The following is a 113,522-nucleotide window of genomic DNA, read 5'->3' as shown; positions in this document are numbered from 1 at the left end:
CGATGCCGCTCGGCACCGCCCAGTCGGTGTCGCGCAGCGCCGCCAGGTCGGCGGCGGCCCGGGCCGCGATGTCGGGAACCCCCGCGTCTACCGCCTTGGCCAGCACCGTCCACCCGGCCTCCCAGCGCCGCCGGGTCAGGTCGGTCTGGACGGCCGAGACCACGGCGGTCAGGAACGCGAGCTGCCGGTCGCCGCGCGCCGGCAGGGCGAAGGCGTCCGGATCGGCGAGGACGCGGTTCGGGTCGGGCAGGTCGAGCTGTTCGAGGTAGGTCAGCAACTCCATCCCGGCGCCGTCGCCGCCGGCGCCGATCAGCGCGGCCGCGACCGCCTTGTCGTCCGCGCCGGTGGCGTACCCGACCGCGAGCAGCCGCAGCGCCATCTCCCAGGTACGCGGCGACGGCCACGCGCCGCCGCGGCTCTCCGCGTCACCGGGCAGGCTGTGGGTCAGGCCGGGCCGCGCCGTGAGGAACCCGGCGATCACCCCGCGGGCGCGCGCGACCGCGCTCGGCACGCGGGACGGGTCGACGCGCGGCAGGGACACGGCCGGCCAGGTCCCCGCCATGCCGCGCGCTACCGTCCGGGGGTCGTGGGTCCAGCGCAGGTGGACGAACCGGTTGGCCAGCGGCGGGCTGAGGTGCCAGCCGTCCGCGGCGCTCGACGGCGGGTTCGCGGCGGCGACCACGCGGACCGGTTCGGGGAGCGTCAGGCTGCCGACGCGGCGTTCGAGGACGACGCGCAGCAGCGCGGCCTGCACGGCCGGGGGAGCGGAGGACAGCTCGTCGAAGAACACGAGGCCGCGCCCTGCCGTGGTCAGGCGGACCGCCCAGTCCGGCGGGGCCATCGGCACGCCCGTGGTCGCGGGGTCGTCGCCGACGATGGGCAGGCCGGCGAAGTCGGACGGCTCGTGCACGCTGGCGATGACCGTCTCCAGCGGGACGCCGAGCGAGTCGGCCAGCTGCCGCAGGCCGGCGGACTTGCCGATGCCGGGCTCGCCCCACAGCAGCACGGGCAGGTTCGCCGAGACCGCGAGGGCCAGCGCCTCCAGCTGCGGGTCGGCCGCCTGCTCCGTCCGCGGCGCTTGGAGGCGGCGGACCAGCTCGTCCGCGGCGGCCAGCGGGTCCTTGCCGGGGATGTCGTCGGCGTTCACGGTTCCTCGTCTTCGAAAGGCCACGGCCACCGGCCGTCGCCGACGCCGGGGTGGTCGCGGTCCAGCTCCTTCTTGAGGAAGGTCAGGTCGCGTCGCTTGGACAGATGGATGTAGTCGCGCACCGACGCGCCCCAGCGGTCGGTGACGTCCAGTCGCGCCCCACCGGCCAGCAGCTCCCGGACCACCGTGACCGGAGCCGAGCCGCTCACGGCAACGAGCAGCGGCGTGCTCTTGTCCTGGGTCACGGCCTCGAGCCGCGCCCCGGCGGCCAGCAGCGCCCGTACGAGGCCGGCCGATCCGCCGCCGACCGCCACGTGCAGCGGGGTGTACTCGCGGTCGTCCCGGGCCTCGATGTCGAGACCCGCAGCCAGGAGCCTCGGCAGCAGCGCCTCATGGTCGAGGAGGGGCAGCAGGTGCAGGAGCGTGCGTCGCCCGCCGTCGCGGATGTGGGGATCCATCCCGGCGTCCAGGAGTCGCAACACTCCCGGCGTGTCCCCATGCTCGGCGCGGGCGAACAGTTCACGCCGCTGCTCGCGCAGCACCTTCGGCAGCCGGCCCCTGCCGGACCGCACCAGCGGCACCACGGAGAAGCAGCCGGTGACGGTGCCGCCGAGCGCCTCCATGGCGCGTTCCCGCCGCTGCTCGTCCTCTCCGTGCGGCACCCGCAGGACGCCGTCGCGGAACGCGACGACGTGCCAGTCCCTGCGGCACCGGACCCGTGTGGGGGCCGGGATCTCGGGATCCGGGGGCCCGATCGGGCCGCCCGGGTCCGCCCGGCGGGGGAACAGCGCGGCGCGGACCAGCGGGTGCAGGTGTTCCGGGTCGGTGTCGCCGTGCCGTAGCGCGTCGAGGTCCGGCAGCCGCCGCCAGCAGGCCTCGGGGAGCACGGGGACGCCGACGGCCTCCTCCTGGTCGGCGAGGCGGGCGCGCAGGCCGCCGCCGTCGAGCATCTCCAGGAGGAGGGCGCCGCTCCAGGAGTGCAGGGTCAAGATCTGGTAGTGGCTCCCGTCGCCCCGGTCCGCCAGCCGCCGGATCTCCGGCTCGAGGCGGGACAGGGCCACGGGCAGCCTCTCCAGGACGGCCGGGGGTTCCACCCGGTAGGACCGGCGGGTGGTGTACGGGGTGGCGTCCAGGTCGATCCCGGCGGCGACGCACGCCGCCGCGATCTCGCCACGGTCGTGCAGAGCGGTGACCCATTCGGTGTGCGCCGCTGGATCGCCGGGGCCGGGCACGGCCGCTGGGAGCGCCGTGCGCGGGCCGCCGTCGGCCTCGAAGAACGGCGCGCGGTCCCCACCGCCGGAGCGTTCGCGAAGCTCATCGGTGCGCCGGGCGTCCCACAGGTGCCGTGCGTCGGTCCAGTCGTGCACACGCCACGCGGCCCACGGCCCGTCCCGCTCGTCGACCCGGCCGAAGCGCAGGACGAGGCGCTGTGGCGCGACGGGCGACCCGGGCGTCGCCACGTGGAGGTACGGAGCGGTCGTGGACCGGTCCCCGTGGCCGCTCAGCACCACCTGGTGGTCGGCGCGGATCGTCGTCCGCTCGCCCATCACGTCCCGGGGCACGTGCCACCGCAGCAGGTCGGGTGCGAAGTGGTTCAGGTCGTCCTCGAGCGCGGCGGCGATCGCGTCGCCGTGCTCGTCGGCGACGCCGGCGAGGTCGAAGGCGACGTCGACGCCGGCGGCCGCGCAGGCGCCGCGCCAGTCTCCGGCGAGCCGGCGTTCGGTGGCCTGCTCGATCATCCAGCGGGGCACGGCGTATCGCCGGATCCGCCGGAGCCGACCCGCAGCCTCCGGGCCGTAGGACTTCGGCCGCGTCCGGCGGCGCGTGGTGTGGGCAGTGCCGATGACGTTCAATATTCCTCGGTTAGCTCCGGGTACTCGCGTTCGATCCGCTCGGTGATGAAATCGAGGTCGGTACGCCCCTGCCACTCGATGAGCCGGTAGAGCGACAACTCCTCGCCGTGGAACTCACCGGTCACGTCGATCCGGGCCCCGGCGGCCAGCAGGGCCCGGACGAGCGCCACCGAGCCGTCGCCGCAGATCACCGTGAACAGCGGCGTGCGCTGCTGGTCCATTTCTCTGGCCTCGATGTCGACGCCTGCGGCGAGGAGCCGGGCGAGCAACCCGTCATGGTCGAGGAGGCCGAGGGTGTGGAGGACCTCTCGCCGGCGGGGACCGTGGACGCGGGGATCGACGCCTGTCTCCATCAGGTGCATCAGGTGGAGCACCGTACGCCCTCGGACGTCGCGCACCCGGGGATCGACGCCGGCGTCCAGCAGCGCGAGCACTCCCGGGACGTCGCCGTGCCGGACCCGCGCGAACAGCTCGTCCCGCTGGGCGCGCAGTCCCTTCGGCAGCCGTCCGGTCCCCGACGTCCACGCCTCCCGTGCGGCGAAGCAGCCCGAGATCGCGCCGCCGAACGCGCGGAGTGCGCTCTCTCGCCGCTGCTCCTCCTCGTCGTGCGGGATGTGGAGGACACCGTCGCGGGACGACACCTCGTGCCACACGCCCTTGCATCGGACGCGGACCGGGACGGGGGGCTCGGGGTCGGGCGGTCCGATCGGGCCGTCGGCGACCGCCCGGGCGGGGAACAGGGCCTCCCGTACGAGCGGGTGCAGCTGCTCCGGGGGCGTGCGCCCGTCCCGGAGCAGGTCCAGGTCGGGAAGGCGGCGCCAACACGCCTCCGGCAGCACCTCGGCGTCCTCCATGCCCTCAGCGATGTCGAACGGGGTCACGCGCGCGCATACGCCCGGCCCGGCGTCGTCCAGCTCGAACACGACGGCGGTGTACTGCCAGTGCGGGATCCAGAACCGGTTTCGCCCCGACCGGGCCGCGAGCCGCCGGAGCTCCGGTTCCAGCCGGGTCAGGGCCAGGGGCATCCGCTCGAAGACGTCGAGCGCCTCCACCTCCGACACGCTGAAGTAGGACTCGAGCTCCACAGGAGTGGTGTCCAGGTCGATCCCGGCGGCGGCGAACGCCGCCTCGACCTCGCCCTTCTCGTGCAGCAGGGTGACCCATTCGGTGTGCGCCGCCAGGTCGGCGGGACCGGGTGGGGAGCCGGGGAGATTCGTGCGCGGGGTGCCGTCGCCCTCGAAGAAGGGCGTCCGGGTCTCATCGCCGCCGCAGCGTTCCCGCAGCTCGCCGGTGCGCCGGACGTCCCACAGGTGCCGCGCGCTGCTCCAGTCCTCGACGACGTTGCGCCAGAACGCGGCGTACGGCAGGTCGGTCTCCAGGTACATCTGCCCGGTGGGCACGTCCCCGAAGCAGAGTGTCAGCCGCTGCGGCCCGTGGGTCATCCACCGGGGCGTCCTGACGTACAGGGCGGCTGAGCCCGCAGGGAGGCTCAGGACCACCGTCCGGTCCGGGACGAGCGTCGTGTGGCCCCGATCGAGGCGGGGCAGGTGCCAGCGCACCAGGTCGGGCGCCAGGTGGAGCAGTTCGTCCTCGAGCGTGGCCGCGACCGTGTCGCCGTGCTCTCGCGTGACGTCGGCGAGGTCGAACGCGACGTCGACGTTGGCCGCAGCGCAGGCGCCGCGCCAGTCTCCGGCGAGCCGGCGTTCGGTGGCCTGCTCGATCATCCAGCGGGGCACGGCGTACCGCCGGACCCGCCGCAGCCGCGACGCCTCGTGCGGCGGATGCGACCGGGACGGCGGCCGGGGCGGGACCGCGACCGGCGGGGCGGGAACGCGGCTCACCGGTAGAGGCTTCCGATGGCGTGCACGTCCGGGTGCGGTCCGGCGGCGGGCCGCAGGCGGGGTGCGAGGGCCCGCTTCACCCGGCGGGGCACGCCCGGCCCGAACCCGACGTACTCCAGGCGCGTGTCGTCGGGCACGGCGGCCAGCACGGCCTTCGCGCCGCGGCCGGTGATCCCCGTATGGCGCAGCTCCAGCCGCCGCAGCGGGCTGCCGGGCAGCGCGGCGGCCAGCGTCGCCGCCCCGGCGTCGCCGGTGGCGTTGGCGGGGGCACCGAGGCTGCGCTCGGACGGCGGGCGCCCCAGGTCGAGGGACTCGATGCCGTGGAGCGCGCCGGCCAGCGCCCGCGCGCCGTCCGGGCCGATGCCGTTGCCGCCGAGACCGAGGCGCACCGGCCGGGCCGGATCGGCGGCCGCCGCGAGCGTCGCGGCCCCGGCGTCGCCGAGGTGGTTGGCGGCGAGGTACAGCTCGCGGACGCCCGCGTCGCGGACCAGCGCCGCCAGGGTCGCGGCCGACTCGGGACCGAGCCCGTTGCCGCCGAGGAACAACCGCTCGACGGGCACCGGCCGCTCGGCGAGCGCGGCCAGCAGCGCCCGCAGCCCCTCCACGGTCAGCCCGGTGTTGACCAGGTCGAGCGTGCGGAGCGTGGTGTTCCGGCGCAGCATCGCGGCGAGTGCCCGCACCCCGTCGTCCCGTACCGGGTTGCGCTTCAGCCACAGGGCGCGAACGGTGGTGTCGTCCGCCAGCCGGTCGGCGAGCGCCTCCGCACCGGCCGCGTCGATGCGGTTGCAGCCGAGGTACACCGTCTCCACACCGTGCCCGGGGACCAGCGCGTCCGCGACCGTCCGGGCTCCGTCGTCCCCGATCGCGTTCGTGCCGAGCAGCAGGTGGGCGGCGTGCGGCGAGGCGGTGGCGACGGGGAGCAGCAGGGCCGCGCCCGCCGGGCCCAGGCCCTGCTTGCACAGGTCCACCCGGCCGTCCGGGCGCACGGCACCGAGCGGGAACGTCTCGTCCGCCGTCACCGGGGCCGGGTCGGCGAGGCGGGCGAGCAGCGGCGCGAGGTCCGCCGGGTCGGCGGGCGGCACGTCGGGATGCTCGATCGCGGGGCAGCGTACGGGCGTCGGCTCCATCATCACCAATCCACCGGTCGGTAGTCCTTCAGGAACAGGCCGGACAGGCGCTCCCCGCCCACCCCGCGCACGATCGGGTCGTAGACCCGCGCGGCGCCGTCGATGACGTCCAGCGGCGGGCGGAACCCCGCCTCCCGCTGCGCGGTCTTGCCCGGATGGGCGCGTTCGTCGGTCACCCAGCCGGTGTCCACGCTGTTCATGGAGATGCCCGAGGCGGCGTAGTCGGCCGCCGAGGTGCGGGTCAGCATGTTCAGCGCGGCCTTGGCCATGTTCGTGTGCGGATGACGCACGGTCTTGTGGTCCCGGGAGAAGCTGCCCTCCATCGCCGACACCTGCACGACGTACCGGTCCGGCCACGGCGACGCCTCCAGCAGGCCGCGCAGCCGCGACGTCAGCAGGAACGGCGCGAAGGAGTTGATCAGCTGAACCTCCAGCCACTCGGCCGGGTCCACCTCGTGCAGCCGGAGGCTCCAGCTGTTGGTGCCGCGCAGGTCGAGCGGCTGCCCTGTCTCGTCCGTACGCCCGGCGGGGAACAGCGCCTCGAGCGTGTCGTCCCATGTCGCGACGACCGGCGTGCCGTCGTCCGCTCCGATGCCGTCGGGGGAGCGGGCCGAGAGCCCGGGCGCGGGCTCGCCGGTCACGGCCGCCGGATCGGAGAGCGAGGACGCGCCGGGCGCGGTCGGCGGATGGGGCCGTGGGAGTGCACCGGGCGTCGCCGACGGATGGGAGATCGGTGGCGTGCCGGGCGTGGCGCCCGGATGGGGCGGCGAGGGCGCGCCGGGCGTGGTCGCCGGTCCGAGGAGCATGGAGGCGCCGGTGGCGGGCGCCGATCCGAAGGGTGCCGAAGCGTCGCCGACGGCCGCTGTATCGCTCACGTCGATCCGGGCGGCGAGGCCGGTGAGGGGTTCGCTCTCGGCGGCGCGCACCTCACGGTGGTACGCGGCCGGGCGGCGGATCGTCTGGGCCGCGTTGTTGACGAGGATGTCCAGGGACGGGAACTCCCGGTGCACGGCCTCCAGCAGGCCTGCCACGGCGGCCAGGTCGAGCAGGTCGACCCCGTGCACGCGGAGCCGGTCCAGCCAGTCGGGAGCGTCGGGGACGGCCGCGAACCGGCGCGCGGCGTCACGCGGGAAGCGCGTGGTCACCAGCACCTCCGCGCCGTCGCGCAACAGCTTCAGCGCGAGCTGGAAACCGATCTTCACCCGCCCACCCGTCACGATCGCACGGCGGCCGCGCAGATCGCAGCGAGCGTGCCGGCGGGCCAGGTTCTCCTCGGCACACGGCGGGCAGAGGAGGTGGTACTCCGAGTGAACGAGCCGGTAGTGCGTCTTGCAGACGTAGCAGCGCCGCGCCTTGACCAGCGGCCGCCCGGCCCCCGCGGGCGGGTTGCCCGGAGCCCCGGGCTGTGGTTCGGCGCCGCCGCTCGGCGAGACGGATGTTCTCCCACCGGAGAGCGCTCGGACGGCCGTCACGCTCCGGTCCGGTCGCGCCGAGGGCGCGGGCCGGTCGTGCGGCGGGCCGGGCTCGGGCGTGGGATCCTGCTCCCGGTAACGGGTCGCGGTGGCGGTCGCCTCGTGGTCGTACCGCCTGCGGTCGGCGTGCCGGGACGCCTTCCGCGCCTTCTTGCCCGCGCGATACAGCTGCGCGGCGGCCTCGTGCACGGCTGCCCAGCCGGGGTCGTCCGGATGGACCGCACGGGCCCTGGCCAGCACTCGCAGGCACGCGTCGATCTCGGCCTGATCCGGGGCGGTGCCGGATCCGTCCGGTGGGGTCCCGGGTCGCTCGGGATCGACGACCACTGACACCCCCCCGATCGGACCACGAAAAAGGGCAAGGCCGGCCGGATTCGAACCGGCGTCCTCCAACCCGCTGTAAGGCGCGACGACCTCTGCGCTACGGCCCTGCCGCGAGAGAGCGTAGCGAACAACCCGGACACTTCGGGATCGAACAGGAGGAACGCGCTGCTCGGCGCGTCGACCGGCCCCGTCGGCGGCCGGTGTCGACCGCCGGGATCGGCCGGTGTGAGTGACAGAACCGACCGGATTCGAACCGGCGTCCTCCTGATTGCAGATCAGGCGCGACGACCTCTGCGCTACGGCCCTGCCGGGGGTGAGCGTAACGAATGTGGGGGCGAAGACCGGCCGGATTCGAACCGGCGTCCTCCTGATCTGGAGTCAGGCGCGACGACCTCTGCGCTACGGCCTCGCCGCCAGAGAGCGTAGCGAGACGCGGCGATGCCGCGCCGACGAGCCTCGCGGCCGATAGTGGACCGCCCTATTGCCCCGATCGGAAGAGCGTTTTACGTTCCGTCCGGAAAACGCTTTCCGATCAAGGCAGGTGGTTCGATGCTGCGCGTACCGGCGAGTGGAACGAGGTGGGGGCGTCTCCGGGGGCGTGTCCTCGCGGCGGCGGTGCTCCTGGCATGCGGGATGGCGGCCACACCCACGGCCGAGGCGGCGCCGCATCCGGCGAGCCCGCACGGCACGCATCCGGGGCGCGGCTGGGTGGGTTCCTGGGAGGCGTCCCCGGCCCAGGGCGTGACCGCTCCGGCCGGCACGCTGTCGGGCTCCTCGCTCCGGAACATCGTGCACCTCAGCGCGGGCGGCGCGGCCGTACGGATCCGGCTGTCGAACAGGTTCGGCACCGAGGCGCTGCCCCTCGGGCACGTCACCGTCGCCGTCCGGGCGGGCGAGGACGGCGCGGCGGCCGTCCCCGGCACCGTACGCGAGGTGACCGTCCACGGGGCGCGATCCGCCTCCGTGCCGGCCGGAGCGGACCTGGTCACCGACCCGACCCCGCTGGCCGTACGGCCCGGAACGGACCTGCTCGTCACCGTCTACCTGCCCGCCGTCGCGGGCCCGGTGACCACACACTCGCTCGCCGAGCAGGTCTCGTACTACGCCCCCGGCGGCGACCACGCGCGGGACGTGTCCGGTGACGCCTACACCGGCACGGTCGGGCAGCGGTACTACCTCACCGGCGTCGACGTCCTGAACCCGCCCGCGCGCGGCAGCCTCGCCGTCCTCGGCGACTCGATCACCGACGGCTACGCATCGACCGTCGGGGCGAACCACCGCTGGCCGGACTACCTCGCCGACCGCATCCGCGCCCTACCGCCGGTGCGGCGCCTGGGCGTGCTCAACGCCGGCATCAGCGGCAATCGGCTCCTGCTCGACGGCGGATCCTTCGGCGTCAACGCGCTCGCCCGGTTCGACGAGGACGTCCTGTCGCGGACGAACGTCCGTACCCTCATCGTCCTCGAAGGGATCAACGACATCCAGCAGAGCCCGCACCAGACCGACCCGGCGAAGCTCGAGGCGGCGTACGAGACCATCGCGGCCCGCGCCCACGCGCGGGGCATCAAGGTGATCGGCGCGACGATCCTGCCGTTCAAGGGCTGGCAGGTGTACGACGACACGCTCGAGGCCACACGCGAGGCGGTCAACGCCTACATCCGCACCAGCCGCACGTTCGACGGCGTCGTCGACTTCGACGCGGTCATCCGCGATCCGGCCGCCCCGCTCGCGATGCTTCCCGCGTACGACTCCGGCGACCACCTGCACCCGAACGACGCGGGCTACCGAGCCATGGCGGAAGCGGTGGACCTGACCAGTCTGTGAGGCCCGGCGGCCGCCGGGCCTCACCGGGACCGGCGGCCCGCCCGATGGGTCCTTCAGAGGCGACAGCCTCGAGAACGCTGTGACCATCAGTGATCACGATGGCCGTGCGCGGCGACGCGCGGGTTGCGGCGGCGGGTCGTTCAGGAGCGGACGGCCGTCAGCTTGTCGGGGTTCCGGATGACGTCGAGGGCTGCGATCCGGCCGCCGTCGACGGTGAACGCGACGACGTTCAGCACGCCGTCGGGGTCCCGCATGACGAGCCCGGGCGCACCGTTGATCTCCGCGATCCGCACGTCGTCGATCGGGCGGCGGGTGAACGCCAGCAGCTTCCGTGCGACGTTCTCCGCGCCCCGCTCGACACGGTGCAGCGCCGAGACCTTGCCGCCGCCGTCGCTCCGCCACGTGACCTCGGGATCGAGCACCGCGACGAGTCCCTCCAGGTCACCGTCCTGGCACGCCGCAGCGAACGCGGCGACCACGTTCCGCTGCTCGGCGTACGTGGGTGGGAAACGCGGCAGCCCCTGCTCGACGTGTTGCCGCGCGCGTGAGGCCAGCTGGCGCACCGCTCCCGGCTTCCGGCCCACGACCTCGGCGACGTCGCCGAAGGACAGCCCGAACACGTCGTGGAGCAGGAACGCCGTCCGTTCTGCCGGTGACAGCCGTTCGAGGACGACGAGCAGCGCCATGCTGACCGACTCGTCGAGCGTGACCCGGTCCGCTGGATCGTCCGTGCCGACGTCCTTGACGAGCGGCTCGGGCAGCCACGGGCCGACGTACCGCTCGCGCCGCGCCCGCGCGCTGCCCAGCGCGTCGAGCGCCAGCCGGCCGACGGTCGTCGTCAACCAGGCGCGCAGATCGCGGACCTGGCCGGGGTCGTCGAGCCGGCGAAGGCGCAGCCACGCCTCCTGCACGCAGTCCTCCGCCTCGGCCAGGGACCCGGTCGTCGCGTACGCCACGTTGAGCAGCCGCGGCCGCTCCGCTTCGAACGCCCGCGCGAGCTCGTCCTGATCGGCTCTCCCGTCACGGTTCGACCGCGCCGCCGTCATCGCCTCTCCGCCTCCAGCCACGACGCGAACCGCGTCGTTCCGCGAACGTCGGGCCGATCGCTGGTGAGCGCACCGGCGCGCAGCGCCCGCCCGATCCCGCCGGGCAACGGCAGCGGCAGCGGCAGAACACGGCGGCCCGTCACCGACCGCCAGGTCCGGGCGAGATCCCGGATGCCGGCGACCTCCGGACCGGCCACGTCGACGCGCCGCCGGTACGGAGCCCCCTCCGCGACATCGGCGACCGCCCGCGCCACCTCGGCGACCGCGACGGACTGCAGACGGCCTCGCGGCACCGGCAGCACCCGCCACCGCGCGGCCGACGCGAACGTGGCGTCGACCAGCTCGTGAAACTGCGTCGCGCGCACGATCGTCCAGGGCACGCGGCCCTCTTCGACCACCCGCTCCTGCTCGGCCTTCACCTGGAAGTAGGCCATCGGAACCCGGTCGCAGCCGACGATCGACACGCAGACATGGTGCCCTATGCCCGCCTTCTCCTCCGCGGCCAGCAGCCGCCGTGACCCCTCGACGAGCGTGTCCGCCGCCCGCTTCGACGCGTTGGCCGCGTCGACCACGACCTCGCATCCCGCCAGGGCCTCGTCGAGCCCTTCTCCGGTCCTCAGGTCCACCCGGTACTTCTCCGCGCTCCGGCTCAGCACCCGTACGTCATGTCCGCGCGAACGCAGCTCCTCGACCAGGTGCCGGCCGAGCGTCCCCGTTCCTCCAGCGACAGCGATTCTCATGCCCTTGAGACGACACGGCCCGCAAGAGTGTTACATCGGCCGTCACGACGGCCGCGCGCGGCGACGCTCGGGTCGTGGCGGCGGGCCGTTCAGCCGGAGGAGCGCCTCCCGTACGGCGACGCGTCCGGCCATCCGGAAGGATTCGTCCCGAGAGTCCGTCTCGTGGACGCGGATGCCCCGCAGGACGACCGCGAGCGCCAGCGGCACGTCGGTCACCTTCTCCGCCAGCTCCTCCCGGATGCCTTCGACCAGCGCGGCGTGGAATCCAGGCAGCTGATGGCGGAAATGATCCTCGACCGTGACGCTGTCGGCGACCTCGAACGTGAAGCCCTCCTCCCACGGTTCGAAGTCCACGACGACGATTGCGACGTCACTGAGACAGCTCGTCTGGCGCACATAGCGCGCCTGAACTCCACGGATCGGACACGGCGGAAACGCCCCGACCTCACCCTCCATGCGCCCGAATGTAGCCTCCAGCGTCGTCGAGACGTCAGGCGACCGTCCAGGACGTCACCTCGACGCAGTCGCTTTCATTTGAGCCGCTGAAGGTGCTCTTCCGCCAGGCAGCAGGGGCCTGCTCCGGCGAACTCACTTCGTTCTCTCCACGTGGACAGCCACCTCGACGCAACTGCCTTCGTTGGATCCGCTACGGACGCTCTTGCGCCAGGTCTCTCTAGCTGAATCAGGGCTGGTCATGTGTTGGAAACCACGGCGATCTCGACGCAGTTACCCTCGTCGGATCCGCTATGAACGCTCTTGTGCCAGACCGCATCGGCCAGATCGAAGCTGCTCATGTTGCCGACAGTATCTGTTCGATGAGTCGAAGCGAACACCTTTCGTCCAGGGAGGCGTCCTTGAAGTAGCTGAAGATCCTCTCAAAGATGGCGACCTCCCTGTCGTCCTCGACAAAGTTGCTCTGCGTGAAGTCTTCCACCAGGCTTACCGTCAGCTCGCCTGGTGGCCGGAGTGTCAGGAGATCGAACGACCCGGCGATGCCGAGATGGGCATCAGCGGAAAATGGAAGCACGTAGATCGCGATTCGGCTTGACCCAAGCTTCTCGATGAGGTGGCGGAGTTGTTTGCGCATGACAGATGTACCGCCGACCTGCTGTCTTAAAGCGGCCTCGCCGATGACTGCCTCGAAGCGAGGCGGGTCCGTTCGGGTGAGGATTCGTTGACGGTCCATCCGGAACCTCACTAGTTCGGAGTTGTTTCTCGCTGGGCTGCGTAGACCCGCCTTCATCAAGGCCCACGCGTACTCCTCTGTCTGAAGCAGGCCGGGAATGACGCTCGGTTCGAAGTTGCGGATCAAGGCAGAGTCTTCCTCGAGGCTTGCGAGGTCCAGTGCGGCCGCAGAGATCCGTCCTTCTCTCGCTCGCTGCCAGTTCTTGCCGGGGTCGTGCCTGGCGAGGTGGATGAGGGACTCGCGGAGGGGGCCGTCGGGGACGCCGTAGAAGTCGAGCAGGTCGGCGAGCTCCTGTGGGTCGACGGCGTGCAGGCCGTTCTCGAGCGTGCTGAGCCAGCCCGTGGAACGGCCGTAGCGGCGGCTGGCCGTGTCCACGGTCATCCCGTTCTCTTCATGGGCCTTGCGCAGCGCCGACCCGATCCGGCGCAGGCGTACGGAGGGCACTTTCGCGAAGGGCATCTGCCCAGCATGTCACCGTCCGCGCCGGATCGAATACAGAAAGTCGCGCAGGGTGAACGTTCACGCGGTGGAGCGTTTCACCGGGAAGCCGTGGGTGCGGGCTGCGGCGACGACCAACAGGACCGGAGCGAGGAGCGCCAGGAGGCTCCACGGGAAGGATGCCGGGCCGAAGCGGTCCAGGAGGATGCCGCCGATGATTCCGCCGCCGGCCATGGCGACGTTCCACAGGGTGACGAGCATGGCCTGGGCGGCGTCGGCCTGGTCGCCGCCCGCGTCACCCGCGGCGGTCTGCAGCAGCGTGGGCACGCCTCCCCAGCCGAGCCCCCACAGCGCTGCGGCGCCGTACACGAGGGCGGGACTGCCGGCGAACCCGGCCAGGACGGCGGCGGCCGCGGCGACCAAGAGGGTGGCGGCGATGGTGAGGGTTCGCAGCCGGCGGTGGATGTGGGCGCCGACGACCCAGATGCTCACCATGGAGGCGATGCCGAACACCAGTAGCACCAGGTCGGTGGAGCTGCCCATGCCGTGCCGGTCGAGGAAGGTCGCGATGTACGCGTAGAGGATCGTGTGGGCGAGCACGAACACCAGCGTGACGAACAGGACCGGGGTCACGCCGGGGACGCGCAGCGCGGCCAGGATGGGGGTCCGGTCGTGTCGGCCCTGGCCCGGATGGTCGGGGACGGCCGCGACGATCCAGGCGATGAGGACGACGGTGAGCGCGGTCATACTCAGGAACGCCGTCTGCCAGTTCAGCGCCTTGCCGAGGAAGGTCCCGGCGGGCACGCCCAGCGACAGCGCGATCGGGATGCCGGCCATGGCGATGGCCATCGCCCGGCCCTGGAGGTGGGCCGGGGCCAGGCGGCGGGCGTATCCGGCCAGCAGCGCCCAGGCCAGGCCCGCCGCCACTCCGGCGACGAACCGGGCCGCCATTGTCACTGGGTAGTTCGCCGAGACCGCCGTGACCGTGTTGGCGGCGGCGAAGCCCGCCATCGCGGTCAGCAGCAGGCGCTTGCGTCGCCATCCCGCCGTGGCGGCGGTCAGGGGGATCGCGGTCAGCGCCGTCGCGATCGCATAGATGGTCACCAGCTGCCCGGTCGCGGACTCGCTGACATGGAGGTCCCCGCTCATCGCGGGGAGGAGGCCCGCGGGCAGCGTCTCGGTCAGGCTCGTGATGAAGACGGCGGTCGCCAGCGCCAGCAGCGCGGACAGGGGGAGCGGGCCGTTGTCGGTAGGTGAATGGACAGGTCGCTCTGTGTTGCGGAGGGACATGCCCGTATGCTCAAACCCTCACATACATGTGAAGGTCAAGTCGCGACCACGCAAGGTGGGTTCACATGCGCATCGGCGAGCTGTCAGAGCGCACCGGGACGTCCCGGCGGCTGCTGCGCTACTACGAAGAGCAGGGTCTGATCGTCTCCGAGCGCTGCGCGAACGGCTACCGCGATTATGACCCGCGCTTCGTCGACCGGGTCATGCAGATCAGGGGACTGCTCGACGCCGGGCTGCCGACGCGGATCATCAAGCAGATCCTGCCGTGCCTCGACAAGCCCCGGTCCATTCATTTCCCGGACGCCACCCCGGAGATGATCGCGACGCTGGAGCGCGAACGCGACCGCATGACCGAGCGCGTCGAGTGCCTGACCCGCAACCGGGATGCCATCGCCGAGTACCTCGAGGAGGTACGCGGCGGCGTCCCTCCGGTCGTCGCCGCCGAACCGTCCGCGACCGCCGGCCCACGGTCGGCCGACTGAGGGCGGCCGGATCCGGTCGCACACAAACCGGTGCCGTGATCTCCGCTCACCTGCGGGAACACCCGCTGGAAGCTGTGTTTGTGTGCGTACGGGTTCGGCGGTGATCGGATGCGCCACCTGCATGGGCCCTGCGGGTTCCCCTCAGCCGCCGGCGTACGCCCTGCGGCTTCCCGTCCGCGGCCGGGGGCTCGCCGGCGGTGAAGGGGTGGTACCTCGTGGAACGCGCTTCCGGCACCGCGTCGTCGACGCGGCCAGCCGGACCGCTGCGCGGTCAGCCGGCCAGCCGGACCGCTGCGCGGTCAGCCGGCCAGCCGGACCGCTGCGCGGGCGGCCGTGCGGTCGGCCAGCCGGTCGGCGGGTCAGCCGGCCAGGGCGGCGAGTTCGCGCCATTCGGGGAGTGGCAGGGCGGCCGGGTCGGCGGTGAGGACCTGCAGGCAGACGTGGTCGGCGCCCGCGTCGAGGTGCTGCCGTACGCGTTCGTGGACCGCCTTGACGTCGCCGTACGCGACGATCGCGTCCACCAGGCGGTCGCTCGGACCGCCGGCGATGTCCTTGTCGCCGAAGCCGAGCCGCCGGACGTTCGCCTCCTGGTGGGCGGCCGCCGTGACGTAGCCGCCGACGTGGGCCCTGGCCAGGTCGCGGGCCCGGCCGAGGTCGGTGTCCAGCACCACCGCCTGCTCGACCCCGAGGAAGGCGTCCGGGCCCATGATCTGCCGGGCCCGTACGGTGTGCTCGACCGGTACGAAGTACGGGTGGGCGCCCCAGGTGCGCTCGCCGGCCAGTGCCAGCATCTTCGGGCCGAGCGCCGCGAGCACCCGGCGCGGCGCCGGGTCGGGGACCGGGCCGTGGTGCGGGACCGCGTCCATGGAGTCGAGGTACGCGCGCATGGTCGCCGCCGCCCGGCCGCGCGCCGGCATGGGATAGCCGTCGAGTTCGTGGATCGTGTCGTCGACCCGGTGGCCGCCGAGACCGAGCAGGTAGCGGCCGGGGAAGGCGTCGCCGAGCGTGCGCTCCGCGGTCGCCATGGCGATCGGGTCGCGGAACGCGATGTTGGCGATGCCCGACGCGACGGCGATCCGCCGCGTCGAGGACAGCAGCAACCACGCCTGGCCCACGGTGTCGCGGCCGAACGCCTCGCCGTACCAGATGGCGCCGTAGCCGAGCTCCTCGATCTCGGCGGCGGCGTCCCGCACCCGCCCGGCGGGCTGCCCGTCGAAGGCGAAGGTCCACACCCCGACCCGGCCGAGCCCGTGGCGCGCGTCGTCCGTCATCTGTAGCTCCTCACACAATTACCGGAGAACCTCTCCGGTTCGTCGCCGTTAGAATACGGAGAACCTCTCCACTTGGCTACCGGAAAAGGGATCGGACATGGCGACGGGGAACGGCCGGGCGGTCACGGAACGCCCGCTGCGGGCGGACGCGCGCCGCAATCACGAGCGGCTCGTCGCGGCGGCCCGGGAGGCGTTCGCCGAGGCGGGACCGGAGGCGTCCCTCAACGAGATCGCCCGGCGGGCCGGCGTCGGACCCGGCACGCTCTACCGGCACTTCCCCACACGTCAGGCGTTGCTGTCGGCGGTCCTCCAGGACCGGATCCGGACCCTGTGCGGGCACGCCGAGCGCCTCATGGCCGCCGACGCTCCGTACGAGGCCCTCACCGAATGGCTGGGCGCGTTCCTGGTGCACGCACGCGTCAACCAGGGGCTCGGCAGCGCTCTGATGATCGAGGAACTGGACGGTATGGGCGCCGACTGCCACCGGCGGATCCGGGACGCGGCCGCGGGGCTGCTCGGGCGGGCCCAGGAGTCGGGAGCGGCCCGGCCCGACCTGTCATCGGAGGACCTGCTCCAGCTCGTCGTCGGAATCGCCCTGGCCACCGCCCGGAACGACGACGACCCCGAGCAGCCGGACCGGCTGCTCGGGGTCGTGCTCGACGCGGTGCGCGGATGACGGGGAAGGATCAGACCTCGATCAGGCAGCCGTGGTCGTCGGTGCGGTCGGCGGTGTCGTCGTCGAACCACACGCCGCCCGTGGCCAGATAACGGAACCGGTGGACGCCGGGGGAGAACGTCACCGAGACGCTGCGCGTGCCGTTGCGCCGCCTGACGAGCTCATGCCGGCCGGGCTCCCAGCCGTTGAAGTCGCCGACCACGCTGACGACACCATCGGGCAGGTCGAGGGGAAGGCTGAACGTGACGCGGGTCTTGCGTCCGAAAAGCCGTGAGCGCCTGAGCATCGGGGCTCCTCGTGAAGGGGGTACCGTGAGATCGTTCCAAGCTTGGCGCGCCCGGAGCCGGGCAGACCGGACGACACGGTATGTAACCCAGAATTCACGCAGGTCGCGCCGGGTCGGTCAGAAGCGGTACCGCAGAAGCCGTCCCATGTTCCGCATGGCCGGGATGCGGTTCATCGTGCGGCAGGCCAGCCGGACCGGCCACCCGTACCGGCCGAGCTCCGGGATGTCGAAGAACGTCTGCTCGGCGACGAACGTCAGGCCGGGCGCGAGGAGTTCCACGTCGTGGGGGTGGTCGATGCCCCACCCGCCCAGTTTCGCCCCGGATGCCTTGATGACCCCCTGGCGGGCGCCGGCCCGCATGCCGAGTGAGTTCCACGCGTCGAACATGAGCACGCCGCCGGGCAGGTGGTACGTCAGGCGCTCGAAGAGGTCCCCGGTCTCCTCCCGGGTGAGGTACATCGTCAGACCTTCGGCGATGACCACTCCGAACCGGTCGTCGGGCACCTCCGCCAGCCAGCCCGGATCGGTCACCGAGGACGCGATCAGGTGGTACCCGGGCCGCTCCGGGTACAGGCGGCGCCGCAGCGCGACCACATCGGGGTAGTCGACGTCGTACCAGCGGACCGTCGGCGGCGGATCCAGCCGGTACACCCGGGAGTCCAGGCCGCAGCCGAGGTGCAGCACGGTCGCATCGGGAAGCTCCGCCAGGGCGCTGCGCGCCCAGTCGTCGAGATACCGCGAGCGGACGGCGGCGGAGACGGCGGTGTTACGGGTCACCTTCAGGCGGGAGAAGTCGTACTCGATCCGGTCGACCGCCTGCTCGGCCTGCTCGTCGACGAGGACCGGATCGGCGGACCGGCTCTCCATCGCCTTGCCGTACAGGGTCGCCAGCATCGTCTCCTGAACGCCGGACAGGGCGATCTTCTCGGTCGTCACGGCAGGTCCTGTCCCTTCGCCAACGGCAACAGCGGTTCAGAACTTACATCCAATTCACAGATTAGTGAAACTTTGGAATATAGGAAACCGTCTGCGCCGGTAGGGCGGCCCTGCCGGATCGGACGTCAGAAGGCGCGGACGATACCGGCCGCGGTCATCCCGCCATCGGTGCGGCGCGTGTCAGCGCATGCCCAAGGGGCGGGCGTGCGCCGCGAACGCGTCGGCCGCGGCGAGGTCGAACTCGCCGTGGTCGCTGCCGAGCCCCTGGGCCACCAGCGCCGCCGCCGCGCAGCCGAGGACGGCGGCCTCCCGCAGCGGGCGGCCGAGGCCGACGCCGCGGAGGAACCCGGCCGAGAACGCGTCGCCGCAGCCGGTGGTGTCGACGACCTCGACGGCGAACGCCGGTACTTCGAGCGTCTCGTCGGCGGTCATCACCAGTGCGCCGCGGGCGCCCCGGGTGACCGCGACACAGCCGACGCCCCGGTCCAGCAGCGCGCGGGCGCCGTCCTCGAGGGTGGCGGCACCGGTGAGGCCGAGGACCTGTTCGTCGTTGGGCAGCAGGTGGTCCAGGTACGGCAGCGCGGGCGCGATCGAGTCGAGGATGCCGGGATCGCCGGGCGCGAGCAGGTCGGCGGAGGTGACCACGCCGGCCGACCGCGCGGCGGCGAGGATCTTCGCCGCGCTCTCGCCGCCCATGAGTTCGGGCCCGCCCAGGTGGAGGTGGGTGGCGGCGGCGATGTCGGCGTACGGGGCGTCGTCGCCGCCGTAGGCGATGTTCGCGCCCAGGACGTGGAAGGCGGGCCTGCTGCCGTCCGGTCGGATCGGCAGCACCGACGCCGAGGTCTGCACGGTGTCGCGGCGCACCACCAGCGAGGTGTCGATCCCGTGCCGGGCGAGCATGGTCAGCAGCAGGTCGCCGATCGGGTCGGCGCCGACCGCCCCGGCGGTGCGGACCGTCGCACCGAGCTTGGCCAGGGTGACCGCGGTTCCCGCGGCCGTTCCCGCCGGGCCGAAGCGGATCTGATCGACGAGCGCCGCGCCCTGCCCCTCCGGGATGACCTCGACCGGGCGGACCTGCACGTCGAACACGTGCGCGCCGAGGGTGATGATCGTCTGCGTCATCGGGCGTTCTCCTTGTCGATCCGCCGGGTCCGGCCGTAGCCGCGGCTCAGCGCCGCCGTGATGACGGCGGCCTGCTCGTCGGTGCTCAGCGCCCGGGGCGTGCCGATCGTGGCGGCGCGCAGGTAGACGCCGCACGCCCACTCGAGCAACAGCGCGTTCTCCACCGCCTTGTCCAGCGTCGGGCCGTGCGCGATCGCCCCGTGGTTGGCCAGGAGAGCCGCCGACCTGCCCTCCAGTGCCGTCAGCACGAGCTCCGCGAGTTCCGGGGTGCCGAAGACGGCGAACGGCGCGACCCGTACGGATCCGCCGATCTGGAGCTGCTGGTAGTGCACGCACGGGAGCTCGTCCAGCACCAGGGACAGCGCGGTGGCCTGCGGCGAGTGCGTGTGCACCACCGCGCCCGCGCCGTACCGCTCGTAGACGCCCAGGTGCAGCTCGAGCTCGGAGCTCGGCTCCAGATCTCCGGCGACCACGCCGCCGTCCGGATCCACCACGGTCATCTCGTCCAGGGTGGCGTGCCCGAGGACGACGCCGGTCGCGGAGATGGCGATGCGATCGCCCGAGCGCGCGCTCACGTTGCCCGCCGTGCCGATCAGCAGCCCTTCACGGGCGAGGCCGTGGCATGCCGCGGCCACCGAGCGACGCAGCCGTTCCAGGTCCGCATCCGCCATGAGACCGAAGGCTAACGGTGAACATGAATCAAAGTCACGTTCAGGTCAGAAGGCGCAGGGCAGCCGGCTGATCCCGTTCACGAAGCTCGTGCGCTGCCGTACGGGCGCGGCGGTGGCGTGGATCCCGGGAAGCCGGGTGAACAGTTCCCGCAGCAGGACCGTGATCTCACGCCGGGCCAGGTGCGCGCCGAGGCAGAAGTGGGGGCCCGGCCCGCCGAACCCGACGTGCGGATTGGGCGTACGGGTGATGTCGAAGACGTCGGGGCGGTCGAAGACGGCCTCGTCCCGGTTGGCCGAGTTGTAGTAGAGGACGACGCGGTCCCCGGCCCGGTAGGTGTGCCCGAGGAGCTCGACGTCACCGGTGACGGTGCGCCGCATCCAGGTGACCGGCGTGGCGTACCGGACGACCTCCTCGACGGCCGTGGGCAGGCGGGTCTCCAGGTCGTCCAGGAGCAGCGTCCGCTGGTCGGGGTGGTCGGTGAACAGCGCGAGCGCGTGGGACAGCGCGGTGCGGGTCGTCTCGTTGCCGGCGACCACGAGGAGCCCGAAGAACTTCCCCAGCTCGCGCTCGGTCAGCGACTCTCCCTCGACGTCGGCGTGGACGAGGGCGGTGACCAGGTCGTCGGACGGGTGCGCGCGCCGGGCCTGGGCGAGCTCGCCCATCAGGGCGTGCAGGAAGGAGAACTTCTCGATGAGGACCGAGGCGCGGTCCTGCCCGTCGGGCCCCACGTAGTCGGGGTCGCCCATCGCGATGATGACGTTGGTCGCCTCGATGACGTCGCCGTACGCCGACTCCGGGATCCCCATCATCGCGCAGATGATCGTGAGCGGCAGCGGCATCGCCACCTCGGTGACGAAGTCGCAGGGGCCGCGTTCGGCCAGGCGGTCGACGATCTGGGCGGCGATCAGGGAGACGTCGTCCTCGAACTTTTTGATCATCCTGGGCGTGAAGGCGCGCGAGACGATGCGGCGCAGCCGCGCGTGCCGCGGATCGTCCAGGCTGATCATGGAACCGACGTAGTCGCGCAGCACGGACGGCGGGTCGTCGAGGCTCGTCGAGGTCGGCTCGGAGCTGAAGACCTGCGGGTTCCGGCTGACCTCGAGGATCTCCGCGTGGCGGGTGAGGGCGTAGAAGCCGTCCACCGGCTGTCCGGGGCGGGGATACTCGACGAACACCGGCTCGTCGGCGGCCCGCAGCTTCGCGAACACCTGATGACGGTCGTCCGGAGGACGCGCCCAGAAGTCGAGCCGCGCGAGGTCCGCACCGTACGCCATGGCCACCGCCCCCAGGATCGACGCTCAGCGGAGCTACTGACGCCCACGGTAAGACACGGTCGGTGCCCGTGTCACCGGAGCCGGTAGGTCGCATTTCGCCGGGTTTTTCGGTGTGTATACAAAAAGGCGCTTCCGGTTACTCCGACGTCACAGCGGCGATCACGCGACGCAACGCGGGCTTCGCAGAGTGGTCGGCATGGGACTGAAGCTCAGGAAAGGCCGCTCGATCGACCGCGTCGGCGTGCCCCACGGCCACGGCAGGCGAGCCTGGCGGCGCGAGGCCGTCGAGTTCGCGGCGCTGTTCGTGGCCGCGGGAATCGCCCACCTGTTCTCCACGGCGCTGGGCCACCGCGAGTCCGGCGCGCTGATGCTGATCGCGCTCGGTGGCGTCCTGTGCGCGATCGTGTCGGCGCACATCTGGCTCACCCACCGGCACGACCACCACCGGCCTCACTCGTCCGAACCCCGGCCCGCGCCGGAGACCGTGGTCCCGGCCGCCCGCCTGTGGCGCGTACGGGCGCGGGTGCGGGAGACCCCGGGACAGCTGGCGGCGCTGGCCGCCGCGACCGCCGCGATCGGCGGCAACATCATGTCGCTCAGCACCCAATCCGACACCGACGGCACCGTCGACGAACTCCACGTGCAGGTTCCGGAGCCCGTACGGGCCGAGACACTGGTCGACGCGCTGACCGCGGCGGGCGGCCGGTCGGTACGGGCCCGCCCGGCCACCATGCGCGAACTGGTCGACCCGGTCACCCGCGCCCTCCTGCTGGCATCCTGGGCCGGCGAGGATCCGGACCGGCTGCCGGTCGCCCTCGCGGCACTGCTGGACGCCCGCCTCGCCCCCGACACCGGTGCCCACGACGGCCGCGAGACCCTCTCCCTGACCGCCCCGTCGGGGGACCGGATCCGGCTGCACCGGCCAGGACTGCCCTTCACCGCCACCGAGACGGCCCGCGCGCTCGCGCTGCTCGGCCAGGCCACCCGGACCGCCGAACCCCGGACGGCGTGAGCCACCGCACCTTGACCGGCGAGCCGCGGCACCTGGGGGCGCGCCGCCGACTGCGGCGTCCGGCTGCGACGCGGTGTCGCGCGGCGACGGCTGTCGGTGGTGCGGACAGCAAGCCCGCGCCGTCGGCTGTTCGGCGTCGAACCCCGGCCGACGCCGACCACACACCGGTGCCGGGACCGCGCGGCCGCCCCGGCCGACGAGCCGCGACACCCTGGCCGGTCGGAGGGGCGAATCACGGACGGTGTGAGGCACGGCACCCTGGCCTGCGTGGTCGGCAGCACCCTGGCCCGGCGTGGCGCGGCACCCGGCCCGTGCGAGCGCGCTCACCCGGTGAGCCGAGAGCCGGACGGTGAGCGGTAACCACGCAGTGGGCTGGGACCGGGCGGTCGACGGGAACCGACCCGGTGAGCCGTGGACTCCGGGCGGCGTACGCGCAGGCCGCATCAGGGCCGTCCGGCGGCGGTCAGCCGGGCGATCTCCTTGAGGCAGTCGGCCGCTGACGTGGAACCGCCCTCGTCGTACGCGGCGGCGAACGCCGCCTCCGGCAGCGCGGCGTGGATCCGGGCCGTGGCGCGGTCGATGTCGTCGCGCTCGACGGGGCCGGCGGCCAGGCCGGACGACCGGCGCAGCGCGGCCGCCGTGCCCAGGAGGCGGGCGGCCGGGGTGGGATGACCGGCGAGGCCGAGTGCGCCGGCGACGCCTTCCAGGGCGCCGGCCGTGTCGCGGGGGGCCTCCATCCGGAGCGCGGCGGCAAGGGCGTCCCGGTGGAACGCCAGCGCCGTGGTGGCGTCCCCGCGACGCTCGGCCACGTGACCGAGGCCCACCTGCAGGAGCGGCAGGTGCAGCGGCGGCATGGCCTCTGTGTCCCGGGGCACCGCCCGCAGTAGCGTCTCCAGGTGCTCCTCGGCGACGTCCAGATCGCCCTCGCGCAGCGCGGTGAGACCCACGGTGATCCGGGCGAACACGACGGCCGGCTGGTGACCCTGTTCCACGGCGAGCCGCAGCGCCCGCTCGCCGTACTCCCGTGCCGACGGGTACGCGCGGCGCATCATCGCGCTCCAGCCGAGCCAGGCCAGCCGCATGGCGACGTCGGGCCAGAGCCGGAGCTCCTCGGCCGCGGCCAGCCCCCGGCGCTGGAGGCGGTCGGCGCGTTCGTGGTCGCCGGTCAGCTCCGCCAGGGCGCCGAGCCACTCGGTGGCCTGCAACTGTCCCCAGCGGTCACCGACCTCGGCGAACAGGCGCGCCGCCCGCTCGCCCTCGCTCTCCAGCAGGGCGGGTTCCCCATGGGCATGCGCGTACTTGGCCCGGAGGATGAGGACGGCGGCGCGGCCCCACCGGTCGCCGACCGCGTCGAATCCCTTGAGAGCCTGGTCGAGCAGTTCCGCGCCGGCGGCCGGGTCCTCGACCTCGCCTGCGGTGAAGGCCAGGAACCACTGGGCGCGTGCCAGCGCGGCCGGCGCCTCGGCGTCCTCGAACAGCCGCAACGCCGCCTGCCGGCGGGCGGCCCAGTCGGTGTGGTCACCCTGCAGGAGGGCCATGCCGGCGCGCCAGGCCAGGGCCGCAGCACGGCGCCGGGCCCGCTCGGGGGTGTACGCCGGGCCATCGTCCGGTGCGAGGGCCGTGGCAGGATGCCGGGCCTGCTCTGGGGCGCGTGCCGGATCACCGTCGTGCCCGAGAGCCTGCTCGGGGGTGTGCGTTGGGGCATCGCCGGGTGCGGGGACCGTCGCACGGTGCCGGGCCCGTTCTCGGTCGGACGTCGGATCACCGTCGTGCCCGAGGGTGTGCTCGGGAGGGTGCCCTGGGCCACGGTCGTGCCCGAGGGTGTGCTCGGGGGCGTGTCCTGGGCCACCGCCGCGTCCGAGAGTCTGCTCGTGGGTGTGCGCCGGGCCGGCGCCGAGCGCGAGGGCCGCCTCGAGGGATCGCCGTGCCTCGGCCAGGCGGCCGCGCAGGAACCAGGACCAGGCCTGGGCGTTCACCAGCCGCAGCGCCGACTCGGCGTCGCCGTCGGCCACCGCGCCGTCGAGCGCCGTCCGCAGGTTGGCCGCCTCGGTGTCCAGGACGCTCAGCCACCGGGCCTGGTCGTGCCCGTACAGGTGCGGCTCTGCGCGCTCGGCCAGCTCCGTGTAGTACCGGCGGTGCCGGCGGCGTACCGGCTCGTACTCGCCCGCCTCCTCCAGCCGGTCCGCGCAGTAGGCGGCCACCGACTCCAGCAACCGGTAGCGAGGCCCGTCGTCGCCGTGCTCCGTCATCGCCACAAGAGAGCGATCGACCAGGCGGACCAGCAGGTCGAGCACCTCCTCCGCCGGCAGGCCGGCTCCGGAGCAGACGGCCTCGGCGGCCTCCAGCGCGCACCCGTCCGCCTGGACGGCGAGCCGGCGCAGGACCGTGCGCTCGGGTTCGGACAGCAGCTCCCAGCTCCAGTCGATCATCGCCATCAGCGTCCGCTGCCGCTGCGGAGCGCCCCGGTGGCCGGTGGCCAGCAGCCGGAACCGGTCGTCCAGCCGGGCCACCAGGCCGTGTACGCCGAGGGCCCGCATCCGCGTCGCGGCCAGTTCGAGGGCGAGCGGGATGCCGTCCAGCCGCCGGCAGAGCACCGCGACGGCCGGAGCCGTCTCCGCGTCGAGCCGGAACCCGCGCGCGGCGGCCGTCGCCCGGTCCACGAAGAGGCGGACGGCGCTCGACCGCGCCAGCGCCGCCGGGTCCGACTCGTCGGCGCGGGCGGGGATCTCCAGCGGCGGGACACTCCACACCACCTCGCCGGTCAGCCCGAGCGGCTCCCGGCTCGTGGCGAGTACGCGCAGCCCCGGCACCGCTCGCAGCAGCCGATCCGTCAGCTCGGCCACCGGCTCGATCAGGTGCTCGCAGTTGTCCAGCACCAGCAGCAGCCGCTGCGCCGACAGCGCGTCGGCGAGGCGGTCGACCGGCGCGACGAGCGCGCCCTCGCCCGCGGCGTCGCGGATGTCGAGGACGCGCATCACCGCGTCCACCGGGGCGGCCGCCGACGCCGAAGACCCGGAGAGGCCCGCCAGTTCGACGAGCCAGGCGCCGTCGGGGAAGCCGTCCACCAGCCGGGCGGCGGCCTCGACCGCCAGCCGCGTCTTCCCGACCCCGCCCGGACCGGTGAGCGTCACCAGCCGGTCGGTCGCCAGCCGGTCACCGACCGCGACGAGGGCGTCGTCGCGGCCGATCAGATCGGTCGCCGGCGCGTGCAGGTTCGTCCGCGGCCGGGCGGGAACGCCGGCGGCCGGCGCCTCCAGCACGGGGTCGTGCTCGAGGATCGCCTGGTGCAGGGCGACCAGCTCCGGACTCGGATCCAGCCCGAGCTCGTCGGCGAGCTCGGTGCGCAGCCGGTCGTAGCTGTCGAGGGCCTCGCTCTGCCGCCCGCTGCGGTACAGGGCGCGCATGTGCGCGGCCCGCAGCCGCTCCCGAAGCGGATGCGCGGTCAGCAGGTCGCCGAGCTCGCCGACCAGCGCGCCGTGCTCGCCGAGGGTGAGGCGGACCTCGGCGTGGTCCTCCAGCGCGGTGAGCCACTGCTCCATCAGCCGGGCGACGGTCGCCTGCGCGAACGGCTCGTCGGCGAAGTCGGCGAGCGCCGGGCCCCGCCACAGGGCCAGGGCGTCCGCCAGGGCCGCCGCCGTCGCGGCCGGCTCGTCGGCCTCGCGGGCCCGGCGGGTGAGCGACCGGAACCGGTGCGCGTCCAGCCGGTCGTCGTCGGCCTGGAGGAGATATCCGGCCGGCCGGGACACCACGAGCGTCCGCGCGCCCGGCTCGGCGTCCTCCAGGACGCGCCGCAGCTGGGAGACCTTGGCCGAGAGCGCGCCGGCGGGATTCCCGGGCAGCCGGTCGCCCCAGAGGTCGTCGATCAACCGGTCGGCGGGGACCGGACGCCCCGCGTGCACCAGCAGGTCGGCCAGCAGCGCCCGTACCTTCAACCCGGGCACCGGAACGGGGCGGCCGTCGTCGGTCCACACGGCGAGGGGACCTAGCATCCCAAAGCGCATGAGCTGCACGATAACCCCCGACAGCCTCGCCCCGACCCTCCGCTCGGAAGGTCAGAGGAGGTGGGCGATCTCGGTGGCGGCGGCGCGGACGCGTGGGGCGATGGCGGACTCCTGCTGCGCGCCGATGGTCACGACGCCGACGCTGGCCTCGGCGGGCCGCCCCGTCGGCATGATCGGTGCGGCGAGGCCCCACGCGCCGGGCTGCAGCTGGCCGGCGGTGACCGAGTAGCCGGCGCGGCGGGCGTCCTCCACCACCGGTGGCTCGTCCGGGCGGGGCGGGCGGCCCGCGAGGATGGCGATGCCGGGCGCGCCGCGGTCGATGGCGTGCCGGTTGCCCGGACGGTAGGCGATGTGGATGTCGGAACCCCGGGGCTCGGCCACGGCGAGCGCGACCACCTCCTCCTCGGTGTCGCGTACGGCGATGAAGGCCGTGGCATGGCAGTCGTTGGCCAGGGACTGGAGCGCGCCGGCGGCGGCAGCGGTGCGAAGCGGCTGCTGCACCGCGGCGGCGAGTTCGACGATGCCCAGTCCCAGCGTGAAGAGGTTGCCGGCCCGGGTGACGAGGCGGTGGTTGCGCAGCGCGGTCAGGTGCCGGGCCACGGCGTTGCGGTGGACGTCGGCGGCGCGGGCGAGCTCGGTGATGGTCAGCCCCTCGGGATGCTCCCGGAGGATCTCGAGAAGCCGGAGGCCGGTGTCGATCGTCTTCGACCCGGCGGCCGGCCCCGGCGGCGCGGATGCGCCGGCGCGCGGGCGGCCAGGTGGTCCTGAGCGGTGGTGCTGTCGGTCGGTCATCGAGCGTCACTCCGGCGAACGGGCGTGAAGCGGACGGGCAGGTGCTTGATACCGGCGATGAAGTTGGACACCAGACGGCCGGGCGGCCCGGCGGCCTCCAGGTCCGGCAGCCGCCAGAGGAACTCCCGGTAGAAGATCCGCAGCTGCAGGCGGGCGAAGTGCGCGCCGAGGCACACGTGCGGGCCGTCGCCGAACGCCACGTGGTCGTTCGGGCGCCGCGCGATGTCGAACCGCGCCGGCTCGGCGAAGCTCCGCTCGTCGCGGTTGGCGGAGGCGTGGAACACCACCACCTTGTCGCCGGCGGCGATCGGGCGTCCGGCGAGCACGGTGTCCCGTACGGCGGTGCGCCGGAAGCTGAGCACGGGCGGATGCCAGCGCAGCATCTCCTCGATCGCGGAGTCGAGCAGCTCGGGGTGGCCGAGGAGGCGCCGGTGCTCGTCCGGGTGGTCCAGCAGCGCCATGACGCCGCCGGGCAGGGCGGAGCGCACGGTGTCGTTGCCGGCGATCACCAGGAGGAAGAAGAACATCGACAGCTCGGGGTCGGTCAGGCCCCGGCCGTCCACCTCGGCCGTGGCGAGGGCCGTCATCAGGTCGTCCGCCGGATTCCGCCGCTTCACCGCGGCGAGCGCGTGGGCGTACTCGAACATGTCGCGCAGCGCCGCCGGGGACCGTGGGTTGACGGGCGCGCCGTCCGTACCGCGGGCGGCGCCGCCGTGCTCGGGGTCCTGGTAGCCGATGACGCGGTTCGTCCACTCCAGGATCCAGCCGCGGTCCGCCTCCGGAACGCCGAGCAGGTCCGCGAGATTCCGGATCGGATAGTCGTCGGTGACATCGACCGGCAGGTCGCACTCGCCGCGTTCGGCGATGCCGTCGATGAGGAGGCGGGCACGCCGCTCGACGTCGGCCGCGAACCGCTCGACCCGGCGGGGCGTGAACACCTTGGCGGCGATGCGCCGCAGCCGGCCGTGCTCCGGCGGATCGAGGTTCAGCATCATCTGCCGGATGAACGGCAGGTCGGCGGGGTCCGGGTCGCGGATCTGCGTCGCCCCGATCCAGGAGCTGTACTCGGCGGGGGTGCGCAGCACGTGGACGACGTCCGCGTGCCGGGTCACGGCCCAGAACCCGGGCCCGGCCGGCCAGCCGCCGACCTCGTGCTCCTCCTGCCAGCGCACCGGGTCCTCGTCGCGCAGGCGACGGTACGCCTCGTGCGGGACGCCCCGCGCGTAGCCACGCGGGTCGAACACGTCGAGGTCCGCGGGCGCCCCGGCCTCTCGTCCCGGCGTCATGCGGCCAGGAAGCGCTCGACCGCGGAGACGAGCGCGAGCGGCGTCTCGTCCATGGCGTAGTGGCCGGCGTCGTCGAAGACGGTCAGCTCGGCGTTCGGATACCACTCCAGCCAGGTCGCCCGCATGACGTCCGCGGACAGCGCGGGGTCGTGCCCGCCGGAGATGACCAGGACGGGCGTGGCATTGCCGACGACCTCCACGTGGAAGTCCGTACGCGCCCAGGCGTCGAGGTAGGCGCGGAAGGCCGGGACCGTGGAGTTCTTCAGGGAGCAGGCCACCATCTCCTCCAGCCAGAGAGCCGGAAGGCGCGACCCGGTGGTGAGGTCGATGATCGCCCGCCGGTTGCCGGGCTCGTCGGCGGCTCCGGAGAACAGCGCCCAGCCCTGCTCGTCGAACGGCACGCCGGACGCGGGGACGGGGGAGACGCCGGCCAGCCTGCGGACCCGGCCGGGCGCGTCCAGCATCACCCGCTGCATCACCGCCCCGCCCATCGAGTGCCCGAGCAGGGAGAACTCCTCCCAGCCGAGCCGGTCGGCCAGCGCGATGACGTCCGCGGCGACCTCGGCGAGGGTGTACTCGCCGGTGAGGCCGCGCGCCTCGCCGTACCCGCGGTAGTCCGGGAAGGCGTACGTGAACGCCTGTCCGTTCAGGTACGGCCGGATCTTGTGGAAGGCGCCGCGGTCACCGAACCAGCCGTGGAGGGCGATCACGCGGTGCGGCCCGGAGCCGCACAGGTCATGGGGCAGGGCGACGGACACGGTTCTGACCTCCACTCTCGTGCCCGAATAGTGGGCACGGCGCTCGAGGAACGGGCGTTCGTGAGGCGAGCATCGGATCTGGCTCCGCCCCCTGTCAACGCCCACGCCCTTCCCCGGCGGAAGCCGGCGCCCGCGAGCCACCGACCGGCGGGTTGCGGCGAGAGGGCCTTCCCGCTGCCTTCCCGCTGTCTTCCCGATGCCTTCGCGACCTGCGCGGACGCACCGGCTCGCGCGATGGACATCGCCCGCTCGTACGCCCGGCTCCGATCGGATTTTCGATTTATGCCGGTCCGCTCAGTGGACCGGGATCTTCTCATTCTCCCGATCGTGTGGCGGAATTCAGTCGTCGACGGATTTACCCGAAAGGAGGTGTTGAGAATGCAGGAGATCGCGAAGCTGGTTCTGGCCGGAACGGCCGACGGTGGCGCTCTCGGTGAGTACGCGCGGGAATACGCGAGCGTCTCGCCGAACCACGACAAGAAGGACAACTGACCGTCCTGAAGGTCGGGCGCGACGGTGGGGACGTGAATCACCTCACGGCCCCGCCGTCGCTCCGGCCGAGAATACCTGATTGAGAGAATCACGGATGGGCGTTGAAACCGCGCTTCCCCTCCTGATGCGCATGAATTCCTATTCATGTGCGCTGTCGAATCGGACGATGGATTTTCAGCAGCGCATGTTCGACTTCGGCGTGCACCGGGCGGACCCGGACGCGCCGGCGGTCCCGTGCGTCCTGGTGCTGACCCGCGCCGCCGACCGCGAGATGGACGCCCTCTCCCTCGAGCTCGCGGCCAAGGGCGTACGGCTGGCGCGGATCGACGGCGACCGCTGCGTCGACGTCCCCGTGTCGGTGGTGGACGACGGCCGGATCACGGTGGCGGGCGAGCCGTTCGCCCCGCGGCTGATGTGGCTGCGGCACTTCGACCTGACCGCGATTCCGGCGCCGGCCGGGCACGGCGAGTACGTCGCCGGTCAGTGGGACGCGTTCCTCGCCTGGGCCGTGGCCAACCCCGGCTGGCGGCTGGTGAACCGCCCGGCGCGGGAGCTGGACCGGTTGACGCAGCTCGACGGCGCCCGCCGGGCCGGGCTGACGGTGCCGCGCACGGTGCTGACCACGGAGCCGCGGCGGAGCCTGTCGGCGCTGGGCGACCCGTCCGGCGGCTACGTGCTGAAGCCGCTGGGGAGCCACTGGCTCGAGCCCGAGCCGGGGTCGCTGCGCAGCCTGTTCCCCCGGCGCGTCTCACGGGCCGATCTGCTGGCGGGCGGGCCGGAGGCCGGTCCAGCGCTCGTCCAGGAGTTCGTCGAGTCCGACCACGAGTTGCGGATCTTCATCGTCGGCGACGAGGTCGTCTCCTTCCGCGTCGACAAGCGGTCCGCCGAGGACCTGTGGACCGATCCGGAGAGCGTGCGGGTCACCCCGGTCGAGGCTCCGGGCCGGCTCGTGGCCGCGCTGCGCGGCCTCTGCGCGTCCTGGGGGCTGGGCGTCGCCGCCTTCGACCTGCTCGTGACCGAGGACGACTACGTCTTCCTCGAGGTGAACGTGACCGGCGACTGGCTGTGGTTCGAGCACCGCGCCGGTTCGGCCTCCGTTTCCGAGGCCGTTCTGCGGTACGTCACCGGTGCGTTCTCCGCGGCCGACCCGGCGTTTTCCGAAGGAACGGGATGAGACTCAAGGTTTCCGAGAACGCCGCCATGTTCTGGGACGGCGGACGGCTGGTTTGGGACGACTATGTGCGGCACCGCCAGTACGAACTGACCGAACACGCGGAATGGCTCTGCCGATGGTTCCGTGAATGGCGGGACGTCGAAAGCGTGACGCGGCTGTGCGCCGATTCCGCCGACGCCGAGCGGATGCGGTCCTCGGTCGCCGAGTTGCTGCGCGCGGGCGTTCTCATCGCCGAGGACTCGCCGGAGAGTAAGACCGAGCGAGCCCGGCTCCACGCCTGGGATGGGTGGGGGACCGCCGCCCGCTATTACCATTTCGCGACGCGAATGCATCACGGCACCGTTTTCGCCGACGGCGACGACGACGCCCGCCGGCTCCGCGAGAAGGCGCAGGCCTCGCCACCGCCCGGTCCGTACCGCGACTTCACCGACCGCCCGTTCGTGCCGGCGCCCGCACGGCCGGCGGCCGGGACGTTCACCGGCGGATCGCTCGGCGAGGTCCTCATCGCCCGGCGGACCACCCGCCGCTTCAGCGCCGAGCCGATCGACCTGGCCGACCTGAGCACGCTCGTCGGGACCGCGATCGGGCCGTCGCCGACGCGGCCGCGATCGGCCGACGACGAACTGTTCGGGAATGTGTTCAAGGCCAGCCCGTCGGGAGGCGCCCGGCACCCCATCGAGGTGTACGTGCACGCCCTGAACGTCACCGGGCTCGAGCCGGGCTTCTACCACTTCGATCCTGTTCGCGGCGGTTTCTCGGACCTCGGCGTCGCGTGGTCGCGCGACCAGGTCGTCCACTCGGTGGCCGACCAGGCGTGGATCGGCGGAGCCGCCGCGGTCCTTTACTACACGGCGGTCCTCGCCCGCAGCCGCTGGAAGTACGGCGTGGGGCGGACGTACCGGATCGTCCTGATGGACCTCGGCCACCTCAGCCAGACCGTCTACCTGCTGGCCACCGCCCTCGGCCTCGGCGTCGGCTTCTCCGCCGCGATCCGCGACGAGGCGATCGAAGAGGCCCTCGGCTGCGACCCCGACCAGGAGATCGCGCTGGGAGTGACGGCGCTCGGCCGGCCGACCGGACTCGACCAGGTCTCCGCGGCGCTCTCGCGCCCCCACACGTGACCCCATTGGAGCCTTCTGTGATCGATCACGAGACATCGATGCTGGCCACCCTCGTGGACGACGTCGAACCGTTCCGTACGGCACTCCCGACGGAACCGATCCTGTCGAAACGACCGCCCGAGCGGCTTCAGTCCCTGATCGACTTCGGTGCCGTGGACCGGCTGCTGAGCGACCACGCGCTGCGGTACCCGTTCATCGAGATGATCAAGGACGGTGCGCGGCTTCCGCGCGAGCGGTTCCTGACCGGGCCGGTCGGGCAGCCGAACGGCATCAGCGAGCTGGCGAACCTCACCCTCGTCGCCGGGGAGCTCGAGGGCGGCGCGACCCTCGTGCTCAACGACCTGCACTTCACCTGGCGGCCCATCGCGGACACCTGCCGCCGGCTCGCCTACGAGATCGGCATGCCGGTCCACGCGAACGCCTACCTGACGCCCCGGCGCTCCCAGGGCTTCGACCACCACCACGACACGCACTCGGTCTTCATCGTCCAGACCGAGGGCCGCAAGACGTGGCAGCTCTATCGGCCGTTCCTGCCCTTCCCGCTGGAACGGCACGCGTGGCCCCGTCAGGTGCTGCCCCCGGAGGAGTGGCACCGGCTGCGGGAGACGCCCCCGGACCACGAGTTCGTCCTCGAGCCGGGCAACGTGCTGTGGATCCCGCGTGGTTGGATCCACAACGTCTTCTCCGGCGACGAGCCGTCGCTGCACCTGACGGTGGGCATCGCGGAGACCAGCCGGTACTCCATCGTTCCGACGCTGATCGACGCGCTCACCGACGAGGAGCGGTTCCGGCACGACCTGCCGCCGCGGTTCGCCCGGAGCCGGGGCTCCGTCGAGGACGCCGTGCGCTCGGTGCTCCGAGACCTCGCCGAGTGGGCCGGGCGGGCCGACGTGAGCGAGCTGGCCACGCGGGTGCTGGGCGCGCAGCGGGCCAGATTCCTCCCCGCGCCGAGCCGCCCGATATCGGCCGTGCTCCCCGGCGACCGGGACCTTCCCGGCGCCGTCGCGGTCCGCCCCGAGGTGATCGCCGGAGTGGACCGGACCGATGAGGGGACCACGCTGCACCTCGGCGACCGGGTCCTGCGGTTCACCGGCACGGCCGCGGCCGTGCTCGAACGGCTGCTGGGCGCGTCGGGGAAGCGAGTAACGCTCGGGGCGCTCACCGCCGCGGAGCCGGCCGCCGCGGTCGAGGCGGCCGTACGGACACTCCTCGCCGAGGGCGTCCTCGTCCCGGACGACGACGCCTTCGCCGAAGTGAGCACCTCGTCCGAGGTGCGTGCCCGCGCCGAGGCGAGCACCCCAGCTGAGGGGAGTGCTCGCGCCGAGCGGAGCGTCCGTGCCGAGGAGAGCACCTCACCCGAGGGGAGTGCCCGTGCCGAGCGGGGTGCTCGCGCCGAGCGGAGTGGCGTCGCCGCAGGGAACGCCCCCGCCGACGGGAAGGCTCTGCTTGAAGGTGCTCCCCTCCTCGGAGGGGCCTCCGTCCCCGACGGGGGCGCCTGCACCGGAGAGGCCCGGGAGCGAGCGGCGCGGTGAGCGGCTCCGCGACGCGGAGGCGGGCGGCGAGCGCCCGCCCCGCCCGCCCGGAATGGCCGGGGCGCGGCGACTTCGTCCGGCTCTGGGTCGGGCAGGCGCTGTCCGACCTCGGCAGCCGCGCGTCGGGCACCGCGTTCACCCTTCTCGTGCTCGCCGAGACTCACTCCCCAGTTAAGGCGGGCGTCGCCGGCGCGTTCTCGATGGCGGGCTTCCTCGTCGCGCACCTGTTCGGCGGCCTCGTCGCCGATCGGCACCCGCGGCGCACCGTCATGATCGCCTGCGACGCCGTCTCCCTGGCCGCGCTGCTCGTCTTCACGGCGACCCTGCTCACCGGCCGGTTCTCCTTCCTCGTCGCGGTCGGGATGTGCCTCGTGAGCGGCCTCGCGTACGGCGTCTTCAGCGTGGCCGAGACGGCGGCGGTGTCGTACGTCGCCGACGGCGACCGGCTCCCGCGCGCGCTCGTCCTGAACCAGGCGCGCTCGTACGGCGCCGGTCTCTCCGGCCCTCCGCTCGGCGGTCTGCTGCTCGGCCTCGGGCGCGCGGTCCCGTTCGCGGCCGACGCCGTCTCCCACGTGGTGTCCCTCGTGCTGCTGCGGCGGATGCGCTCGCCGCTCGGCCGGCCCGACCCCGGCTCCGGCCGGGCGCTCGACCGGGGCTCGTTGACCCAGGGCTGGCGCAACGTGCTGAACACGCCGTTCATCCGGTTGACGGGCGCCTTCGTGGCGGTGACCGACTTCCTCATCAACGCCCTTCGCCTCGTCATCGTCGTCCTGGCGCAGCGCGGTGGCGGCTCGTCGGTCCACGTGGGGCTGATCCTCGCCTGCGGCAGCGCCGGCGGGCTGCTCGGCGCGCTCGTCGGATCGCGCACGCGCACCCGGCCGTCGCTGCTCCGGGTGTTCGTCATCGCCGTGCCGCTGGGCACCGCCGGACTCTTCGCGCTGCTGTCGGTGAGCCAGGGGTTCGCGATCGGCGCGGTCTACGCCCTGGTGTTCGCGGCCTGGCCGTTGTGGCAGGGCCTGGTGACGGCCCGCTGGATGACGCTCGTCCCGGATCACGAGCGCGCTCAGACGTTCGCGGCCGTGCGCCTGATGACCGCGACGCCGTCGCTGTTCGCCGGGCTCGCCGGCGGATGGCTCATCGTCCAGGTCGGCTCGCAGCACTCGTGCCTCGTCCTCGCGGCCGTGATGGCGGCGGTCGGGCTGGCCGCGGCGCTGCCCTCCTCCCGCCGCGCGTTGTCCGTACGCGCCGAGGACTGACGGTCCGGCCGGTCACCGGCCTCCTTTCCGCGCGGCGCGTACGCCACCGGGCCCGGGCCGGGCCTCTCACCGACCGCCCAGCCCGGCACCGACGAACCGGCCGACCTGACGCGTCAGGTCGGCCAGCCGGGAGAGCGAACCGGACCGGGTCACCACCACGCACAGCGCGGCGATCGTGTCGCCGGAACGATCGCGGAGCGGCACGGCCACACAGCTGATGCCGGGGATCACCTCCTCGTGGTCGAACGCGATGTCGTCCTCCCGGATCTGCGCGCTGACCCGCTGCCAGGAGGCGGGAAGCGGACCCAGGGGCACGTCAGGACCGACGTTGGCCATGAGGACCTTGCCCGCAGCGGTCGACCAGGGATACGTGCTGCCCGGTCGCATCGAGACAAGGGGCTCCGCCTCACCGCCCACTCCGCTGACCACGATCGTGAGGTGGTCGCGCAGGACACAGACGCCCACCGACGCGCCGGTGGCGGCGGCGAGCTCGCGGATCGGTCCCTGCGCGGCGGCTCGCAGCCGGGGATGCGGTTGCCATCCGTGCCCGAGGCGGAACATCCGCGGGCCGATCCGGTAGCGGCCGCGGTGCCGCTCGACCGCTCCGAGGCTCACGAGCTGTTCCAAGAGCCGGTGTGTGGTCGCCTTCGGCAGGCCGGTCTCCGCGGCCAGCGCGGTGAGACCGGCCTCTTGGGCCTCCCGCACCGCTTCCAACAGTCCGAACGCGCCCTCCAGCACCCCCCGCCCGGTGACGGATCCCACCGTTCTCCTTGCCGGTGGGAGCTCGCCGGATGGAGTGCCCTGAGCAGACGGCTCAGCTGTCACGTTTCCCTCCTATCGGTTACGTCTGGAAGGCGATCGGCACGACGGAAATCCGCGTGCGCATCCAGCCTTTCCAGCGTCGACCGTCCTTTTCGGCCACCCCCGAATTGCCGACAAGTTAATCGTGCTAATAGTTAGACAACGAGTCAGTGAACGTGCGATCGTTTCTCGTGATGGCTTTCCGGCCCCGAACCGACGTCGGTGATCGGGTGCACGAGTCGTGACGCCGCATGGCGGCCACCGGCCGCGCGACCACCTTCGTCGCACGTCCCCCCGGTCGATCCCATGGCCCTGGCGTGCGCCGTCGCGTCCTTCGTCGGGCTCCAGCAGGGCCGATGGACTGCTAGCCCGGGGGAGGCAACAGGAACTCCGGCATCGCCGATCTCCATGGTGAAAGAACCGATGATTTAGGTCGATGTGATCGTCGACCGAAATGCCGCTCCGGCTGGATTTTCGTCCTCTGGCGCGGATCGAGTTCGTGGAATGCCCGGGATGGGCTCGTGATCAGCAACCCGCAACGGCTCCTAGATCGTTTGCCTGTATTGCCCGTTATATTCCAGTGCGGAAGGGTCATTGACAATAGAGCGACGGGGTACGGCCGAGTCCGGCCAGACGGCCGGATCTCGCGCCGGGTCGACGGCCGATCCGGCCCCGACCGCACGGCGTTTTCCGGCACGGATTGCGATGCCCTCGCCCCGGATCCGCGCACTCACCCGCCGCCAGGAGGCGGGGACGGGACCGGGCGGCACGTCCGGGCCGGCGTTCGCCACGAGGACCTTGCCCATGGCGGTCCACCAGGGGGTACGTGCCGCCCGGTCGCATGGAGACGAGCGATTCCGCCTCGCCGCCCACGTCGGCGCATAATTCGAGATCGCCAATTGGGGGAAGCGGTTATACGTTTCTTATTTCTGGCGGGGGTGCCGCTGATTTCGGTGCGCGAATTCGCCGACCGAAATGACCGATCCGATTACAGGAGGGCGGCCTCGGCGAGGTACTTGCCGACCACGGCGATCTCCTCGTCGCCCAGGGGGATCTGCGGGAGCGCGGTGGTCGGATGGTCGATGACGCCCCGCAGGTGCAGCGCCGCCTTGAACGCCCCCAGCGCCGAGGACCCGCGGCCCATGTGCGGACCGCCCGCGTTCACCAGCCCGAACAGGCGGAACAGCCGCTCCTGCTCGGTACGGGCCGCCGCCCAGTCGCCCGCCGACGCCGCGCGGAACAGCCGTACGTACCCGTGCGGGTCGACGTTGCCCAGGCCGGGGACGACGCCGTCCGCGCCCATCGCCAGCGCCGAGTCGACCGTCAGCTCCGAGCCGGTCAGGACCGAGAACGACGGCACGGCGCGGTCCCGGCGGCCGAGGATCACCTCGCGCAGCCCGGCGTCGTTGCCGCTGGAGTCCTTGAGCCCGGCGAGCACCCCTTCGGCGGCCAGCTCCAGCACCAGGTCGGAGCCGAGCTTGCTGTGCACGGCCACCGGCAGGTCGTAGGCGTACAGCGGGAGACCCGCCTCGGCGATCTTGCGGAAGTGCAGCGCGATCTCGGCGGGATGGGTGCGGGTGTAGAAGGGCGCGGTGGCGACGAGGCCGTCGGCGCCCGCCTCGGCCGCGACCCGCACGTGGTCGAGCACGCGCGGTGTGGTCATGTCGATGACGCCGGCCAGCACGGGGACCCGCCCGGCGACGTGGCCCAGCACGGTGTCCAGCACGACCTTCCGGTGCCCGTCGGGCAGGAACGCCACCTCCGACGACGATCCCAGGACGAACAGGCCGTCGACCCCGCCGTCCAGCAGGTGATCCACCAGCCGCGTCAACGAAGCGGTGTCGACCTCGTACTCGGGGGTCAGCGGGGTGCACACCGGGGGGATGACGCCGGACAGCTTGGTGGCGGTGGTCATCGATTTCCCTTCAGTCACTGAGCGAGAGCGTTGCGAGAGGTTGGAACGGTCTAACGAGGGCGGGGGCATCAGTCACGCTCCCCGGCCTGGCCGATCAGTTCACGGTCGGTCGCTCCGGCCGGAACCGGGTGGTGGCAGCGGAACAGGTGCTCCCCGCCGTCGATCTCCGCGGCCGGCATCTCGGCGGCGCAGACGTCGTCGGCCCGCCAGCAGCGCGTACGGAACGGGCAGCCGCTCGGCGGCCGGGTCGCCGACGGCACCGGCCCGATCAGGGGGATCGGGTCGATCGGCGAGAGCAGGCCGGGCGTCGCGGAGAACAGCGCGCGCGTGTACGGGTGCCGGGCCCGCGCCGGAACCGCCTCGGCCGGGGTCTGCTCGACGATCCGGCCGAGGTACATCGTCACGACCCGGTCGCTCATCCGCCGTACCGTCTGGATGTCGTGCGAGACGAAGAGCATGGCGAGGTCGAACCGCTGCTTCAGGTCGAGCAGCAGGTTGAGGATCTGCGCCCGTACGGAGACGTCCAGGGCGCTGGTGGGCTCGTCGGCGATCAGCAGCTTCGGCCGCAGCGCCAGGGCCCGGGCGATGGCGACCCGCTGCCGCTGCCCGCCGGAGATCTGGCCGGGCAGCAGGTCGGCCACGCTCCCCGGAAGGCCCACGAGGTCGATCAGCTCACGGACGCGGTCCTCGCGTTCGCGGGCGGTGCCCACGCGGTGCACGTCGAGCGGGTCGCGCAGGATCCGCCGGACCGGCAGCCGGCGGTTCAGCGCGGTCGACGGGTCCTGGAAGACCATGCCGGTCGTCGACCCGATCGCCGTGCGGCGCTCGGACGCGGACATCGACCAGATGTCCTTGCCGCCGAAGGCGACCGCGCCGGACGTGGGCCGCTGCAGGCCGACGAGGACCTTGGCGAGGGTGGACTTGCCGCAACCGGACTCGCCCACGACGCCCACCGTCTCGCCGGGGCGGACGGTCAGGTCCGCCCCGGTCAGCGCGTAGACGCGGTCGCGGGTGAACAGGCCGCCGGAGCGCGCCTTGAACACCACGTGGACGTCGGAGAGTTCGGCGAGGGTCTCGTCGGCGGTCAACGTGCCTCCTCGGGGCCGGCGGGCGGGGTGCCCGTGCCGGCGGCGGACATGGAGCCGGCGAGATCGATCGCCGGGTGGTGGCAGGCGGCCGAGTGACGGAGTCCCTGGCCGTCGAGGCGGGGTGTCTCCGTGCGGCAGACCTCGGTCGCCATCGGGCACCGGTCGGAGAACCGGCAGCCGGCCGGGAAGTCGGCGGGGGAGGGCACCACGCCGCGGATCTGGGTGAGGCGCTCGGCCCCGGACTCCAGGGACAGCACCGACCCGAGCAGGCCCCGGGTGTAGTGGTGCGCGGGCGCGCCGACCAGGGCGGAGGTCACGCCGGTCTCGACGATCTGCCCGCCGTACATCACGACGACCCGGTCGGTGATGTCGGCGACCAGGGCCAGGTCGTGCGAGACGAGAATGAGGGCGAAGCCCAGCTCCTCGCGCAGCCGCAGCAGCAGCTGGATGACCTGCGCCTGCACGGTGACGTCCAGGGCCGTCGTCGGCTCGTCCGCGATGATCAGTTTCGGGTCGCGGGACAGGGCCATCGCGATGAGCACCCGCTGCCGCTGCCCGCCGGACAGCTCGTGCGGGTACGACCGGAGCGTGCGCGCCGGGTCCAGGCCCACCAGCTCCAGCAGCTCCGCCGGGCTGCGCCGGCCGCCGCGCCGGACGACCTGCTTGAGCTGCGCCTTGATGGTCATGGACGGGTTCAGTGACGACAGCGCGTCCTGGTAGATCATCGCCATGTCGTGGCCGAGGAGCCGCCGCCGGGCCGACCGGCCGAGGGCGAGGAGGTCCTTGTGGTCGAACCGGACCTGCCCGCGCACCCGCGCGCCGCGCGGCTGCAGGCCCATGACGGTCAGCGCGGTCAGCGACTTGCCGCTGCCGGACTCGCCGACGAGGCCGAGCACCTCCCCGGGCCGTACCTCGAAGGAGATCCCGTCGACGATGTCCACTCCGTCGTGCTGGTCGTCGAAGCCGATGGCGAGGTTCTCCACCGCCAGGACCGGCTCGCCCTCGGGCAGGGGCCGGGCCCGCTCGGCCAGGCGCGCGGCCGCCTCGGCGAGGCCGGGCAGCGGGGTGACCTCCCCGGACCCCGGCGTGGCCTGCTCGAGCGCGTCGACGTCGTCCTTCTTTCCGGAGGCCCCGTCGCGGCCCGGGGGCGGTGGGGCGAAGCCATGGGGGTGGCGAACACGTGCGGACGGCGTGGCCCAGGCGTCGGAGATGCCCTCGGCGAGGATGTTCAGCGCGAGCACGGTGCCGAGGATGACCAGGCCGGGGAAGACGGTGGCCCACCAGCCGCCCAGCAGCACCATGTTCTTGCCGTCGGCGATGACGCTGCCCCACGACGGGTCCGGCGGCCGTACGCCCGCGCCGATGAACGACAGCGACGCCTCGAAGACGATGACGTCGGCGATCATCACGGTGCAGAAGACCAGGATCGGCGCGGCGCAGTTGATGGCGACGTGCCGGAGCAGGATGTGCGGGGTGCGGGCGCCGATGACCCGCTCGGCCGCGACGTAGTCCTCGCCGTACTGCGCCAGGACGTTGCCGCGGACGACCCGCGCCACCGGCGGTGTGTAGAGGAAGGCCAGGGCCAGCACCAGCACCGGGATGCTGCCGCCGAACACCGCGACCAGCACGGCGGCGAGCGCGATGCCCGGGAACGCCATGACCACGTCGAGGACGCGCATGATCGTCTCGTCGATCGCCCGGCGCGAGGTCGCCGCGACGGAGCCGAGCAGCGCGCCGGCGACGAGGGCGATCGCGGTGGCGCCCAGGCCGATGACGAGGGACCACCGCGCGCCGTACAGCAGCCGGGCGAAGATGTCGCGGTTGGAACTGTCCAGGCCCATCCAGTGCGACCCGCTGGGGCCGCCGCCCGCCGCCTCCTGGACGTACGGGGAGTGGGGTGCCAGCACCGGGGCGAAGACGGCGGCGAGGGCGATCACCAGGACCACGCCCAGGGCGATCCACGAGGGCACGCCCAGCCGCCGGAAGCCGACGCCTCCCTGGGACAGTCGTTTCGCCAGGCCGTTGCGCATCAGGCGGCGCTCCTGAGTCGGGGGTTGACGAGCAGGTAGAGGACGTCGACGACGAGGTTCACCACCACGAACCCGGTCGCGATCGTGAGGACGACGCCCTGGACCACGGCCGGGTCACCGTTGCGCACCGCGGTGATCATGAGCTGGCCCATGCCGGGCAGCGAGTAGATGGTCTCGATGACCACCGCGCCGCCGAGCAGGTAGCCGACCCGCAGGCCCAGGACGGTCAGCGGGTTGACCAGCGCGTTGCGCAGGACGTTGCGGCCGACGACGACGATCGGCGGCAGGCCGCTGCCGATGGCGGTCCGCACGTAGTCCTTGTCGAGCTCCTCGACCATCGACGTGCGGATGATCCTCGTCAGGTAGGCGGCCTGCGGCAGCGACAGGGACAGCGCGGGCAGCGTCAGCGACTTCAGCCAGCCGGTGAAGGAGTCGGCGGGGTTGACGTAGCCGCTGGTCGGGAACCACCCGCGCTCGACCGCCAGGTACTGGATCAGCAGCAGCGCGATCCAGAACGCCGGGGCCGCGACGCCGACCAGCGACACGATCCGGACGAGCTGGTCGGGCCAGCGGTCCCGGAAGATGGCCCCGGTGATCCCGAAGATCAGCGACAGCACGACGGCGATCAGTATGCCGAGCACGGTGAGCTGCACCGTCAGCGGCAGGGCGGTCGCCACCGAGTCGCGCACGGGCGCCTTCGTCAGCACGCTCGTGCCCATGTCGCCCCGCACCAGCTGGCCGACGAACCGCACGTACCGGACGGGCAGCGGATCCAGCAGGCCGTTCTCCACCTTGAACTGGTGGACCTGCGCGGGCGTCGGGTTCGAGCCCTCGAAGTAGGCGTACTCCGGCTTGTTGTCGGAGAACCGCATGATGAGGAAGACGAACAGGACGACGCCCAGCAACAGCGGGATCAGGAGCAGGACGCGGCGCACCAGCATTCTGGCGATCACTGCCACCGGGTGCCTCCTGGGAAGAGTCGGGTCGAAGGGGCGGAGCGGAAACGGCGGCGGGGACCGGGGGCATGCCCCGCCGCCGTCTCAGCGGTCAGACGCGCTTGGCCTGCAGCAGGTTGATGCCGGGGTAGGCCTGCGGCCGCACGCCGGTGAGCTTCTTGGTGTTCCAGGCGGTCATCAGCTCGGTGTGCACGACCGGGTAGAGCACGGCCTGCTCGGCGATGATGTCGATGTAGTCGTGGGTGAGCTGGAGCTTCTTCTGCTGGTCCGGCTCGGCGGTGGCCTCGTCCATCTTCGCGAACACCTTCTTCGCGTCCGCGCTGCTGTCCCACTTGGTGTACTTCATCCAGTTGCCGCCGGGCGTGAAGTTGTAGCGGAGGATGAGGTCGGCGTCGAGACCGAACTGGTTCGGGTTCGAGGCCGCCGCGACCACCTGGTAGTCCTGCGACTGGTCCATCTTGGTGAACAGCGCGCTGGTGTCCTGCGGCGCGAGCGTCGTCTTGATGCCGATGGCGTTCCAGGAGTTGGCGATCGTCGGCAGGCAGTCGGCGATCCAGCTGACGTTGACCGCCATCAGGTTGATCGTGAGGTTCGTGACGCCGGCCGCCTTGAGCAGCGACTTGGCCTTCTCCGGGTCGTAGGAGTAGACGGTCTTGGCGCGGGCGTACGAGGGGTTCTGCTCGTTGAGGAAGCTCGTGGCCGGGGTGCCGTGCCCCTTCAGCGCCACCTCGATCATCTTCTGGGTGTCGATCGCGTAGAACAGCGCCTGCCGGACTCGGATGTCGTCGAACGGCTTCTTGGCGGTGTTGAACATCAAGAACATGTGGTTCATGCCCTTGCCGCCCTCGACGGTCAGCCCGCTCTTGCGCAGCTGGTCGATGTTGGCGTACGGCACGTTGTCGGAGATCTGCGCCTCGGCCGAACCGCCGGAGATCTTGGCGACGCGGGCGGCGGCGTCGACGATGGACAGCCAGTTCATCTTCTTGATCGCGGCCTTGCGCTGGCCGTTGTAATCCGCGAACGCCTCGAACATCGTGTTCGACTTCGGGTTGTGCTGGACCATCTTGTACGGGCCCGAGCCGACCGCCTTGCCGTTCTTGGCCGCGTCCCAGCCGCCCGGCTGGCCGAAGACGTGCTTCGGCATGATCTTCGCGATCGTGAGGCGGGGGAGCGCGTCCGGGAAGGGGAACTTGAAGACCAGCTCGACGCTGGTGTCGTCGACCTTCCGCACCTCCTTCAGCCAGGCCGCGAAGAAGTTGTAGGTGAGCGTCTGGGCCTTCGTGTCCAGGATGCGGTCGAAGGTGAACAGCACGTCGTCGACGGTGACCGGCTGCCCGTCGTGCCACTTGGCGCCCTGGCGCAGCGTGAACTTCCACGTGGTCGCGGACTTGTCGGCGGGCAGCGCGGTGGCCAGCGCGGGGTACGGCTCGCGCGTGATCGGGTCGGTGTCGACCAGGCCCTCGTAGATGTGGTTGTTGCCGGCCATCGCGAACGCCGACGCGGTCATGGTCGGGTCCCAGGTCTGGTCGTTGCCGTAGCCGATGACGGCGGTGACGAGGTCCTTGGACCCGCTCGACCCGGTCGAGCTCGTCGATGCGGGCCCGCTGCAGGCCGACAGGGCGGCGGAGACGGCCGCTGCGGCGCTCACCGTCCCGCTGTAGCGCAGAAAGTCACGGCGGCTGAAGGGAACCGGGGCGCTCACGGTGCCTCCTACATTTCGTATCGGGGGTAACGCTCGTCTCCGTCACGGGCAGATTGGACGTCCTACATCCCACGTCCAGTAGGGTGGAGGCTAGGGTCCAGCCCGCGCCCGGTCAAGCCCGAATGACCAGGAGATGTCCTTGATGTTTCGCGATGATCCGCAGACCGCCGGGAACCCCCCGGCCCGGCGCCGCGGCCGGATTCCCGGCCCGCGCGGTGGTCGGCCGACGCGGGCGGTGGAAGTGCAGGAGGCGGTCAAGGACATCATCGTGCGCCGGGGCCTCATGCCGGGAGATCCGCTGCCGACCGAGTCGGAGCTGATCGAGGAGCTGGGCATCAGCCGCAACTCGGTCCGCGAGGCGCTCAAGGCCCTCCAGGCCGTCGGCATCGTCGACATCCGGCACGGCTTCGGGATGTTCGTGGGACGGCTGTCGCTCGGCGGCCTGGTCGACGAGCTCACCTTCCACACCCGCATCGGGCCGCGCGACGCCCTGCGCAACCTGATCGAGATCCGCGAGGTGCTGGAGAACGGCCTGGCGCAGCGGCTGATCGACGAGCGCGACGGCACGGATCCGGCCGAGCTCCTCGCGCCCGTCCGTGACGTCATCGAGCGGATGGAGGCCGAGGCGCAGGTGGGGGCCGTCTCACCGGAGACCGACCGGCTCTTCCACGACCTGCTCTACCAGCCCCTCGGCAACCCGCTCGTCGGCCGGCTCCTCGGCGCGTTCTGGGAGGTCTACCACCAGATCCGCGACGACCTGGGCGCGCCGGACGAGACCCCGGCCGACGTCGCCCGCATCCATCGCGACATCTATACAGCGGTCATCGACGGCGATCGCGCCGCCGTCGAGGCGGCGATGCGCGCGCACTTCGCCGAAGTGCGCGCGCGGCTCGCCCGGCTGGATCACGACTGAGCACTAGGGCCTGTCTCGAAGTCCCGCTGTCCTACTGCGCGGCGTCCAGGCGGCGCCTCGCCGCGTTGTCGCCCCCACCCCACGGAAACGCGCAGAGACGGCTTCGCCGACCTCCGCGTTTCCGCGGGGACCCCGGGAGGAGTCGCCAGCCAACACCGGGCTGACTCCCTCCTCCGCCTTGCGAGGCACCACCTGGACGCCGCTCGCTACGGACGGGGACTTCGAGACAGGCCCTGGGGACCGGTCTCAGGAGCCCGCCGTCCGGCCGGCTCAGGACTGATGCCCCAGGTCGCGCAGTGACACGCGGCGGAAGGTGATGTTCTCGTACGGTCCGGCGTTGCCCGTCTCGTACAGCACGCCGACGGTGCGGGCGTCGACCTGGACCAGGTCGGAGTACCCGGCGGGCAGCGTCGAGAGCGTCAGCGCCGGCTTCCAGGTCGCGCCCGCGTCCCGGCTGACGCGCAACGTCATGATCGCCCGGCTGGTCGGGCTGGCCGGGCCGGAGTAGAGCAGTGGCGCCTTACGGCCGCGCGGCTGAAGGACGCTGCCCTCGACGACCGGGCCGGTCAGGGAGTCCTGCGGGCGGAACGGCTCCGTGAGGGTACGGCCCCCGTCCCGGCTGTAGGCGTCCGCGCGGACCGCGGGGCTCGTGCCGTTCTGGTCGCGGGCGTTGACGTAGACGCGGCCGTCGGGCAGTTGGGCGGCCGTCGACTCGTTCACGTTGACGTATCCGTCGGGATTGTCGTCGACGTAGCCGATGTGCCAGGTCCGGCCGCCGTCGTCGCTGTAGAGATCATGCCCGCCGTAGTACTTGGCCTCGGAGCCCAGGTCGGACGAGCCCGCCGGCGGGGCGATGGAGTGGTTCGCCGGCACCACCAGCCGTCCGGCGTGTCGGCCGCGGGTCAGCCGGATCGCGTGGCCGGGACCCGTGGCGTACCAGCGCCAGTTCGCGAGCTTGGCGTCGGCGGTGATCTCGCGCGGCGCCGACCACGTGGTCCCGTCGTCGTCGCTGTACTGCACGAACACGCGCCGGCTCTGCTCGGGCGTCACCTGGCCGCGCAGGATCGCCGTCTCGGTCGCCGTCCCGGCGTTGTACGTCGTCAGCAGCACGATGCGGCCCCGCGCCGTCACGACGGGCGCGGGATTGCCGGAGGTGTTCGGGCCGCTGTCCAGCACCACGCGCAGCGGACCCCAGGTGCAGCCGCCGTCGGTGGACCGCTTGACGACGGTGTCGATGTTCCCGGCGTCGCCGAGCCCGGAGAACCGGCCCTCGGCGAAGGCCAGCAGGTCGCCGGACCGGGTCTTGATCACCGCGGGGATGCGGAACGCGCTGTAGCCCTCGGTGCCCGCCGTGTACGGCACGGACGTCTCGCACCCGGTGGCCGCCCGGGACGGGCTCGTCACGGCGGCGAGGCCGGCCACGAGAACGGTGGCGACGCACGCGGCGCGGAGGGGCCCGCGATCGACTGCTCGCATCGGCTCAGTCCTTCCCTGGACGTGGGATGTCCTATGTCCGGGGGACGCTAACGGCCTGCTCGGAAGGCGTCAATAGCAGGTCTGGTGGAGATAGAACGTAGGACATAGGATGTCCGCCGCCTCCGTCTCTCTCATGGAAAGGCACACCATGAGGTACGTCTCCAAGAAACCGCCCGGTCGCCGACCGGCCGCGTGGCGACGCGTCGCCCTGATCGCGGCCGGGCTCCTCCTGGGGTCACCCGCCACCCTGGCCGCCCACCCCGCCGGCGCGGCCGCACCGGCGTCCCCGGCCCCGTCCGCGAAGCCGACGTCGCCGGCGCCGTTCGACGAAGAACAGGTCCTCTTCCAGCAGAAGCAGTTCGGCTACTTCTGTTTCCGGATCCCGGCGGTCGTCCGCGCGGCCAACGGCATGGTGCTGGCCTTCGCCGAGGGCCGCGTCAAGGACTGCGGCGACGACGAGAACATCGACATCGTCCTACGGCGCTCCGCCGACGGCGGCCGCACGTGGGGCCCGTTGCAGGTCGTCTCGAAGGGCAACGGCTCGACGCACGGCAACCCGGTGCCGATCGTCGACCAGCGCACCGGCCGGGTCGTCCTGGTCAGCACCCACAACGGCCCGGACCCCTGCCCCAACGGGTGCGACCGCGACCCGTACGTGCAGTGGAGCGACGACAACGGCGCCACCTGGACCGCGCCCCGGGAGATGACCGAGGGCAAGCGCCCGGAGTGGAACTTCTGGTACGCGACCGGGCCGATGCACGGCATCCAGCTCACCCGCGGCCGCCACGCGGGCCGTCTCGTTCTCGGCGCGAACTATGAGACCTGGGACCGCGGGACGGACCCGCACGTCTACGGCACGCACCTGCTCTACAGCGACGACAGCGGCGTGACCTGGCACATCGGGGCGACGAGCGCGTTCGACGACGGCACGATGATCGCCCAGGAGGTGACCGTCGTCGAGCTCACCGACGGGCGGATCTACGCGCTGGCCCGCGAGCGGGGCACCGACCCGGGCCACCGGGCGTACGCCATCAGCAAGGACGGCGGGGAGACCTTCGAGCGGCCGTTCCGCATCGTGAAGAACCTCGCGCTGCCGGACGTGCAGGCCTCGACGCTGCGCATGCACGCCCGCGACCAGGGCGACCGGACCAACCGCATCCTGCTGTCCTCGCCGGCACATCCCGTGGCCCGCGAGGCGATGTCGGTGCGCTCGTCCTACGACGAGGGCCGCACCTGGCAGCGCTGGCAGCAGGGCAAGGTCTTCTGGTGGGGCCCGTCCGGGTACTCGGACATGGTGAAGCTCGGCGACGACGAGGCCGGCCTGATGTACGAGGCGGGCACCGCCACCCCGTACGACACGATCCGCTGGGCGCGGTTCAACGAGGCGTTCCTCGCCACGCCCAACGGCACGCCGCCCGGCATCCCCGGGCCGCCCGCGCCGGGGCCGAAGACCCCCGACGCCTCGCACCGGGGCAACGACGCCTACGTGCGCGGCGGCGCGCAGACCGCGCCCGGACGGTTCGGCAACGGCCTCGACCTGGACGGGGTCGACGACCGCGTCGAGGTGCCGTTCAGCAAGGCGATCGACGTCGGCGGCGGCGACTTCACGATGGCCACCTCGTTCCGCTACTCCGACACCGCCGGGACGCACGCGCTGCTGTGGGCGTACCGGTGGGGGAGCGGGACGACGCCGCAGCTGTGGCTGCGGGCCGAGCCGGCGTCCAAGCGCATCATCGCGATGATCGTGGTCGACCGGTTCACCATCTCCGTCCAGTCGGCGAGCGCCTACAACGACGGGCAGTGGCACCACGTGGCGCTGCAGCGCGCCGACGGGCGGTTCTCGCTGTGGATCGATGGAACGCAGGTCGCCTCCACCACGGTGCCGCCCGGCTCGGTCACCGAGGGCAAGGAGTTCGGCGTGGACGGCATCCACGTCGGAGAGCGCCTGGACGGTGCCAACCGGTTCCACGGCTCGCTCGACGACGTGCGCGTGTACAAGCGGGCCCTGTCTCCCACGGAGATCCAGACGCTCGCGATCTCCGATCAGCGGATCGGCGGCCGGCTCGCGCTGTGGCTGCCCTTCGAGACGGTCTCCTGATCGCCTGATGGAACGGGGTGCCCGCCGCGACGGCGGGCACCCCACCGGCGTTTCAGCCCGGGATCGCCTCCGCGAGCGCGGTACGGCGTCGCTCGTACGCCTCGGCGAAGAGGAGGTAGGCGCTCGCCGTCCAGGTGTAGGCGCGGTCGCGCAGGCCCGCCCCGGTCAGGGCGTCGAAGTTCTCCGCGAAGCCGGACTTCTCGCACAGGGCGCGGAACCGGTCGCTGACCTCGTCGGCGAGCTCGTCGAACCCGCCACGGCGAAGGCCGTCCTCGATGAGTACCGTCGAGGGCGCCCAGACGGGACCGCGCCAGTAGCCGTCGGCCTGGTAGTGCTCGGAGGTGACGAGCTCGGTGGCCGGCCCGTACGGCGTGAGGTGCGCCCGGATCCGGTCGGCCAGGGTCTCGCGCACCTCGGGCGGCAGGATGTCGCCCAGCACGATCGGCATGAGGTCGAGCAGGCCGGCGCTCGTCCAGGTGCGTCCCGACTCGACCGCGCGCGCGACGAACTCCTCTCCCGTCCACAGCTCCTCGAGCAGGGCGGCGCACACCTCGTCGGCGGCCTTCGACCAGCCGGCGGCCTCGTCCTCGAGACGGAGTTCGCGGGCGAGGCCGGCGAGCTCCCGCAGCTGGAGGACGAGGAATCCGGCGAGGTCGGCCGTCTCGATGACGTGGTCGGGGTCGAAGGTCGTGGCGTTGTCCCAGCCGCTGTCGTTGCCGTGCTGGTAGTGCGGCAGCGGGTGACCGGGCGCGCGCCGGGCGGTCAGCCAGAATTCCGTCCACCGCGCGAGCCGCCGGTACACATCGGGCAGCTCGTCCGGGGCGACGCCGTCCGGCAGGCGTTCCCGCAGGCGCCGTAGCGCCCAGCCGTGGATCGGGGGCTTGACGAAGTTGTAGAGGATCTCCGAGTGCGTCACGGAGTCGGGCAGGCAGCCGGACTCCGCCTGGTGGTCGAACGGCACCTGGAACTGGTCCCACGCCAGCTCCGGCAGGCCGCCGGCCAGCGCGAGCGCGTTGAAGCAGTGGTCCCAGCTCCAGACCTTGTCCATCCAGTGCTTGGACATCAGCACGGCGGGCCGCGCCAGGAACCCGTTCGGCGCCACCGTGGCGGACCAGAGCACATAGGCGGCGAGCTCGGCGGCGGGGGTCTCCGGCGTACGCCACGGCGCCACGGCGTCGGCGAAGGCCGCGAAGCGGGCCTGCGCGGCGTCGGCGATCTCCTCGAACGTCCCCGATGACGCGTACGGCGGCCGGGCGCTGTCGAACTCCTCGATGGCGATCTCCCACGGCGCGTCGTCCGGCAGGAGCATGCCGCGCTCGGCGGACCCCAGCGCCTGCACGCCCACCGTCTCCGCCCGGCCGGCGAGCACGGTCAGCCGGTAGCGCCGCCCGGTCTCGTACAGGGTGAAGACGTGGGCGCCGTCGGCGGGATCGCGGTAGAAGTACGGGCCGCTGAACGGGGTCAGGAGCGGGTTGGCCGCGATGACGCGCAGGCCGAGCCCGCGTCCCCGGACACGGACCGTGTCGGCCCGATCGTAGGCGAGCTCGACGCGGCCGGCGTCGTGCGTCCAGGTGAGCAGGCCCGGTGTCGCGGCGACCACCGTGTCGGCGCGCTCACCGGCGCTGGTCGGGGTGAAGCGGAGCACCGGGTACATGCCCGTCTGGTGGGAGACGAGATGGAGGTCCTCCGCGAAGGTCTTCTCCGCGATGACGGGGGAGATGCCGAACCACGATCCGTGGTGGCTGAAGGGGATCTCCTGCACGGAGAACGCCGGCCGGGCGACGGTCATTGACTCTCTTTTCACTGTCAGTCCTTCACCGCTCCGGCCGTGACGCCGGCGGCGACGTAGCGCTGAGCGATGATCAGCAGCACGGTGGCGGGAACGGAGGCGACGACGGCGGTCGCCATGATGGCGTTCCACTGCTGGTTGTTGTTGCCGATGTAGTGGTAGATGCCGAGGGTGATCGGCTGCCGGTTGCTCCCGCCGTCCAGGGTGCTGGCGAACACGAAGTCGGACCACGCCCACAGGAACGCGAACAGGGACACGGTGACGACCGCGTTGCGGCTGACCGGGAGGACGATCGACCAGAACGTCCGGAACCTCCCGGCGCCGTCGATCTTCGCCGCCTGGATCAGCTCGTCCGGGATCCCGGACATGAACGCCGTGAAGATCAGCACCGCGAAGGGGACGGCGATCGTCGAGTCGGCGACGACGAGCCCGACGGGGGAGTTGAGCACGCCGAGGCTGAGGTAGATCGCGTAGAACCCCATCGCCATGATGATCCCGGGGATCATCTGGGCGATCAGGAGCACGAAGCTCAGCACGCCGCCGCCCCTGGGGCGCAGCTTGGCCAGCGAGTACCCGGCGGGCGCCGCGAGCACGACCGTGAGCGCGACGGTGCCGAGCCCGATGAGCAGGCTGGTGCCGAGGTAGGGCAGCTGCTGGTCGATGACGGCGCGGTAGCCCTCCAGCGTGCCGTGGAACGGCACGAGGTTCGGCGGGCTCTTGCGCATGTCCTGGTCCCTGGTCAGGGACACGTTGATCATCCAGTAGACGGGGAAGAGCATGAGCGCGGTGAGGACCACGCCGAGCCCCGTCTTCCACCAGGTCGTCTTGGCGTTCATGCCGTCTGCTGCCTTCGCTGGACGCGGATGTAGAGCAGGCCGAAGACGAGGGCCATCACGATCAGCAGGTTGCCGACGGCCGAGCCGGGGCCGAACGAGGGCAGGAGGTTGCCGAAGCCGAGCCGGTACGACCAGGTGGCGAACGTCGTCGAGGAGTCGGCCGGCCCGCCCTTGGTCATGATCCAGATGATGTCCAGCACCTTCAGCGTGTAGATCAGGCCGAGGAGCAGCGTGATCGCCGATACCGGCCGCAGCAGTGGGAAGGTGACCTTCCAGAACCGCTGCCAGCCGTTCGCCCCGTCGAGCGCCGCCGCCTCGTAGATCGAGGCGGGGATCGCCTGCAGCCCGCTGTAGAGCACGACCAGGTTGAACGGGATGCCGATCCAGACGTTCGCGATGATCACCGAGACGAGCGACCACTGCGGCGAGGTGAGCCAGTTGACCGGCGCGATCCCGGCGTAGTGCAGGACGGAGTTCACGACGCCCGAGTCGCTGTTGAGCATCCAGGACCAGGTGGACGCCGAGACGATCAGCGGGAGCAGCCACGGCACGAGGAACAGCGCCCGCAGCGTGGCGGACAGCCGGAAGTGCTGCGTGAAGAACACGGCCAGGGCCATCCCGATCGTGAACTGGAACGCCAGCGACACCACGGTGAACACCACGGTGTGGAGCAGGGCCGGTCCGAACGTCGGGTCGTGCAGGACGGTGCCGTAGTTCTTCAGTCCGGTGAACGGGGCGCCGCCCTGGACGAAGGAGCGGACCGTGTAGTTCCGCAGGCTCAGGTCGAGGTTGCGGTACAGCGGATAGGCGTAGAACAGCACCAGGTACGCGGTCACCGGGGCGAGGAACGCCCAGGCCGCCCACTGGCCCGAGCGGGGGCGTCGCGCGGAGGCCCGGGCGCGGGGTGCGGCGGCGACGACCGCCGCACCGTCGCGTCCACGCACGGCACGCCGCTCCGGTGCCTGTGTCGTGTCGTTCATCCGGCTCACTTGGTCGCGGCCGCCGCCGTCGACTGGGCCGCGGTGAGCGCCGCCTGCGGCGACTTCGATCCGCTCAGCGCCGCCTGCATCGCCGTCCACATCGGCTGGGAGATCTTGGGGTACTTGGTGCCGAGGTTGTCACTCGTACGCCCCTTGGCCGCGTGGACGGCATCCACCCAGACCTTCAGGTCCGGCGTCGCGGCGACCTGCTTGGCCTGAACGGCGTCGGTGGGCGCGACGTAGGACAGCGTCGTGTCCGTCGTGTACGAGTTGTCCGCGCTGGTCAGGCAGGTGACGAGCTTCTCGGAGGTGGCGTAGCGATCGGTCTGCTTCTGCACCGGCACGGTGACGAACTCACCGCCCGTCGGCGCGGGAGCGGTGCCGCCGTTCATCGCCGGAATCGGGATGATGCCGTACTCGAAGCCGGCCTTCTTGGCGTTCGCCACCTGCCAGGTGCCGTTCTCGGCGAAGGCGAACTTACCGGTCGCGAACTCCTGCCAGCTGGTGGTCTGGGTGTTGTTGATGACCGAGTTCGGGGCGTACCCCTTCTTCACCCAGTCGGTCCACAGCGACAGTGCCGACATGGCGGCGGGGGAGTCGAGCTTGGTCAGCTGCGCGCCCGAGCCCCAGAACCACGGCAGGAACTGGAAGCTGCCCTCCTCCGTGCCGATGCCCGAGAAGGTGATGCCCTTCTTCCCGGCCTCGTTGACCTTGGCCAGGGCGGCGGTCAGCGAGTTCCAGTCCTTCACGGACGCGATGTCGACGTTGGCGGCCTTGAGGACCGCCTTGTTGTAGTAGAGGGCGAGCGTGTTGGCGCCGATCGGGATGCCGTACGTCTTGCCGCCGCTCTGGCCGGCCGCGAGGAGGTTCGGTTCGATCGACGACGTGTCGATCTTGGTGTCGGCGGTGGTGGTGAGCACGCCGCCCTCCGCCAGCGTCGACACGACCGGGTTGTCGACGATCAGCACGTCGGGGGCGTTGCCCTGCTGCGAGGCGAGCAGGGCCTTGTTCGTCAGGTCGCTGGTGTCGTAGCCGGTCCGCTTGACCGTCACGCCGGCGCTGGTGCCGCACTTGTTCAGCAACTGCACCCAGGCCGAGGAGTTGTCGAACTGCGGGTACGGGTCCCAGATCGTGTAGGTGCCCTTGGCCGCGCCGCCACCGGTGCCGCCCTGAGAGGACGCGCATCCGGCCAGGCCGGCGGACAGGGCGACGGCGACCAGGCCCGCGCCGATGGCACGGCGCCGGAACGGAAGTGCTCTCACCTTGACTCCCTCTGCTCAGTTCGTTCGTTGATCGCCGGTCGGCGAGAACGGACCGGGTGAGGTCCGTTCCGCGGATCCGGGCATGTCGTCCCCCGAGGGCTCGACCGGCCCGACCAGGTGATGGGAGATGTTTCCATCGTGTGTCGAATCGGTTTCGCGGAACCGGTTCGACAGAACATAAGCCCGGCGTGCGCGGAGGTCAATGGGCCTGATGCCGGTTTTCGTCGTCGTATGTCTGTTGTGAGCCGCCGTATCGGCGGCGGTGGCGTGCCTGCCCGCAGGTTGGAGACATCTTCGTCGAACCGATTCGATGACTGATCGGCGACGTTCGACCCAGGCGGACGTGGAGTGGCCGGGTTCCCGGAGTCCGGTGGCGCCCGGGGCCGGTCGTACCGTCCGTGGGATCGGCGCAGGTGGCGTGTGCGTCACCGTCTGCTTGACACTGTCCCGGGGCGCGCCTACGTTCTGACGAACCGGTTCGATGCTCGGTCATGGCGGGCTGAGAGATCGCTACACTTGCGACGCCGTAGGGGAGGACGAGTGCCGAGTCGATCCGATAGAGCAGAGTCGGTGAACATCGGGGAGATCGCCCGGCGCGCCAAGGTCTCCCGCAGCACCGTCTCCTACGCGCTGAGCGGCAAGCGGCCGGTGTCGGAGGCGACCCGGCTTCGCATCCAGCAGGTGATCGACGAGATCGGGTACCAGCCGAACGCCAGCGCCCGTGCCCTGGCCCGCGGCGAGACCCGTGCCCTGGGCCTGGTCTTCCCGCCTGCCAGCACGCACTACACCGAGATGCAGCTGGAGTTCCTCGGCGGCGTCGTCGAGGCGGCGGCGGTTCGCGACTACGACATCCTGATGTCACGGACGGGGGCCGGGGAGGACCGCTCGTTCCAGCGGCTGGTGGGCGAGCGGAGGGTCGACGGCGTGATCCTCATGGAGATCCGCCTGCAGGACCCCCGGGTCGAACGCATGCGAGAGACCGCATTCCCGTTCGTGACGATCGGCCGTGTCGCCGACCCGGAGGGCACCGCCTGGGTGGATCTCGATCACCAGGGATTGATCCGGCACTGCGTCCAGCACCTGGCGGAGCTCGGGCACGAGCGCATCGTGTTCGTGAACCGGTCGGAGGGGCTGATCCGGCTGGGCTACGAGTCCGCGCGGCGCGGCCAGGACGGATTCGACCTGGCGGTGGAGGAGTTCGGGCTGACGGGGACGTCCTACTCCTGCGGGGACGACGCCGCCTCCGGAGAGGCGTGCGTGCAGCGGATCCTGTCGGACGATCCCGGGACGACCGGCATCGTCACGATGAACGAGGCGGCACTGGGCGGGATCTACCGCGGCCTGGCCCACGCCGGACGCAAGGTTCCCCACGACATGTCGATCAGTGGGATCGCGGGCAGCCGATGGGCGGAGGCCGTGACCCCGGCCTTGACCGCGGCCGACGTGCCGGCGCATGAGATGGGACGGATCGCGATCGATCTGCTGCTCGAACGCATCTCCGACCCCTCCGCGGCGCCCCGCCACCAGCTCCTGACACCACCGATCTCGCTGCGGGCGAGCACCGCCCCGGCCGCGCGCCGTACCGTCTGACCTAGCCCGCATCTATAGGGTCGTGTTCGCACCGAGCGTCCCGATGACGGGGAGGAACGCGTGGTCCCGCCGAACACCCCCGAACCCTCCACCCGGCCGTCCGCAGGCCTCGACCTGTCCGGCCGCCGGGCCCTGGTGACCGGCGCGGCCGGCGGGATCGGGCTGGCCTGTGCCCGCAGGCTCGCGGCCGCCGGCGCCGAGGTCGTCATCGTCGACCTGCGTGAAGAGGAGGCGCGGGCCGCCGCCGGGGAGATCGGAGGCCGGGCGGTCACCGCCGACCTGTCCGACGCCGCGGCGGTCGAGGCTGTCGACTGCGACGTGGACATCCTGGTCAACAACGCCGGGCTGCAGCACGTCGCGCCGGTCACCGAGTTCCCCCCGGACGTCTTCGCGCGGATGCAGCGCGTCATGGTCGAGGCGCCGTTCCGGCTGGCCCGGCGGGCGCTCCCCGGAATGTACGACCGAGGATGGGGCCGGATCATCGGCATCTCCTCGGTCCACGGCCGGGTGGCCTCGCCGTACAAGGTTGCCTACGTCACCGCCAAGCACGCCCTGGAGGGGATGACCAAGGTCATCGCGCTGGAGGCGGCACAGCACGGGGTCACCGCCAACTGCGTCAGCCCGGCGTACGTCCGCACCCCGCTGGTCGAGCACCAGATCGCCGACCAGGCGGCCGTGCACGAGATGGAGCCCGATCGGGTCATCGACGAGATCATGCTCGCCAGGGCCGCGATCCGGCGGCTCATCGAGCCGGAGGAGGTGGCCGAGATGGTCGCCTATCTCTGTTCGCCGCAGGCCTCGATGATCACTGGGGCGTCGCTCGCCATGGACGGCGGCTGGACCGCGCACTGACGCCCGGCGGTCTCCGCTCCGCGACCGTACGAGGATCCTCAGGAGAACATGATCTTACGTAAATGATCATGGACTGTTAGGGTCCCACGACGAGGAAGCGCCGACGGGGCGCGTACCTCGAAGGGAGCGGACGTCTCATGAAGAAGATCCTGGTCACATCCGCTGCGTTGACCCTGCTGGCCGTGGCTGGGCTGGTGTCGCCCGGTCCCGCCTCCGCCGCGCAGGCCGGTTCGGCGGCGTCCTGCGAGTTGCTGCGGGCGAAGGAGAACCTCAAGATTCGCAAATCGCCGACGGACGGCACGGCTCTCGGCCTGATGCTCCAGGGTGCCACGGCCTGCAGCCAGGATTTCAAGGCCGGCACCACGTACACGGCCTGCGGCGCGACCGACAACCATTACACCAAGCTCACCTCCAGGGGCATCACCGGCTGGGTCGTCGACACCTGCCTGGTGATCGCGTAAGCATGGCGAGCCCGGCTCGCCGCGCCGCCGGGTCGGCTCGTCCCGGCGGCGCGGCGGGGCTCACATGGGCGGGGCCGGGCCCGCGATGGGTGAGCCGAGGAACGCCGGGTAGCGCTCGCCCGGCGTCAGCTTGCCCCCGTAGAGCTCGGAGATCGTGACGAAGGCGTAGCCCTGCTTGGTGAGGGTCGTCAGGATGTCGGGGACGGCGTTCACGCTGGTCGGCCGGATGTCATGCATGATCACGATGTGGCCCGGCTTCGTGCCGGCCAGGACGCGTTTCGTGACGAGCGCGGTGTTGCGGTCCTTCCAGTCCACGGTGTCGACGGTCCACAGGATCTGCGCGAGGCCCATCTCCTTGGTGATCCCGTTCAGCTGCTTGTCGGTGGACCCGTACGTCGGGCGGAACACCGTCGGCGTCGTGCCCGTCGCCTGGAGGATGGCCTCCTGAGTGCGGATCAGCTCGTCCTCGACCATCGCTCGGGGCATCCCCACGAGTTTCTTGTGGTCGAACGTGTGGTTGCCCACCTGGTGGCCCTCGGTGACCTCCCGTTTCAGCACCGCCTCGTTGCCCGCCACCTGCATGCCGAGCACGAAGAACGTCGCGTGCGCTCCGTGGGCCTTCAGAGTGTCGAGGAGCTTGGGGGTGGTTTCAGCGAGCGGTCCGTCGTCGAAGGTCAGCGCGATGCACTTGTGCACATGACAGTCGACCTTGGGCTGGACCGGCTGCCGGGGCTGCGCCGCTCGGCGCTGGACGGCCGAGCGGTGTTCGGCCGGGTGTGAGCCGGTGAGCCGGAGGACTCCGGCGCCGACCGCGCCGCCCACCACGACGGCCAATCCGAGGGCGGCCGGTAGGAACCACCGCCGATGACGAATGCCCGCCCGGCCATTTTCCTGGTCATTGCTATTTTTGTCATTTTCGTCGCTCGTCACCTTTTTGCCCCCGTTTTAGCATCCCTAGGAACGGCCCGGACAGCGAAGCCGAACAGCGGGGACCGTCGGCGGCCGCCCCCGTCGTGGTGCTTATACCGCGAAGCCGGGCCGCCCGAACTCCCGATTGACGAGCGCTGTCAGGAAGTCGTGATGAGGGCGTGCCGGAGGACTCGGCCGGGCGGAAAATTCGCTTTCCGGGCCCCGGGCTCGCTGTCATACTGCGTCGTGGAGGTAAGTGATCATCATGACTGTGGAGCCTTACCGGCGGGTGCTGTCCATCCCCGGCGTCCGGACACTGCTGCTCGTCGGGTTGGTGGCCCGGGTCCCCGTGGTCGCCTCCGGGCTGACGCTGACCCTGTACGTGGTCGGCGGGCTGCGGCTCGGCTTCCTGGAGGCGGGCCTGGTCGGCGCGGCCGCGACCGCCGGAGTGGCCGTCGGCTCTCCCATTGCCGGGCGCTTCGTCGACCGGCGCGGCCTCCGGCCGGTCCTGGTGGTCACCACCGTCGCTCAGCTGGTGTTCTGGATCTCCGCGTCCTTCCTGCCGTACTGGCCGCTGGTCGCGGGCGCGTTCGCCGACGGCGTGCTGGCGCTGCCGGTGTTCAGCGTCGTCCGGCAGTGCCTCGCGGCCACCGTCCCGGCCGAGCAGCGCCGCAGCGCCTACGCGCTCGACTCGATGCTGGTCGAGGTCTGCTACATGACCGGCCCGGCACTCGCCGTCGCCGTGACCACCGCGCTCGGCAGCGCCTGGACCATGACGTTCCTCGGGCTGGGGCTGGTGGGGTCCGGCGTCGCGCTGCTGATACTCGACCCGCCCGTTCGCGTCGAGGGGGAGCCGGAGGCGGGCGGCGCCGTGGTGCGCCGCCGGCAGTGGCTGACCCCCGGACTGCTGGCGCTCCTCGGCGTGACGTGTGCGCTGACGTTCGTGCTGGCCGCCACCGAGCTCGGCCTGGTCGCCGTGCTGAAGGCCGACGCCGCCACCCGGTGGACCGGCCTGGTCCTCGCCGTGTGGGGCGTCGCCTCGCTGGTCGGCGGGTTCGTGTACGGCGCGCTGCCGCGCGGTTTCTCACCCCTGGCGATCGTCGGGACCATGGCCGCCCTCACCGTGCCGATCGGCCTGATCGGCGACTGGCGGGTGGTGTGCCTCGCGTTGCTCCCGGCCGGGATGCTGTGCGCTCCCGGCATCTCCACCACGATCGACACGCTCAGCCGGTGGGTACCCGCCGAGGCCCGTGGTGAGGCGACGGGCCTGCACGGCACCGCGATGACGCTGGGCCTGGCCGTCGCCGGTCCGGTCACCGGCACCATCATCGACGACTGGGGCACCCGGTGGGCGTTCATCCTCCCCGGCGCCGGTGGACTCCTCGTGGTCCTGCTCGCCGCCCCGATCTGGCGGCGTGGCGGGCGGCCCGCGGTCCCGGCGGCCGACCACGCGCCCATGACCGGAGGCAAGCCCGTCCCCGACGCGGCATAGCCCCCGCCCCGCCCTGCCCGCCTGCCCCGTCGCTTTGGGCCGCCGCGTCGCCGTGGCCGCGGGTCGGCGCTGCCCGCCCGCCGCGCCGCCCTGCGCCGCCGCGCCGCCCTGCGCCGCCGCGCCGCTTTGGGCGTGCCGCGCCGTGGCGGCGCGGGCCGATTCGGTATCCGGGTGACGTGTCGGGACGGCACGGTGAGGCGACAATTGGCGGTGTGGAGACAGTGCGCCGGCTTCAGATCGCGGTCGCGTGCCTGGCGCTGGTCATCGTCGGCGGGTCCATCGGCTACATGCTGCTGGGATTCACCCCGCTGGACGCGGTGTACCAGACGGTCACCACCGTCTCGACCGTCGGATTCCGCGAGGTCCGGCACCTGACGACCGCCGGGGAGATCTTCACGATCTTCGTGATCCTGGTCGGCGTCGGCACGGCGCTGTACACCTTCGGTACGGTGCTGGAGGCGCTCCTCGAAGGACACGTACGGGCTCACGTGGAAAGGCGTCGTATGGACCGCGCGATCGGCCGCATGTCCGGCCACGTCATCATCTGCGGCTGGGGACGCGTCGGCCAGGCCAGTGGGCAGTACCTCGCCTCGATGGGACACCGGATCGTCGTCATCGACCGGAACTCCTCCCGGCTCACGGGCATCGAGCACGCGCACGTCGTCGGCGACGTCACCGAGGACCAGGTGCTCCACGAGGCGGGCATCACCCGTGCGGCCTCGCTCATCGCCGCCCTGGAGACGGACGCCGACAACGTCTACGTCACCCTGTCCAGCCGGGCGCTGCGGCCCGACCTGGTCATCATCGCCCGCGCCCGCAACGAGTCGTCCAAGTCCAAGCTCCTGCGCGCCGGGGCGGACCGGGCGGTCAACCCGCAGCTGATCGGAGGACGCCGGATGGCGGCCTTCGCGCTCCATCCGGAGGTCACGGAGTTCCTCGACGTCGTCATGCACGACGAGACGCTGGAGTTCCAGATCGAGCAGGTCGAGATCCGCCCGGAGTCGCCGCTGGCCGGCCGCACCGTACGGGAGGCGGCGCTGCGCGAGAGCACCGGCGTGCTGCTGCTGGCGATCCGCACCGACGCGGGCCGCTTCCTCGCCGATCCGCCCCCGGAGACCCCGCTCGAACCGCCCGCCACCCTCATCGCGTTCGGCGCGCCGGCCCAGCTCGACGCGCTGCGGAACAAGGCCGAGGGCACCTCCTGAGACCGGCCTCCGGAACCACGGTTCCGCCCCCGTCACGAACCGCGTCGGGAGCCGGTCCCGTACGGCCGGGTCCCGGCGCACCGCCTCGCCCGTGTCGGGGGCGGGGCAGGCCAGGAATGCGCTCGCCCTCGACCTCGGCGAGGACCCGGCGGGCCCGGTCCAGCTTCCCGTCCTCCACGAGATGGCGCGGCGATTCAAGAACGACACCGGAGGCGGATCGGCCGGCAGCTCGCCGTCGCCGCCGTCTCGCTCCCGCAGCGGTGCGGCCGGCCTCGGTCCGCGTTCGGCCACCACCCGATCGCGATCGGGATTTCACGGGCAACGGCGTTCGTGTATTGCTGGTTCATGCGGAGAACGAACGACCGGATGGTCCTCCACGGCCGGCGGGTGCTGATCACCGGGGCGGCGCGGGGGATCGGGGCGGCGCTGGCCCGCCGCCTGCACGCCCGCGGCGCCCGCGTGGCCCTCGCGGGGCTGGAGCCGGACGGGCTCGCGACCGTCGCCGGCGCGTGCGGGGACGCGCCGTGGCGTCTCTGCGACGTGACCGACCGGGACGGCGTCGAGCGGGCCGTGGGAGAGCTGGCCGGGGAGCTCGGCGGCCTGGACGTGGTGGTGGCCAACGCCGGCGTCGCCTGCCAGTGGCCGATCCTCGACGGCGACCCCGGCATCCTGGAGACGACGATGCGGGTCAACGTCTTCGGCACCTATCACACGCTGCGCGCGGCAGGCCCGTACATCTCCCATCCGAACGGCTACGCCCTGGTAGTCGCCTCGCTGGCGGCCGCCGTCCGCGCCCCGCTGCTCGGTGCCTACAGCGCGTCGAAGGCGGCGGTGGAGGCCCTCGGCGACACCCTGCGCATCGAGCTGCGGCACACCGGCGCACGGGTCGGCGTCGCGTACTTCGCCGAACTGGACACCGACATGACGCGTCGCGGGTTCGGCACGCGCGCCACCACCGCGCTGCAGGGCCGCCGGGGGGCGTTCACCGGGGTGACCCCGCTCAGCGCCGGGATCGACGCGTTGGAGCACGGCATCGCCACGCGCGCCCGCCGCGTCCACGCCCCGCGCTGGGTCGGACCGGTCCTGCACGGGCGCATGGCGGCTCAGCGGGTGTTCGACGTCGCCGTACGGTCGCGGGTGGAGCGGGCGCTGCGGATCGCCGGCGAGGAGGACGCGACGTTCACGACGCCGCAGCCGGCGGACCGGCAGGGCTGATCGGGGGGTCGGGTTCGCCGCCGCGTGTCGGGTGGCGAGGGCTCATGCGCCGCAGCCGGCGGACCGGCCGGGCTGATCGGGAGCTCGGCTTCGCCGCCGCCTGTCGGGTGAGGAGGGCCCATGCACCGTAGCCACAGACCGGCCGAGCTGATCGCGTCCGTCGCCGGGTGAGGTTTACCGTCACCCGCCGTGTGGGGAAGGTCCAGGTCAGCGGCCCGTAGCCGAGGGTGCCCCGACCCCGCCGGAAGGGCCGGCCTGAGGAGCGCGCCGGGCCGATGGCCGCCGGACGCGCCGCGATCGGTTCGAGGCGGGACGATGGACACGACCACGCAGGCTGTGCGCGAACTGCTGCACGAGGCCGGGGAGGTCCACCACAGTGTCTTCCGGATCGTGGACGGCGTGGACGACGACTGGGCGTCCTGGTACGCCGACTGGCTGGTCCGGCTCTCGGAGCTGCCGGAGCTCCTGGCGACCGAGCCGGTCCGCAGCGAGCTGGTCTACGTGCTGGTGAGTCTGGACAAGCGGTACACCGCCGATGCCCCGGACGAGGACTGGGAGCCCTACTACGCGCGGGGGATCGTCGACCACTTCGGCCCGGCGGCGGATTGATCAGGACGTCCGGCCGGGACCTTCCCCAGGCACATGCGCTCGTGTATTGCTGAACCCATGCGACGACCGAATCGGGAGGCAAGGACGGAAGGGATCGCCGAGGACGGCTCGGGCGGTGCGGCTCCGGCGCCTGGCGCGGCTGCCCCGCGCATCGCGCCCGGCTCGCGCCGCGACCTCGGCACGCCGGCCTGGATCTTCACCTGGCTGGCGGGGTGGCGCGTCGGCACGGAGCCGCCCGTCCTGTTCCGGGTCCTCGGGCGGCACCGCCGCCTGTTCCGCGGCTGGCTGCGCTTCGCCGGTCGGCTGATGCCGGGCGGCGTGCTGCCCCGCCGGGAGACCGAGCTGGTCATTCTCCGGGTGGCGCACTTGCGCGGCTGCCGCTATGAGTTCGACCATCACATACGGCTCGGTGCCCGGGCCGGGGTCACCCGCGGCGACCTGGCCCGGCTCACCGAGGAGGGGGCCGAGGCCGGCGGCTGGTCGCCCCGGGAGGGCGCCATCCTGACCGCGGTGGACGCCCTGCAGGCGGAGGGCGACCTCGGCGACGCGGCATGGGCCGGACTGCGTGAGCACCTCGACGAGCGGGAGAGCATCGAGCTGATCATGCTCGCCGCCCACTACGACATGCTGGCGACGGTCATCGCGGCCCTGCGCATCCCGCCCGATCCGCGCCGCCGCCGCTGAGACGCGTGTGTCTCCCGGGGCCGAAAATGATCAGTGGGACAGGTGTTGATCTTTGACCCTCGTTAGATGATCATGAGCTGTGCCCGGGCGTCGCCTACCGGCGATTGCGGCCGCAATCCGCATTTTCCGGAGAATGCGGGCTGCCACGAAAGGTCGTGAAGCATACCTGTGTGGAACGCGCGCTCCACACCAGGGTGCGATCGACGTTTGTCCCCGTATTTCGACCATCGCGTCCCAAGGGAGAACCCCATGATGCGTCTCATCGACCGGATCATCGAGAAGGCCGCGCCGAAGGCGACCGCCTCCGCGTGCAGCGGCGCTTACTTCTGCAACGCCCAGGGTCACCCCGGCTACTGGTACCGCTTCTGCTGCCCGCAGACCGGCTGCGAGTGGAGCAAGGTCCGCAGCAGCTGCTGACGACCCGTTCCGATCACGCGGGCGGCGGTGCCATGCCGCCGCCCGCGCGGTCCGCGAGAAGAGACGTGGGCTCATGGAATATGTGCGGGCGGGCTGCGTCAGCCTGATCGCCCTGGTGTTCGTGGCCTCGGCAGTGTCCAAGCTGCGGGACCTCGGTGGGTTCGAACGATCGCTTCCCGCCCTGGCTCCGGTCCCGTCCCGGCTGGTCCGGCCGCTCGCCCGGGCCGTCGTCGCCGCCGAGGCGGTGATCCCGGTCCTCCTGCTGGTCCCGCCGGCCACTGCGTACGGCTTCGGACTCGCGGGCGTCCTCCTCATCGCGTTCACCGTTGCGATCGCCGTCGCCCTGCGGCGCGGGCGCCGGGCCCCATGCCGGTGCTTCGGCGCATCCAGCACGCCGATCGCCCCTCGCCACCTCGTCCGTAACGCCACGCTCTTGGTCGCCGCCGCGCTCGGCGGAATGGCGCCCGGCGGTCTCCCCGTGACGGCCGGCCTCGCGATCGCCGTCGCGGGCGGTCTCGTCGGGGCGATCCTGATCGTCGCGTTGGACGACATCGTCGACCTGTTCGCCAGGAGTTCCTGATGGCCTATCTCGCCGCCGCCGTCGTGCTGCTCGGCATCCTCTGCCTGCTCAACCTGCTGCTCACGATCGGGATCCTGCGCCGGCTGAGAGCCGACGCCGCCGGTACGGGTCACCACCCGGGACCGCTGTTCGAGCTCGGACCCGGGTCCGCGCCCGGGGAGTTCGACGCGGTGACGACCGCCGGTGAGCCGGTGTCCCACGACACCCTCACGGGAGTGGTCGGCTTCTTCTCCGCAGGCTGCGAAGCCTGCCACACGCTGTTGCCGCGCTTCGTCGAGCAGGCGCGTGAGCTCGGCCGGGACAACGTCCTCGCGGTCGTGGGCGGCGACGATCAGGAGACGGTCGACGCGCTCACCCCGGTGGCCAGGGTCGTCACCGCGGAGCTGGACGGCGGGCCGGTCGCGCGGGCGTTCCAGAACACCTGGACCCCCGCGCTGTACCTCATCGGCGACGACCACCGGGTCGTGGCCGCCGGCTCGCGGATGGAGGAGCTCCCCGTCCGGCACGTCGCGGGCAGGGCCTGAGCGGTGACCGACGCCCCTGAGGGGGACCACCGTATCGGCATGCGGGAGTTGCGCGCCTCGGCCGCCGAGGCGGTCACGCTCCTGTGGAGTGCGGCCACCGGAGAACTGGCGGGGTTCCTGATCCTGACCGTCGCGTCGGCCGCGGCGCCGATCGCGACCGCCTGGCTGACGAAACTGGTGATTGACCGGTTGACGACCCCGCACGGCGGGGTCGCGGGGCCGGCACTCGGGATGATCGTCACCGGATTGGTCGCCGCGGCGCTGCCGGTGGCGGTCCAGTACCTGAGGGCGCGGATCGGCCGGTCCGCCGGCCGGACCGCGACCGGGCGGCTGTTCGCGGCGGCCGAGAGACAGGTGGGCCTGCGCAACTTCGAGGATCCGGCCTTCCTCGACCGGCTCCGGCTGGCCCAGGAAGGGACCGGCCGCGTCGCGGAGCTCGTCGACGGCCTCGGCGGCATTCTGGGAGGCGGGCTGTCCCTCGTCGGCTTCATCGGATCCCTGCTCGTCCTCAGCCCGGCCATGACCGTCCTGGTGCTCCTCGCCGCCGTTCCCGCGCTCGTCGCCGAGCTGGTCCTGTCGCGGCGCCGGTCGGCGATGGAGTGGGCCGTCGAGCAGTACTACCGTCGCGAGTACTTCTACAGCCAGCTGCTCACCGGAGTGGCTGCGGCGACAGAGATCCGGCTGTTCGGCATCGGCAGGTTCCTGCGCGGCCGGATGATCGACGAGCGGCGCAGCGCCGACGCGGCGCACGATCGGATGGACCGCCGGGAGCTGCGCGTCCAGGGAGGGCTGACCGCGCTGAGCGCGGCCGTGGCCGGAGCGGGCCTGTGGTGGGCGATCATGGCGGCACGCCGAGGTCAGCTCAGCATCGGAGACGTCTCAATGTTCCTCGCGGCCGTCATCGGCGTTCAAGCCGCGCTGGCGTCACTGACCGCCGCGATCGCGAACGGCCAGGCGCGGCTCCTGGCCTTCACCCACTACGTCGCCGTCGTCCGGGCCGAGCCTGATCTGCCGCGCGCGGAGCAGGGGAGCGCACCCCGGCTGCGGCAGGGCATCGAACTGCGGGACGTGTGGTTCCGGTACAGCGATGACCATCCTTGGGTGCTGCGCGGCCTCGACCTGACCATCCCGTACGGGCACGCCGTCGCCCTCGTCGGCCTGAACGGAGCGGGGAAGAGCACCCTGGTCAAGCTGCTGTGCCGGATGTACGACCCGACGAAGGGGCAGATCCTCTGGGACGGAGTGGATCTACGGGCCATCCCACCGGAGTTGCTGCGCGAGCGCATCAGTGCCGTCTTCCAGGACCACATGAAGTACGACATGACGGCCGGTGACAACATCGGCCTGGGCGACCTGACCGCCCTGGACGACGCGGGGCGGCTGGAGGACGCGGCCAAGCGCGCGGGGATCCATGACCGGCTCGCCGAGCTGCCCCGGGGGTACGACACGCCGCTCACCCGCATGTTCATGATCGGGGCTGACAAGGACGACCCGGTGACCGGCGTCGTCCTGTCCGGGGGCCAGTGGCAGCGACTCGCGCTCGCCCGCGCGTTCCTGCGCGACGACCGGGACCTGATGATCCTCGACGAGCCCAGCTCGGGCCTGGACCCGGAGGCGGAACACGAGGTCCACACCCGGATGCGCGAGTACCGCGCGGGCCGGACCAGCCTGCTGATCTCCCATCGGCTGAGCGCGGTCCGCGACGCCGACCGCATCGTGGTCCTCGCGGACGGGCGGATCGTCGAACAGGGGACGCACGAAGCGCTCCTCGCCGCGGGAGGCGACTACGCCCGGCTGTTCCAGTTGCAGGCCGCCGGATACCAGGAGGCCGAGTGACCGTCGCGCTCGTGATCGTCGTGGTGCTCCTGGCCGGAGGGGCGGCGGTCCTGGCGGTGCGCTACGGCCTCCTGGTCACGACCGTGGACGGTGACAGCATGGAGCCGGAGCTCCGGTCGGGCGAGCGAGTGCTGGTCCGGAGGACGAAACGGGTGCGGGCCGGCCGCCTGGCCGTCTTCGCGTATCCCGACCTGCCGAGCGGGCGGACGGTCCCGGATGATGGGGATCGGCAGTACCTCATCAAGCGGGCCGTGGCCGTGCCGGGCGATCGGGTGCCCTCCGACTGGGAGGAGATCGACATCCAGTCGATTGCGGGCACGGTCGTGCCGCCGGGCCACCTGGTGGTCCTGGGCGACAACCGCGCGACCAGCTGGGACTCCCGGCACTACGGCTTCCTCCGCCGCGACCTGCTCGTCGGCGTCGTGATCCGGCATCTGTCCGGAGCGCGGACCGATGACTCGGGGCACCGCACGAGCCCCTCGACGACGGCGTCTTCGTAAGCCGCGCATCGCCGTTCCGCGTCAGGTCCGCGTGGACTCGCCGCGGGCATGGGCGGCGAAGAGCCGTCCCGCCTCGTCCGGGTCGCCGTGGGAGAGCGCGGCCACCAGGGTCGCGTGGTGGTCGGCCATGGCCGCCCAGTCGCCGGAGTAACGGGGGTCCCCGAGCACGTGCAGGCCCCACAGGCTCGGCTCGATCATGCGCCAGACCCGCAGCAGGAATCCGTTGCCGCAGGCGGCGCACACGTGGCGGTGGAAGGCCATGTCGGCGTCGCGGAAGCCGCCGATGTCACCGCGCCCGGCGGCCCGCCGCATCGCCTCGACGTCCTCGCCGAGGTGGTCGAGCATGGGCGGCTGAATCCGCACGGCCGCGCCGCGGGCGGCGTACTCCTCGAGGAGGACGCGGACGTCGCGGACCTCGCGGGCCTGTTCTTCGGAGATCTCGGCGACGTAGCTGCCGCGGTGCGGCAGGTAACGGACCAGGCCCTCGTGGACCAGCCGTTTGATCGCCTCCCGGGCCGGCGCCTGGCTGGTGCCCAGCCGCCGGGCGATCTCCGACTCGATGAGGCGCTCGCCCGCCGTCAGCTCCCCGTCGACGATCGAGCGGCGGAGCCGTTCGTAGACCCGGTCGGACAGCAGCTCCCGCGGCAGCAGGTCGTCGTCCGTGACGAGCGGGACCTCCGCGGGAGGAGCCGGGGAGGCCGATGGGGCGTCCTGTAGTTCCCGCCAGATCCGGGACACCGTCGACTGCGAGAGGCCGAGGCTGCGGGCCAGGGAGTGCGTGGAGGGCACCGCGCCGCCGCGTTCGGCCGTGCCGAGCGCGGCGGCGATGAGGCGTTCGGCCTCCTGCCGGTCGACGCTGCGGGGACGGCCGGGGCGGGGCGCGTCGGCCAGCCCGTCGAGGCCGCGCGCGACGAACCGGTCCCGCCACTTGCCGACGGTCGCCGGGCTGACGCCGAGCCGCGCGGCGACGTCCTTGTTGGACAGGCCCTCGGCGCAGGCGAGCACGATCCGGCTGCGCTGGGCGAGGGCGCCGTCGGACTGGGATCCCCACGCCAGGAGGGTCGAGCGGTCGCTGTCGCTCAGCGCCAGGGAGGTCTTGGGGCGGGTCGTCATCGATTCAGAATATCGCTCTTCGTCACGGACTTACGACTCGACGTCTTGACGGTAACACGTGCTTCCACGCCCTGTCATGTGGGCGTAACTCTTGACACCTCTGCGGACGGCGATCTATTAACGAATCGTTACTCGATGAGTGACCCGTTAAAACGTTTAATTCCGGGGGCCTCAACGGAGGAGACGTGATGCGTCCACGACACCTGAGCCGGGCGGCCGTCGGAGCCCTGCTGTCCCTCGCCCTGGCGGCCTGCGGCGGAGGCGGCGGGTTCTCGGGCGGGAACACCTCTGGCGGCGGGGACAAGGGCACCGTCCGCATGCTCGTCAACATCACCCCGAACCTCACCCAGAGCTACTGGACAGAGCTCGTCAAACCCTTCGAACGGGCGCATCCCGGGGTGCACGTCAAGATCGAGGCGCCCACCGGCAAGTCGGTCGCGGACACGCTGCCGCAGCAGCTCGCGGCCGGCAACGCCCCCGACGTCGTCGAGCAGCTGACGGCGGACCGGACCCGCGCCTCGCAGATGCTCGACCTCACCGACCAGCCCTGGGTCAAGGGGACCCCGCTCGCCCAGCAGGCCGCGGTCGGCGGCCGGATCTACACGGTCGGCGTGGGCGAGCAGGCGCAGTCGCTGATCTTCTACAACAAGGCCGCCTTCGCCAAGGCCGGCATCCAGCAGCCGCCCAAGACCCTCGACGAGCTCACCCAGGACATGGGGAGACTGAAGGCCGCCGGCTACCTTCCGCTGCAGACCGCGGGCGACTTCGTCACCGGCCTGCAGCTGCTGCAGCTCGCCGACCCCTCGCTCGCCCAGAGCCACCCGCAGTGGTACCAGGACGTCAAGGCCGGACGCCTCAAGGTCGGCGAGTCGCTGCTGCCGCACCTCCGGCTCTACAAGAGCTGGATCGCGCAGGGCTACGTCGACAAGAACGCGATGGGGCTGAAGTACCCGGACTCCCAGACCAGGTTCTTCGCCGGCAAGGCGGCCATGTACATCATGGGCAGCTGGTTCACCGCCGCCGAGGCGACGGCCAAGAAGGACTTCGAGGTCGGCGTGTTCCCCGCGCCGGTGCAGACCGGGCAGCGGAGCCCGGGGCCGCAGGGCGCCACGATGGCCGCGCCGTACATGATCCTCAAGTCGGCCGAGCACCGCGCCCTGGCGCTGAAGCTGGTCCAGTGGCTGGTGACCGACAAGAGCGCGGTGACCAGCCAGCTCCAGCAGGACGGGAACTTCCGCCCCGGGTTCGACCGGAGATTCACCCCGCTGGAACGCCAGGTGCAGCAGATCCTCGACGCAGCGCCCGCCACCGTGCCCCAGGGCGAGGGGTACGGCGACGACACACTGCCGAACGGTTTCAACGACGCCTGGAACACCCAGGTCCAGGGACTGTACGTCGGACGCTCGCCGGAGAAGGTGGCCGCCGCCGTCGACCAGTGGGTCGCGTCCCGCTCATGACCCACGCGACGCACACGAAACCGAGCCGCAGGGGAGAGGGCTTCGCGACCCTGCTCATGGTCGCGCCGGCCACCGCCCTGTTCGCGGTCATGCTGGTCGTCCCGGTCGGGCTGGCGGTGTACCTCAGCCTGACCGACTGGGACGGCTACAGCGCCCGGCCGCACGTCGTCGGGATGGCCAACTACGCGCACCTGTTCGGCGACCCCGTGATGCGGCACGCGGCCACCGTCACCCTGCTCGCCGCGATCGTCGGCACGGCCGGGATGAACCTGCTCGGACTCGGCTTCGCGGTCCTGGTGAACGGCTCCTCCCGGGCGAACCGGTTCCTGCGGGTCGTGCTCTTCTACCCCCACGTGCTCAGCGCGCTCGTCGTCGGCTTCCTCTGGAGCGCCATCCTCGGCACCACCGGCGCGGTGAACAGCCTGGTCACCGCGCACGGGGGAAGCGTGCTGCCGTTCCTCTCCGACCCCACGTGGGCGGTGGTCACCATGATCGCCGTCCTGGTCTGGGCGGGCTTCGGGGTGAACGTCGTCCTCTACCTCGCCGGGCTGCAGGCCGTCCCCGCGTCACTCGTGGAGGCGGCCCGGATCGACGGCGCCTCGCGATGGCAGGTGTTCCGGCACGTGACGCTGCCGGCGCTCGGGCCCGTCGTGACCGTCAACGTCGTCCTGTCCCTGGTGACGCTGCTCAAGACGTACGACCTGGTGGTGTCGCTCACCGCGGGCGGGCCGGCGGGCCAGACCCAGACCCTCGCCTACCTCATCCTCTGGAACTCCTTCCATGACAACCGGCTCGGGTTCGGCTCGGCGCAGTCCGTGGTCCTCATGGTCGTCACCGCCGCGCTCGCCCTGATCGTCACCCGTCTCCGGCGGCGAGGAGAGATGGCGGTGTACTCATGAGCGAGGGCCTGACCACCATCGACGCCCGGGCGGATACCGCGACCGCTCCGCCGGAGCCGCCCGGCACCGTACGGCCGCGCGCCCGTCGTCCGCGCCGCGTGTGGCGGCCGCTGTTCCTCGGCGTCGTCGCGATCTTCATGCTCACTCCGCTGTACGTGCTGGTCGTCAACGCGTTCAAGCCGCAGCAGCAGATCCTCGAGCACCCGTTCGGCCTCCCGCTGGGCGCGCTGACCACCCGCTACCTCGGGCACGCGCTGCACAACCCGGAGTTCGACATCGCGCGCGGGTACGCCGTGACGATCCTGTTCGTGGTCGCGGTCAACGTGCTGTCGGTGGTCCTGGCCGGGCCGGTGTCGTACGTCATCGCCCGCAGCCCGCGCCGCCGCTACCGCGCGCTGCTGCTGGTGTTCCTGGCCGGCACCTTCATCCCGAGTCAGGTGCTGGTCATCCCGGTGGTGTACGTCCTGAAGACGCTCGGGCTGATGGGCACGATCCGCGGGTTCGTCCTGTTCGAGACGTCCCTCACGCTGCCGTTCTCGATCTTCCTGTACGCCGGGTACATCGGCACCATCCCGGTCACGCTCGACCAGGCCGCCGCCGTGGACGGCGCCGGGCGGCTCCGCGTCTTCTGGAAGATCATCTTTCCGCTGATGCGGCCCGTGGTCGCCACGATGGTCATCCTCAACACCTTCTCGGTGTGGAACGACTTCGTGAACCCGCAGATCATCCTCGGCCCGGGCAGCGGCCTGTACACGGTCACGACCGGCGTCTACGCCGCCGTCAGCCAGTACTCCACCGACTACACCGTCGTCTTCCCGACGCTGCTGCTCGCGATCGCGCCGCTCCTCGTCTTCTTCGTGATCATGCAACGGCACATCATCAGCGGCCTGACGGCCGGTGCGACGAAGGGCTGACCATGACCGAACGGATTCCCCGCGTCGTCGCGAGCGTGCCGGTCGGCGCGCCCCCGGCCTGGGCGATCCTGGAACGCCGGCTCTTCGACGCGCTCGACGAGGCGTGGCGCGCGTTCGCCGGACGCTACTGCGAGGGCGACGGCCGGCTGCGCTACACCGGCGCATTGGCGAGCCGCGACGGCGCCGACGACTTCTACGAGGCGTTCTTCAACTGGCCGACCCTGTACCGGCTGGGCGGCGCCGACGACCTCCTCAACGCCTGCAAGCACCACTGGGAGGGGGTGACCGCCCAGCTCACCGAGTTCGGCTACCTCGTCGACGAGTTCGAGCGCGGCTACGACTGGTTCCACCAGGGCGAGTCCCTGCTGCTGTTCTACGGCATCTGCGCCGCCGACCCGCGCGACGAGCGGTTCGCCGAACGCGCGCGCCGGTTCGCCGAGTTGTACCTCCCCGGCTCTCCGGCCGGCAACTACGACGCCGGCACCGACACCATCCGGGCACCGCACAACGGCGCGGGCGGCCCGCGCTACGGCGTCAACGAGGAGTGGACGTCGTACGACCAGGCGTCCATGCGTCCCTTCGGGCTGCCGTTGCGGGACCTGCCTGGCATCTCCTCCTGGGACGACCTGGCCGACCCCGCGAACGCCGAGCGGATGGGCGCCGCGATGAACGAGCGGATCGGCCGCGGCGACGTCGCCGTCAACCTTGCCGCCACCGGCCTGGCGACCAACGCCTGGCTGTACGGGCACGAGGACCGGTTCCGCGACTGGGCGCTGCGCTACGTCGGGGCATGGGAGCGCCGCGCCGCCGCACTCGGCGGGATCCTGCCGGACAACGTCGGCCCGTCGGGCCGGGTGGGGGAGTTGCACGGCGACCGCTGGTACGGCGGCAACTACGGCTGGCAGTGGCCGCACGGTGTCTACAGCGTCGGGGCGGCCGCCTTGGTCGCCGCCGTCAACACGGTCCTGCTCACCGGCGGCACCGACCACCTCGACCTCGGCCGGGGCCCGCTGGACCTGGTGCTGCGCCACGGGATACGCGGAACGGTCACAGATTTTTCCCGACCAACCCACCCCGACCGACCTCCCGGGCGGACGTCGATGAGCATCAGCGACCGGTGGTTCGCCGAACTCGGCGAGGACGCCGACCGGCCCACCCTGCTGGTGCCGAACCGGCACGACGACGGCGGCTGGTTCGACTTCCAGCCGCCGCAGCTCGGCCTGCCGGTGTGGCTGTGGCACGCGGGCATGGCGGAGGAGGACCGGGACCGCCTCGACCGGCTGTGGAAGGCGTCCGGCTACGACTGGCGCGTCGTCCGGGGCTTCCGGAACAAGGAGGAGGCCGGTCACGAGGCGCCGTGGCTGGCGTACCTGCGGGGGGACAACCCCGGGTTCCCGGAGGCGATGCTCACCGCCGCGCTCGGCCAGGTGGAGCGCCGGATGGCGCTCATCGACGCGGACCGGGCCGCCCCGGACGAGTTCCACATCCACCACTGGCAACGGCTCAACCCGGTGCTGACCGAGGCGCTGCTCCAGCTCACGACGGGCACGCCGCAGGTGCTGTACAACGGCGGCCTGCTGCCCACGCGCCTCGCCTACTTCGACGCCGACCGCCGCCGGCCCGGCCTGCCGCCCGACGTCGCGGCCCTCGTCGACGACGTCGGGCCCGACCGTACCGGCGTGGAACTCGTGCACACGGGCCTGACGGGAACCCGGCGGGTGGTCGTGCAGGCCGGAGCGTTCGGCGAGCACCGGATCACCCGGGCCGTCGTCACCGCCGCCGACACCGGCTACCCCGGCGACCTGACGTCGTACGTCGCGCCGGACACGACCGTGGTCACCCGTGAGCTCGAGGTCGGCGGGCCGCGCCTGGAAGTCGTGCTGCCGCCGGGACGCCGCATCCGGATCGATCTGCATCTGACCCTGCGGGCCGCCCGGCCCGCGCACCAGCACGCCGGGACCATCCCGGCGTGACGGCGACCGTGAGGAGCCCATCAGTGGAAGACAGCGTCCGGACAACCGACGAGGACCCGGTGTGGGACCTGCCCGTACGCGGTGAGGCGCCGGAACCACCCGACCCCGACCTCGTCCGGCGGCTCTCCGCCGTCAGCGCGGCCACCGCCTGCGCCAAGCTCCACGGGCAGGGGATACGGCGCACCTTCGTCTCCGGGCCGCGGCCGCTGTCCCCCGGGCAGAAGGTCGCGGGGCGGGCACTGACGCTGCAGTTCATGCCCCAGCGCGAGGACATCGCATCCGGCCTCGGCCAGGAGTACATCGAGCGGCACACCGCGCTGTGGGCCGTGCTGGAGACCGTACGGCCCGGGGACGTCCTGGTCGTGCAGGCCTACGGCAGCGCCTACACCGGCTGCTTCGGGGACATGCTGGTCCGCTACTTCAAGCAGAAGGGCGGCGCCGGCATCGTCGTCGACGGCTGCATCCGCGACGCGCCCCGCGTCCGGCGGCTCGGCGTCCCCATCTGGTCGACCGGCGTCACCCCGCACTACGCCTCCCAGTCCGAGCTCTTCCCCTGGGCCTACGACGTGCCGGTCGCCTGCGGCGGCGTGCTCGTCCTCCCCGGCGACCTGGTGGTGGCCGACGACGACGGCGCCGTGGTCGTGCCGCGCCGGAAGGCCCGCGACCTCATCGACTCGGCCGCCGACCACGAGGAGTGGGAGCGGTTCAGCCGGTCGCGCATCGAGGAGGGCGGCGCGCTGTCCGACTACTACCCGCTCACGCCCGAGACCCGCGCCGAGTACGAGCGCTGGCGCGCCGACGGGCGGGGAGCCTGAGGGCAGCCGCCGCAGAGAGTCACATCCATCGGGGTTCCCGCCAGTACGACCCGAGGAGGGTTCATGTTCCGTAGATCCCGCCAGCGACTCCTGCGCGCCGCCGTCGGCGCGGCCACGGCACTCGCGTGCCTGACCGTGCCCGCGGCCGCCGCCGACGCCCGCGACCGGGCGTGCACGCCGAAACAGCTGTTCGTCTCCCCGCAGGGCGACGACCGGGCGAACGGCACCATCGGTCGGCCCTGGAAGACGATCGAGCACGCCCGGGACGTCATCCGGCAACGGCACCTGAACCGGGACATGCGCTGCGACCTCGTCGTCCAGGTACGGGCGGGCGACTACACGGTCGACAGCACCATCCGGTTCACCGAGGCCGACTCGGGAAGCAACGGGCACTCGGTCGTCTACCGCAGCTACGACGGTCCCGGGAAGGCCCGCTTCCTCGGGGCGAGGCAGATCACCGGCTGGCAGCACTACAAGGGCGACATCTACCGGGTGCAGACCGACAAGAACCACCCCTTCTACACCCTGTACGACAACGGGCAGCGGGCGACGACGGCCCGGACCCCGAACCGCACCTCCACCGAGACGCTCGGCCCGTACCTGCAGTCCTTGGAGAGCTCCGACGACGCCCTGACCAACTCCCAGCAGTGGATGGCCTACAAGGACGGTGACTGGGACCAGAACTGGGACCTGCACGACGCCCAGGTCGTCGTCTGGTCCGGCGGCCACTGGAGCTGGTTCACCGACACCGACCCGATCCTCAACGTCAACTGGAAGAAGAAGTTCGTCAGCCTCCGCTACCCGACGAGGTTCTCGCTGTACTCCCAGGTCGGATCCCGCTACTTCATCCAGAACTCCCTCGACTTCCTGGACCAGCCGGGTGAGTACTACCTCGACCACAGCGACGGGATGCTCTACTACCGGCCCCGTAACGGCTCGATCGAGAACAGCACGGTCATGGCGCCGACGGTGCAGACGGTCTTCTCGATCGCGGGCAGCTCGCCGTCCGCGCGGGTGCACGACCTGTCACTCGACGGGTTCACCGTCCAGTACACCGACTTCACCGACTGGTACCGCTACGGCTGGAACGGCGTCGGTGACTCCGGCTACGTGCATAAGTACCCGGACTACGACCGGCAGATCGAGATGCCGCGCAACCGGTACGGCGCCGTCACGCTGACGAACACGATACGCGTCGGCCTGCGCCGCCTGCACATCGCCGACACCGGCTGGACCGGCGTGTTCCTGCTGTTCGCCAACGACCACGACACCGTCTCCGACAGCCTCTTCGAGAACCTCGGCGGCGACGGCGTCAAGATCGAGGGGCCCTACCCCGGGGAGGGCGACGTCGCGAACCACAACGTCCTGACGAACAACTACATCACCTGGATCGGCGAGCTCGTTTCCGGTGACGCCTCCGGCTACGAGATCCTCGACAGCGGGCACAACGAGCTGAGCCACAGCGTCATCCAGCACAGCGCGCGCTACGCCGTCAGCGTCAAGGCGATCACCACCGTCGCCAACGCGGACAACTACGCGGGCGGCAACGCGCTGAGCTACCTGCGGATCGCGCACGCCGGCCAGGACAGCGGCGACATGGGCGCGATCGACTCGTACGGCGTGCAGAACTTCGAGCCGCACACCATCGAGGCGTCGATGTCGCAGATCCTCATCGACGACGTCAACGCCGACCCGTCGATGCCGGACGTCGTGCCGAGCGGCGTGCACATGGACGCCGGCGGCTGCGGCTACAAATTCTCCGACATCCAGGCCACGAACATCCAGTACCGGCAGCCGTTCCACGGCAACACGAACTGCAACGCCTTCGAGAACAACAGCTGGGACGCGAACTTCGACTCCTCGAAGATGGAGTACGACAAGATCGGCGTGACCGCCGGCTTCCCCTACCCGATCCCCGCCGCCGCCCAGGGCCACTGACCCATGGACGCGCGGAACAGGAGACGCTGGGCGCGGCGGGCGCTCGCGGGCGCGCTTCTCGTCGTGCCCCTGATCGGCGCCACACCGGCGTACGCCGGCCGCGGATCCGCCCACGAGGCGTCGACGTGGGCGGCCGCCGACGACACCACCGGCGGAACCCTCACCGAGATGACCGTACGGAACATCGTGCACATCAGCGTCGGCGGTACCGGCCTGCGGATCCGGCTGTCCAACGCCCTCGGCGACCGGCCGGTGACGTTCGGCGCCGCATACGTCGGCGTCCAGCGGTCCGGAGCGGACCTGGTGCCCGGTTCCAACCGGCGGCTGAGGTTCGGCGGCAGCGCCTCGGTGACGGTGCCGCCCGGCGGCGTGGTGCTCAGCGACCCGCTGCCCGGGCGCGTGCCGGCCCGGCGGAACCTCGCGGTGAGCCTCTACCTGCGCGGCGCGAGCGGCAAACTCACCGCCCACAACCGCACGATGCAGTTCACCTACAAGTCGACGTCGGGCGACCACGCGGCCGAGGAGGCGGGGACGGCGTTCCCGACCCAGTCGGCCGTCTGGTTCTGGCTGGACGCCGTGGTCGTGACCGCGCCGAGGACCGTCTCCACGGTCGCCGCCCTCGGCGACTCGATCACCTCCGGCGTCGGCTCGACCGCGAACGCGAACCACCGGTGGCCCGACTACCTCGCCGACCGGCTGCGGGCCCTGCCGCCCGCGTGGCGGCTCGGCGTGACCGACGAGGGGATCTCGGCCAACCGGGTCCTGAAGGACGGCGTTGGGCGCAGCGCCCGGACACGGCTGGTGAGCGACGTCCTGACCAAGCCCGGCGTCCGGACGGTGATCCTGCTCGAAGGGGTGAACGACATCGGCGCGGGCGGCGCCACCGCGGCGCAGCTCACCGCGGCGTACCAGGAGATGGTCGCGGCGGCGCACGCCGCGGGCCGCTGTCTCATCGGCGGGACGCTGACCCCGTTCGGCGGCTCGGTCTACCAGAGCACGGCGAACGAGGCCGTCCGGCAGGAGGTCAACGCCTTCATCCGGACGAGCGGCGTCTTCGACGGCGTCGTCGACTTCGACCGCGCCACCCGTGACCCGGCCGACCCGACGCGGTTGTCGCCCGCCTACGACTCCGGCGACCACCTCCACCTGAGCGACGCCGGTTACCAGGCCATGGCCGACACGATCGACCTGGCGCTGCTGCACTGCCGGAGATAGGCGCGCGCGTGCCCGGGAGCGACCCTCCCGGGCACGCCGCTTCGGACGAAGCGGAGGAGAACGGTGACGCGGAACCACCGGGATCTGGGGCCGTTCAGCGACCTGGCGGACTTCGCCGCGGGCCTTGGCCCGGCCGGGGCGGGCCGGATCGACGCGGCCACGGCCCGCCGGATCGTCGGCTTCGACCGCGACGGGACGCCGGCCGAGCCGCGCGTGGAGCGGCGCTGGTCCAGGGACGGCCTCGACGGCGAGGAGGTCTCCTGGTCGGTCGGCTACGGGCCGCGGACGCGCGCCTGGCTGCTCCGCCCGGCCGGAGCACGCGGCCCGCTGCCCGGCGTCCTCGCGCTGCACGGCCACGACGCCTTCAAGTACCACGGCAAGGAGAAGATCGCCGACGGCCCCGACGGCGTCCCGCCCGGCGTCGGTGAGCTGCGGCGGGCGTTCTACGGCGGCCGTCCCTTCGCCGACGCGATCGCGCGGGACGGCTTCACGGTGCTGGTCCCGGACATGTTCCTGTGGGGAAGCCGCCGCTTCCCTACGGCGACCATGTCGGGATCCGCCGGGCCGTCGCCGGAGGACCGGTGGGTCGCCCTGGAGCACGACGGCGGCGACCCCGCCGAGCACGCACCGCGCGCTCCTCGACCGGCACGTCGCCGGGCACACCTGGATGTTCTTCCCGCCGGACCTGCCGCGGGCCGGCGACTGGCCCGACCTGGCCGCCGCCCGTGCCCCCTCACCCCTCGTGGTCCAGTACCTGCGCGACGACGCGCTGTTTCCTCTCGACGGCATGCGGGCCGCCCACGAGAGGCTCGCCGAGCACTACCGCCGGTCCGGCGCACCGGACGGGTACGCCGGCGAATTCCACCCGGGTCCGCACCGCTTCGACCGTGACCTCCAGGACTCCGCCCTCGACCACCTGAAGCGCTTGCTGACCTGAGGAAGTACATGAACCAGACCACCGACGTCCGGTGCGAGGTCGACGGCCCCGTCGCCGTCATCACGCTGAACCGGCCGGCCAAGCTCAACGCCGTCACACCCGAGATGGCCGCCGCCCTGCGCGGTCACGCCGCCCGGCTGAACGACGACCCGGAGATCCGCGCCGTCGTGCTGACCGGCGCCGGTGACCGGGCCTTCTGCGTGGGCAGCGACATCCGCGAGCTCGACGCGTACGCGACGCCCTGGGACTTCCGCAACCGCGGCGACTACGGCGACGCGCTGCGGGAGCTGCGCAAGCCCCTCATCGCGGCGGTCAACGGGTACGCCTACGGCGGCGGCCTCGAACTCGCGCTGGCCTGCGACATCCGGCTGGCCGCGCGCACCGCGACGTTCGCCGCACCGGAGATCAAGCTCGGCTGGATCGGCGGCACCGGCCAGTCCGCGCTGCTCGCGCACAGCGTCGGGCCGGGCAACGCGGCGCTGATGCTGCTCACCGGCGACCCGATCGACGCGGAGCAGGCGCTCGCCTGGGGCCTGGTCAGCACGGTCGTGGAGCCCGGGGACCTGCAGGCCTCTGCCCGCGAACTCGCCGGGCGCATCGCGGCCCGCGCGCCCATCGCCGCGCAGACCGCCAAGGCCAACCTGCGCGCGGCGTACACGATGCCGCTCGACCAGGCGATCCGCTACGAGCGGGACCTGCAGACCGTCTGCTTCGCCACCGAGGACGCGGCCGAGGGACGGGCCGCGTTCGCCGAGCGCCGCGACCCGCGGTTCCGGGGGCGCTGACATGGGGATCCTCGACGGTTACCGGGTGATCGACCTGTCGATCGCGATGGCCGGCCCGCTGGCGGCGATGCGGCTCGGCGACCTCGGCGCGGACGTCGTCAAGGTCGAGCCGATCAGCGGCGAGTGGCAGCGGAGCGCCCCCGCCGGCGGCGCCACCGGGACGGTGCTGAACGCGTCGTTCCTGTCCCTGAACCGCAACAAGCGCAGTCTCGCGGTCGAGCTGAAGACCCCCGAGGGCCGCGCCGCCGTCCACGCCCTGGCGCGCCGGTCGGAGGTGTTCCTGCAGAACTACCGGCCCGGCGTCGCCGAACGCCTCGGCATGGACTACGAGACCATCCGCGCGCTCAACCCGGGGATCGTGTACGTCTCGATCTCCGGGTACGGCGAGTCCGGCCCCTACGCCGCGCGGCCCGGGCAGGACCTGCTGCTCCAGGCGATGAGCGGGGCGATGTTCAGCGTCGGCCGGGACGGCGACCCGCCCGCGCCCGCCGGCACGTACGCCATCGACGCGATCACCGCGTACAGCGCGTTCGAGGGGGCGCTCGCCGCCCTGCTCCACCGGGAGCGCACCGGCGAGGGCCAGCTCGTGACCGTGAACATGCTCGACGCGGCCATCGCCGTGCAGATGCAGGAGCTGTCGGTGTACACCGTCGGGGGAGTGCCGCAACGCCGCGGCGCCGAACCGCACGGACACACCTACATCCGCGCGCCCTACGGGGTGTTCGCCACCCGCGACGGGTATCTGGCGCTGGCCATGCCGCCCCTGGACACGCTCGGCACGGCGCTCGACCTGCCCGCGCTGGCGGAGATGGACACCGACGTGGACGGGCACCGCCGCCGGGACGAGATCACCGCGCTCGTCCGGGAACGGCTGGCCGGCCGCACCACGGGCGAATGGCTCGACCTGCTCGGCCGGCACGGCATCTGGGCGGGCCCGGTCCACTCCTACGCCGACGTCCTGGCCGATCCGCAGGTACGGCACAACGGGTCGTTCGTCACCTACGAGCACCCGACCGAGGGCACCGTGACGACCCCCGGGTTCCCATATCGGTTCAGCGCGACCCCGCCCCGGGTGCGCCGCGGCGCACCGGTCGTCGGCGAGCACACCCGCGAGGTGCTCACCGAGGCCGGCTACACCGGCGAGCAGGTCGCGCGGCTCCTCGGGGAGCACATCGTGACGACTCCAGGCGCAGCCACCCATGAGGACGTCGCTCCGGGCGGGGCCGTCCGTGAGGGCCGGGCGTCGTGATGCGGGAGCTGCGTGGGCTCACCTGGGACCATCCGCGCGGGTACGCGCCGCTGGACGTCCTGGCCCGGCTCGATGACGCCGGGCCGCACCGGTATGGGCGCGTACGGGCCCCGCTGCGCTGGGACCGCCAGCCCCTCGAAGGCTTCGAGTCGCGGCCCCTCGTGACTCTCACCGGCGACTACGACATCCTGGTCGTCGACCACCCCGGGCTCGGGACGGCCGTGGCCGACGGCTGCCTGCTGCCGATGGACGACCTGTTCGACGCGGCGACGCTCGCCGCGTGGCGGGAGGAGGCCGTCGGTCCCTCCTTCGACAGCTACGTCCTCGACGGCCGGCCGTGGGCCCTGTCGGTCGACGCCGCGGGCCAGGTGTCCGCGTTCCGCCGTGGCCTGACCGGCTCACCGCCGGCGACCTGGGACGAGGTACGCGAGCTGGCCCGGTCGGCGCCCGTGACGCTGTGCCTCGGCGGACCGCACGCCTTCCTCACCTTCTGCGCCCTGTGCGTCGCGTACGGCGCCGAACCCTGCCGGTCCGGCGACGAGCTGGTGCCGCGCGAGGCGGGGGAGGCCGCGCTCGACGTGATGGCCGGGCTGCTGGCCCGGAGCGTCGCGGAGGTCTGGCGGCTCAACCCGATCGGCGTGCTGGAGGCGATCGCCGCGGACGGCGGCCCGGCGTACTGCCCGCTCGTGTACGGATACGTCACCTACGCCGGGGCCCGCGGCGTGCGCTTCGCCGACGCTCCGGCATGGACCCCGGGCGGCCGGCCCGGGAGCGTGCTCGGCGGCACCGGGCTCGCGGTGTCCCGGTCCCGCGCCGATGACCCGGAGGTGCGCGCTGCCATCCGCGACCACGTGCGCCGGCTGCTGTCCCCGGCGGTACAGCGCAACCTGTACCCCGCCACCGGAGGGCAGCCCGTGGCGCGCTCCGCCTGGACGGATCCGGAGATCGCCGCGCCGAGCGGCGGCTTCTACCGGGCGACCCGCGCCACGCTCGAAGCCGCGTGGGTGCGCCCGCGGTCCGCCGGCTACCTCACGTTCCAGGACACCGCCTCCCGGCTGATCCGCGACGGGCTGGACGCCCGGATACCGCACGGTGAACTGCTCCGCGACCTCGACAAGCACTACGAAGGCTGGATGTGCGTATGACCACTGCTCTTGTCACCGGGGCCGGCGGAGCGCTCGGCCGTGCCACGGCCCGCCGCCTCGCCCTCGACGGCGCCCCGGTCGCGGCCCTCGATGTCGACGAGGCCACGCTCGCCGAGACCACAGGCCTCATCGAGCGGGTGGGCGGAACGGTCCTGCCAATCGTCGCCGACCTGCGCGACGCCGCGGCGATCGAGGCGGCCGTGGCGACGGCCGCCGAGCGGCTCGGCCCGGTACGGGTCCTCGTCAACAACGCGGCCGTCTACCCGAGCCGGCCGTTCCTCGAGGTGCCGCTCGCCGAGTACGACGACGTCCAGGCGGTCAACCAGCGGGCGTACTGGGTCGCCGCCCAGGCGGCGGCCCGGCGCATGGCCGAGCACGGCGGCGGTGCGATCATCAACGTCGCGTCCATCACCATGCACGGCGGGTGGTCCGACCTGGCCGCGTACGTCACGACGAAGGGCGCGGTGACCGCGCTGACGAGGGCGCTGGCACGGGAACTCGGGCCGCGTGAGATCCGGGTCAACTGCGTGTCCCCGGGCGCGTTCCCCACCGCCGCGGAGACGATCCACCCGGACCCGGAGGGCTACACGCGTTTCGTCCTCGAGCGGCAGGCGCTCAAACGGCGCGGCACCGCGGAGGAACTCGCCTCGGTCGTCGCGTTCCTGGCCGGGCCCGACGCGTCCTTCGTGACGGGGCAGACGATCGAGGTCAACGGCGGTTGGGTCATGACCTGACATCACGGCGGTGGCCCGGGAGCACCGGCGCGGGCCGCTGTGCCCATGGGGTGGCCCGGGGCCGCCGACACGGACCGCCTCCGATCCTCCGGACGCCGACCCGGCCCCCGGATCTCCGGACGCCGACGCGGGCGACGACGGAAAACCTTTGCCGAACGAATCTGGACAGGTGAGCGATGAGAGTGCGCGGGCAGGAACTGGGACGACGTGACCTCGCGGCGCGGATGGGCGATCCGGCGGCGGCCGGAGGCGTACGGCTCGTCACCCTCGGCGACGGCGTCGAGCGCGGGATCCGGGCACTGGAGTTCCGGACCGGGAGCGGGCTGGCCTTCGACGTCCTCGTGGACCGCTGCATGGACATCGGCGCGGCCGAGCACGGCGGCCGGGCGTTCGGGTGGCGGTCGCGGACCGGGTTCCGCAACCCCGGGCTGCACGAGCACGCGGACGAGGACGGCCTGTCGTGGCTGCGCTCGTTCTCCGGGCTGACCGTGACAGCAGGGCTCGACCACACCCTCTTCGGCGGAGAGGTGGACGCCGAGTCGTACCGGTACCCGCCACGCCCTGCGGTGCGGCACGGGCTGCACGGCCGGGTGGCCAACATCCCGGCGCGGCTGACCGGGTACGGCGAGCGGTGGGACGGCGACGACTGCGTGCTGTGGGCCGAAGGGGAGGTGCGGCAGGCGGCGGTGTTCGCCGAGAACCTGCGGCTGACCCGCCGGATCGAGGCGGACCTGGGCGGCGACGAGATCCGGCTCACCGACACGGTGCACAACCCCGGATTCGACACGGTCCCGCACATGTTCCTCTACCACGTCAACCTCGGCTGGCCCCTGCTCGACGAGGGCAGCCGCTTCCTCGCGCCCGTGCGCGCGACGGTGTGGCGGACCGACAGCGTCGCCGAGCAGGGCGTGGACGCGTGGACGCTCCCGGCGCCGCTGCCGGGATTCGTGGAGCAGGTGTACGAGCACGAGCTGGCCGCCGACGCCGACGGGCTGACCGGGGCCGCGCTGGTCAACGACCGGCTCGGGCTGGCGGTGAGCGTCGAGTGGCGGGCCGCCGAGTTCCCGTGCTTCTTCCAGTGGCTCAACCTGCGCGCCGGTGACTACGCGGTGGGCCTCGAACCGTCGACGCACCACGTGGCGGGCGACGCCGCCGCCCGTGACGACGGAAGCATGATCTGGCTCGGGCCGGGCGAGTCCCGGACCTACCACACCGTCTTCCGGGTCCATCAGGGCGCCGACGCCATCGCCGGCCTCGAGACCCGCCTCACCTGAGGCACCGCGGCGCCGGCATCCGCCGCCCGCGCCGCCGCGAACCATCGGGGGCTCCGCCAGTAGCAGGGACCGAATGAAAGGCCACGACATGTCCGAGATCTCCCGACGTAATGTCCTGAAGGCCGCCGGAGTCGGCGCGGCGGTCGCGTCGACGACCGTCGTCACCGGGACCGCCGCCTACGCCGGCACCGGCGACCAGGAGGCCAACCCGCTCCGGCTCTGGTACCGCGGGCCCGCGCAGGAGTGGCTGCAGGCTCTCCCGATCGGCAACGGCCGCGTCGGCGCGATGGTGTTCGGCGGGGTCGACTCCGAACGGCTCCAGCTGAACGAGGACAGCATCTGGGCCGGGAGCCCGCACGACTACGACAGCCCCGACGCGCTGGCGAACCTGCCCGAGATCCGCCGTCTGGTGCTCGCGGGTAAGTGGAACCAGGCTCAGCGGCTCGTGGACAAGACCTTCCTCGGCCGGCCGTCCGAGCAGGCCGCGTACCAGCCGGTCGGGAACCTCACCCTCACCTTCCCCCAGGGCGGCGACCCCACCGAGTACCGCCGCGAGCTGGACCTCGAGACCGCGATCACGAGCGTGACCTACGTCAGGGACGGTGTGCGGTACTCCCGTGAGGTCTTCGCCAGCACTCCCGGTCAGGTCATCGTGATGCGGCTGACCGCGGACCGGGCCGGCTCGATCTCCTTCCAGGCCGCGTTCGACAGCCCGCAGCAGGCGACGACGACCGGGACCGACGACCGGACGATCGCCCTCGACGGCGTGAGCGGCGAGTGGCAGGGCCGGGCCGGAGCGGTCCGGTTCCAGGCGCTGGCGCGGGCCGTCGCGCACGGCGGCCGGGTCCGTACCGACCAGGGCAGGCTGATCGTCGAGGAGGCGGACGCCGTCACCCTGCTCATCTCGATCGGCAGCAGCTACCGGAACTACCAGGACGTGAGCGCGGACCCCGCGGCCCGGGCGCGGCGGCCGCTCCGGCCGGCGGCGGCGCAACCGTACGAGCTGCTCCGCCGCGTCCACGTCCACGACTACCGCCGGCTGTTCGGGCGCGTCGAGATCGACCTGGGCACCTCGGACAAGGTGGCGCTGCCGACCGACGAACGCATCCCGCTGTTCCAGACCGGCGCCGACCCGCAGCTCGCGGCCCTGTACTTCCAGTACGGGCGCTACCTGCTGATCTCCTGCTCGCGTTCGCCGGGGCAGCCGGCGAACCTGCAGGGGCTGTGGAACGACAGCATGACCCCGGCGTGGGAGTCCAAGTACACCGTCAACATCAACTTCGAGATGAACTACTGGCCCGCCGGGCCCACCAACCTGGCGGACTGCTGGGAGCCGGCGGCCGCCATGGTCCACGAGCTGGCGGAGTCGGGGCGGCGCACCGCCAAGACGCAGTACGGCGCGGACGGCTGGGTGCTGCACCACAACACCGACGGCTGGCGCGGCACCGCGCCGGTGGACTACGCGCAGTACGGCATGTGGCCGAGCGGCGGCGCCTGGCTGTCCGTCGTCCTGTGGGACCGGTACCGGTTCACCGGTGACAAGCGCCTGCTCCGCCGCGACTACCCCGTGATCAAGGGCGCCGCCCAGTTCTTCCTCGACACGCTCGTCGAGGACCCGGAGCACGGCTGGCTGATCACCAACCCGTCACAGTCGCCCGAGGTGACCCATCACCAGGACGAAGGGGAGAGCGTCAGCATCTGCGCCGGGCCGACGATGGACATGCAGATCCTGCGCGACCTGTTCGACGCCTGCGCCGAGGCGTCGGAGATCCTCGGGCAGGACCGGGACTTCCGCGCGAAGGTGAAGGCGGCCCGCGCCCGGCTCGCGCCCATGCAGATCGGCTACCTCGGTCAGCTCCAGGAGTGGCTGGAGGACTGGCGGGAGGCGGCGCTGGTCGTGAGCCGGCACGTCTCCCACCTGTACGGGGTGTTCCCCAGCGCGCAGATCGTGCCGCGGCAGACCCCGGACCTGGTCAACGCGGCCAAGCGGAGCCTGGAGCTCCGCGGGAACGCCGGTCAGGGCTGGTCGCTCGCCTGGAAGATCAACATTTGGGCCCGGCTGGAGGACGCCGCAAAGGCCTACCAGCATCTGTCCAGTCTGCTCACGCCCGCGCGGACGGCGCCCAACATGTTCGACCTGCATCCGCCGTTCCAGATCGACGGCAACTTCGGCGGCGTCTCCGGGATCACCGAGATGCTGCTGCACAGCCACGCCGGGGAGGTCCATCTCCTGCCCACCCTGCCGGACGCCTGGCCGGCCGGTCACGTACGGGGCCTGCGCGCGCGGGGCGGATTCGAGGTCGACATCGAGTGGCAGGGAGGAGCCCTGTCCGAGGCGGAGATCCGCTCCGACCTCGGCGAGGAGATCCGGATCCGGACCCAGGCACCGGTGTCCGTGACGGGCGCGCGGGTCAGCCGTCCCGAGCCGAACGTCGTGGTCTTCGACACCCGGCCCGGCGGGACGTACCGCATCCGCCCGTCCTGACCGCGGCCGCGCGATCGGCGTCACCGTGGAATCAGACGGAGACGCCGATCGCGAAGCCGGCCGTGGCCGCCAGCAGCCCGAGTCCGACGCCGGCCAGGACGTTGAGGCCGGCCTCGCGGTACGACCCGTCCTCCAGGAGACGGGCGGTCTCGAAGCCGAACGTGCTGAACGTCGTCAGGGCGCCGCAGAACCCGGTGCCGGCCAGGGTGACGATCGGCTTCGCCAGGTCGTGGGCGGCGCCGGCGAGCAGCCCGAGGATGAGACAGCCGATGAGGTTGACGGTGAGGGTGCCCCAGGGGAAGACGCTCTGGCGGCGCCGCTGGACATAACGGTCGATCAGGTAGCGGCTGGGTGCTCCGACGGCGCCGCCGAGCAGGACGAGGAGGACGGTCACGGCTCCTCCCGGTCGGTGCCGCGGCCGACGTACCGGTAGACCTCGACCTCGTCGAGGATCACGAGACCCTCGTCGATGAGGTCGTCGAGTTCGAGCAGGAAGTCGACGATCTTCTCTTCGGCATCGACGATCACGATGGCCAGCGGAAGGTCTTCGCTGAGGGAAAGGATCCGGCTGGTGTGGATGTGCGAGGAGGCGCCGTAGCCCTCGATGCCGCGGAACACGCTGGCTCCGGCCAGCCCGCGGGCGTGGGCGCGATGGACGATCTCGCTGTAGAGCGGCTTGTGGTGGTACTGGTCGGTCTCACCGATGTAGATCGTGACGCGGCAGGCCCTGCCGTGCAGTCTCATGCTCGCCCCCCTTCCAGGTTCCGGCGTACGGGCAGGCCGCCGACGAGACGGGCGACGATCATCCCGCACCAGACAGCGGCCAGGCCACCGACCAGGCTGGCCAGCACGTACCCGCCGGCGAGGAGCCACGCGCCGTGCCCGGCGAGGTTCCTGGTCTCGACGGCGAAAGTGGAGAACGTGGTGTAACCGCCGAGGAATCCGACGCCGAAGAAGGGACGGACGTACCGGTTCGGAGGCCATACGTCCAGGACGAACACCATCAGCAGGCCGAGCGCCCAGCACCCGGACACGTTGATCAGGAAGGTGGCCCAGGGGAAGCGACCGGGCGCGACGGGGACGGCCACGGAGATCAGGTAACGCGCGAGGCTGCCGAGCGAGCCGCCGAGGGAGATCGTCGCCAGGACGCTCCACTCGCGCCGGCGGCGGGGTGACGTCCTGAGCGCGAAGACGTCGTCCTGGGCGTCGGTGTCCTCGTCACCGAGGTCGGCATCGGGATCGATCGGCAGATCGGCGCGGCCGCCGACCGAGCCATCGGGGAATCGTGAGGTCACGGCCATCCTTCCGGGGTGGGTGCTCAACAGCGCGCCGGATACGGGAGGCGCCCACTCGGGGCGGGCGGCCGCCGGACCGGCGGACCGTGGACGTCACGACGACGACCCTTCGCGGCACGGCACCTCCCTGACATCGCGTCAGGGACCGTCAGCGGCGGCGCCGCGGTTGTGGGTGAGCCCCATCACCTCAATGCCCCCATTGTGCCTCATCGGCGCGCCCGCACGGAGACGACCCCGGCCCGTCACGGCCCGAGCACATTGATCGGACGTATTCCGGCATCGCCGTGCTCGACGCTGGCGACCTTCGGTGGTCGCTAGCTGGTATTTCTCATAATGGAACGATCTATAAATAACCAGATGGGTCGTACATATTGACCTGAGCGGTGGATAGTGGTCCCATGAATCGACTGTAAAGAACCTTTATCAAAGAGGGATGTGAGGAACTCATGCGATCTCCCACCCGGACGCGGCTCGCGGCAGGGGCGCTCGCCGCAGCCCCGGTGCTCGGCGTTCTCGCCATCCCCGGCACCGCCGCGGCGGACCCCGTCGAATCCGGTCCCTGGACGTCGTACTCGCCCGGCTACAAGGTCCAGGAGAAGGGCTGCGGTCAGGTCGACGGCCTGACGTTCACCCTGAGCTGCTCCAACTCCAGCGGCGAGCAGCGGGCCGAGCGCCGGTACGACACCTACTCCAGCGGCACCCGGCAGTTCGAGGGCTACTTCCGCATCGTCAGCATGGGCGGCAGCCGGGTCAGCCTGAAGCAGACGTTCAAGACGACCGGGCCGTTCTTCCTGCTCGCCGTCGAGAACGGAGGCCGGCTCTACTCCGTGCACGGCGGCGACACCATCGCGACCGGGGCGACGGTCGGCACGCGCGTACGGGTCAACACCGTCCACGTCGTCGGTAGCAAGCTGCGGGTCTACATCAACGGGTCGCTGAAATACACGACGTCGAGTGAGAGCGGGAGCTTCTACGACAAGTTCGGCGCCTATCGCACCGCCAGCGGCAAGGGGCCGATCAAGGTCGAGTGGAGCGACGTCCAGTTCTGGCACAAATAGGCCGGTCGATGAGGGTCTCCATCCTGGCGCTCCTCCTCGCGCTCGGCCTGGCGGGCTGCGGGACCCGGCCGGCGGCACGGCCTCCCGGTGCGGATCCGCCCATCCGGCTCACCGCGACCCTGGTCAAGCCGACGGAGGTCACGCTGACCTGGCGGGACACCCAGCGAGGCGTCGCCGGTCACGTCGTGGAGTTCGCGACGAACCCCCGTGGCCCGTACACGGTCCTGCGGTTCGCCCCGCCGGGCGAGACGACGTTCACGCATCCGGACCTCATGCCGGAGACGTCGTTCTACTACCGGGTCCGCGCCTATTACGGGCCGACCTCGCGCTCGATCGACGTCACCGTGCCGGGAGGGCGGCGGGCGGGCAAGGACGCGACGCGCGATGACGACTGGGCGACGCCCCGGCACATCGGCGGCCCGGCCGACCGGCACACCGTACGGGACGGGAGCGCCGCCGCGACCCCCACGGACCTGCGCGGCACCGTCATGGCGCCGAACGGCATCAGGTTCACGTGGACCGATCACGCCGGTGACGAGGACGGATACCTGCTCGAGTCCCGGCCGAGGGGACGCCCCGACTTCCAGGTGGTCGCGGTCATCGACCCGGACATCGACTCGTTCGGCCTGATCACCCTGCCGGAGGAGCGGGTCGCGTCGTACCGGGTCCGGGCGTTCGCCTACGGGCGTTCGTCCGACCTCGCCGTCCGGAAGACGGGCGCGGATCCCGCGGATCGGTGAGGCACCGCCGGGCCGTGTCCGCCGACACGGTCCGGCAACGCGGTCCGCCAACGCAGCCCGGCTTTTCCGGACTAGCGGTTGATGACGGGTGAGCTCGCGTAACCGATGAGCGCGTATTCGTCCGTGCAGGGGATGGACGGTCACCGTGTGTGGTTGCGGGGATGTAGCGGGTCCGGGTCTCGCCGGCCTCGGTGGTGATGAGTGATGGTCTGGTGGTGGAGGCCGAAGGACTGGGCACAGGGTTGTCAGAGACGCGGAGTACGGTCCCGCCATGGCAGCGACAATCGATCTGACGTTCGACGCTACGAACGCGCGGCTCCTCGGCGAGTTCTGGAAAAGGGCGCTGGGATATGTCGACGAGCCCCCGCCTGCTCCCTTCAAGACCCGTGCGGAATGGCTCGCGCAGTTCGACCTGCCGGAGGACGAGTCCGATGAGGACGGGGCGTGGCTCTGCGATCCGGACGGCGTCGGCCCCAGGCTCTCCATTCTCGCGGTCCCCGAACCCAAGACCGCCAAGAACCGGCTCCATATCGACATCCGGGTGCTCGGCCATGGCACCCCCAGCGAACGGTGGGAGCGGATCAGGGCGGAGGCCGCGCGGTTGGTGCGGGCGGGCGGGAGCGTCCTGGAGGAGTTCGAAGGGCACCACATCGTCATGGCCGATCCGGAGGGCAACGAGTTCTGCGTCGCCGCGACGTGAGTCTCTCAATGGGGTTCTTCTGATCATCGACGGGCCGGGGCGTCGGTGAAGGTGGGCATGCCGAGGGCGACCGACTGGGGGCGGCCGTCGGCGGAGGCGCGGTTGAGGTTGGCGAGTTTGGACTGGGCGGCGTTCAGGACGGCTGTTTTCTGATCTGGCGGTGGCAGGCCGGATGCGGTCACGAACTCCTGGAAATGGGAAGGGTGGCGGTGCGGTCGGCGATCTCGCGGAAGGTGGGATGCCGAGGTTGACGGTGGCGGTCTTGCGGGCGCGTTCTTCGAGTTGGGCGAGTTTGTGCTAGGCAGCCGCGCAGCTGGCGTTCAGGCCTTCGATCTCGCCTAGCCAGCCGTGCTGTTCGGCTTCGGCGATCCGGTCGCCCAGGTTGGCGTGGATCTCCAGCAGCCGCGGCTTCTCGGTCGGGTCGACTCGCAGGAGGGGGCATCTGATGCAGGATTCTCTAAACTTTGGGGCCGTTCCGTCCCAAAGCCTCTGATCTGCAGCTCTCTGAAACCGAATTGATGACGCCAGAGGAATCACAGCGAGACGTTCCGGAGGGCGAGAGCCGCTCCGCCTGCCGCCTCAGTACTGTGACTTCGCATGACCGACGCCGAGATCGAGATCACCGCAGACTTGGTCCGTGACCTGCTGCAGGAGCAACATCCAGACCTTGCAGGGCGGGCCCTCCGCGAGGTGGCGGGCGGCTGGGGCAACCAAATGTGGCGCCTCGGGGACGAGTTGGCCGTGCGCATGCAGCGCATGGATCCCACCCCGGAGCTCCAGCTCAAGGAGCGGCGGTGGCTACCCGTGCTGGCCCCGCGCCTGCCGCTCCCGGTGCCGACCCCGGTGCGGTTCGGCGAACCGTCTGAGCGCTTCCCCAAGCACTGGACCGTGATGACGTGGGTTCCCGGCGAGCCGCTGGACCACGGCTCGATCAGCCGCGGCGCCCACGCGGCCGACACGCTGGCGGGCTTCCTCCGGGCACTCCATGTGGAGGCGCCCGCCGAGGCGCCGATCGCTACGGACCGCGGTGCCCATCCCAGGAACTGCACGGACGGCTTCGAGAACTTCTTCCAGGCCGTTGCCCCCAACGACATCGCAGCCGACGTCCGGGCCGTCTGGGACGACGCCGTTGCGGCCCACGCGTGGGAGGGCCCGCCGGTGTGGGTGCACGGCGACCTCCATCCCGCGAACGTCGTCGTCTCGGACGGAACGCTCTCGGGCATCGTCGACTTCGGTGGCATGTTCGCCGGCGATCCGGCGTGGGACCTCGCCGCCGCATGGGTGCTGCTACCCGCGGGCACGGCCTCACGGTTCTTCGACATGTATGCGCACGCAGACGAGGCGACGATCCGGCGCGCCCGCGGGCTGGCCGCTATGAAGAGCCTCTTCCTGATGCTCATGGGGCAGAACGGAGATCGGGGCCTTCCCGGCGGCAAGCCGAACTGGGGACCTGCAGGCCGGGCGGCACTTGATCGTGTTCTGAGGGGCGTTTGATGCACGCTTCTTTGAACTTGTTCTCGATCTTGGTTGAGGGCCATGCGGCAGCCCACCTTCGTGGGTTCATCGATCACCACGAGTGGTGGGGATACCGAGGTCCACGGCCGTATGCTGCCCGTGGCCCCGATCGAGCTGGCGGAGCTTCTCCTCGGCGCCAGCCAGGCTGATCTGGAGACATTCGACCTCGCCGAGCCAGCCTTCCGCCTCGGCTTCGGCGATTCGGGCGATCAAGTTGTCGCGGATCTCGGCAAGCCGTGCCCGCTGGGCCGGGTCAGGTCGGAGGAGCGAGCATCTGACGCAAGCTTCTCTGAACTAGCGCGTTCTCAGCGTTTGACCTGGTTGCGGATGGCGAGGAGGGAGAGGCCGAGGAGGAGGGGGCCGAGGATGCGGGCGGTGATGTCGAGGTAGCGGCCGGCGCGGTCCGCCAACGCGGTGTGGCGGCGCGGTCCGGCGGTGCATCACACCGGCTTGATCGATCGCGACTGCGGTGCCGGGTCGTCGAGGTACGCGGCGGCCTGGAGGCGGAAGAACTCGGCGTACGTCCCGTCGGCGGCCATCAGCTCGTCGTGGGTGCCGACCTCCACGACCTTTCCCCGGCGCAGCACGTGGATCCGGTCGGCCGTACGGACGCTCGAGAACCGATGGGAGATCAGCAGGACGGCACGGTCGGCGAACAGCTCCCTCATGCGGGCGAACAGGTCCGCCTCCGCGTGTGCGTCCATCGCCGCCGTCGGCTCGTCCAGCACGACGAGCGGTGCCTGCCGGAAGAAGGCCCGGGCCAGCGCGACGCGCTGCCACTGCCCGAGGGACAGGTCCGTGCCGCCGGTGAACTCCGATCCCAGGAGGGCGTCGTACCGGCCGGGCAGGTTCGCGACGATCGGGGCGACGCCGGCGCGCCGTGCCGCGTCGAGGATCCTGCCGCGGTCCCCGAGGAACGCCGGGTCGCCGAGGGCGATGTTCTCCGCGACGGACAGCTTGTAGCGCAGGTAGTCCTGGAACAGCACCGTGGACAGCGCCCGTAGCCCGGCGGCCGAGACGGGTCCTCCGTCGACCAGCAGTTCCCCGGAGGCCGGGGCGTACAGTCCGGTCAGCAGCTTGGTCAGCGTCGTCTTGCCCGAGCCGTTCTCCCCGACGAGGGCGACGACCTCGCCGGGGCGCAGGTCGATCGACACGCCGTCCACCGCAGGACGGTCGGCGCCGGGGTAGGTGAAGGAGAGCCGCCGGGCCCGCAGGGAGTCGAACGACCGGCGGGTGACCGACGGCGGCGGGGGAGGGCCGCCCACGCCGGCGGTGAACGCCCGCAGCGCGTCGAGGTGGCGCAGGGAGTCGCCGGACGCACGCAGGACGGACGTGAGCGTGATGCCCTGCGGGACGCCGATCAGCAGGCCGCCGAGCGCCGTCAACGCGGCCGCCGTGCCGATGACCCCGGAGGCCGTCGCGATGATCAGGCCGCCGACCGCGGCGGCCGCCATGGCGTGCCCGGCCAGTCGCGCCCGGATCTCCTTCCACAGGAATCGGCGCCGGAACGCGATCTCCGCGTTCAGCGTGCGGTCATAACAGGCCGTCAACCGGTCGAAGAACGTACGGCCCAGGCCGAACGCGCGAAGCTCTTTGGCCTCTTCTCTTCCCGTGAGCAACTGGGTGAGGTATCCGGCGGTGCGCTGGTTCTCGGTGAGACTCCGCTGCAGGTCGAAATGGGCCCGCTGCTGGAGCAGTGCGACGCGTATCGACGGGATCGCCGCGACGAGGAGAAGCGGAAGCAGCCACCAGGCCATGGCGATGAGCGCGATCACCACCGTCACCAGCGTCAACGCGGTCCGCGTCGCCGTCATGACGGTGAAGGGCAGATTGGGCGCGTGAATCTGGGCCGCCGTCAGCGCGATCCGGACCGTGTCGTGAAATCCGGGCCGTTCGAATTCCAGCAGATCCGCGCGGGCCGTGGCCGCGGTGACCCTCTCGACCGCGTCGCGTTCGATGGCGGCGCGAAGGACGCATTGATGAATGAAGCCGATGAGATTCAAGGCGCTGTTGACGAATACGAGGGTCATGACGACGAGAGCCGATATTCCGGCCCGCGGGATATCGGCATGTCCGTGTGCGGAGCCGAGCAGCCCGTCGGCCACGCCGTGCCCGCCGACGATCATGCCGCCCAGCCCGATCGACTGCAGGATCTGCAGGAACAGGACGCTCGCCACCCGCCGGCGGTCGGCCCGCCATCCCAGGATCACCCCGAAAGTCAGCAATCGCCGCATCTCGGTAAAACGCCGCCACCGACCCTTGATCGTCACGGTGCCGCCTTTCCTCGCGCCATGCCATCGCGTGACCGCCCGGTAGTCTGCCACGCCCCGGGAGGAAATGACGAGTGCCCGCGAATGCCTACATCACCGGACAATTAACTCGGCATCTCGGCAATGTCATCTGGTCTTGGTAAGGTCGGCGTCATGTGCCCCCTAAGTATGAGATCTCCTTCCGGGGAGATCGATTCTCTGGATGGCGCTGAATGGGAAATTCGACGGGATATCCGGATCTGGTTCTTCGGGGTGATCGGTGGGAAAACGCAACAGCTTGCCGGATTCGACCCTCCGGACTGACACGCTGACCGATGTCCCGTCCGGAGCGCGGGCCGCCGGCTGCGCATCGGGCGGCGCGCCCGTCGGCTTCACCGGCACGGCCACGGCCGGCCGGATGGTCGTCGAGACGGTCTGCTCCTGCGGGAGCCGCCATTCGCCGACTGCGGACTCCGGGACGGAAGCGAGGAACGGCGTGGCTGCGGCCCCGGACACGGAGGCCCCAGGTGGAGTGGCGGACTCCGGGACCGGAGCGAGGAACGCCGTGGCTGCTACCTCTGATGCGGCGACGGTTCCCGGTACGGCGGCGGACTACGGCGTGGCGGGGGATCGCGGCAGGTCGGCCGGTCCCGTGGTGGTCGGACCGTTCGCCTCCGTGGGTCGTCTCGCCCAGACCTGGGCCGACCCGGCCACCGGCACCCTCGGCAGGGGCCCGCTGTCGCAGACACGGCTCTTCTACGCCGTCGCCGACGGCCCGGACGGCCGCGTGGTGCGGTTCTCCACCGACCTGGCCGACGTGGCCGGCACCGGATCGGTCCCCTGGGCAGCCGCCGTCGCGGCGGCGCTGGCCGGACAGCCGGTGCCGATGCCCCTCACGCCGTACGAAGGGATCTTCCAGCTGGCGTGCGGCACGACCCTGAGCACGCCCGGCGGCCGGGAGCGTCTCACCCTGGACGAGTTCGACCTCGCCGACCTGGCCGACCAGGCCCGACGGATCCTCGGTCGTCCCACCGACCCGCGCGAGTTGGTCCGCCGGGCCCTCCAGCACGCCGTCGACGAGGCCCTGGCCGCCGCCGGGGGCTGCGGAGTCCTCGGAGACGGCGGCGGGCTCGGCGCGGCGGCCCTGGCCGCGGTCGACCCGGCGCGGCTCCGGCGCCTCCACGTCCACCTGGACGTCCCGGTGCTCGACCGCCGGCGCGGACGACTCCCCGCCGGCGCCGAGGTCGTCGACGGCACGGAGCACTGGCGACGGGCCTGCGACGACTACGTGGTCGACGCCGCCGACGCGGGCGACCCCTGGCCGCCGGCCCCCGAGCTCCTCCGGAGCGCCGGGGATGAGGCCGTCCCGCTCCTCAGCGGGGCGGGGCTCGTCCGGCTGCTGACCGGGGTCGCCGACACGCCCGGCCGGCTCTGCACCGGATGGCGGCAGCTCACTATGGCCGCGCCGTTCCCGACCCTGTTCGGCCGCCCCTGGTGGCGGGCCTGGAGCCCGCCGCGCGGCGACGCGCCCGCATCACCGTACGACCACGCGCACCCGCCGGACGATGCCGAAGCCCTCCTCCCGGGCGGCTGGATCTCTCCGGTCGTCGCCGAGGCCGGCGGCGCCGTGACCTCGGCCCAGACCGCCAGCCACCTGCTTCCCCTCGTCGACGACACGACGGGCGCGGTCCCCGGTGCCGAGGCCCTGCACGCCGTTCTCGACATTCTCGAGCGCCCGCCACCGGCACCCGGCAACCGCAGGATCGACCCCGTGCTGGTCTGCGCCCATCCGGTGGTGCTCGGCGCGGCGGTGCTCCTGGCCCGCCACGGTCGCCTGCAGGTGCGCCGGCGCGATGGTCACTTCCAGGCCGCCCCGCTGCTGCACGACCTGGTCCCGCCCGGCCGGCGGCCCGGCGACGTGACGCCGGACGAGCGCGACGGCCTGCTGGCCGCCGCCTTCGTCACTCGCCGCCTGGTCACGCCGGCGCAGCGCGCGGCACTGCTCGCCCAGGCGGACGGCAGCCCCTGGATCGTCCATGACCGCCTGCACGCTGCCCTCACCGACCCCATGCGAATGCTGGCCGACGCGCGGGCGCTGCGTCGGCTCTGCGTCGCCGCCGCGTGCCACCCCGACCTGCTCGCCACGGGAGGGCGGTCATGAGCTGGACGCTTCGCGATGGCATCAGCCTGCATCCCATGCCGTTCGGGGGAGCCTTCGTGCTGGACGGCGCCCGGCCGGCCGCCCGGCAGATCGGTTCCGAGTTGGCCGCGCTGCTCGCCGGCACCGACCCGGCGCCGGCCGACCCGCCACCGCCCGACCTGGTGTCGGCTGACCTGGTGTCGGTCGACCCGGTGCTGGTCGGCCCGCCACCGCCTGCCCTCGCCGCTGAGATCCGCGCCGGCGTCGAGGAAGGGTGGTTGATCGAGGAGAAGACCGCATGAGAGAGCTCGCCGGCCTGTGCGCCGCCGCCGTCCTCGTCGGCGGCGTCGCCGCCCTCGCCCTCAGTCTCGCCGCCAAACTCACCGACTGGGAGACCACACGCGTCATCTGGCCCATGACGGGCCGCTCGCGCAGGCTCGCAGGGCCGGCCCAGGTGACGGTGGCCGAGGGCCTCGTGGTCGTGGCGGCGCTCGTCCCGTCGCCCGTCCCAGCGCGCCTGGGGCTGCTCGGCACCGTCTTCACCGCGTACACGATCGCCGCGCTCCAGATGAGGGGGCGCCGGTGCGCGTGCTTCGGCAGCTGGATCCCCACACGGTTCACGACGGGGCACGCCGTGGGGTGCGCCATCGTCGCGGTGGCGGCCTTCGCCGGGGTCCTCGGCCCATCGGGGGTCTGGCCCGCCTGCGGGGAGGCCGCCGTCGGCGTCGGCCTCGCCGGAGCCGCCGTCGCCTGGCCCTGGCGCCGTTCCGGCACTGGTGACCTCCTGGCACCGGCCGACGTCGACCACATCGTCATCTTCACGGCCGAGTCCTGCCGCTACTGCGCGGCTCTCGAGGCTCAGCGCGACCGCTACGAGGCCATGGCCGACTGCCCGGTGCGATTCCGGCGTGCCGACACCGAAGAGGATGCGACGGCCGCGGGTGGAGCGTTCCCGGCCGCCGTCGCGTACGACGCGAACGGCACCGCGATCTCCGAGGCCGCCCATGGACTCGCCGCGATCCGTGATCTGCTGCGCCGCGCGACGCCCCACTCCCGCCGACCGGGCTCACAGGTGACCACATGACGACGACGATCAGCGCGATGTGGGCGGCACTGCGGCTGCGCCGCCAGGACCTGCCCGACCTCATCGCCGGAATGGACCGGCCACCCCGGCGGCGCCGCGCCGTCCGTCCGGCCGTTACCCCGATCGTCCTGACGCTGCGGCTCTTCGCCGGCTTCTGTGCTCCGATGCGGGAGAACGCCCTCGTCGTGGCGGCCCTGCACCGTTGCGGCGTCCCCGCCCAACTCGTCGTGGGCGCCGACCCGCTGCCCGAGTCCCACGGGGGATATCGCGTCTATACCTGGATCGAGATCGAGGGCGTTCCGCTGGACATAGACACACCGCCCAGTAATTATCTGGTCGAATTGATCAGATATCCGAAAACGGACTGATCGCCCTGATGGGGTGTTAAATTCGATCACAATAGGATCAAGAATTACTCATTGACATCTGATTGGTGACAAGTCATTCTGTAAGTGCCGGGGTAACCGGTAATCGCAGAAAGAAAGGATCTGCCACGCATGCACGGTCTTCAGGAAATGGCCGCGACACGCACCACGTTCACCGTCACCCCCTACCGCAACGAGCGCGAGGCCGAGACCTGCTACTGGGACGGGACGGCGCCGTTCTGCGCCGGTTCCTGCCCGGCCGGATACACCGAGCGGGACCGTAACAACTGCGGCAACGGCGCCTGCTGCGTGACCGGATACAAGGTCTACTGCTGCAAGTGAAAAAGATTCACCCAGGGCTTGAAGTCGCCGGTCTTCGCGGCGGGTGACATGATCGACGAGAGACTCCGGAAACAGGTCTGCGACATGCTTGACGCGTGCGCTCAGACCGCGACGGAATCTCACAGTGGCGGATATGGCAGCTCGCTCATCCGGATGCCATATCCGCCCACCGTTCGTTCCGGTCGAATTCCCGCGCGCCTTCCGTCCGGGTGGTTGTCCTTTCATCTTCCGGACGGCGTGCGGTGGGCTCCGGAGCGGCTGCGAGAAGTGCTCGGAAGACCGGTCCAGCACCCCACGGAACATCGCCTGTTCGCGGGCGTCGCGCTCGATCCCGGCGGCCCGCGGTGCTGGATCGCCGATGCCGTGGCACGCTCGGTCACGTTCCTGGCCCCGGTGCCGGCCTTACTCCCGGGCGACGAGCTCCCCGTGGCGTGGGCGGGCCCCGCGCTCGTGGTGCCGGTGGACCTGTCGCCCGGCCGGCACGACGCCCCGGCCCCGGTCCACCACGCGATGCCCCAAGTCTTCGAGGCCGCACCGGGCCAACGGGTCCGGGTCCTTGCCGAGGCTCACGACACGGAAGACCGGCCATCCCGCTTCGTCACGCTGGACCCCGCGGGCGGAGCGGCCGAGCGGATCCCCCTTGACGCCCGGCCGTACCAACGGGTGCGGGGGGCACCGGCCGGGCACGTCGCCGCCTGCGCTCCGGCGGTGACCGGCGGCGCGGTCGTGGCGGTCGGCGTTCCCGGATCGGCGGATGAACATCTGATCCAGCTCGACGAGGGCCCACCGCTCGAGTTCTGCTGGGTCCGAGCCGTCCGCCACGCGCTACCTGACGCGCCCCGTCGTACCGGTGGGCGCACGACGACGGCAACGATAACGACGGCAACGACGACGACTACGGGGACGGCGCACCTGGTCGTGGTGACGGGGCACCCCGACGGTTTCGCGATCACCTCGTACGCGATGACGGACGGGCCGATCGAGCCCGCACGCGCGCTGCACCGGCACCGAGGGCGCTACCTCCACGCGCACAGCCAGGACGGCCTCTTCCTCCTCGCCCTGGACGCCGACGGTTCCTACACCGTCCTCGTCGTCGATCCCGGTTCTCCCCGGCCCGTCCGGTGCCTGACCCTCGGTCTCCGGCCACCCACGCTGATCCGGATCGCCGCGGTCGCGCCACGCCCGACGGCGGGTGGCCGGCGGTTCGCCACCGTCGACGCCGCCAACCGTCTGGTCGTCTGGGGCGTGCCGGAGGTGGGCACGGCCGCGAGTCGGCTCTTCGAGCTCACGGTGCCGGAGGACGAGGAGCTCATCACCCTCGCGGGCTGGGAACCCGGGGACGTCCGGCCCGTCTGCGACAGGAGGCGGCCACGGTCCCCGCTGCCGGCCCATCCGGGAGGGGTGCCGCCGCGGCACGGTCGGATCCGCGAGGCGGGGGCCGAGTTCTCGCTCCACTTGCCCACGCGACGAGATCCGGCTGCCGTCCTGGTCTGGCTGTCGCAGGCCGGCGAGACGATCCCCGCCGGGGCCGCCGGACCCACCGCGCTCGATCCGCACTGGCTGACCCTCGCCGGATTCGGCGTCCTCGACCTGAGGATCGTCTGCGGCTGGTCGCCGGACGTTCCCGACGAGGAGATCCGGCCACGTCTCGTCCGGCAGATCCGCGACGCGGTCCTCGGCAGCGGAGTCGCCGACCGCACCCACCCGTCCCGTCTCGCCGTCGGCGGCGCCAGTTTCGGCGCGACTCTCGCGTTGCTGGCGATCGCCGACTGTGATCTGTTCGCCACGGCGATCGTTCAGAGCGGTGCCTACTCCCGGCAGTTGACGCTCTTGGGCTTCCAGGACGAGACCCGCACTCTCTGGGAGGCCCCGCGCGTCTATGAGGACTTCGACGCGATCGTCAACGCGCCGCGCATCCGGAGGCCCGTCCTGATCATCCATGGCGAGGCCGACCCGAATCCCGCGACCCCCGTGATCCAGGCGACGCTTCTGTTCCAGGCGCTCATCGCCAACGGGACCCGAGCACGGCTCGTCCTGCTTCCAGGGGAAGGCCACTCGCTCCGGAGCCGGGATGGCATCGCGGCGGCCCTGGCAGAGAAGGCCACCTGGCTGGCCACGATGGGTGCGTCACCGGTCTGACAGAGTGGCTTGGCGGCGAGGGGGGCGCCTGGCCGGTCGCGATGGATGTGCCGTCCGTGTGAAGGGCGCCTCTGGCCGAGAATCACACCGCCGACCGGGACGTGATACGCCGTCGGCGCGACGCGGCTACAGGGCCGCCGTCAGATCCGCGTCACCACCGGTCGGCGCGGCGCCGGGCAGCCGGTCGAGGCTGGAGAGGAACCTGTCGAGCCCCGTGATCCGGAGCATCCGCTGGACGTGCCCGGCGGGGCGGAGGAGGAGCAGGTCGCCGCCGGCCTTACGGGCGCGCTTCCAAGCACCGACGAAACAGCCGAGCCCCACAGAGTCGCAGAAGTCCAGGGCGGACAGGTCCAGTGCGATCCGGGACTGTCCCGCCGAGAGCATGGTGTCCAGTCGTTCGCGGAGTTCTCCGACGGTCGTGTAGTCGAGCTCACCGGTCACGTGGACCAGCGTCCACTCGCCCCGCGATTCGACCGCCACATCCAGCGTCGCTTCCTCCGGTCGATCCGCCGCCATGTCGTCTCCACCTCCACGCCGAATGATGGTGGTCTTCACCTTAGAGCCGCCATTCATCCTTGGCCGATCGTACGGTAAGCGCGCTTACGCTCTTTTCCTTCCGACGCCCAGTACCAGTGGGCGGCACGACGGTCGGTGGACCGGCGACGCGCTCGCGGCCGCCGGTGCCCTTCGGGCGACCCATCCGGTCCACTGACGGGGACTACCCCTATCCCGTCGGCTCATCCCGATCGACGGGGTCGCGTGACCGGGTTCATTGTTGATATTTCCTGTTGACAAAGTAGGAATTACTCTCCAGTCTGGAATCGTGAGTCGCAACGTTCCCCTGACGGTGCGCCGGCACGTCGATCTGTGCCGGCAGGCCAGCGCCCTGTGTGCGTCCCCCACGCCCTGCCCCTGAAGATCCGTACCCCATGGGAATGAAGGAAGTCAGTCGATGTCACGACTTCAGGTTGCGAAGCTCGCCCCCGGCCTCGAGGAGGACGATCCGCGCGGGCTCGGCGACATACTCCCGGCGATCGGCGGCGACGTGCCGCCGGGCGGCCTGCTCGAGGTGATCCCGATCCCCGAGACGGGCCAGGTGATGGTGATCACCGCGTATCTCCTGCCGGCGGCGGACGCCGGGACGCCGATGGCGGCCCTCAGTACGCCCGGGCATCCGGCGGTGAGCCGGCACCGTCTCGAAGAGGAGCCCGACGACCTGGTGGTCGAGCGCGACGCCAGACGCGTCTGGGTGGACGGGACGGAGGTGTCACTGACGTTCCAGGAGTTCGAGCTGCTGGACTACCTGACGGCGCGACCGGGAAAGGTGTTCACCCGGATCCACCTGATGAACACCGTCTGGGAAGGCGCGGGCGTGGTCGTCCCGAGAACGGTCGACGTCCACGTCCATCGGCTGCGCCGCAAGCTCGGGCGGCACGGCAGGCGTCTGGTGACCGTGCGGCGGGTCGGTTACTGCTACCGGCCGCCCGAGGAGCGTCGGTCCGCCGGCGGCTCGTCGCCGCGCTGAACCACCGCCGAACCACAGCTGCGCCGCTCGCGTCCGGAGCGCCGTGGGCCGCGGCGTCCCACCGGGGCCAGCGGACGGGAGTCCGGCCCGGGCCATCGGCCGGGGCCGGAGCCGCCGTGGCGTCGCGCCAGGGGTCCTCGAACGGGAGTGCCCGGCTGGGCCGCCGCTGGTCGGGCCCGGACCCGGAGATCATCGAACAGGAGGGTCCGGCTCGGGTCGCCGCCCGCCGGGGCCGGACCCGGGGTCTTCGGACGGGGGTGTCTGGCCCGGGCCGCCGCCGGTCGGGGCCGGACCGGGGGTCATCGGACGGGAGCCCGGCCCAGGCCGCCGGCCCAGGCCGCCGGCCCAGGCCGCCGGCCCAGGCCGCCGGCCGGGGCCGGAGCGCCGTGGCGTCGTGCCCGGAGATCATCGAACAGGAGGGTCCGGCTCGGGTCGCCGCCCGCCGGGACCGGACCGGCCGCCCTCCTCGGCGTGATTTACGCTGGGCGCCGTGACTTCACGTGTCGAGCAGGTGACGGTTCCCGGCGGTGCGTTCGACCTGAACGTCTGGCTGCCCGAGGGCGGCACCGGGCCCGGAGTCCTGGTCATTCAGGAGATCTTCGGGGTCAGCGACTACATCGAGGCGGTCGCCGAGGATCTCGCCCGGCTGGGATACGTCGCCGCCGCACCGGATCTGTTCTGGCGGATACGGCCCGGCTGGCGTTCCGGGCACGACGAGACGGGCCTCAAGGAGTCGGTCGAGCTGGCCCAGCGTTTCGACGTCGAGCAGGGCGTGGCCGACGCGGCGGCCGCCCTCGACCACCTCGCCGGCCTTCCCGATGTGGACGGCCCGGTGGGGGTCGTCGGGTTCTGCCTCGGTGGCTCGATCGCCTTCGCCCTCGCCGCGCGCGGCACCGCGGCGGCCGTCGTCTCCTTCTACGGCTCTGCCGTCCCGGAACAGCTCGGCCTCCTGGACTCCATCGAACGGCCGCTGCAGCTGCACTTCGGCGGCAGCGACCCGTACATCCCACGCGCGGAGGTCGCCCGGATCGAGGCCGCCGTCGCGGAGCGGCCCGACGTCGAGATCCACGTCGAGGAGCAGGCGGGGCACGCCTTCCACAACCGCAAGGCGCCGATGTTCTATGACGCCGAGCCGGCCGCCCGCGCCTGGCGTCGCGCCGAGGACTTCCTCGCCCGCCACCTGCGCTGAACCGAGGCTCATCCCTCGAAGTAGCGGATGCGCACGCCCGAGACGACTTTCTCGACCGAGGCGAAGGACGCCAGGCCGGTGTGTCCGCGCAGGGCCTCGCTGAGGTAGACGTGGCCCGGCCGGCCGAGATCCTGGGCCATCTTCGACGCGACGTTGACCGGCGCGCCGGCGATGTCCCGGCCGCCGCCGGGCGTCTCTCCGGTCAGCACCGGCCCGGTGTCCACGCCGATCCGGGAGACGATCTCGTGGTCGGCCAGGGCCGCGCGTAGCCGCAGCGCGAAGCGCACCGCGGGCTGGGGCTCGTCGAAGAGATAGATCGCCAGCGGCCCTGCGACCTTGATCTCGGTGGCGTCGCGCGGGGGCAGCAGCCGCAGACCCGTCTCCCGCATCAGGGTGGACAGGGTCAGCCCGCGCAGCAGCGCGACGTCGGGCGTCTCCGCCGGGGCGCCGCCGCGCTCGGCCAGGACGACCGTGCCGTCGCGGAGGTGGCGGGCGGTGAGCTCCGCCAGGAGCGCGACGTCTCCGGGGCGCTCCTCCAGGCGGAGCAGGTCGGCGTGCAGGTCGGGGGAGTAGGGAATGGGATAGCGCTCGTCCTCGACCGGGCGCACGTCGCGCAGGCGCGGCCCGTCGAGCACCCGATGGACGGCGGCGAGCGGATGGGCCGACTCGTCCGCGCGCCGCAGAACGAAGGGGTGCCCGGCCGGAAGCCGCTCGACCACCGCCTCCGTCACGACGATCTCGCCGCCGGCGACGTGGTTCTCCGCGAGGTCCTCGATCGCGTCGGCCTCCGCGCCGTACAGGCCGCCCGGCAGCGCGCTGAAGGTCCCGTGGTGGACGCCGATGCCGATCCGGACCCGGCAGTGGCGCCGGATCTCGTCCTGAACGGTCAGCAGTGCGGACAGCACCGTCGCGGCGTCGGTCTCGCCCGGGTGGAACATCTGGCCGTTGTCGGCCGCCCACACGCCGATCGCCCGGCCGCCGACGGCCCTGCCGTACGCGTGGAGGATCCGCTTGGGTCGGTCGATGATCGCGAGCACCTCGAGGAGCGTCAGCCGCTCGCCGAGCCGGGTCAGCCCCGCCGAGTCCGACACGACGCTGTAACCCTCGATCGCGTACGCGCTCAGGAGGCGCCGCGCGTCCGCAGCGGTCCGGTCGCTTCGCCGCCATTGCTCGACCAGGGCCGCAGGCGGCCCGCCGGAGATGTCACGGGCGAGGTCGAAGTCGCCGGGCGCGTGCCGGCCCGAGAGGGGTTCGGAGGTCACCGCACCACGGTAACAGCGAATAGTGATCGACTGAATACCATAAGTGATATTAATCTACATTGTAAAGGCGGTGGCCTGGTGTAGACATCCGATGAATCGCTTTCGGTGGTGTGCTCGCCTAGGAGCGACGATGCGGTCCCCGCATCCGGCCGAACGCATCACGGAACGGAGCATCTCCAGCGAAGCAGCGCACGTATCCACCGTTCACGGGGGCATCGTCGCGGGCGATCGTTCTTTTTTAGGAAACCTTGTTGATAGAAGACCCCTCCGATGATTGCATGGGCGCACACGCCCCTGAGCCGGCCGTTTCACCGCGCGGCTCGGGGTCCCCCGCCCCGTCGCGTGGCGGCGTACCTCACCCGCCTCGCGCGCCAGCGAAGGAGTCTCCGTGACCGATCGCTTCTCATCTCCCCGGTACGGACGGCGGTGCCTGCTCGGCTCGCTCGCCGTCGCCGCCATGGTCGCGCCGATCGCGCTGACCGGATGCGCCTCGGCCTCGGCCGGTGGTCTGACGGCCGGCAGCCAGGCGCTCGGCGCCAAGGCGGCCGCGCAGGTGCTCTGGTCGCCGGACCCGTCCACTGACGGGCTCAAGGCGTTCGAGGGCATCGAGGCCGACCGGGCCGGCAAGCACCCGGGCCGCAAGTACGTCTACGTCGAGGGCGACCACTACCGGTTCGACATCTACAAGGACGACCTGGACAGCACCGGCGACAACGACCGGCAGCGGACCGAGTCCAAGGGCATGGTGTCCAACGGCACGGCCCTGAAGATGAAGAACGGCGAGACCTGGACCATCTCGTACGAGATGTACATGCCGTCCACGCTGCACGGCACCAGCAAGTTCACGCACATCTTCCAGCTCAAGACGCCGGCCACGAACGGCGGGCCCTGGATCACCCTGGACCTGGGCCGGAGCGGCAGCACCGAGACGTTCCACGCCCGCGCGTACAGCATGTCGGGATCGCCGGACATCGCCTCGACCAACCTCGCCCCGCTGCGCGACAAGTGGATCACGGTCGAGTGGACGTTCACGATCGGCTCGAAGGGCAAGGCCCGCTTCGTGGCCCGCAACGGCACCGGCTCCAGCGCGCCCGTCGTGGCCGACGGCAGCATGTCCAACGTCAACATCCCCGACCAGGGCGACTACGTCCGGCCCAAGTGGGGGATCTACCGGTCGATCAAGAGCGCGTCGTCCGACATCATCGACACCCACCTGCTGTTCCGTAACTACAAGGCCTCCCGCGCCTGACGGGATCTCACGGTGAGGTCCTCCGCCCGGCGGAGGACCTCACCGCCCACACGGTTCGCTCCGGCTCGTAACGGGCGTGGTCCGGTGTAGGTTCGTCCCCGGTCTGGAGGGTTCGGGGAGGGGATGCCCGTGGGGGGACGGTCGCGACGGCGCCGTGCGGGATCGAGCGGTGCCACCTCGACCGGCACCGCTCCGAGGGCAGCGGACAGGCCGAGGCCCGGCCGCCCGGCCCCGGATGCCAGTGCGCGCGATCCCAGTGCCCGGGATGCCGATGCCCCCGCCGCCGGCGGCGATGCGCGTCGAGCGCCGTACATCATCCTCGTCGCGGCGCTCAGCCTGTTCCTCCTGACCTGGCCCGATGCCGAGCGGGTCTGGATCCGGTCCGACCCGCCGTGGTGGCTGGCCGACGCGACGACCGTGGTCGGCGTCGTGGCGGTCTGGGTCTTCGCCCGGGCCCTGATCGTCGCCGAGCTGCGCGCCATGAGCCTCGGAGGGCGCTTCCGCGACGACGCGACCGCCGGTGAACTGCTGGAGGTGGCGCTGGCCAGGACCGGAGTCGCCGCGCTGTGGGCGACATTGCTGGGGTTCCTGTCCATCGCCCAGGACCCGCTCCCGGCCGGGGTGAAGGTCACCGACGCGGTCGGGACCTACGCGACCGTCGGGGCCATCCTCGGACTGGCGCTCTGCTCGATCAAGAGCTACTCCGTCCACCGGTCCTCGTTCCGGCTGCTGCGCGGCGCGGGCGACCGGCGGCACTGGATCCGTGCCCACATGTCGGCGATGGTGTGCGACGCCTTCATTCTCGCGGTGCTGCTGGTGCCGCTCGGCCGCCTCGTACACCGCGCGGCCTGACGGACCTCCGGGCCCGGCTCTTACCATGAGTCATGTCCGCACACTCTTGTGCCTCCGCGAACAATGTGACATTTTACCGGTCGTGAGCAGCACTGACGTGGTGATCGTCGGCGCCGGCGTCGTCGGAGCCGCCTGTGCGTACTACGCCGCGCGGGCCGGGCTGACCGTGACCGTGGTCGAGCGCGGCGCGGTGGCCGGCGGCACCACCGGCGCGGGAGAGGGCAACCTCCTCGTCTCCGACAAGGAGCCGGGCCCTGAGCTCGACCTCGCGCTGCTCTCCTCGGCGCTGTGGGCGGAGTTGGCCGCCCAGGACGGGATCGGCGCGTCCTTCGAGTACGAGGCCAAGGGCGGGCTCGTGGTCGCGGAGACCGAGGAGGGCGTCGCCGGGCTGGAAGAGCTGGCGGCACGCCAGCGCGCCGCCGGAGTCGACGCGGCCCCCGTGCCGGCGGCCGACCTTCCCGGCTACGAGCCGAACCTGGCCCCGGACCTGGCCGGTGGCATGTTCTATCCGCAGGACGCGCAGGTCCAGCCGATGCTGGCCGCCGCGCACCTGCTGCGCGCGTCGAAGGCCGAGGTCCGAACGGGCGTCACCGTGACCGGGATGCTGCGCGACGGCGACCGGGTCACCGGGGTGCGCACGGACCGCGGGGATCTCGGCGCCGGGGCGGTCGTGAACGCCGCGGGGACATGGGGCGGGGAGGTGGCCGCCCTCGCCGGGGCGCACGTCCCGATCCTGCCGCGCCGCGGGTTCATCCTCGTCACCGAGCCGCTGCCGCCGCTGATCCGGCACAAGGTGTACGCGGCCGAGTACGTCGCGAACGTCGCCAGCGACGACGAGGGACTGGAGTCGTCCGCGGTCGTCGAGGGCACGCCGTCCGGGACGATCCTGATCGGCGCCAGCCGGGAGCGCGTGGGGTTCGACCGGACGCTGTCGCTGCCGGCCCTGCGGCGGCTCGCTCGCCAGGCGATCCGGCTGTTCCCGGTGCTCGGCGACGTCGCGGCCATCCGCGCCTACTGCGGGTTCCGGCCGTACTGCCCCGACCACCTGCCGGTCATAGGGCCGGACCCGCGCGCCGACGGCCTGATCCACGCCTGCGGTCACGAGGGCGCCGGAATCGGCCTGGCCGCGGCCACCGGTCACCTGATCGCCCAGTCCCTGACCGGCGCGCGGCCCGACCTCGACCTGGCACCGTTCCGCCCCGACCGTTTTCCGGAGAACCATGAGTGAGCGGAGCGAGCGAATCGAAAGCACAGCCTGCCTGGTCACTCCTCCGACGCCGGGAGGTCGGCCGACACCGGGAGGTCGGTCGGGGCCGGTTGGTCGGGAAGAACAGGTTGGTTGGGAGAGGCCGGGAGGTCGGTCGGGGTGGGTTGGTTGGGAGAGAAAGGAGGCCACGTGACTGAGATCGTCTTCGAGGGGCGGCCGGTGCCGTTCGAACCGGGCCAGAGCATCGGCGCCGCCCTGACCGCCGCCGGGATCCGGTCCTGGCGGACGACCCGGTTCGGCGGGCGGCCGCGCGGGCTGTTCTGCGGGATCGGCGTGTGCTTCGACTGCCTGATCACCGTCAACGGGCGTCCGTCCCTGCGGGCCTGCATGGTCGAGGCGCGGCCCGGTGACGTCGTCGAGGGCGGTGGCCCCGATGCGTGACGTGGTGGTGATCGGGGCCGGGCCGGCGGGCCTGGCCGCGGCCGTGACGGCGGCGACGGCCGGGCTGGACGTCGCGCTCGTCGACGCCGGACGGCGCCCCGGCGGGCAGTACTACCGGCACCACGCGGCCGAGACGGGCGGCCTTCACCACGGCTGGGACGCGTTCGTCCGCCTGCGCGACGCGCTCGACCGGCTGACCTACCTGCCGGGCCACCGGGTGTGGCACGTCGAGGACGGCTTCACCGTCCACGCGCTCGCGGGGGACCGCGACGAGCGGCCGGTACGGATCGACGCGCGGTCGGTGATCGTCGCCACCGGGGCGTACGACCGGTCGCTGCCGTTCCCCGGCTGGGACCTGCCGGGCGTCCTCACCGCGGGCGGCGCGCAGGCCCTGCTCAAGGGCGACCGGGTCACGGCGGGCGAGCGAATCGTCGTCGCGGGGACCGGGCCGTTCCTGTTCCCCGTCGCGACCGGCCTGGCCGGGGCCGGCGCCACGGTCGTGGGCGTCTTCGAGAGCAACCGGCCGTACGGCTTCGCCCGTCATCTCGCCCGGCACCCGGGCAAGGCCTGGGAGGGCGCGGGCTACGCCGCCGCGCTGGCGCGGCACCGGATCCCGTACCGCACCGGACACGCCGTGGTCGCGGCGCACGGGGACGGCCGCGTCGAGGCGGTCACCGTCGCGCGGCTCGACCGGGACTGGGCTCCGGTGGACGAGCGGGTCATCGAATGCGACACGGTCGCGGTCGGCTACGGCTTCACCCCGCAGCTGGAGATCCCGCTCCACCTCGGCTGCGCCACCCGCGTCGACACCGACGGCAGCCCGGTCGTCGCCGTCGACGTCGCCCAGCGCACGAACGTGCCCGGCGTGTACGCGGCGGGGGAGACCACCGGTGTCGGCGGCGCGCAGCTGTCGCTCGTGGAGGGAGAACTGGCCGGGCTCGCGGTCGCCGAGGCGGCCGGCGGGATCGCGCCGGACCCGGCCCACGTGAGCCGGCTGCTGGCGAGACGACGGCGGCTGCGGGCGTTCGCCGAGGCCATGCACGAGGCGTACCCGGTCCGCCCGGGATGGATGGGCCGCCTGAACGACGACACGCTCGTCTGCCGCTGCGAGGAGGTGACCCGCGGGCGGCTCGCCGAGGCGACCGGGCTGGGGGCCACCGATCCGCGGTCGGCCAAGCTGCTCAGCCGCGCGGGCATGGGGTGGTGTCAGGGCAGGGTCTGCGGCTACGCGACCTCCTGGCTCACCGCCACGGCCTGCGGCCGGTCGCCGGGCCCGGACGACCTGCTCGCCGCGGCCCGACGGCCGATCGCCCAGCCCGTACGCCTGCGCGACCTCGCCGACGACTGATCCTGACCGTTCCGCGTCGTACCGGCGCGGGAACCATCCGATTAACCCGGCATAACGGACGTATCACGAGTCCGGGGACATCTTGACGGCCACGCTCAGCAGAACGTGAAATGTCACATCACATCAGGGAGAACCGCATGACTGCCCCCCGTAAGCCCTGGCACGGCATCCTCGTCGCTACCGCGCTGCCGCTGCGAGAGGACCTGTCGGTCGACTTCGACCGGTACGCCGAGCACGTCCGCGCGCTGGTCGACGCCGGCTGCGACGGTGTGTGCCCCAACGGCTCGCTCGGCGAGTACCAGAACCTCACCGACGACGAGCGGGAGCGGGTCGTACGGATCGCGGTGGAGGCGATCGGCGGGGACCGGGTCGTCCCGGGCGTCGCGGCGTACGGCTCGGCCGAGTCGCGGCGCTGGGCCGAGCAGGCCGCCGAGGCGGGCGCGGGCGCGGTCCTGCTGCTCCCGCCGAACGCCTACCGCGCCGACGACCGGATCGTCGAGGCGCACTACGCCGACGTGGCGAAGGCGGGCCTGCCGATCGTCGCGTACAACAACCCGCACGACACCAAGGTGGACCTGACCCCGGAGACGCTGGCCGGCCTGCACGAGGCCGGGCACATCGTCGCGGTCAAGGAGTTCAGCGGCGACGTGCGCCGCGCGTACCGGCTCGCCGAGCTCGCCCCTGAGCTCGACCTGCTGATCGGCGCGGACGACGTGCTGCTGGAGCTGGCCATCGCGGGCGCGAAGGGCTGGATCGCCGGGTACCCGAACGCCCTGCCGAAGGCGAGCGTCGCGCTGTACCGGGCGGCCGTCGCCGGCGACCTGGAGCGGGCGCTGCCGCTCTACCGGGCGCTGCACCCACTGCTGCGCTGGGACTCCAAGACCGAGTTCGTGCAGGCCATCAAGCTGTCCATGGACGTCATGGGCGGGTACGGCGGACCGTGCCGCCCGCCCCGCCTGCCGCTGACGGACGAGCAGGCCGCGACCGTGCGGGCCGCCACGGAGGCCGCCGCGCACCTGGAGAGCAATGCGTAGCAAGCACGTGTTCCACGCCGTGGACTCGCACACCGAGGGGATGCCGACCCGCGTCATCACGGGCGGGGTCGGCGTCATCCCGGGTGCGACGATGTTCGAGCGGCGCGCGCACTTCATGGAGCACCTCGACCACATCCGCACGCTGCTGATGTACGAGCCGCGCGGGCACGCGTCGATGAGCGGCGCGATCCTGCAGCCGCCGACGCGGCCGGACGCCGACTACGGCGTGCTGTTCATCGAGGTCTCCGGCTGCCTGCCGATGTGCGGGCACGGCACGATCGGGGTCGCCACCGTGCTGGTGGAGACCGGGATGGTGCCGGTCACCGAGCCGGTCACGACGATCCGGCTCGACACGCCCGCCGGGCTCGTCGTCGCCGAGGTCGCGGTGCGCGACGGCGCGGCGAAGAGCGTGACGATCCAGAACGTCCCGTCGTTCGCCGACGCCCTGGACCAGACCGTCGAGGTGCCGGGGATCGGCCCCGTCACGTACGACATGGCCTACGGCGGCAACTTCTACGCGATCCTGCCGATCGAGCGCGTGGGGCTGCCGTTCGACCGGGCCCGCAAGAACGACATCCTCGCCGCCGGCCTGGCGATGATGGACGCGATCAACGAGCAGCGCCTTCCGGTGCACCCGGAGAACCCCGACATCACCGGCTGCCACCACGTGCAGTTCGTCGCGCCGGGCTCGGACGCGAAGCACTCCCGGCACGCGATGGCGATCCACCCCGGCTGGTTCGACCGCTCGCCGTGCGGCACGGGCACCTCGGCGCGGCTCGCCCAGCTGCACGCGCGCGGCGAGCTGGCGCCCGGTCAGGACTTCGTCAACGAGTCGTTCATCGGCAGCCGGTTCATCGGCCGGATCACCGAGGAGACGACCGTCGGCGGCTCGCGGCCCGCGATCGTGCCGGCGATCACCGGCCGGGCCTGGGTGACCGGCACCGCGCAGTACTTCCTCGACCCCGACGACCCCTTCCCCGAGGGGTTCCTGCTGTGACCCCACTCTCCTGACCCCGACCGTCCCCGAAGCGACGCGGCCATCCCGGCCGCGCCGCCATCTCCCCCTACCTGTCACACCGGAGATCGTTATGAGAAAAGCAGCGTTCGGCGTCGCGCTGGCGGCGACCGCTCTGACCGCCTCGGCCTGCGGCCAGGGCGTGCTCGGCGGCGACAGCAAGAAGGACAAGGGCCCCATCCTGCTCGGGATGGACATCCCGCTGTCCGGCAGCAGCGCCGACATCGGCCCGTACATGAAGAACGGCGCCCAGCTGGCGATCGACGAGATCAACGCGAAGGGCGGCGTGATCGGCCGCAAGCTTCAGCTGCGCGCCGAGGACGACGCGTGCGACCCGAAGACGGCGGTCGCCGCCGCGAACAAGCTGGTCGCCGCGAACGTCGCGGTCTCGGTCGGCGGCTACTGCTCGGGCGCGACCCTGCCCACGCTGCCGGTCTTCGACCGCCGCAAGATCCCCATGATCATCCCGGCGGCGAACTCCACCGAGCTGGTCGACCAGAAGCTCAAGCACGTTTTCTTCGTCAACGGCACCGGCGACCAGCAGGCCGCCGCCGCGATGGCCTGGGTGACCAAGAGCGGCGCCAAGAAGGTCGCGCTCCTGCACGACAACACCTCGTACTCCAAGGACATCGCGGTGCGCACCGCCGCCGAGCTCGACAAGCCCGGCGGCCCCGACAAGGCGACGCTGGACGCGGTCACCCCCGGCGAGTCCGACTACTCCGCGAACATCACCAACGTGCTGCGTTCCAACCCGGACTTCATCTACTGGACCGGCTACTACCAGGAGGGCGGCCTGATCCTCCGCCAGCTGAAGCAGGCCGGGTACAAGGGGAAGTTCATGGTCGGCGACGGCTCGGTGGACGCCAAGCTCGTCAAGATCGCCGGTGGGACCGCCGCCGAGGGCGCGTACGCCACGATGACCCAGACCCCGGACACCATCCAGGGCGCGGAGAGCTGGATCACCACCTACAAGCAGAAGTTCGGCGCCGAGCCCGGACCGTACTCCACCCAGTCCTACGACGCGGTGCGCGTCGCGGCAGAGGCCATCAAGAAGGCCGGCAGCACCGACGGCGACAAGCTCGTCACGGCGCTGGAGGGCATCGACGGGCTGCAGCTGTTCTCCGGGCCGCTGAAGTTCACCCCGCGGCACACGCTGTCCAGCGGCGGCTTCGTGATCCTCGTCGTCAAGAACGGCAAGTTCGTTCTCCAGGACGCGCTGAAGTAGGCCCGCGTCAATGTCACAGCTGATCTGGAACGGCCTGTTCGTCGGCTCGTTCTACGCGCTGGTCGCGCTGGGCTACAGCATGGTGTACGGCATCATCAAGCTGCTCAACTTCGCCCACGGCGACCTGTACATGCTGGGCGCGTTCGGCGGGTTCGCGATGCTCGGGGCGATGGGCGGGCTGGTGAAGTCCTCCTCGCTCGTCGCCCTGTTCGTCGTGCTGATCCTCACCATGGTGGCGACCGGACTGTCCGGCGTCGTCATCGAGCGGATCGCGTACCGCCCGCTGCGCGGCGCGCCCCGGCTGTCCCTGCTGATCACCGCGGTCGGCGCGTCGTTCGCGCTGGAGTACGGCACCCGCATCGTCGCCGGGCCCAACCCGAAGGTCTACCCGGTCCGGCTGGACGGCACCTCGCTGAACGTCCTGGGCGCGCGCGTCACCTGGCAGCAGATCGCGCTCATGGCGGTCTCCGTCGTCCTCATGGTCGCGCTGAACGTCCTGATCACCCGGACCCGGCAGGGCCGCGCCATGCGGGCCATCGCCCTCGACCCGAAGGCGTGCCTGCTCATGGGCATCGACGTCGACAAGGTCATCTCGCGGACGTTCTTCATCGGCTCGGCGCTCGCCGGGGCGGCGGGCGTCATGGCCGGCGGCTACTACGGAAAGATCGACTTCCTGATGGGCTTCATCATCGGGCTGAAGGCGTTCACGGCGGCCGTCATCGGCGGCATCGGCAACATCCCGGGCACGATGCTCGGCGGCCTCCTGCTCGGCCTGCTGGAGTCGTTCGGCACGCACTTCGTCGGCGGGCAGTGGCGCGACGTCTTCGCGTTCGGCTTCCTGATCCTGTTCCTGACCGTGCGGCCCACCGGCCTGCTCGGCGAACGCGTCACGGAGCGCGTATGAGCGACGAAACGGGCATGCGCGCGGGCGGCGGCGCCACCGTGCAGGACCCGCCGGTCAAACCGGTGAAGGGCCGGGGCCCGACGTTCGTCACGCGGTTCCTGGAGAGCCGCCACCTCGGCTGGGCGGGCCTGGCGATCGGGCTGCTCGCGCCGTTCATCATCGCCACGCCGTACGCGATGGACGTGATGACCAGCGCGGTCGTGTTCGTCATGCTCGCGGTCGGGCTGAACATCGTGGTCGGCTACTGCGGCCTGCTCGACCTCGGGTACGCCGCGTTCTTCGCGGTCGGCGCCTACACCAGCGGTGTGCTGTCCACCGAGCTGAAGCTGCCGCTGCTGGCGACCGTTCCGGCGGTGATCGTCGTGACCGTGCTCGCGGGCGTCGTCATCGGCGGGCCGACGCTGCGGCTGCGCAGCGACTACCTGGCGATCGTGACGCTCGGCTTCGGCGAGATCATCCGGATCACCGCCAACAACCTGAGCATCACCGGCGGCCCGTCCGGCATCTACGGCATCCCCGGCCTGTTCGGCGACGCGACGTCCGACCCGGTGGTCTTCTACTACGCCGTGCTGGTCATCGTCGCGGTGGCGGTGCTGCTCGCGGCCCGGCTCGGCCGGTCCCGCATCGGCCGGGCCTGGCGGTTCGTCCGCGAGGACGAGGACGCCGCCGAGGCGATGGGCATCAACACCTACAAGGTGAAGCTCGCCGCCTACATCGCGGGCGCGGTCTGGGGCGGTCTGGCCGGCGTGCTGTTCGCGGCCCAGCTGTCGGCGATCTCGCCGGCGAGCTTCACGTTCCTGCAGTCGGCGCTCGTGCTGATGGCGGTCGTGCTCGGCGGCATGGGCTCGACGCCCGGCGTGGTGCTCGGCGCGATCGTGATCAGCCTCCTGCCGGAGGTGCTGCGCGGCCTGGCCGACTACCGGTTCTTCGCCTTCGGCGTCCTGCTGATCATCGTCATGATCGCCCGGCCGCAGGGCCTGTGGCCCCATCGATCGAGGGAGCGGTGATGCTGGAAGTCGAGGACCTGCGGCTGTCCTTCGGCGGCGTGCTCGCCGTCGACGGCCTGACGTTCGGCGTCGGCGCGGGCGAGATCGTCTCGGTGATCGGCCCGAACGGCGCGGGCAAGACGTCGGCGTTCAACTGCGTCACCGGGTTCTACAAGCCCACGGCGGGCCGGATCCGGATCGACGGCGCGGACGTGACCGGGCGGCGGCCGTCGCTGATCGCGGAGAAGGGCGTCTCCCGGACGTTCCAGAACCTCCGGGTGTTCGGCGAGATGTCCGTGCTGGACAACGTACGGGCCGGTACGCACCTGTGGCTGCGGCAGCGGGTCGTCGACGCGCTGCTGCACACGCCCCGGTACCGCCGCAGCGAGCGGGAGGGCACCGACGAGGCGAACAAGTGGCTCGACTTCGTCTCGCTGCGCGGCGACCGCGCCGGCCTTGTCCGGAACCTGCCGTACGGCGAGCAGCGCCGGGTGGAGATCGCCCGCGCGCTGGCCCGCCGCCCGAAGCTGCTGCTGCTCGACGAGCCTGCGGCGGGCCTCAACCACGGCGAGAAGGCCGAACTGCTCGACCTGATCCGGCGGATCCGCGACCTCGGCGTCGCGATCGCGCTCATCGAGCACGACATGGGCCTGGTCATGGAGGTCTCCGACCGGGTGGTCGTGCTCAACTTCGGCAAGGAGATCGCCGACGGGCCGCCCGAGGAGGTCCGGGGCGATCCGGCGGTGATCGAGGCGTACCTCGGGCGGGACGCCGACGAGGCCGAGGTCGAAGCGGCGAGAGAGGAGGTCGGCGGTGCTCGAGGTGAGTGACCTGGAGGTGAGCTACGGCGGGGTCCAGGCCCTGCGCGGGATGTCGCTCACCGTGGGCGAGGGCGAGATCGTCGCGCTGCTCGGCAACAACGGCGCCGGCAAGACGACGATGCTGTCGGCCGTCTCCGGACTCGTCCGGCCCGGCGCCGGGCGGATCGCGTACGAGGGCGCGGACATCACCCGAGAACCCCCACCCAAGATCGTCGGCCGGGGTTTGGTGCACGTCCCGGAGGGACGCCGGATCTTCAGCACCCTGACCGTGCACGAGAACCTGCTGCTCGGCGGCTACCTCGTGCGCGACGCCAAGGAGCTGGCCCGCCGCGTCGACCGGGCGTACACGCTGCTGCCCAAGCTCGCCGAGCGGCGCGACCAGCACGGTGGCACCCTGTCCGGCGGCGAGCAGCAGATGCTGGCCATCGGCCGGGCGCTGGTCGCCGGGCCCCGGCTACTCATGCTCGACGAGCCGTCGATGGGCCTGGCACCGCTGATCGTCGCGGCGGTCATGGACGTCATCCGCGACATCAACGAGGCCGGCACGTCGGTGCTGCTCGTCGAGCAGAACGCCAAGGCCGCGCTGAAGATCGCCCACCGGGGCTACGTGATCGAGAACGGCCGCTGCGTCCTCGACGGGCCGGCGGCGGACCTGGCCGCCGACTCCCGCGTGGTCGAGGCCTATCTCGGCGGCGTCACGTGAGTCCCTCCCCGCACGCCGCGCCGTCGCGGCCGGCTCGCCCGAGCCGGCCG

106 protein-coding genes and 3 tRNA genes (1 of these 109 running past the window's edge) are annotated in these 113,522 nt (G+C 71.9%); 62 read left to right on the top strand and 47 right to left on the bottom strand.

The features are described 5' to 3' along the window. The 8 genes from ABEA24_RS11685 to ABEA24_RS11650 all read right to left on the bottom strand — a co-directional run. Positions 1-1,147 carry the 5' portion of an AAA family ATPase gene (locus ABEA24_RS11685; RefSeq protein WP_345430751.1) on the bottom strand. The gene continues 53 nt to the left of window position 1, outside the view, so 1,147 of the gene's 1,200 nt are visible here — the first part of the coding sequence; its start codon is at positions 1,145-1,147; its stop codon lies off the left edge, out of view. Continuing rightward, positions 1,144-3,000 carry an ankyrin repeat domain-containing protein gene (locus ABEA24_RS11680; RefSeq protein WP_345430750.1) on the bottom strand — a complete coding sequence of 619 codons (1,857 nt, stop codon included), beginning with the start codon at positions 2,998-3,000 and terminating at the stop codon, positions 1,144-1,146. The genes ABEA24_RS11685 and ABEA24_RS11680 overlap by 4 nt, the downstream gene beginning before the upstream one ends. Further along, positions 2,997-4,841 (bottom strand): ankyrin repeat domain-containing protein, encoded by a 1,845-nt coding sequence (locus ABEA24_RS11675; protein WP_345430749.1) that lies wholly within the window; start codon positions 4,839-4,841, stop codon positions 2,997-2,999. The genes ABEA24_RS11680 and ABEA24_RS11675 overlap by 4 nt, the downstream gene beginning before the upstream one ends. After that, complete coding sequence (locus ABEA24_RS11670; RefSeq protein WP_345430748.1) at positions 4,838-5,971, bottom strand: leucine-rich repeat domain-containing protein; 1,134 nt, start codon at positions 5,969-5,971, stop codon at positions 4,838-4,840. Before ABEA24_RS11670 ends, ABEA24_RS11675 begins: the two co-directional genes overlap by 4 nt. Beyond that, positions 5,971-7,773 (bottom strand): SDR family NAD(P)-dependent oxidoreductase, encoded by a 1,803-nt coding sequence (locus ABEA24_RS11665; protein WP_345430747.1) that lies wholly within the window; start codon positions 7,771-7,773, stop codon positions 5,971-5,973. The genes ABEA24_RS11670 and ABEA24_RS11665 overlap by 1 nt, the downstream gene beginning before the upstream one ends. A 26-nt stretch (positions 7,774-7,799) precedes the next feature. Beyond that, positions 7,800-7,871: transfer RNA gene (locus tag ABEA24_RS11660), tRNA-OTHER, on the bottom strand. A 126-nt stretch (positions 7,872-7,997) separates the two neighbouring features. Then, a tRNA-Ala gene (locus ABEA24_RS11655) sits at positions 7,998-8,070 on the bottom strand. Between the two features lie 29 nt (positions 8,071-8,099). Further along, positions 8,100-8,173 (bottom strand) — tRNA-Trp (locus tag ABEA24_RS11650). 140 nt (positions 8,174-8,313) lie between these two features. Between ABEA24_RS11650 and ABEA24_RS11645 the strand changes: the two genes are divergently transcribed. Continuing rightward, on the top strand, positions 8,314-9,588 hold the full coding sequence (locus tag ABEA24_RS11645) for an SGNH/GDSL hydrolase family protein (RefSeq protein WP_345430746.1): 1,275 nt from the start codon (positions 8,314-8,316) through the stop codon (positions 9,586-9,588). 140 nt (positions 9,589-9,728) lie between these two features. Here ABEA24_RS11645 and sigJ read toward each other — a convergent pair whose 3' ends face one another. Genes sigJ through ABEA24_RS11610 form a run of 8 tightly spaced genes read right to left on the bottom strand, consistent with a single transcriptional unit; the run spans position 9,729 to position 14,288 of the window. Next, positions 9,729-10,634: an RNA polymerase sigma factor SigJ gene (sigJ, locus tag ABEA24_RS11640; protein ID WP_345430745.1), complete on the bottom strand. Its 906-nt coding sequence runs from the start codon at positions 10,632-10,634 to the stop codon at positions 9,729-9,731. After that, positions 10,631-11,374 carry an SDR family oxidoreductase gene (locus ABEA24_RS11635; RefSeq protein ID WP_345430744.1) on the bottom strand — a complete coding sequence of 248 codons (744 nt, stop codon included), beginning with the start codon at positions 11,372-11,374 and terminating at the stop codon, positions 10,631-10,633. The genes sigJ and ABEA24_RS11635 overlap by 4 nt, the downstream gene beginning before the upstream one ends. 42 nt (positions 11,375-11,416) lie before the next feature. Beyond that, the gene (locus tag ABEA24_RS11630) at positions 11,417-11,830 is read right to left on the bottom strand and encodes a hypothetical protein (protein ID WP_345430743.1); all 414 of its coding nucleotides are present in this window, start codon (positions 11,828-11,830) and stop codon (positions 11,417-11,419) included. Positions 11,831-11,864: 34 nt separating this feature from the next. Continuing rightward, positions 11,865-11,966 carry a DUF397 domain-containing protein gene (locus ABEA24_RS53475; protein ID WP_425551170.1) on the bottom strand — a complete coding sequence of 34 codons (102 nt, stop codon included), beginning with the start codon at positions 11,964-11,966 and terminating at the stop codon, positions 11,865-11,867. After that, complete coding sequence (locus ABEA24_RS11625; RefSeq protein WP_345430742.1) at positions 11,963-12,070, bottom strand: DUF397 domain-containing protein; 108 nt, start codon at positions 12,068-12,070, stop codon at positions 11,963-11,965. Before ABEA24_RS11625 ends, ABEA24_RS53475 begins: the two co-directional genes overlap by 4 nt. Beyond that, positions 12,067-12,168: a DUF397 domain-containing protein gene (locus ABEA24_RS11620; protein WP_345430741.1), complete on the bottom strand. Its 102-nt coding sequence runs from the start codon at positions 12,166-12,168 to the stop codon at positions 12,067-12,069. The genes ABEA24_RS11625 and ABEA24_RS11620 overlap by 4 nt, the downstream gene beginning before the upstream one ends. Beyond that, on the bottom strand, positions 12,165-13,019 hold the full coding sequence (locus ABEA24_RS11615; RefSeq protein WP_345430740.1) for a helix-turn-helix domain-containing protein: 855 nt from the start codon (positions 13,017-13,019) through the stop codon (positions 12,165-12,167). The genes ABEA24_RS11620 and ABEA24_RS11615 overlap by 4 nt, the downstream gene beginning before the upstream one ends. 60 nt (positions 13,020-13,079) lie before the next feature. Further along, positions 13,080-14,288: an MFS transporter gene (locus tag ABEA24_RS11610; protein ID WP_345430739.1), complete on the bottom strand. Its 1,209-nt coding sequence runs from the start codon at positions 14,286-14,288 to the stop codon at positions 13,080-13,082. Positions 14,289-14,353: 65 nt separating this feature from the next. Between ABEA24_RS11610 and ABEA24_RS11605 the strand changes: the two genes are divergently transcribed. Then, entirely contained in the window at positions 14,354-14,770 is a 417-nt protein-coding gene (locus ABEA24_RS11605; RefSeq protein WP_345430738.1) for a MerR family transcriptional regulator, read from the top strand. A gap of 359 nt (positions 14,771-15,129) precedes the next feature. Here ABEA24_RS11605 and ABEA24_RS11600 read toward each other — a convergent pair whose 3' ends face one another. After that, complete coding sequence (locus ABEA24_RS11600; RefSeq protein ID WP_345430737.1) at positions 15,130-16,041, bottom strand: TIGR03620 family F420-dependent LLM class oxidoreductase; 912 nt, start codon at positions 16,039-16,041, stop codon at positions 15,130-15,132. A gap of 97 nt (positions 16,042-16,138) precedes the next feature. Between ABEA24_RS11600 and ABEA24_RS11595 the strand changes: the two genes are divergently transcribed. Next, positions 16,139-16,717, top strand: a complete 579-nt coding sequence (locus ABEA24_RS11595; protein ID WP_345430736.1) for a TetR/AcrR family transcriptional regulator — start codon at positions 16,139-16,141, stop codon at positions 16,715-16,717. A 10-nt stretch (positions 16,718-16,727) separates the two neighbouring features. On the opposite strand, the gene ABEA24_RS11590 is transcribed toward ABEA24_RS11595, so the two are convergent. The 5 genes from ABEA24_RS11590 to ABEA24_RS11570 all read right to left on the bottom strand — a co-directional run bounded on the left by ABEA24_RS11590 (position 16,728) and on the right by ABEA24_RS11570 (position 21,007). Next, a complete protein-coding gene (locus ABEA24_RS11590; RefSeq protein WP_345430735.1) occupies positions 16,728-17,003 on the bottom strand; it encodes an early set domain-containing protein in 276 nt (91 codons plus the stop codon). Positions 17,004-17,120: 117 nt separating this feature from the next. Further along, positions 17,121-17,939, bottom strand: coding sequence for a class I SAM-dependent methyltransferase (locus ABEA24_RS11585; protein WP_345430734.1), 819 nt, complete (start codon positions 17,937-17,939; stop codon positions 17,121-17,123). A gap of 180 nt (positions 17,940-18,119) precedes the next feature. Then, a complete protein-coding gene (locus ABEA24_RS11580; protein ID WP_345430733.1) occupies positions 18,120-19,061 on the bottom strand; it encodes a carbohydrate kinase family protein in 942 nt (313 codons plus the stop codon). Then, the gene (locus ABEA24_RS11575; protein ID WP_345430732.1) at positions 19,058-19,732 is read right to left on the bottom strand and encodes a class II aldolase/adducin family protein; all 675 of its coding nucleotides are present in this window, start codon (positions 19,730-19,732) and stop codon (positions 19,058-19,060) included. Before ABEA24_RS11575 ends, ABEA24_RS11580 begins: the two co-directional genes overlap by 4 nt. A 45-nt stretch (positions 19,733-19,777) precedes the next feature. Then, positions 19,778-21,007 (bottom strand): cytochrome P450, encoded by a 1,230-nt coding sequence (locus tag ABEA24_RS11570; protein WP_345431426.1) that lies wholly within the window; start codon positions 21,005-21,007, stop codon positions 19,778-19,780. Between the two features lie 196 nt (positions 21,008-21,203). Here ABEA24_RS11570 and ABEA24_RS11565 point away from each other — a divergent pair, with 196 nt between their 5' ends. Beyond that, the gene (locus ABEA24_RS11565; RefSeq protein ID WP_345430731.1) at positions 21,204-22,019 is read left to right on the top strand and encodes a hypothetical protein; all 816 of its coding nucleotides are present in this window, start codon (positions 21,204-21,206) and stop codon (positions 22,017-22,019) included. A 443-nt stretch (positions 22,020-22,462) separates the two neighbouring features. On the opposite strand, the gene ABEA24_RS11560 is transcribed toward ABEA24_RS11565, so the two are convergent. Genes ABEA24_RS11560 through ABEA24_RS11545 form a run of 4 tightly spaced genes read right to left on the bottom strand, consistent with a single transcriptional unit; the run spans position 22,463 to position 28,856 of the window. Continuing rightward, positions 22,463-26,020: an AfsR/SARP family transcriptional regulator gene (locus ABEA24_RS11560; protein ID WP_345430730.1), complete on the bottom strand. Its 3,558-nt coding sequence runs from the start codon at positions 26,018-26,020 to the stop codon at positions 22,463-22,465. Between the two features lie 51 nt (positions 26,021-26,071). Further along, positions 26,072-26,812: an IclR family transcriptional regulator gene (locus tag ABEA24_RS11555; RefSeq protein ID WP_345430729.1), complete on the bottom strand. Its 741-nt coding sequence runs from the start codon at positions 26,810-26,812 to the stop codon at positions 26,072-26,074. Continuing rightward, positions 26,809-28,098, bottom strand: coding sequence for a cytochrome P450 (locus ABEA24_RS11550; protein WP_345430728.1), 1,290 nt, complete (start codon positions 28,096-28,098; stop codon positions 26,809-26,811). The genes ABEA24_RS11555 and ABEA24_RS11550 overlap by 4 nt, the downstream gene beginning before the upstream one ends. Further along, on the bottom strand, positions 28,095-28,856 hold the full coding sequence (locus ABEA24_RS11545; RefSeq protein ID WP_345430727.1) for an alpha/beta fold hydrolase: 762 nt from the start codon (positions 28,854-28,856) through the stop codon (positions 28,095-28,097). Before ABEA24_RS11545 ends, ABEA24_RS11550 begins: the two co-directional genes overlap by 4 nt. 658 nt (positions 28,857-29,514) lie before the next feature. Between ABEA24_RS11545 and ABEA24_RS11540 the strand changes: the two genes are divergently transcribed. The 4 genes from ABEA24_RS11540 to ABEA24_RS11525 are packed head-to-tail and all read left to right on the top strand — an operon-like array spanning position 29,515 to position 34,431. Next, a complete protein-coding gene (locus tag ABEA24_RS11540; protein ID WP_345430726.1) occupies positions 29,515-30,522 on the top strand; it encodes an ATP-grasp domain-containing protein in 1,008 nt (335 codons plus the stop codon). Then, positions 30,519-31,643, top strand: coding sequence for a SagB/ThcOx family dehydrogenase (locus ABEA24_RS11535; protein WP_345430724.1), 1,125 nt, complete (start codon positions 30,519-30,521; stop codon positions 31,641-31,643). Before ABEA24_RS11540 ends, ABEA24_RS11535 begins: the two co-directional genes overlap by 4 nt. A gap of 17 nt (positions 31,644-31,660) precedes the next feature. Continuing rightward, positions 31,661-33,175: a JmjC domain-containing protein gene (locus ABEA24_RS11530; protein WP_345430723.1), complete on the top strand. Its 1,515-nt coding sequence runs from the start codon at positions 31,661-31,663 to the stop codon at positions 33,173-33,175. Further along, a complete protein-coding gene (locus ABEA24_RS11525) occupies positions 33,172-34,431 on the top strand; it encodes an MFS transporter (protein ID WP_345430722.1) in 1,260 nt (419 codons plus the stop codon). The genes ABEA24_RS11530 and ABEA24_RS11525 overlap by 4 nt, the downstream gene beginning before the upstream one ends. A 66-nt stretch (positions 34,432-34,497) precedes the next feature. Here ABEA24_RS11525 and ABEA24_RS11520 read toward each other — a convergent pair whose 3' ends face one another. From ABEA24_RS11520 to ABEA24_RS11495, 6 genes are all read right to left on the bottom strand, one after another. After that, complete coding sequence (locus ABEA24_RS11520) at positions 34,498-35,193, bottom strand: IclR family transcriptional regulator (RefSeq protein ID WP_345430721.1); 696 nt, start codon at positions 35,191-35,193, stop codon at positions 34,498-34,500. 1,027 nt (positions 35,194-36,220) lie between these two features. Continuing rightward, on the bottom strand, positions 36,221-37,147 hold the full coding sequence (locus ABEA24_RS11515) for a dihydrodipicolinate synthase family protein (protein ID WP_345430720.1): 927 nt from the start codon (positions 37,145-37,147) through the stop codon (positions 36,221-36,223). A gap of 68 nt (positions 37,148-37,215) precedes the next feature. Beyond that, positions 37,216-38,235 carry an oligopeptide/dipeptide ABC transporter ATP-binding protein gene (locus ABEA24_RS11510; RefSeq protein ID WP_345430719.1) on the bottom strand — a complete coding sequence of 340 codons (1,020 nt, stop codon included), beginning with the start codon at positions 38,233-38,235 and terminating at the stop codon, positions 37,216-37,218. Then, entirely contained in the window at positions 38,232-40,265 is a 2,034-nt protein-coding gene (locus ABEA24_RS11505) for a dipeptide/oligopeptide/nickel ABC transporter permease/ATP-binding protein (RefSeq protein WP_345430717.1), read from the bottom strand. The genes ABEA24_RS11510 and ABEA24_RS11505 overlap by 4 nt, the downstream gene beginning before the upstream one ends. Beyond that, positions 40,265-41,224: an ABC transporter permease gene (locus ABEA24_RS11500; protein ID WP_345430716.1), complete on the bottom strand. Its 960-nt coding sequence runs from the start codon at positions 41,222-41,224 to the stop codon at positions 40,265-40,267. Before ABEA24_RS11500 ends, ABEA24_RS11505 begins: the two co-directional genes overlap by 1 nt. Positions 41,225-41,312: 88 nt before the next feature. Then, the gene (locus ABEA24_RS11495; protein ID WP_345430715.1) at positions 41,313-42,923 is read right to left on the bottom strand and encodes an ABC transporter substrate-binding protein; all 1,611 of its coding nucleotides are present in this window, start codon (positions 42,921-42,923) and stop codon (positions 41,313-41,315) included. 142 nt (positions 42,924-43,065) lie between these two features. Here ABEA24_RS11495 and ABEA24_RS11490 point away from each other — a divergent pair, with 142 nt between their 5' ends. Next, positions 43,066-43,836: a FadR/GntR family transcriptional regulator gene (locus ABEA24_RS11490; RefSeq protein ID WP_345431425.1), complete on the top strand. Its 771-nt coding sequence runs from the start codon at positions 43,066-43,068 to the stop codon at positions 43,834-43,836. A 270-nt stretch (positions 43,837-44,106) separates the two neighbouring features. Here ABEA24_RS11490 and ABEA24_RS11485 read toward each other — a convergent pair whose 3' ends face one another. Beyond that, on the bottom strand, positions 44,107-45,312 hold the full coding sequence (locus ABEA24_RS11485; protein WP_345430714.1) for a sialidase family protein: 1,206 nt from the start codon (positions 45,310-45,312) through the stop codon (positions 44,107-44,109). Positions 45,313-45,460: 148 nt separating this feature from the next. On the opposite strand from ABEA24_RS11485, the gene ABEA24_RS11480 reads away from it, so the two are divergent. Beyond that, entirely contained in the window at positions 45,461-47,410 is a 1,950-nt protein-coding gene (locus ABEA24_RS11480) for an exo-alpha-sialidase (RefSeq protein ID WP_345430712.1), read from the top strand. 52 nt (positions 47,411-47,462) lie between these two features. On the opposite strand, the gene ABEA24_RS11475 is transcribed toward ABEA24_RS11480, so the two are convergent. From ABEA24_RS11475 to ABEA24_RS11460, 4 genes are read right to left on the bottom strand one after another with little or no spacing between them, the layout of a single operon-like run. Continuing rightward, complete coding sequence (locus ABEA24_RS11475) at positions 47,463-49,199, bottom strand: amylo-alpha-1,6-glucosidase (RefSeq protein WP_345430711.1); 1,737 nt, start codon at positions 49,197-49,199, stop codon at positions 47,463-47,465. Between the two features lie 17 nt (positions 49,200-49,216). Further along, on the bottom strand, positions 49,217-50,035 hold the full coding sequence (locus tag ABEA24_RS11470; protein WP_345430710.1) for a carbohydrate ABC transporter permease: 819 nt from the start codon (positions 50,033-50,035) through the stop codon (positions 49,217-49,219). Next, a complete protein-coding gene (locus tag ABEA24_RS11465; RefSeq protein WP_345430709.1) occupies positions 50,032-51,015 on the bottom strand; it encodes a carbohydrate ABC transporter permease in 984 nt (327 codons plus the stop codon). Before ABEA24_RS11465 ends, ABEA24_RS11470 begins: the two co-directional genes overlap by 4 nt. Positions 51,016-51,020: 5 nt before the next feature. Beyond that, positions 51,021-52,277 carry a sugar ABC transporter substrate-binding protein gene (locus ABEA24_RS11460; RefSeq protein WP_345430708.1) on the bottom strand — a complete coding sequence of 419 codons (1,257 nt, stop codon included), beginning with the start codon at positions 52,275-52,277 and terminating at the stop codon, positions 51,021-51,023. A 570-nt stretch (positions 52,278-52,847) separates the two neighbouring features. Between ABEA24_RS11460 and ABEA24_RS11455 the strand changes: the two genes are divergently transcribed. The 3 genes from ABEA24_RS11455 (at position 52,848) to ABEA24_RS11445 (ending at position 55,180) form a co-directional block, all read left to right on the top strand. Continuing rightward, positions 52,848-53,867, top strand: a complete 1,020-nt coding sequence (locus ABEA24_RS11455) for a LacI family DNA-binding transcriptional regulator (RefSeq protein ID WP_345430707.1) — start codon at positions 52,848-52,850, stop codon at positions 53,865-53,867. Between the two features lie 60 nt (positions 53,868-53,927). Beyond that, positions 53,928-54,719 carry a 3-hydroxybutyrate dehydrogenase gene (locus tag ABEA24_RS11450; protein ID WP_345430706.1) on the top strand — a complete coding sequence of 264 codons (792 nt, stop codon included), beginning with the start codon at positions 53,928-53,930 and terminating at the stop codon, positions 54,717-54,719. Positions 54,720-54,856: 137 nt separating this feature from the next. Next, positions 54,857-55,180, top strand: a complete 324-nt coding sequence (locus tag ABEA24_RS11445) for a hypothetical protein (RefSeq protein ID WP_345430705.1) — start codon at positions 54,857-54,859, stop codon at positions 55,178-55,180. 60 nt (positions 55,181-55,240) lie between these two features. Here ABEA24_RS11445 and ABEA24_RS11440 read toward each other — a convergent pair whose 3' ends face one another. Continuing rightward, entirely contained in the window at positions 55,241-56,005 is a 765-nt protein-coding gene (locus ABEA24_RS11440) for a polysaccharide deacetylase family protein (RefSeq protein ID WP_345430704.1), read from the bottom strand. A 349-nt stretch (positions 56,006-56,354) separates the two neighbouring features. Between ABEA24_RS11440 and ABEA24_RS11435 the strand changes: the two genes are divergently transcribed. The 10 genes from ABEA24_RS11435 (at position 56,355) to ABEA24_RS11390 (ending at position 65,151) form a co-directional block, all read left to right on the top strand. Then, on the top strand, positions 56,355-57,581 hold the full coding sequence (locus ABEA24_RS11435) for an MFS transporter (RefSeq protein ID WP_345430703.1): 1,227 nt from the start codon (positions 56,355-56,357) through the stop codon (positions 57,579-57,581). A 212-nt stretch (positions 57,582-57,793) separates the two neighbouring features. Then, a complete protein-coding gene (locus ABEA24_RS11430; RefSeq protein WP_345430702.1) occupies positions 57,794-58,786 on the top strand; it encodes a potassium channel family protein in 993 nt (330 codons plus the stop codon). 345 nt (positions 58,787-59,131) lie between these two features. Then, positions 59,132-60,001 (top strand): SDR family NAD(P)-dependent oxidoreductase, encoded by an 870-nt coding sequence (locus ABEA24_RS11425; RefSeq protein ID WP_345430701.1) that lies wholly within the window; start codon positions 59,132-59,134, stop codon positions 59,999-60,001. A gap of 315 nt (positions 60,002-60,316) precedes the next feature. Further along, positions 60,317-60,610: a hypothetical protein gene (locus ABEA24_RS11420; RefSeq protein ID WP_345430700.1), complete on the top strand. Its 294-nt coding sequence runs from the start codon at positions 60,317-60,319 to the stop codon at positions 60,608-60,610. A 57-nt stretch (positions 60,611-60,667) separates the two neighbouring features. Further along, entirely contained in the window at positions 60,668-61,294 is a 627-nt protein-coding gene (locus ABEA24_RS11415; protein ID WP_345430699.1) for a carboxymuconolactone decarboxylase family protein, read from the top strand. A 249-nt stretch (positions 61,295-61,543) separates the two neighbouring features. After that, positions 61,544-61,711 (top strand): hypothetical protein, encoded by a 168-nt coding sequence (locus ABEA24_RS11410; protein WP_345430698.1) that lies wholly within the window; start codon positions 61,544-61,546, stop codon positions 61,709-61,711. Positions 61,712-61,784: 73 nt separating this feature from the next. After that, complete coding sequence (locus ABEA24_RS11405; protein WP_345430697.1) at positions 61,785-62,291, top strand: MauE/DoxX family redox-associated membrane protein; 507 nt, start codon at positions 61,785-61,787, stop codon at positions 62,289-62,291. Beyond that, the gene (locus ABEA24_RS11400; RefSeq protein WP_345430696.1) at positions 62,291-62,815 is read left to right on the top strand and encodes a peroxiredoxin family protein; all 525 of its coding nucleotides are present in this window, start codon (positions 62,291-62,293) and stop codon (positions 62,813-62,815) included. Before ABEA24_RS11405 ends, ABEA24_RS11400 begins: the two co-directional genes overlap by 1 nt. Before the next feature lie 39 nt (positions 62,816-62,854). Beyond that, positions 62,855-64,651 carry an ABC transporter ATP-binding protein gene (locus ABEA24_RS11395; protein WP_345430695.1) on the top strand — a complete coding sequence of 599 codons (1,797 nt, stop codon included), beginning with the start codon at positions 62,855-62,857 and terminating at the stop codon, positions 64,649-64,651. Beyond that, a complete protein-coding gene (locus ABEA24_RS11390) occupies positions 64,648-65,151 on the top strand; it encodes a S26 family signal peptidase (protein ID WP_345430694.1) in 504 nt (167 codons plus the stop codon). Before ABEA24_RS11395 ends, ABEA24_RS11390 begins: the two co-directional genes overlap by 4 nt. Before the next feature lie 21 nt (positions 65,152-65,172). Here the strand turns inward: ABEA24_RS11390 and ABEA24_RS11385 are convergent, their stop codons facing one another. Then, complete coding sequence (locus tag ABEA24_RS11385; RefSeq protein WP_345430693.1) at positions 65,173-66,264, bottom strand: FCD domain-containing protein; 1,092 nt, start codon at positions 66,262-66,264, stop codon at positions 65,173-65,175. A 188-nt stretch (positions 66,265-66,452) separates the two neighbouring features. On the opposite strand from ABEA24_RS11385, the gene ABEA24_RS11380 reads away from it, so the two are divergent. The 14 genes from ABEA24_RS11380 to ABEA24_RS11315 all read left to right on the top strand — a co-directional run bounded on the left by ABEA24_RS11380 (position 66,453) and on the right by ABEA24_RS11315 (position 84,084). After that, a complete protein-coding gene (locus ABEA24_RS11380) occupies positions 66,453-67,721 on the top strand; it encodes an ABC transporter substrate-binding protein (protein WP_345430692.1) in 1,269 nt (422 codons plus the stop codon). Further along, positions 67,718-68,620, top strand: a complete 903-nt coding sequence (locus ABEA24_RS11375; RefSeq protein ID WP_345430691.1) for a carbohydrate ABC transporter permease — start codon at positions 67,718-67,720, stop codon at positions 68,618-68,620. Before ABEA24_RS11380 ends, ABEA24_RS11375 begins: the two co-directional genes overlap by 4 nt. After that, positions 68,617-69,534, top strand: coding sequence for a carbohydrate ABC transporter permease (locus tag ABEA24_RS11370; protein ID WP_345430690.1), 918 nt, complete (start codon positions 68,617-68,619; stop codon positions 69,532-69,534). Before ABEA24_RS11375 ends, ABEA24_RS11370 begins: the two co-directional genes overlap by 4 nt. A gap of 2 nt (positions 69,535-69,536) precedes the next feature. Then, positions 69,537-71,507 carry a DUF8034 domain-containing protein gene (locus ABEA24_RS11365; RefSeq protein WP_345430689.1) on the top strand — a complete coding sequence of 657 codons (1,971 nt, stop codon included), beginning with the start codon at positions 69,537-69,539 and terminating at the stop codon, positions 71,505-71,507. Positions 71,508-71,530: 23 nt separating this feature from the next. Beyond that, positions 71,531-72,322, top strand: coding sequence for an RraA family protein (locus ABEA24_RS11360; RefSeq protein ID WP_345430688.1), 792 nt, complete (start codon positions 71,531-71,533; stop codon positions 72,320-72,322). 63 nt (positions 72,323-72,385) lie between these two features. After that, positions 72,386-74,260 carry a hypothetical protein gene (locus ABEA24_RS11355; protein WP_345430687.1) on the top strand — a complete coding sequence of 625 codons (1,875 nt, stop codon included), beginning with the start codon at positions 72,386-72,388 and terminating at the stop codon, positions 74,258-74,260. A gap of 3 nt (positions 74,261-74,263) precedes the next feature. After that, positions 74,264-75,475: an SGNH/GDSL hydrolase family protein gene (locus tag ABEA24_RS11350; protein ID WP_345430686.1), complete on the top strand. Its 1,212-nt coding sequence runs from the start codon at positions 74,264-74,266 to the stop codon at positions 75,473-75,475. A gap of 63 nt (positions 75,476-75,538) precedes the next feature. Next, entirely contained in the window at positions 75,539-76,366 is an 828-nt protein-coding gene (locus ABEA24_RS11345; RefSeq protein WP_345430685.1) for a dienelactone hydrolase family protein, read from the top strand. Positions 76,367-76,420: 54 nt separating this feature from the next. Next, complete coding sequence (locus tag ABEA24_RS11340) at positions 76,421-77,197, top strand: enoyl-CoA hydratase/isomerase family protein (RefSeq protein WP_345430684.1); 777 nt, start codon at positions 76,421-76,423, stop codon at positions 77,195-77,197. Position 77,198: 1 nt separating this feature from the next. Next, positions 77,199-78,446, top strand: coding sequence for a CaiB/BaiF CoA transferase family protein (locus ABEA24_RS11335; protein ID WP_345430683.1), 1,248 nt, complete (start codon positions 77,199-77,201; stop codon positions 78,444-78,446). After that, positions 78,446-79,591 carry a hypothetical protein gene (locus ABEA24_RS11330; protein ID WP_345430682.1) on the top strand — a complete coding sequence of 382 codons (1,146 nt, stop codon included), beginning with the start codon at positions 78,446-78,448 and terminating at the stop codon, positions 79,589-79,591. The genes ABEA24_RS11335 and ABEA24_RS11330 overlap by 1 nt, the downstream gene beginning before the upstream one ends. Next, positions 79,588-80,325 carry an SDR family NAD(P)-dependent oxidoreductase gene (locus ABEA24_RS11325; protein WP_345430681.1) on the top strand — a complete coding sequence of 246 codons (738 nt, stop codon included), beginning with the start codon at positions 79,588-79,590 and terminating at the stop codon, positions 80,323-80,325. The genes ABEA24_RS11330 and ABEA24_RS11325 overlap by 4 nt, the downstream gene beginning before the upstream one ends. A 176-nt stretch (positions 80,326-80,501) precedes the next feature. Next, positions 80,502-81,599 carry an aldose 1-epimerase family protein gene (locus ABEA24_RS11320; protein WP_345430680.1) on the top strand — a complete coding sequence of 366 codons (1,098 nt, stop codon included), beginning with the start codon at positions 80,502-80,504 and terminating at the stop codon, positions 81,597-81,599. Positions 81,600-81,687: 88 nt separating this feature from the next. Further along, the gene (locus ABEA24_RS11315) at positions 81,688-84,084 is read left to right on the top strand and encodes a glycoside hydrolase family 95 protein (RefSeq protein WP_345430679.1); all 2,397 of its coding nucleotides are present in this window, start codon (positions 81,688-81,690) and stop codon (positions 84,082-84,084) included. 31 nt (positions 84,085-84,115) lie between these two features. On the opposite strand, the gene crcB (ABEA24_RS11310) is transcribed toward ABEA24_RS11315, so the two are convergent. Genes crcB (ABEA24_RS11310) through crcB (ABEA24_RS11300) form a run of 3 tightly spaced genes read right to left on the bottom strand, consistent with a single transcriptional unit; the run spans position 84,116 to position 85,379 of the window. Beyond that, positions 84,116-84,478 carry a fluoride efflux transporter CrcB gene (gene crcB, locus ABEA24_RS11310; protein ID WP_345430678.1) on the bottom strand — a complete coding sequence of 121 codons (363 nt, stop codon included), beginning with the start codon at positions 84,476-84,478 and terminating at the stop codon, positions 84,116-84,118. Further along, positions 84,475-84,828: a DUF190 domain-containing protein gene (locus ABEA24_RS11305; RefSeq protein WP_345430677.1), complete on the bottom strand. Its 354-nt coding sequence runs from the start codon at positions 84,826-84,828 to the stop codon at positions 84,475-84,477. Before ABEA24_RS11305 ends, crcB (ABEA24_RS11310) begins: the two co-directional genes overlap by 4 nt. Then, on the bottom strand, positions 84,825-85,379 hold the full coding sequence (crcB, locus tag ABEA24_RS11300; protein WP_345430676.1) for a fluoride efflux transporter CrcB: 555 nt from the start codon (positions 85,377-85,379) through the stop codon (positions 84,825-84,827). Before crcB (ABEA24_RS11300) ends, ABEA24_RS11305 begins: the two co-directional genes overlap by 4 nt. Positions 85,380-85,825: 446 nt before the next feature. Between crcB (ABEA24_RS11300) and ABEA24_RS11295 the strand changes: the two genes are divergently transcribed. The 3 genes from ABEA24_RS11295 (at position 85,826) to ABEA24_RS11285 (ending at position 87,877) form a co-directional block, all read left to right on the top strand. After that, positions 85,826-86,437, top strand: coding sequence for a polysaccharide lyase family protein (locus tag ABEA24_RS11295; protein ID WP_345430674.1), 612 nt, complete (start codon positions 85,826-85,828; stop codon positions 86,435-86,437). A gap of 8 nt (positions 86,438-86,445) precedes the next feature. Further along, positions 86,446-87,177, top strand: coding sequence for a fibronectin type III domain-containing protein (locus tag ABEA24_RS11290; protein ID WP_345430673.1), 732 nt, complete (start codon positions 86,446-86,448; stop codon positions 87,175-87,177). 271 nt (positions 87,178-87,448) lie between these two features. Continuing rightward, positions 87,449-87,877, top strand: coding sequence for a VOC family protein (locus ABEA24_RS11285; RefSeq protein ID WP_345430672.1), 429 nt, complete (start codon positions 87,449-87,451; stop codon positions 87,875-87,877). A gap of 23 nt (positions 87,878-87,900) precedes the next feature. Here the strand turns inward: ABEA24_RS11285 and ABEA24_RS11280 are convergent, their stop codons facing one another. Further along, positions 87,901-88,059: a hypothetical protein gene (locus ABEA24_RS11280; RefSeq protein WP_345430671.1), complete on the bottom strand. Its 159-nt coding sequence runs from the start codon at positions 88,057-88,059 to the stop codon at positions 87,901-87,903. A 415-nt stretch (positions 88,060-88,474) separates the two neighbouring features. Here ABEA24_RS11280 and ABEA24_RS11275 point away from each other — a divergent pair, with 415 nt between their 5' ends. Next, positions 88,475-89,371, top strand: coding sequence for an aminoglycoside phosphotransferase family protein (locus ABEA24_RS11275; RefSeq protein WP_345430670.1), 897 nt, complete (start codon positions 88,475-88,477; stop codon positions 89,369-89,371). 66 nt (positions 89,372-89,437) lie between these two features. On the opposite strand, the gene ABEA24_RS11270 is transcribed toward ABEA24_RS11275, so the two are convergent. Further along, on the bottom strand, positions 89,438-89,605 hold the full coding sequence (locus ABEA24_RS11270; protein WP_345430669.1) for a hypothetical protein: 168 nt from the start codon (positions 89,603-89,605) through the stop codon (positions 89,438-89,440). A gap of 227 nt (positions 89,606-89,832) precedes the next feature. After that, on the bottom strand, positions 89,833-91,662 hold the full coding sequence (locus ABEA24_RS11265; RefSeq protein ID WP_345430668.1) for an ATP-binding cassette domain-containing protein: 1,830 nt from the start codon (positions 91,660-91,662) through the stop codon (positions 89,833-89,835). Positions 91,663-92,206: 544 nt separating this feature from the next. Here ABEA24_RS11265 and ABEA24_RS11260 point away from each other — a divergent pair. From ABEA24_RS11260 to ABEA24_RS11235, 6 genes are all read left to right on the top strand, one after another. Continuing rightward, the gene (locus tag ABEA24_RS11260) at positions 92,207-93,802 is read left to right on the top strand and encodes a hypothetical protein (RefSeq protein WP_345430667.1); all 1,596 of its coding nucleotides are present in this window, start codon (positions 92,207-92,209) and stop codon (positions 93,800-93,802) included. Then, entirely contained in the window at positions 93,799-94,083 is a 285-nt protein-coding gene (locus ABEA24_RS11255) for a hypothetical protein (protein ID WP_345430666.1), read from the top strand. The genes ABEA24_RS11260 and ABEA24_RS11255 overlap by 4 nt, the downstream gene beginning before the upstream one ends. Beyond that, on the top strand, positions 94,080-94,865 hold the full coding sequence (locus tag ABEA24_RS11250) for a hypothetical protein (RefSeq protein ID WP_345430665.1): 786 nt from the start codon (positions 94,080-94,082) through the stop codon (positions 94,863-94,865). Before ABEA24_RS11255 ends, ABEA24_RS11250 begins: the two co-directional genes overlap by 4 nt. Then, complete coding sequence (locus ABEA24_RS11245; RefSeq protein WP_345430664.1) at positions 94,862-95,233, top strand: hypothetical protein; 372 nt, start codon at positions 94,862-94,864, stop codon at positions 95,231-95,233. The genes ABEA24_RS11250 and ABEA24_RS11245 overlap by 4 nt, the downstream gene beginning before the upstream one ends. A gap of 129 nt (positions 95,234-95,362) precedes the next feature. Next, entirely contained in the window at positions 95,363-95,572 is a 210-nt protein-coding gene (locus tag ABEA24_RS11240) for a hypothetical protein (RefSeq protein WP_345430663.1), read from the top strand. Positions 95,573-95,809: 237 nt separating this feature from the next. Further along, a complete protein-coding gene (locus tag ABEA24_RS11235) occupies positions 95,810-97,711 on the top strand; it encodes a S9 family peptidase (RefSeq protein ID WP_345430662.1) in 1,902 nt (633 codons plus the stop codon). Positions 97,712-97,837: 126 nt separating this feature from the next. Here the strand turns inward: ABEA24_RS11235 and ABEA24_RS11230 are convergent, their stop codons facing one another. Continuing rightward, complete coding sequence (locus ABEA24_RS11230) at positions 97,838-98,227, bottom strand: STAS domain-containing protein (protein WP_345430661.1); 390 nt, start codon at positions 98,225-98,227, stop codon at positions 97,838-97,840. A gap of 307 nt (positions 98,228-98,534) precedes the next feature. Here ABEA24_RS11230 and ABEA24_RS53470 point away from each other — a divergent pair, with 307 nt between their 5' ends. The 3 genes from ABEA24_RS53470 to ABEA24_RS11220 all read left to right on the top strand — a co-directional run bounded on the left by ABEA24_RS53470 (position 98,535) and on the right by ABEA24_RS11220 (position 100,425). Then, a complete protein-coding gene (locus tag ABEA24_RS53470; protein WP_425551169.1) occupies positions 98,535-98,627 on the top strand; it encodes a putative leader peptide in 93 nt (30 codons plus the stop codon). Positions 98,628-98,663: 36 nt separating this feature from the next. Beyond that, positions 98,664-99,236 carry a winged helix-turn-helix domain-containing protein gene (locus ABEA24_RS11225; RefSeq protein WP_345430660.1) on the top strand — a complete coding sequence of 191 codons (573 nt, stop codon included), beginning with the start codon at positions 98,664-98,666 and terminating at the stop codon, positions 99,234-99,236. A 490-nt stretch (positions 99,237-99,726) separates the two neighbouring features. Then, positions 99,727-100,425: a dienelactone hydrolase family protein gene (locus ABEA24_RS11220; protein WP_345430659.1), complete on the top strand. Its 699-nt coding sequence runs from the start codon at positions 99,727-99,729 to the stop codon at positions 100,423-100,425. Between the two features lie 8 nt (positions 100,426-100,433). Here ABEA24_RS11220 and ABEA24_RS11215 read toward each other — a convergent pair whose 3' ends face one another. Further along, on the bottom strand, positions 100,434-101,687 hold the full coding sequence (locus ABEA24_RS11215) for a hypothetical protein (RefSeq protein ID WP_345430658.1): 1,254 nt from the start codon (positions 101,685-101,687) through the stop codon (positions 100,434-100,436). A 388-nt stretch (positions 101,688-102,075) separates the two neighbouring features. On the opposite strand from ABEA24_RS11215, the gene ABEA24_RS11210 reads away from it, so the two are divergent. The 12 genes from ABEA24_RS11210 to ABEA24_RS11155 all read left to right on the top strand — a co-directional run bounded on the left by ABEA24_RS11210 (position 102,076) and on the right by ABEA24_RS11155 (position 113,472). Continuing rightward, a complete protein-coding gene (locus ABEA24_RS11210) occupies positions 102,076-102,936 on the top strand; it encodes a hypothetical protein (RefSeq protein WP_345430657.1) in 861 nt (286 codons plus the stop codon). Positions 102,937-103,065: 129 nt separating this feature from the next. Continuing rightward, on the top strand, positions 103,066-103,788 hold the full coding sequence (locus ABEA24_RS11205; RefSeq protein ID WP_345430656.1) for a hypothetical protein: 723 nt from the start codon (positions 103,066-103,068) through the stop codon (positions 103,786-103,788). Between the two features lie 82 nt (positions 103,789-103,870). Then, the gene (locus ABEA24_RS11200) at positions 103,871-105,016 is read left to right on the top strand and encodes an NAD(P)/FAD-dependent oxidoreductase (protein WP_345430655.1); all 1,146 of its coding nucleotides are present in this window, start codon (positions 103,871-103,873) and stop codon (positions 105,014-105,016) included. Positions 105,017-105,184: 168 nt separating this feature from the next. Next, positions 105,185-105,436 carry a (2Fe-2S)-binding protein gene (locus tag ABEA24_RS11195; protein WP_345430654.1) on the top strand — a complete coding sequence of 84 codons (252 nt, stop codon included), beginning with the start codon at positions 105,185-105,187 and terminating at the stop codon, positions 105,434-105,436. Then, positions 105,429-106,784 carry an FAD/NAD(P)-dependent oxidoreductase gene (locus tag ABEA24_RS11190; RefSeq protein WP_345430653.1) on the top strand — a complete coding sequence of 452 codons (1,356 nt, stop codon included), beginning with the start codon at positions 105,429-105,431 and terminating at the stop codon, positions 106,782-106,784. The genes ABEA24_RS11195 and ABEA24_RS11190 overlap by 8 nt, the downstream gene beginning before the upstream one ends. 137 nt (positions 106,785-106,921) lie before the next feature. Continuing rightward, the gene (locus ABEA24_RS11185; RefSeq protein WP_345430652.1) at positions 106,922-107,818 is read left to right on the top strand and encodes a dihydrodipicolinate synthase family protein; all 897 of its coding nucleotides are present in this window, start codon (positions 106,922-106,924) and stop codon (positions 107,816-107,818) included. Beyond that, entirely contained in the window at positions 107,811-108,815 is a 1,005-nt protein-coding gene (locus ABEA24_RS11180; protein ID WP_345430651.1) for a 4-hydroxyproline epimerase, read from the top strand. The genes ABEA24_RS11185 and ABEA24_RS11180 overlap by 8 nt, the downstream gene beginning before the upstream one ends. 91 nt (positions 108,816-108,906) lie before the next feature. After that, the gene (locus ABEA24_RS11175; protein ID WP_345430650.1) at positions 108,907-110,058 is read left to right on the top strand and encodes a branched-chain amino acid ABC transporter substrate-binding protein; all 1,152 of its coding nucleotides are present in this window, start codon (positions 108,907-108,909) and stop codon (positions 110,056-110,058) included. Between the two features lie 10 nt (positions 110,059-110,068). Beyond that, positions 110,069-110,962, top strand: coding sequence for a branched-chain amino acid ABC transporter permease (locus ABEA24_RS11170; RefSeq protein ID WP_345430649.1), 894 nt, complete (start codon positions 110,069-110,071; stop codon positions 110,960-110,962). After that, the gene (locus tag ABEA24_RS11165; protein ID WP_345430648.1) at positions 110,959-111,969 is read left to right on the top strand and encodes a branched-chain amino acid ABC transporter permease; all 1,011 of its coding nucleotides are present in this window, start codon (positions 110,959-110,961) and stop codon (positions 111,967-111,969) included. The genes ABEA24_RS11170 and ABEA24_RS11165 overlap by 4 nt, the downstream gene beginning before the upstream one ends. Next, entirely contained in the window at positions 111,969-112,778 is an 810-nt protein-coding gene (locus ABEA24_RS11160) for an ABC transporter ATP-binding protein (protein WP_345430647.1), read from the top strand. Before ABEA24_RS11165 ends, ABEA24_RS11160 begins: the two co-directional genes overlap by 1 nt. Further along, complete coding sequence (locus ABEA24_RS11155; RefSeq protein ID WP_345430646.1) at positions 112,762-113,472, top strand: ABC transporter ATP-binding protein; 711 nt, start codon at positions 112,762-112,764, stop codon at positions 113,470-113,472. The genes ABEA24_RS11160 and ABEA24_RS11155 overlap by 17 nt, the downstream gene beginning before the upstream one ends. Positions 113,473-113,522: the final 50 nt, after the last annotated feature.

The sequence above is a fragment of the Actinoallomurus vinaceus genome (assembly GCF_039542055.1).
GTDB lineage: Bacteria > Actinomycetota > Actinomycetes > Streptosporangiales > Streptosporangiaceae > Actinoallomurus > Actinoallomurus vinaceus.
The sequence above is the reverse complement of the archived record's forward strand: the minus strand, read 5'-3'. Positions and strand labels throughout refer to the sequence as shown.

Bases quoted from the DNA above. Each gene is read 5' to 3' on its own strand.
- ABEA24_RS11470 (WP_345430710.1), bottom strand. From the start codon at position 50,035: ATGAACGCCAAGACGACCTGGTGGAAGACGGGGCTCGGCGTGGTCCTC.
- ABEA24_RS11475 (WP_345430711.1), bottom strand. From the start codon at position 49,199: ATGACCGTCGCCCGGCCGGCGTTCTCCGTGCAGGAGATCCCCTTCAGC.
- sigJ (WP_345430745.1), bottom strand. From the start codon at position 10,634: ATGACGGCGGCGCGGTCGAACCGTGACGGGAGAGCCGATCAGGACGAG.
- ABEA24_RS11555 (WP_345430729.1), bottom strand. From the start codon at position 26,812: ATGACCGACCGACAGCACCACCGCTCAGGACCACCTGGCCGCCCGCGC.
- ABEA24_RS11275 (WP_345430670.1), top strand. From the start codon at position 88,475: ATGACCGACGCCGAGATCGAGATCACCGCAGACTTGGTCCGTGACCTG.
- ABEA24_RS11620 (WP_345430741.1), bottom strand. From the start codon at position 12,168: ATGAGCAGCTTCGATCTGGCCGATGCGGTCTGGCACAAGAGCGTTCAT.
- ABEA24_RS11465 (WP_345430709.1), bottom strand. From the start codon at position 51,015: ATGAACGACACGACACAGGCACCGGAGCGGCGTGCCGTGCGTGGACGC.
- ABEA24_RS11250 (WP_345430665.1), top strand. From the start codon at position 94,080: ATGAGAGAGCTCGCCGGCCTGTGCGCCGCCGCCGTCCTCGTCGGCGGC.
- ABEA24_RS11420 (WP_345430700.1), top strand. From the start codon at position 60,317: ATGGACACGACCACGCAGGCTGTGCGCGAACTGCTGCACGAGGCCGGG.
- ABEA24_RS11375 (WP_345430691.1), top strand. From the start codon at position 67,718: ATGACCCACGCGACGCACACGAAACCGAGCCGCAGGGGAGAGGGCTTC.
- ABEA24_RS11600 (WP_345430737.1), bottom strand. From the start codon at position 16,041: ATGACGGACGACGCGCGCCACGGGCTCGGCCGGGTCGGGGTGTGGACC.
- ABEA24_RS11425 (WP_345430701.1), top strand. From the start codon at position 59,132: ATGCGGAGAACGAACGACCGGATGGTCCTCCACGGCCGGCGGGTGCTG.
- ABEA24_RS11305 (WP_345430677.1), bottom strand. From the start codon at position 84,828: ATGAGACTGCACGGCAGGGCCTGCCGCGTCACGATCTACATCGGTGAG.
- ABEA24_RS11395 (WP_345430695.1), top strand. From the start codon at position 62,855: ATGCGGGAGTTGCGCGCCTCGGCCGCCGAGGCGGTCACGCTCCTGTGG.
- ABEA24_RS11560 (WP_345430730.1), bottom strand. From the start codon at position 26,020: ATGCGCTTTGGGATGCTAGGTCCCCTCGCCGTGTGGACCGACGACGGC.
- ABEA24_RS11625 (WP_345430742.1), bottom strand. From the start codon at position 12,070: ATGACCAGCCCTGATTCAGCTAGAGAGACCTGGCGCAAGAGCGTCCGT.
- ABEA24_RS11610 (WP_345430739.1), bottom strand. From the start codon at position 14,288: ATGTCCCTCCGCAACACAGAGCGACCTGTCCATTCACCTACCGACAAC.
- ABEA24_RS11580 (WP_345430733.1), bottom strand. From the start codon at position 19,061: ATGACGCAGACGATCATCACCCTCGGCGCGCACGTGTTCGACGTGCAG.
- ABEA24_RS11350 (WP_345430686.1), top strand. From the start codon at position 74,264: ATGGACGCGCGGAACAGGAGACGCTGGGCGCGGCGGGCGCTCGCGGGC.
- ABEA24_RS11435 (WP_345430703.1), top strand. From the start codon at position 56,355: ATGACTGTGGAGCCTTACCGGCGGGTGCTGTCCATCCCCGGCGTCCGG.
- ABEA24_RS11480 (WP_345430712.1), top strand. From the start codon at position 45,461: ATGAGGTACGTCTCCAAGAAACCGCCCGGTCGCCGACCGGCCGCGTGG.
- ABEA24_RS11165 (WP_345430648.1), top strand. From the start codon at position 110,959: ATGAGCGACGAAACGGGCATGCGCGCGGGCGGCGGCGCCACCGTGCAG.
- ABEA24_RS11365 (WP_345430689.1), top strand. From the start codon at position 69,537: ATGACCGAACGGATTCCCCGCGTCGTCGCGAGCGTGCCGGTCGGCGCG.
- ABEA24_RS11445 (WP_345430705.1), top strand. From the start codon at position 54,857: ATGAAGAAGATCCTGGTCACATCCGCTGCGTTGACCCTGCTGGCCGTG.
- ABEA24_RS11535 (WP_345430724.1), top strand. From the start codon at position 30,519: ATGAGACTCAAGGTTTCCGAGAACGCCGCCATGTTCTGGGACGGCGGA.
- ABEA24_RS11505 (WP_345430717.1), bottom strand. From the start codon at position 40,265: ATGCGCAACGGCCTGGCGAAACGACTGTCCCAGGGAGGCGTCGGCTTC.
- ABEA24_RS11180 (WP_345430651.1), top strand. From the start codon at position 107,811: ATGCGTAGCAAGCACGTGTTCCACGCCGTGGACTCGCACACCGAGGGG.
- ABEA24_RS11645 (WP_345430746.1), top strand. From the start codon at position 8,314: ATGCTGCGCGTACCGGCGAGTGGAACGAGGTGGGGGCGTCTCCGGGGG.
- ABEA24_RS11405 (WP_345430697.1), top strand. From the start codon at position 61,785: ATGGAATATGTGCGGGCGGGCTGCGTCAGCCTGATCGCCCTGGTGTTC.
- ABEA24_RS11190 (WP_345430653.1), top strand. From the start codon at position 105,429: ATGCGTGACGTGGTGGTGATCGGGGCCGGGCCGGCGGGCCTGGCCGCG.
- ABEA24_RS11370 (WP_345430690.1), top strand. From the start codon at position 68,617: ATGAGCGAGGGCCTGACCACCATCGACGCCCGGGCGGATACCGCGACC.
- ABEA24_RS11415 (WP_345430699.1), top strand. From the start codon at position 60,668: ATGCGACGACCGAATCGGGAGGCAAGGACGGAAGGGATCGCCGAGGAC.
- ABEA24_RS11400 (WP_345430696.1), top strand. From the start codon at position 62,291: ATGGCCTATCTCGCCGCCGCCGTCGTGCTGCTCGGCATCCTCTGCCTG.
- ABEA24_RS11605 (WP_345430738.1), top strand. From the start codon at position 14,354: ATGCGCATCGGCGAGCTGTCAGAGCGCACCGGGACGTCCCGGCGGCTG.
- ABEA24_RS11225 (WP_345430660.1), top strand. From the start codon at position 98,664: ATGTCACGACTTCAGGTTGCGAAGCTCGCCCCCGGCCTCGAGGAGGAC.
- ABEA24_RS11575 (WP_345430732.1), bottom strand. From the start codon at position 19,732: ATGGCGGATGCGGACCTGGAACGGCTGCGTCGCTCGGTGGCCGCGGCA.
- ABEA24_RS11635 (WP_345430744.1), bottom strand. From the start codon at position 11,374: ATGAGAATCGCTGTCGCTGGAGGAACGGGGACGCTCGGCCGGCACCTG.
- ABEA24_RS11380 (WP_345430692.1), top strand. From the start codon at position 66,453: ATGCGTCCACGACACCTGAGCCGGGCGGCCGTCGGAGCCCTGCTGTCC.
- ABEA24_RS11315 (WP_345430679.1), top strand. From the start codon at position 81,688: ATGTCCGAGATCTCCCGACGTAATGTCCTGAAGGCCGCCGGAGTCGGC.
- ABEA24_RS11550 (WP_345430728.1), bottom strand. From the start codon at position 28,098: ATGACGCCGGGACGAGAGGCCGGGGCGCCCGCGGACCTCGACGTGTTC.
- ABEA24_RS11160 (WP_345430647.1), top strand. From the start codon at position 111,969: ATGCTGGAAGTCGAGGACCTGCGGCTGTCCTTCGGCGGCGTGCTCGCC.
- ABEA24_RS11175 (WP_345430650.1), top strand. From the start codon at position 108,907: ATGAGAAAAGCAGCGTTCGGCGTCGCGCTGGCGGCGACCGCTCTGACC.
- ABEA24_RS11385 (WP_345430693.1), bottom strand. From the start codon at position 66,264: ATGACGACCCGCCCCAAGACCTCCCTGGCGCTGAGCGACAGCGACCGC.
- ABEA24_RS11330 (WP_345430682.1), top strand. From the start codon at position 78,446: ATGCGGGAGCTGCGTGGGCTCACCTGGGACCATCCGCGCGGGTACGCG.
- ABEA24_RS11290 (WP_345430673.1), top strand. From the start codon at position 86,446: ATGAGGGTCTCCATCCTGGCGCTCCTCCTCGCGCTCGGCCTGGCGGGC.
- ABEA24_RS11490 (WP_345431425.1), top strand. From the start codon at position 43,066: ATGTTTCGCGATGATCCGCAGACCGCCGGGAACCCCCCGGCCCGGCGC.
- ABEA24_RS11355 (WP_345430687.1), top strand. From the start codon at position 72,386: ATGTTCCGTAGATCCCGCCAGCGACTCCTGCGCGCCGCCGTCGGCGCG.
- ABEA24_RS11485 (WP_345430714.1), bottom strand. From the start codon at position 45,312: ATGCGAGCAGTCGATCGCGGGCCCCTCCGCGCCGCGTGCGTCGCCACC.
- ABEA24_RS11590 (WP_345430735.1), bottom strand. From the start codon at position 17,003: ATGCTCAGGCGCTCACGGCTTTTCGGACGCAAGACCCGCGTCACGTTC.
- ABEA24_RS11335 (WP_345430683.1), top strand. From the start codon at position 77,199: ATGGGGATCCTCGACGGTTACCGGGTGATCGACCTGTCGATCGCGATG.
- ABEA24_RS11565 (WP_345430731.1), top strand. From the start codon at position 21,204: ATGGGACTGAAGCTCAGGAAAGGCCGCTCGATCGACCGCGTCGGCGTG.
- ABEA24_RS11615 (WP_345430740.1), bottom strand. From the start codon at position 13,019: ATGCCCTTCGCGAAAGTGCCCTCCGTACGCCTGCGCCGGATCGGGTCG.
- ABEA24_RS11515 (WP_345430720.1), bottom strand. From the start codon at position 37,147: ATGACCACCGCCACCAAGCTGTCCGGCGTCATCCCCCCGGTGTGCACC.
- ABEA24_RS11570 (WP_345431426.1), bottom strand. From the start codon at position 21,007: ATGGCGTACGGTGCGGACCTCGCGCGGCTCGACTTCTGGGCGCGTCCT.
- ABEA24_RS11295 (WP_345430674.1), top strand. From the start codon at position 85,826: ATGCGATCTCCCACCCGGACGCGGCTCGCGGCAGGGGCGCTCGCCGCA.
- ABEA24_RS11630 (WP_345430743.1), bottom strand. From the start codon at position 11,830: ATGGAGGGTGAGGTCGGGGCGTTTCCGCCGTGTCCGATCCGTGGAGTT.
- ABEA24_RS11540 (WP_345430726.1), top strand. From the start codon at position 29,515: ATGGATTTTCAGCAGCGCATGTTCGACTTCGGCGTGCACCGGGCGGAC.
- ABEA24_RS11245 (WP_345430664.1), top strand. From the start codon at position 94,862: ATGACGACGACGATCAGCGCGATGTGGGCGGCACTGCGGCTGCGCCGC.
- ABEA24_RS11670 (WP_345430748.1), bottom strand. From the start codon at position 5,971: ATGATGGAGCCGACGCCCGTACGCTGCCCCGCGATCGAGCATCCCGAC.
- ABEA24_RS11170 (WP_345430649.1), top strand. From the start codon at position 110,069: ATGTCACAGCTGATCTGGAACGGCCTGTTCGTCGGCTCGTTCTACGCG.
- ABEA24_RS11185 (WP_345430652.1), top strand. From the start codon at position 106,922: ATGACTGCCCCCCGTAAGCCCTGGCACGGCATCCTCGTCGCTACCGCG.
- ABEA24_RS11410 (WP_345430698.1), top strand. From the start codon at position 61,544: ATGATGCGTCTCATCGACCGGATCATCGAGAAGGCCGCGCCGAAGGCG.
- ABEA24_RS11325 (WP_345430681.1), top strand. From the start codon at position 79,588: ATGACCACTGCTCTTGTCACCGGGGCCGGCGGAGCGCTCGGCCGTGCC.
- ABEA24_RS11340 (WP_345430684.1), top strand. From the start codon at position 76,421: ATGAACCAGACCACCGACGTCCGGTGCGAGGTCGACGGCCCCGTCGCC.
- ABEA24_RS11230 (WP_345430661.1), bottom strand. From the start codon at position 98,227: ATGGCGGCGGATCGACCGGAGGAAGCGACGCTGGATGTGGCGGTCGAA.
- ABEA24_RS11595 (WP_345430736.1), top strand. From the start codon at position 16,139: ATGGCGACGGGGAACGGCCGGGCGGTCACGGAACGCCCGCTGCGGGCG.
- ABEA24_RS11285 (WP_345430672.1), top strand. From the start codon at position 87,449: ATGGCAGCGACAATCGATCTGACGTTCGACGCTACGAACGCGCGGCTC.
- ABEA24_RS11255 (WP_345430666.1), top strand. From the start codon at position 93,799: ATGAGCTGGACGCTTCGCGATGGCATCAGCCTGCATCCCATGCCGTTC.
- ABEA24_RS11240 (WP_345430663.1), top strand. From the start codon at position 95,363: ATGCACGGTCTTCAGGAAATGGCCGCGACACGCACCACGTTCACCGTC.
- ABEA24_RS11320 (WP_345430680.1), top strand. From the start codon at position 80,502: ATGAGAGTGCGCGGGCAGGAACTGGGACGACGTGACCTCGCGGCGCGG.